The following is a 115,343-nucleotide window of genomic DNA, read 5'->3' as shown; positions in this document are numbered from 1 at the left end:
TGAATTTTCTCCCTTCCCGCGTCGGGAAGGGGGTTAGGTTTCGCGTTGGTTTTTTAGATTAATTGGAAACTGCGATGTCTACGATGTCACTGAGCTTGCCGAAGTGCGGGGTGCGCCTACGCAATTTTCCCACTGCATATTCACTCTAGCTATAACCACAATCTGCCTCTAATTATACCAAGGAATATGTGCGCTAAATTACCAAACGGATTTTACCAGGTTCAATCAATTCTTTGAGAAAAACCAAGTCTTGAGCGCTTATGGTTTTTCAAATACCAGTTTGGCTTATTGATAAGTAAATAACGCTGCAAGACTCTCTATGCAAGGTTTTTATCTATGTGCAATGATGATAATTCCGTTGAATTTGAGGACTATTTTAGTTGGAAAGAGCGATCGCTATGCCTTTCTTTGCAACTCTTGGTTCACCCTTTTTTTGATGAGTTAGGAAAGATAATAGTATATGCACTATATAAAGATATCTAACGAAGTGTTTTCAAAAATAAGTACCCTGAGTAATCTTTGTCTTGACTCTCGGAAAAATCGGCTAGCCGAGAGTTACGTGTGAGATACATCACTACCAGGCTAGAGAAAAGTTAAGAATGGTTATGTTTTCCCTAAACCAAATACCAATGCTCAAACGCATATTATCTGCGTCGCTAGTTAGTTTGATCCCTTCAGTTGCTAGTTTAATATCGTTAGAGGTTTTTTCCCCCGCAGCGTTTGGCCAACCGCCTGCTGCGTCTGTTGAAACCAAGCTGAAAGTGCCTAGTAGCATGAACTATGCACCCTTCAATATTAACCGTTACTTGAAAGTACCCCCCAACTTCTCTATCGCTGTTTATGCTCGCGTAAACAAAGCTCGCTTTATGGCAGTTGCTCCCAATGGGGATCTTCTAGTATCACAACCCAGTACGAATAAAGTATTAATTGTCCGGTCAAATGGCAGCAAAGACCCAATTATTTCTGACTTCGTGACGGGTCTACGCAAGCCACACGACATTGTGTTTCATAAGATAAACAACACCACATACGTTTATATCTCTGAAACTCATCAAATTAACCGTTTCATCTACAACTCTGGAGACTTAACCGCAAAAAATCGTCAAATTGTTGTAACTGGTTTACCAGACAGCAGCACAGGAGAACTCAAAGGCGCTTATGGTCACGAACTGAAAAACATCGCCCTTGATGCCAATCACAAACTGTATGTGTCCATTGCCTCTACCTGCAATGCCTGTAAGGAAGATACTATCAGTAACCCAGTGCGTGGTGCAGTTTACCAGTACAACGCAGATGGAAGCAATCGGCGGCTGTTTGCCCAAGGCTTACGTAATGCCGAAGGATTAGCATTCTTGCCTAACACAAATGACCTTTGGGTAGTTGTTAATAATCGAGATAACATCGCCTATCCCTTCAACGATGGCAGTGGCAATTACGGTAAGATTATCCCTTCCTACGTGGATAACCACCCACCAGAGGAGTTTACGCGAGTTCGAGATGGCGGTAACTATGGTTGGCCATTTTGCAACCCCAATCCTGACACTTCAAATGGCGTGAACAATATGCCCTTTGACCGCGACTATGAGTTCAATGCTAATGGCAAGGTTAATTGCAATGCAATGGACAGGATTAGCAAGGGTATCCAAGCCCATTCCGCTCCCTTGGGACTAACATTCCTACAAAATACCAACTTTCCCAGCCAGTACTCAAATGGAGCAGTGGCGGGGCTGCATGGTTCATGGAATCGACAGAAGAAAACGGGCTACAAAATAGCTTACTTTCCCTGGAACAATAGCACAAAGACTCCAGGGCAGGAGATGGATTTAGTCAACGGTTGGCTAGTTCCAGGAACACAAGAAATCTGGGGGCGACCCGTAGATATGGTAGTTGATCAACAAGGTACTTTGTTAATTTCGGATGATTATAGCGGCACCATCTACAAGCTCTCCTACACGCCGTCAGTCAAGGTGGTTAAGGTCTACAGAGATGCTAATTTTGCTGGTTCTTCCCAGTCTTTTCCTACAACTCCAGGAGTATACAAAGCCAACCAAGGTGACTTAAAGGTTGTGGGAAACGACACTATTAGCTCGTTAAGTGTACCATCAGGTACCGTAGTACGTGTCTGCCAACATGAAACTGGTGGTCGATGCCGTGAGTTTAGCGCTGGTGATTATAAATCCGTTGGGGCTGACTTCGATAACATAATCTCGTTTATAGAGGTTAAGTAGCACCACTCGCCGGATTTGAAATTTTCCCCCTTCCCAACACGGGAAGGGGGCTTTTCGTTAAGGTTTGTAGTGAGCAATTCAGAAAATTCATTGCGATCGCTCAATCATGTTAGATTATAGTTTGTTGTTTCTCTTAAACACAAAATCCGACAGTTTCCTACCCATCTCCTCATTGTGGGAATGAAAAAAAAGGAGTTAAAAGTTAAGTTTTTTGAAAATTATGTGCAGCAATATATCTATTTCCATTGCCTCATATCGCTGATCAGATAAGACTTAGAACCACAATTGAATATCATTGTTAACACTGAGCGAAGTCGAAGGGTCAAAGCAAAAATTAAATAAATATGAATTGCATTTTTACCCTGAAAAAAATGATATGTTAGATACAGAATTGAATTTCGCACGTTTCTGGAGTAGAACGATATAGACTACTCCAGTTTTTCACCCTCAAACCCTTGGCATTTAATGCTTTTGACGGAATTTGAGGGCAGTCTGAGTACACATTTAAATAACCCAAACCCAGTTACAAGTAGATTAAATTCCTTACTGGGATTGGGTTTTGACTGAGTACAAAGAAATCCTGAACCCCTATCTATAAACACTAGAACCCCAACCAAAAAATACTAGAACCCCTACCCGAAAAAAACTTTTTTAATTCTTGTAATGCTTGAAGAATTAGGTTTTTTAGTATCTGAGTACAAAAGTAATAAATCCAATAAATTCTATCCTAGATAGACATATCGCCTAGCTTCAAGACGGCTGATATAAATCTTTTATCGCCAATCACTTAACGCTCTGAAACAAAACAAAGCGAAAAGTGAGTGGAGGGATGAGATAGCACCATGCCTGAAGTGAAGAGAAGTCGCGGCTGTAAGCACAAATTCTACCCAAGAACCGAACGTTGACACACACCAGCCGAACATCAGATATCTATCGCCTGCCTGACTTGAAAACAAGTCGCCCGAACCCAAGGGTTTGCAGGCAGTGTGGAAGACGCGACTTCAATTCTGGGCATGAAAGAGTAGCAACAGCATCTCCCACAGTGGCAGCCGAGTCCACCGACCTTTTTGCGAAATTCAATGACATCACCGTCTACACGACTCCTCAACTCCAACGCTACGGAATCGCCAACCCAAGCAAAATCCGGTGGTTGCGGCTGCGACAGCACCAGCAGCACCACCGTGGAAAGGGACGAAAAGCTCCAAGAACGCATTGCTAAACATCCCTGCTACAGCGAAGACGCTCATCACCACTACGCCCGGATGCACGTTGCAGTTGCACCAGCTTGCAACATTCAATGCAACTATTGCAACCGCAAATATGATTGCGCTAACGAAAGCCGTCCTGGAGTAGTTAGCGAATTGCTAACACCAGAAGAAGCTGCACACAAAGCTTTGGTCATTGGTGGTAAGATTCCCCAAATGACAGTTGTGGGAATTGCTGGCCCTGGCGACCCATTGGCGAACCCAGAAAAAACCTTCCGCACATTTGAGTTGATTGCAGCGCAAGCACCAGACATCAAGCTGTGCTTATCAACCAATGGTTTAATGCTGCCAGACTACATCGATCGCATTAAACAATTAAATATAGATCACGTAACGATCACCATTAACATGGTAGATCCAGAGATCGGTGCTAAGATTTATCCTTGGGTTCACTACAGACGCAAGCGTTATAGAGGCATTGAAGGCGCAAAAATCCTCCACGAAAGACAGATGGAAGGATTGCAAGCCCTGAAAGACGCTGACATTTTGTGCAAAGTCAACTCCGTGATGATTCCCGGAATTAATGACCATCACTTAGTTGAAGTGAATCGAGTCATCCGTGAAAAAGGTGCATTCTTGCACAACATCATGCCATTGATTTCTGCACCAGAACATGGCACACACTTCGGTTTAACTGGTCAACGCGGCCCCACACCCAAAGAACTCAAAGAAGTTCAAGACAACTGCTCTGGTAACATGAAAATGATGCGTCACTGTCGCCAGTGTCGTGCCGATGCAGTCGGATTGTTGGGAGAAGACCGCAGCCAAGAATTTTCTAAAGAGAAATTCTTGGAAATGGCTCCCGAATATGATATGGAACAACGCGCTACTGTCCACGAAGGAATTGAGAAGTTTAAAGAAGAACTTAAAGTAGCCAAAGATAAGGCGCTAGCTGGTAAGAAAATTGCCAATAGTCCGAAAGTTTTAGTTGCAGTAGCAACCAAAGGCGGCGGATTAGTTAATCAACACTTCGGTCATGCAAAAGAATTTCAAATTTACGAAGTGGGTGGAAACGAAGTTCGCTTTATCGGTCATCGCAAAATTGACCAATACTGCCAAGGTGGATACGGCGAAGAAGCTTCTTTTGAGCATATTATGAAAGCGATCGCAGATTGCAAAGCAGTTTTAGTCTCCAAGATTGGTAACTGTCCTCAAGAAAAATTGCAAGAAGCTGGAATACAGACAATTGAAGCTTACGACGTAATTGAAAAGGTTGCTTTGGAGTTCTACGAGCAATACGTTAAGGAATTAGGGAATAACGAATAGGGCATGGGGCATAGGGCATGGGGTATGGGATAAGAATTATCCTCAATGCCCTCCCCTAAACCCAATCCTCAATGCCCAATGCCCACTGCCCCATTCCCAAAAAAGGAGAATAAATCATGGCTTACAAAATTCTTACTAGCCAGTGTATTTCCTGCAATCTCTGTCTAACGGTATGTCCCACAAATGCAGTTAAAGTGGTTGACGGACAGCACTGGATTGACCCTGAACTTTGTACAAACTGTATTGGTAGTATTCATACCGTGCCTCAGTGTAAAGCTGGTTGTCCCACCTGCGACGGTTGCATTAAGCAGCCTAGCGATTACTGGGAAGGCTGGTTTGCTAATTACAACCGCGTAGTCGCTAAATTAACAAATAAACAAGATTACTGGGAACGTTGGTTTAACTGCTATTCCCAGAAATACTCGGAACAGTTGCAAAAGCGCCAACCCCAAAAAATGGGTGCAGAAGCTTAAATAATTCGTAATTCGTAATTCGTAATTCTTAATTGAAGACAACAATGCAAAATAACTGCATCTATCTCGATAATAATGCCACCACTAAGGTAGACCCAGAAGTTATAGAGGTAATGCTACCTTACCTCACAGATTATTACGGCAATCCCTCCAGTATGCATACCTTTGGTGGGCAAGTCGGTAAAGCAGTGAGAACAGCAAGAGAACAACTTGCAGCTATCCTGGGAGCCGATGAGTCTGAAATTGTCTACACAAGTTGTGGAACTGAGGGAGATAACGCGGCGATTCGAGCCGCACTGTTAGCGCAACCAGAAAAGCGACATATCGTCACTACCCAAGTTGAACATCCAGCAGTACTCAATGTCTGCAAACAATTAGAAACCCAAGGTTATAGTGTTACCTATCTATCAGTAAATCATCAAGGGCAGCTGGATCTAGATGAACTAGAAGCTTCCTTGACGGGTAACACCGCCTTGGTGACAATTATGTATGCTAACAACGAAACCGGCACGGTTTTCCCAATTGAGCAAATTGGGTTGCGCGTCAAAGAGTATGGCGCTATCTTCCATGTAGATGCGGTGCAAGCAGTGGGAAAAATCCCGTTGAATATGAAAATTAGCACCGTGGATATGTTAACTCTGTCTGGTCATAAGCTACACGGGCCCAAAGGAATTGGTGCTTTATATATCCGCCGCGGGGTTCGGTTCCGTCCCTTCATGATTGGGGGACACCAAGAACGCGGACGTAGGGCGGGAACAGAGAATGTTCCAGCAATTATCGCCTTGGGCAAAGCTGCGGAACTAGAACTGTTACACTTAGAAGAAGCGACGGCAAGAGAAAGAAAGCTGCGCGATCGCCTCGAACAAACTTTACTAGCTAAAATTCCCGATTGTGTAGTCAATGGTGACGTTACGCAGAGATTGCCAAACACCACCAATATCGGCTTCAAGTACATCGAAGGTGAAGCAATCCTGCTGTTATTGAACAAATACGGCATCTGTGCATCATCTGGTTCTGCTTGCACCTCCGGTTCTCTCGAACCCTCCCACGTCCTGCGGGCAATGGGCTTACCCTACACAACTTTGCACGGTTCTATCCGCTTCAGTCTTTGTCGCTACACCACAGAAGCCGAAATCGATCAAGTAATAGAGGTAATGCCCAGTATTGTAGAACGTCTACGCGCCCTCTCACCCTTCAAAAATGATGATGCAGGTTGGTTGCAAGGACAAGAACAAGCACTAGCGCATCGTTAGGGACTGGGAAAAAATGGGAAAAGGTTAAAGGGTAAAGGGTAAAGGAATGATTTTTCCCCTTTCCCCATTACCCCTTCCCCAATCCCTCCACTCATAACTCAGCACTCAGCACTCAGCACTTAATAATATGTGGGACTACACCGATAAAGTATTAGAACTGTTTTACGATCCCAAGAATCAGGGAGAAATTGAAGAAACGGGCGAAGCTGGAGTTAAGGTTGCAACGGGTGAAATCGGTAGCATTGCTTGCGGCGATGCTCTGAGATTGCACCTGAAAGTGGAAGTAGAATCTGATAAGATTCTAGATGCTCGCTTTCAAACTTTTGGTTGTACTAGTGCGATCGCATCTTCTAGTGCATTAACCGAAATGGTCAAAGGTTTAACCTTAGACGAAGCCCTGAAAGTGTCCAATAAAGACATTGCAGATTACCTGGGTGGTTTGCCAGAAGCAAAGATGCATTGCTCTGTCATGGGACAAGAAGCCCTAGAAGCCGCTATCTACAATTATCGTGGCATACCTCTAGCTACCCACGATGATGATGATGAAGGTGCATTAGTTTGCAGTTGTTTTGGCATTAGCGAATCTAAGATTCGTCGCGTGATTCTAGAAAATCATCTCACGGATGCCGAACAAGTAACAAATTATGTGAAAGCTGGTGGCGGATGCGGTTCCTGTCTGGCGAACATTGATGATATTATTAGATCAGTTCAACAGGAATACGCCTCACCTGCTCTCAACAATTACGGCGTAAAAGTTGCCACAGAAATTGTTACATCTAAGGAACGAGCGCTAACAAACGTCCAAAAGATTGCTCTAATTCAAAAGGTTCTTGATGAAGAAGTCAGACCCGTACTCATTGCAGACGGGGGAGATGTAGAACTCTATGATGTAGAAGGCGATCGCGTTAAAGTTGTACTGCAAGGTGCTTGCGGTTCCTGTTCTAGTAGTACAGCAACTCTAAAAATTGCGATCGAAGCCAGATTACAAGATCGTGTCAGCAAGAGCCTTGTAGTCGAAGCAGTTTAGGAATTGCTGTAGGACTTATCGTACTCTACAAATACGCTCTAATATGCATTCAGCCAGGAATAGAAAGTAGGATTTGAACCGAATCATTGTCTCCACATCAATGCTTCATACCAATTCTTTCTTAATTACGAATTACGAATTACGAATTACGAATTGGTACTCCTATCACTATGACGGCTAACAGCATATAGGCTTCATAGATTAAGCGCCTACTTGCTTTCTTTCATCATCCAACTCGCTTCAAAGGAACAGGATATGAGCACATTGTACGACAATATTGGTGGACAACCAGCTATTGAACAAGTAGTAGATGAACTCCACAAACGCATTGCCACAGACAGCACTCTCAACACATTTTTTGCTGGTACAGATATGGCAAAGCAACGCAATCATCTAGTTGCTTTCTTATCTCAAATATTTGAGGGGCCAAAGCAATACGGCGGTCGTCCAATGGACAAAACCCACGCTGGAATGAATCTACAGCAACCACACTTCGATGCGATCGCCAAGCATCTCGGCGAAGCAATGGCTGTGCGTGGAGTGTCAGCAGAAAACACCAAAGCTGCACTAGATCGCGTCACAAATATGAAGGGCGCTATTTTGAACAAGTAATAGGACTTATGCATTGATTGTTGACAAATAACAACATCAAGTCCTATCGAATCTTGCAAGCTGAAACACATTATGACGTATTTGTAAATTGCGTAATTTTCTTTGTTCTTTGTCAAAAAAAATGACAAAGAACAAAGGACAAAAACAAAAAGAAAAAAATTTTAACGAGGACGATCAATGTATTTACTTTCAATAACTTGGGCTGTGGAGCGATCGCCCCCAGCAGGCATTTATGCCAACGCTATCAACGATGCTCTACACGCGCTCACTACTGTCGCTCAACTGGCGTGAACGCAACTGACAAACGCAAAGACCCACCAACCAACCAATTGCAGGGAAACACGAACAATGACAGAAGAAAACATTAGACAGATAGCTTTCTACGGTAAAGGCGGTATCGGTAAATCTACCACCTCTCAAAATACCTTGGCAGCTATGGCAGAAATGGGTCAACGCATCCTCATCGTCGGTTGCGACCCTAAAGCTGACTCCACCCGTTTGATGCTGCACAGCAAAGCTCAAACAACCGTTCTTCACCTCGCCGCAGAACGTGGTGCAGTAGAAGATATCGAAATCGAAGAAGTAATGTTAACCGGTTTCCGTAACGTTCGTTGCGTAGAATCTGGTGGTCCAGAACCCGGCGTAGGTTGCGCTGGTCGTGGTATTATCACCGCCATCAACTTCTTAGAAGAAAATGGTGCTTACCAAGACCTAGACTTCGTATCTTACGACGTATTAGGTGACGTTGTGTGTGGTGGTTTCGCAATGCCTATTCGCGAAGGCAAGGCACAAGAAATCTACATCGTTACATCCGGTGAAATGATGGCGATGTACGCTGCTAACAACATCGCTCGTGGTGTTCTTAAGTATGCTCACACCGGTGGCGTGCGTTTGGGTGGTTTGATTTGTAACAGCCGTAACACAGACCGAGAAATCGAATTAATCGAAACCTTGGCAAAACGGTTGAACACCCAAATGATTCACTACGTACCTCGCGACAACATTGTTCAACACGCAGAATTGCGCCGGATGACTGTTAACGAGTACGCACCAGAAAGCAACCAAGCTAACGAATATCGGACATTGGCTACCAAGATCATCAACAACAAAAACCTGTCTATTCCTACACCCATCGAAATGGAAGAACTAGAAGAATTGTTGATTGAATTTGGTATTCTCGAAAGCGAAGAAAATGCTGCCAAGTTGGTTGGTCAGACTGCTGCTCAAGCTTAGTCTAAGTAGCCGCTAAGAAATAACGATTTAGCACAAGGAAAAAGGAAGAGTTCCATATCTTACCTTTTCCTCTCTCTTGCATCTCCCCCCTAATCTTAGAGGGGACTCCTAGTCCCCCTATGCCCCGATCCTTACGAGTCACAGAGGCTAAGTATGACACCTCCAGAAAATCAAAACATCATCGAAGAAAGAAAAGAACTAATTAAAGAAGTTCTCAGTGCTTACCCAGACAAAGCTGCTAAAAAGCGCGAAAAGCACTTAAGTGTATACGAAGAAGGTAAGTCCGATTGCGGCGTTAAGTCTAACATCAAATCTCTTCCAGGTGTAATGACCGCTCGTGGTTGTGCTTACGCTGGTTCTAAAGGTGTGGTTTGGGGTCCTATTAAGGACATGATCCACATCAGCCACGGGCCTGTAGGTTGCGGTTACTGGTCTTGGTCTGGTCGTCGTAACTACTACATCGGCACCACAGGTATTGATACCTTTGGTACCATGCACTTCACCTCTGACTTCCAAGAAAGAGATATCGTTTTTGGTGGTGACAAGAAACTTGTCAAGCTAATCCAAGAACTAGATGTACTTTTCCCCCTCAACCGTGGTGTTTCCATTCAATCAGAATGCCCCATCGGTCTAATTGGGGATGACATCGAAGCAGTTGCTCGGAAGACATCGAAAGAAATTGGCAAGCCAGTTGTACCTGTGCGTTGCGAAGGCTTCCGGGGTGTTTCCCAATCTTTGGGACACCACATTGCTAACGACATGGTTCGTGACTGGGTTTTCACCAGATCCGACCAAGCTAAGAAAGACGGTACACTCAAGTTTGAAGGTACTCCTTATGATGTAGCCATCATTGGTGACTACAACATAGGTGGAGATGCTTGGGCTAGCCGCATCCTGTTAGAAGAAATCGGCTTGCGCGTAGTCGCTCAGTGGTCAGGTGATGGCACAATCAACGAAATGTTGATGACCCCCAATGTGAAGATGAACCTCATCCACTGTTACCGGTCGATGAACTACATCAGCCGTCACATGGAAGAAGCTTACGGTATACCCTGGTTGGAATACAACTTCTTCGGCCCCACCAAGATTGCTGAATCTTTACGGGAAATCGCTTCCAAATTTGACGAAACAATCCAAGCAAACGCTGAGAAGGTTATCGCCAAATATCAACCCACAATGGATGCGGTAGTTGCTAAGTACCGCCCTCGTTTGGATGGTAAGACCGTTGCCATCATGGTTGGTGGTCTACGTCCTCGCCACGTTGTCCCAGCTTTCCAAGATTTGGGCATGAAGATGATTGGTACAGGTTATGAGTTCGCTCATAATGACGATTACAAACGTACCACTCACTACATCGAAAACGGCACCATCGTTTATGACGACGTTACCGCTTACGAATTCGAAGAATTTATCAAAGCGCTGAAGCCTGACCTAGTAGCTTCTGGTGTGAAAGAGAAGTACGTCTTCCAAAAGATGGGTCTTCCTTTCCGTCAAATGCACTCTTGGGATTACTCCGAACCTAGCGATCGCTCCTCAACATCATATAATGCAAGGTTTTTTCGGGGCAAGAGAAAAAAGAGCCTATTTCTAGCCTAAATCTGAGTTGCAGGGTTATATAGGGACAATCTGTTTTGATGCTTCAGACAGTATAACTCTTATGAAGTCTAGTTTCTAGATTTTTATTGCATTTTGCTCAAAAGAAAACTGTAAAATAAAAAACTATTTTTAATGATGATTTTTTAGATTAAATGGTCTTTTATTGGCGTTGCTAAGTAAAAATATGAATTTGCCTTATATTATGCAAAGAGGCAAACGAGAGACGCAAAGGCACAGAAAATAGGAGTTTAGAATATTTAATTTTTAAATTGCATCTCTAAATTTAGCAGCATCCTCTTATTTAAGGCTAGCTACATAGTTAAGTATTCTCAAATCAAACCTCTGCAAAAATTCCTCACCAGTATAAATAGTAAAAACAGGTTTATCTGAAGTTGCCATATTAACAAAAGCTAAACGATATATTGAAGGATACTTTTTGGCTTCCGTAACCTCATTAGCAGAAATAATAAACTGTTTTCCTTTACCAGAAATACCTTTGACCTCTACATGTAATTCAATCCCATTGTTTGCTTTACAGAGAAGGTCATATCCTAAATTCTTTGATTCTACTGAAACAACTTTACAACCCTGCCCTTCATAGTAGTTTGTAATAACTTTAATAGCTGCCAATTCTACAACTTTATTGGAGTATGAATTACCAAAAACTGTGTCTGTCTGTATTGTTGAGTCTACTAATACTTTCTGGCTCAGTATTTCGCACTGATGTGATTGATTTTTTTGACGATGCTGTTCTGATAGCTCTATTAAAACTTTACAGAATGGATGCTCAGTAACTTCATGAAATCCAACTCTAAAGTTTTGACAATAACGGAGATAATCAAAGAAATCAGGTTTTGAATTCAGAAGTACTCCCTTCTGCTTATTTCTGTTTTCAAGTATCCAACCATCCCCATAGGCTACATATTGCCAGGGTGGGGGATACCCATCTTCAACATCTGTACAGATAAAACGTTCCCATAAAAGATATTTTCTTGGTTCAGAAACACCCACTATTAAAAAAATAGTGTTGCCAATAGTGTCTAAGACTTCATGTTTATTCGTTGATATACCAAAGCCATCTGGGAAACTCTGTATCTTCTCAAAATTGTGATATTGAACCCAATAACGCATAATTGTCACCTAAACTAAATGTAAATAAAATCATTTCGATAGCTGCTCATGCAGAATTAATTACTTTTGATAATAACTAAACTACATTAAAACTCATAACAGTATAAACACACAGGAAATAATTAAATGGAGGGATGCGATCGCATGAAACCGTCCAATCCTCAATTAACAATCCAGGTACTTTGCCCAAATCCCGATGATTGCGCGTTAATAAAACTAATTTACGAGATACTGCGATTGCCCTAGTTCGACAACACGCCACTGTATATTTATACTGGGTGAAGTTAAGCGATCGCCCCAACTTGACAATATACCACTGCATATTTATAAATGATATGTGCGATGCACAGAATTTAGATATCGCTCTGAGTGGCGATTGCGATCGTTCAATACTGAACCTGCATTATCAACCAGATGGATTGGCAACTCCCACAAACCCACATTTTGTAATGCAACTTTGCAAAAATAGGAAGACCCACTACTAACCCCATTCGAGATACAATATTGATGTATTGTGTTTTTTAACCCTAGAAGGAAACTTATGGCAAAAATAAAAAACAATGCACAGCTAACTTTCAACGAAGTTGAACTTGAAGAACTCTCCGATGCAGAGATGAAATGGGTGATTGGAGGAGCATCGGTGGCTTCAGTGCCGCAGTTTAAAGTACCGCAGTTCCAAATGCCGCAGTTCCAACTGCCTCAATTTGATTTCCAACTGCCTCAATTTGATTTCCAACTGCCCGAGTTCCAAATACCGCAGATTCAACTGCCCAAGTTACAAATGCCCGAATTTAATTAGTCTTTGCTTCACTTGCCTGCACTTTGATTTCAGCAATTTGTCACGAACTTTCATACTTAGGGCTTAAATCTTACCTTCAATAGTATCAAAATCATAAGGCTCGATAAACTTCAATCAACTTCTGTCACTTCCGGCGTTCTGTACCTAGTATTGTTTTAAAAGCAATTGCTCTCAAGCTATGTAATTGACTAATTTTTGACAGAACTATCCCTAGAATAAAAATTGGTTTGGAGAATGAGCTATAGGCGATGTCTACGACGGGCTACGCCTACGCAATACCTATAGATAACGTTTGCCATATTCAATATATTAGCGAGAAGTTGTAGCTCAATACACTTGAGGGACAAAGAACTGCTCATTACGAGGAGCGCGAACATAATCCTCAGCCACAGGTCTAGAGGGAAGCTCTAACGGAGGAGGTGTCATGTCTTCGTAAGGAACTTTGCTCAACAAATGATGAATACAGTTAAGCCGCGCCCGTCTTTTATCATCTGCTTCAATGGTAAACCAGGGGGCTTCTGGAATATTAGTGTAAGCAAACATGGTATCTTTGGCTTTGGAATATTCTACCCAGCGATCGCGTGATTCCAAGTCCATTGGGCTAAGTTTCCAGCGCCTTGCTGGATCGTGACTGCGAGAGAGAAAGCGTTTTTCTTGTTCTTCATCGCTGACGGAGAACCAGTACTTGATTAAAACAATGCCCGATCGCACCAGCATTCGTTCAAATTCCGGGCAAGATTGCATGAATTCTTGATATTCTGCTTCAGTACAAAAACCCATCACCCGTTCAACTCCGGCTCGGTTGTACCAACTGCGATCAAAAAGGACTATTTCGCCTGCTGTCGGAAGATGTTGCACGTAACGCTGAAAATACCACTGAGTTTTCTCGCGATCGGAGGGAGTTCCCAGAGCAACTACACGACAGCCACGAGGATTGAGTGGATCGGCAATGCGTTTTATTACTCCTCCTTTGCCGGCTGCATCGCGTCCTTCAAATATGACGACAACCCGATAGCCAGTGTGCTTAATCCAGTATTGCATTTTGACTAGCTCAATCTGGAGTTGCTTTAGTTCAGTTTCAAAAGTCTTTTTGGGAATTTTCTTAGCAAAAGCTTCTGTGCTACCATCAAAAATCCGTTTGGATTTTTTAGCTTTTTTCTTGTCTTTTGCCTTGACTAGGCTTTCTATTAAAGTGGGTTGAACTAAATCATTATTTTGCTGGTTTTTAATTTCATCAATTGACATCGCAGTGACTCCATGCCATTAAATAGGCATAATTAAAGTTTATGTATAAAGTATATATTTTAACGCAGGCTGAGTGTAAATATACACCTTTGGAGTATGGCAATACCAAAGATGTAAAATTTTTATTTTTTAGTTTAATCGCAGAATATAGCAAGACCTATTGAAAAGCGATCGCGGATGAACCTTTTAGCTATTTATTTTGTTGTAGTTGTTTAATTTTTTCTATCAACAGACGAACTTGAACAGGTTTGTTACGAAACCAGTCTGTTGACCAAATGCGGTAAATTCTTCAACCTAGCCTTTCAAGCACTTATTGTAGGTTTTAATCCTTGATTTATAGAGCTTTGAGGTTAATTAGCTGATATGTCTATTGTTAGATTGCTGACGCTGCTCTATTCTATTGACGCTCACGTTCTTGAGCTAGAGTCTTTCGGTAATCAACAGCCTCAGCAACTTTTGTAAAAGTTATCTCCGACCTACAGATTTTAAGTTCTGCATCTGTTTCTCGTACAACTTTGACTATTTCTTCTAACGAAACTCGGAAAAACTCTTTTCTCTTATTCTCTTTGTTCATTCTTCTAGTGTGAAAACACCTGTGTAAGCGAGATTCAAGCTCTGGAGCATTTTCACAAAAGATCATAGCGTGAACATCAAAAGGGAAAGGAACAGAAGCATCACTTAGCTCTTTAACTCGTTCCATTGGTTCAAGCCTGCGTGTCATACCGATCTTATAGACATCTTCACCAAAGGAACCAATATTTGAAATGATGTAGATGTGTCCAGATTTAGTCAGTTGAGCTTGAGAGATGGCCCTTTCTTTATTTGCTTCTGCCTCTGCAAGCCGCTTTTGTAACTCTTCGATTTGGCTAAAGAGTTTCTGCTGAACCTTTCCTGTCGCTGATTCTATGTCTCTACGGGCTTTTTCTAGCGCCTCTTCATAACGACGCTCCTCACGTTCAGCCTCCTGTTTAGCTTTCTCAAGATCGCGTAATGCTTTTTCCTCTTCACGCATTTGTTCACGAATAGTACGCTGTTCTTCCTGTTCCTGATATTTTTTCTCTTGATATTCGTGGGTTAACCAAAGTTCTTCTAATTTGATATCTAAGTACCGTGGTGCAACCTCACAGTGTGTAGTTTGAGACAGCTTATTCAAGTCTCCATAGGTTTTTCTAATGCGATTCTCCATTGTTTCGACGTTGCTGTACTTGACTTTTGCTACAGAGGCATCACATTCGCCATTGAAAGCGCGAAGAACCAATTTGAGAAAATTATCGGTCATTTTTTTGCCTTCTTTCACACTACCGCCAACCGACCATTCCGTATGACAGACAGCAGCTTGCTTATCCTTAATCATCTGTTTCTGCTGGGCACGAATTTTGTCCAAGCGTTGCTTGTACTCTTCAGCCTCTTGAAAATCATACTTGGATTCGTAAAACCCGAAAGCTTCAAAAATTTCTTGCTCTTCAAGTCCTTTAAACTGTGCCCTAAGCCCTGAGATTTTGACAGATAGTTCTCGCTCTTCCGTCTTTGCCTGTTTGTCAAGTTGTTTAATTCGATCTGTCAGGACAGTGATTTGCGTGTCTAGTTGCCTAGCAGTATCTTCTCTGGATATAAGTCCTCCATATTTCCGATCTGCTTCTTGTAATCGCTTGTCTATTTCCTTTAATCTCTGTTGAGCTACTGTATAATCGTTTTTGCGTTGCTGTAGCTGTTTAGCCACCAAAGTAAGTGCAGTTGCTAATCCAATGGACACGAAAAATAATAGATATGTCATTTAGTTTTTTATAGATTTATGGAAGTATATATACTGAAGGGTTCAGCTAACCGGAGATAAGCAACTTTTACAAGTTCGATTAGGCGCGATCGCAAACATTTTGTCACAATTAAATTCATCAATACGCGATCTAAACCAACTCTCAATCTTTAATAACTAAATTATTGTGGATTCATCCGAATCAAGTCTGTCAAAATACTATCCAAGCTGCCGTTAACTTGAATTCGATCAATCTTCTCTGCAATCCGCTCTAATACTTCCAATTCCTTCAAACGCAATGCAACAGGGTTATCTTCCATCACTTTAGCTGTGTTTAGCATACTGCGAGTAGCAGCCGTTTCTTCTCTACGTCTGACTACGTTGGCTTGAGCGGCTTTTTCTGCCTCGACTACTTTGCTCAAGATAGTCTTAATCTCACCAGGTAAAATAATATCTTTGACACCTACAGAATCAACTTCAATTCCATAGTCTGCGGCTTTCTGGCGAATATATTCAGAGATACTTCTATCAATTGCACCTTTATCTTCTAATAAAGCATCTAAGTTGCGTTCACCAACCGCGCCACGCAAAGCAAACTGTAATTCTTTGTATAAGAAGCCGGAAATATCTGACAACCCGTTTTTTGCTCTCAATGGGTCTTGAATGCGGAAGCCAGCCGTCAAATTCAACCGCAGAGGTACTTTATCTTTAGAGAGGATGTCTTGACCAGATACTTCCATATTTTGTAGTCGGAGATCAATGGTTTCAGTTTGAAAAGAGCGGCCAAATAACCACCAAGCATGTACCCCTGGCGATCGCTGTTCTTGAAACTCTTGATTAATGTATACTAGTCCAACGTGTTGGGCAGGAACTTGGCAAATATGCAAACAGTTGCGACTGAGCAATTTCACTTCTGTTGAACCCTCAACCAATTCAGCCACTAAGTTAGGCTGTAACTGAGCATCAGCACTGATGTCGATAATTTCCACTTCAACACCTTGCCAAAATAACTTGCGGCTAGTGGGTGGCAAAATAGAAATTACTTTCCCTCGATAGCGCACAATTGCAACTTGCGAAGTCTGTAATTGCACAGTTTCACAGTAGGCAGCAATAAAGTCGGGATGTTTTTCAATGAGTACATCTTCCAAGGGAAAGTCTGGGTTAGGGATAATCCGGCTGAGAATTCGGACTGTAACATCTCTATCTACCGACCAAAAAGCATACTCTCCTGGTTCTAGAGGTCGCACAAAATTGTTTTGCAGATATAATAAACCAATCTCAGACTCTGATATTTGGAACTTCTTTAGTCCATTTAACGCAACTGAGCGCAATTGTTGTACAAAGGAAACAGGCAATTCTAAGCTTTCCTCCAAGTTGAATAGATGAGACTCTACCTCAATAAAACCACGCCAAAAAGCAATCAATTTATTTGGTGCAACGCTTACCCAATTCTGACCATAGCGGACTAACGCAACTTGGTTGAATGCGGTTCTGATAATCAATAAATGTTGTTGCAGTTCGGCTTCATGATTTCGCAACAACAGTTCTAGGTTTTCAATTTGAGCTAGTGGCTGATTGAGGTCATGAATTTTTACTTGCCAATGGCGACCAAAATATGTGTGTGTACCGGGCTGCAAAATTTTCTTAAAGTCACTGCGGTGATATAAGATGCCGATTTCGTTAGGTTTGATATAAAACGTTTCCCACATAGTGATTTGCATAAATAATTTATGTGATAGTTTAAGTAAGCTAGGCGATAGTCCGCAACTAGCTAAGAAGATTTGATCAACACATTTATAACCTTACTTGAACTCAAATACCATCTGTATCTCACAGCTTAACTACTGGAGTAAACAGAATTAATTTTGAAGTTCTTTAGGCTTTACAACCCTGGAAACAAAAGCTAAAAGATTAGTTTTAGCAGCTTGTACTACTATATACTACAAAAAAATATTTACTCTGCCAATGCAGGTTTTTACAGTTCCGGTGCGGACAAAAGCTTCTCCAAAGCTGGATTAAGATTGCTGTTACTTTTCCCAAATTGCTCAATGGCAATCTAAAAAAGATAACCACGCTCAAATATGCCGTTCGCCTTGCCAATCCAGAATTCTCAAAGGAAAACCAGATGTAGGAAAAGGAAGGAACATACTCAAGTTAGGGAGAGATACAGTTGCGCTAGCCCTTTTACTGTTATAAATACCTGCATAACAGAGTAGGAAAAACAAGAAAAAACAAGAAGTTTTTTGATTGAGGTTTTTTGAACACCCAATACATTTGTGTAGCCATAAGGCTGCCTTGTCCCTAACAAGGTGCCCATACCCAGGGCGAGGGTTTTTGGGTGAAAGTATAGGAATCGAACCTATAACCAATCGGCGATACACCGACCGCTTTACCAAATGAGCTAACTTTCATGGTGAAATAGTTGAAATCACTGAGCGGTATACGCTATTACCAGAGGTTAGCGTACCAGTCGGGTATACAGAACCCAAACTACAGCTTTGTGACTTTGTTACTATCCCGGTTCAAATCTAGCACAGGAAAAAAGTTAAAAGAATAAATTCCATTTGCGCTGGCTATTCTTAGCTGAGGTACACCTAAATAAGTCTTTTCTAGCTAAATAAGCACCTTTAAAAAGGTACTTCATCAGTTTGAGAGTCACCATATTTCTGCTTGATGCGTTCCACGCTTGATTTAAATTCTGCACCTTTGTTTGGGTTAATCATTGCTACATAATTTGCAAACCCGGTAATTGCGGCAATTAAATTACTTGATTTTCCCCAAGTTTTTCCTGAAAAACCTTCTTGTTCTATTTGATATAGAGTTGCACGAAAGGCTTTTAATGTCTTTTTAGATATATTTAATTGTGTATTTACAATAACACCTGTTACTTCTTGCCGCACTGATTTACCAGAAATCTTGGTTTTATTATCATTCACAGTAAAACCTTCACTAGTAATAATAAATTTAGTGTTTTTAATCAAATTAGATATTTTTGATGATACATCCTCAGAAGCAGAAAATGTTAAATCGTCAGCGTACCGCGTATAGCAAAACCCAAGATTTTCAGCGATCGCAGCAAGACGACTATCGAGATTAAGGCAAACTAGATTAGAAATAGCAGGACTTGCAGGCGAACCTTGAGGTAAATGGCGGTTTTCAGAAGCTGTATAGTTAATTTGTCCATTTATTGCTATTTCAGCAGTTGTACAAATCAACCCGAAAATTGTCGCCGTAGGTTCTGAATAACCAAACCCAGAAAATAATTCTTTGACACGTTTGTAAGAAATTGACTGAAAAAAATTCTTTAAATCAATATTGACTATTACATTTGCACCAACATGGGGTTTAGCATTAGTGACTATCGAACGATTTTTACAAAAGCCGTGCGCTGCATTATGAATTTCTAATTTCTCTAAAATATTCTCTAAAATCCACCTTTGAGCAGCTTTCAGTTCGGGCTTTGGTGCAGAAATAATTCTGTCTCCACCTGTCTTTTTTGATATTTTGAAAGGGAAGTAATGTCTAGTTAGAGATGTACTAGTTGTTAAAAAGCACAGGTTTTCCAGGCTTATTCCCATCCCCAAGGCTATTTCTTCGGCAGTATTGTATTCAGCTAAACCATGCGATCGTAAAAGTGCTAAATTATCAGTTTGCAAGTTTTCTAAATTACTTTCAGCCGCTAATGGGGTAGTGATTAGATTTTTGCTGTACATAATGCAAAAGATTTTTTTACTCTGCAATGCAAGTGTTTACAGTTTAGGTGTGGGCAAAAGCTTCTCCAAAGCTGGATTAAGATTGCTGTTGCTTTTCTTCGACTGCTCAATAGCAATCTACAAAAAGAGAACCGCGCTCAAATATGCCGTTCGGTTGCTAATCTAGAATCTCGAAGAAAAACTAGATGTAGAAAACGAAGGAACATACTCAAGTTAGGGAGAAATGCAGTTGCGCTTGCTTCTTGACTGTGGCTACCGAACATCACCCTTACGAGTAATGACCGATAGCAGAACACTTGCACGCAGAGTTGAGAAAATGAGGGGTCTCGAATCTGTTAAGATCCGTACCATATTGGCTACCTTGGAAGGGTAGTGTCTTTTGACCCGGACAGGGTTGGGTGAAAGTATAGGAATCGAACCTACAACACATCGATTATGAGTCGATTGCTCTACCAGTGAGCTAACTTCCTGGAGTTTGATACAGGAGTCGAACCTGTGACCTTTCGATTATGAGTCGATCGCTCTACCAACTGAGCTAATCAAACGATGGTATAGTTTCAAGTACTCGGCGACATACGCTAATACCAGAGGTTAGCGCACCAGTTAGGTATATAGAACCTAAACTATAGCTTTGTAACTTTATTACTATCCCGCTTCAAATGTAACACAGGTATTCATCACTAAATCTCCTTTGCTAAACTACATCATTAAAGTTCAATAAACTTTAGTCTGGTTGATGTCTGATGCTTATAATGATATGAGTTAAAACAGCTATGAACTAGCGATAAAAGTAACTATTGAATTATGACTTAAGTAATCTCTAATGCTAGAGTTTTAAGGTTTGAATTACAAATGAAGCCTATCTTACCCGTCCATTGTTTTTTGAGGCAGGCAAGATGCCCGCCCTGGGTTATGCTTACGCCTCAATTTAATAGATACTCACAATTTATTGCTGTAACTCAGTCTGGGAAAGCTAAACCAGTCATGGGGTCACGGATATACAACCCTAGTGTGAGGCTACGCATCGCTTCATCCCAAACGGGTATTAATTGTTCTGCTTGATCTGCCCAATAATCGAATGTAATTAAGCATTGAACATTTGACCCCAAACCAATACAAGTCCGCGAAAAAGCTTCCCGTGGTTCTTCTTGAACATCAATGAACTTCATCTCTGTCCAGACAATTCTAGCTGTTTGGCGTTTGATGGTAACAATTTCTCCCCTAGCAATGATGTTACGACTGTCGTCTTCCATCACCTTTTTCAATGTAGATTTTAGTGGAAACTGGCTCCAGTCGTTGGGTGGCAGACGATTGAAAGATACTTCTAGACAGCAATCATCGTTAGGCGGTTTTTTATCGAGGAATTTGAAAGATTTGTCTTGTGGCTCAAGAATCCAATCCTGGGGAACATTGAAGCGAACAGCGCCTCTATCTGCTACAAATATTTTGTAACCTGATGGAGATTCCCAACGATGGTCAGGTTTTAGTTCAAGGGTTTCTTTTATCCACTGGAGATTGCTTTTTTTACGCTTTGCCATAGGGTTTCTGCATTTCCTGCTAAAGAGAGCAATGTGGAATAGCCTATTGTAGACATTGCCCTTTTTGTTAATGTTATCAAATTGCTAGGATTTTGAAGAACTCTTATATTAAATTAATAAGATTTTAGGGATTTTATATCAAGGAATCCAAGGTAACTATAACATTGTGATTAAAGTTTCAGCTTTTAGCATTAAAATCTTAGCCGCAGTGTTCATGGTTATGGATCATGTGTGCTATTTACTAATGCCTGAGTTCAGAATTTTGCACTTTATTGGACGATTGAGTTTTCCCCTGTTTGCATGGCTTTTGGCTAAAGGCGAAAAACACACCCAAAATGTATACCGCTATGGGAGCAGACTATTAATTACAGCAATTATATCTCAGCCTATTTATAGTTTTGTTTTTCGGAGTTTATCACTTAATATTCTCTACACGCTTGTTCTTGGACTTGTGATGTTGCGTTTAATAAGGCATTATTCGCATTTATGGCAGCAATTAATAATTATTGGCTTGAGTGCAGCAGTTGCCGAGAGTTTGGGTGTTGAATATGGAGCTTATGGGATTGGAGTAATTTTCTTGATGTCTTTAACAGACAAACTGAAGCCTAGCGTATGGTTGCTTTGCTGGTGCATCTTTGAGTTTATTTTAGGAACTTTATTTATCCATAATATATTTCAGCATTGGGCAATTCTTGCAGGATTCATTGTTTTTCAATTCAATGGTAAACAAGGTTCACGAGCTAAATGGTTTTATCTGTTCTACCCGGCTCATTTAATTATTTTAGGTATAATAAATTATTTAATACATTCCAGATATAGCAATCTGCTTTGATTTTTGTATCCCTCACGGGAGCGTAGCCATAATTATTTGCGTAGAAGGCAAGAGACAATAGTCAATAAACCCCTTTGATTCGTCCCTTTAATCCGTACTTAATTTGTTCAAATATTAAATATGTGTCCCTTGCGCGTCTCCCCTTCTCCCATTTGTAAGAGGCTAGCGCCAAGGGAGGAGCAAGTGGCGTTTGAGGAACGAAACTCAACATTTCCGGGGCTTTCTTTTTTAGGTTGCGCTTGGCTATCACAGTGGCGTAGAGAACGCAGAGAAAATAAAAAGGGATTTTCGCCAATGATTTAGGATTGCTATAGATGCTATAGCAATCCTAAATCATTAATATCTTTCTTTAGAGAGAGATATTTTTCTCAAAAAAAGTTAGGAAACTATAAACTTACAAAATAATAGTATATACATTTAATTCAATGATATTCATTAGATAAATCTTAGTCTTTTGTTAACGTTTACCAGCTATGATGCGAGAGTAGTGAATGATAATAATTTGAATTTAGATATCTAGGGATAATTGTGTCATTCAAAAAAAAGCCCTAGATTTATCTTTTAAGCTACAAAATGTAGCCGAAAGTAACTATTGAGCAGGTAAATCTTTAAGGTAACAAGCATGAATTATACTATCGAGTCTGCACGCAATATTTTCTCTAACACTCAAGTGGCAGATGCTGTTCCAGCCACTACAGCAATGTTTGCTGAACTCAACATTGATGATCAATTGGCATTTCTCTGGTATGCCTACGCTGAACTAGGTCGTACAATTACTCCAGCTGCTCCCGGAAAAGCAAATCTCCAATTAATGGAAGGTATTTTCAACGAAATTAAGCAGATGTCTCATGAAGAACAAACGCAATTAATGAGAGATTTAGCGAGTAATGCTGACACTCCTATTAGCCGTTCTTATGCATATTTTGGTGTCAACGCCAAGCTGGGATTCTGGTGGCAGTTAGGAGAGTGGATGAAACAGGGTATTGTAGCTCCAATGCCAGTTGGCTATCAAATGTCACCTCAAGTTAAAGCAGTGTTAGAAGCTGTTCAGAAAATCGATCAGAGTCAGCAAATTACTGTACTACGCAATACTGTAGTAAATATGGGGTTTGATCCGTCTCTGGCTGATAAAAAGCAAGCACAAATAAACTTTAAGTTTCCACGTACATCCTTAAGTCCTCAATTTACTATTGAGGGAGTTACAGAACCAACAGTGCTGAAATACATTGAAGCTATGAATGCAGATAACTTTGAAGCTGCTGTTGCTTTATTTGCTAATAACGGGGCACTGCAACCACCCTTCCAAAAACCAATTGTTGGTCGAGAAGCTATCACTTCTTACCTAAGAGATGAGGGACAAGGGTTAGTAATGAAGCCAACTAAAGGCGTTTCGGAAACTATCGAAGATGGTTATACACAGCATAAAATTACTGGTACAGTCGAAACTCCTTGGTTTGGAGGTAATGTTGGGATGAATATTGCTTGGCGATTTTTACTCGATCCTCAAGGTCAAATTTATTTCGTAGCTATTGATTTACTTGCTTCTCCCAAAGAACTGCTTAACCTAACTCGCAAGTAAAATTCCTTTGCCTTATTACAAAAGCAATTGTGATTGTTTACGATGATGTTTTAAAAAGTTTTTTTGCTCTCATTGTTAGGAAAGCATTGCATCTTAGTACATAGTTAAAACCTTAATTTAGCGTTGTACTTAACCCACGCAGAACTGCAAAATTATAACTTTCGAGGCTTTTAAAACATCTTCTAAGAGGTTGTTTAAAAAGTAGTTGGCTGTGATTGTTAGGCATTTATTGATCCCCTCTAACCCCCCTTAAAAAGGAGGGAACTAGAATCAAAGCTCCCCTTAAAAAGGGAACTGGAATCAAAGTCCCCCTTTATATATAAGGGGGATTTAGGGGGATCTAAAAGGATTTGATACATCACTAAGAACTTTTCAAACATCTCTAAGCGTCATAACGATCATCAAATAAAATTTCAATCCATGCTCGGTTCACCTAAAACCGAGCTTTAGTCATGTTTTAGCAATTTCTAGCAGTTGTTTGGATTGCTCTCTTTAGGCACTATGTTTTGCGATCGCACTACCATCACGATAATCATAACTGGTCATTGCAGCCCAAAAATATAGATAAAGCCGAATTTAGTAAGCAAAAGCAGCTTTTACTTATTCAAACCCCAGTTTGCTTTCTCATTTTGGTGTTTTCCGCAAGCAAAAGCAGCTTTTACTTATTCAAACCCCAGTTTGCTTTCTCATTTTGGTGTTTTCCGCAAGCAAAAGCAGCTTTTACTTATTCAAACCCCAGTTTGCTTTCTCATTTAAGTAGTTCGCGCAATCTGCTGTAATTATTCTTATGTAACAAAAGCTATTGCAGATTTGCCGGAATTCTCTCAGGCTGATCAATACGGAAGTTCTTTAAGGTAAAGAATATCAACCGTACTGTATTACAAGGTGTAGGTCATGGCTCGGAGAAAAAGAACTTCCGCAGTATTAGAAAGAGCAGTGCGTCGTGCAGCTAGCATAAACTCTATTGATCCAAGTTTAGATTTAGGCAATGGACTCACTTTACCTGCCTTTTCAACCTTGATCGAAATGATGCGAACTAAAGAAAACGCATATAACAGTGCCCTTTCCAGCTTGGATAAATTGTACCGGGAAATGCTGGAAACAGAAGACAAGTTGGGAGATATGACAGAACACATGTTAATGGCAGTTGGGACTCGGTATGGCAAAAGCAGTGTGGAATACGGTATGGCGGGAGGAGTCCCTAAAAGCCAGCGTCGTAAGGGATTGCGAGGCGAGTCGCTAACTCCTGGCGGGGAGCAACCGTCATTTGTTGCCAGTGTGGAGAGTAAGAATGGAAAGACAGCAGTAACAAGTTAGCATGTGTGCTATTACTCAAAATTTGGTCTAGTTTAAATAATTGCGTAGATGCATACTCTTAGGTCGAAGCAAGCTACGTAAAGCCTTTGTCTGCGACACACTGCGCGAATGTAGAGAAGCAGTTTGTCGTAGACATTGCTTTTTGAAAAAGAGACGTAGCAGTGCTAGCGATCGCATTCACAATTACGCTAAATGTACTGAACCTGTATATCCTTTGAGAACTCCCAAAGAACTACCAGATGAATTAATCAGCGTGTCATGTCCTATCTGGGTAAAGCTAGCGTTTAACCCGGTAACTAGACTAAAAAACTAAACAAAGGTGAGTATGTGGGCATCTTGGGAACTATAGAAGCAAATCAAATTAGCACAACCTCCAGTTTGCAACAATGAAGATTCCCTATCCCCGCAAAGATAAAGCGTTCCCCTTACAGATTGTTCTTGTTGTTCCCTTCCTGATCCAAATTTTTGGAGCGGTCAGTCTAGTGGGTTATTTGTCGTTTAAAAATGGACAAAGAGCAGTTAACGACCTAGCAGAACAGTTAATAGATCGCACGAGCGAGGTAGTGGATGAACATTTGAAGTCTTATCTTGCTATTCCACAAACCCTTAATCAGATCAATGCAGATGCCATCCGCAGGGGAATATTAGACGTGCGCGATCGCCAAACCGTTGGCAAGTATTTCTGGGATCAGATGCACGCCTCTGATCTGACTTATATTGGTATCGGGCTAACGACAGGCGAGGGTCTTGGAGCCGCTCGTTATGACGGCAAAACGATCACCATTGATGATTGGACTGCCAAGCCTCCCAATAATACTTCCACATACGCCACAGATAATCAAGGTAATCGAACTCAGGTTAATGCTCGGTGGGATTGGAACAATTTTAAGGAATCTTGGTATACTCAACCCATCGCTGCTGCTAAACCTATTTGGGCAAAGATTGTAACTGGAAATTATCCCACCGGCCCTTACATAGCTGCTTCTGCCAGTCGTCCCATTTATGACTCGCAAAATCGCTTACTAGGCATGATTGCCTGCGATATCCATCTGTTAAAACTCAGCGATTTTTTACGCAATTTAGATATTAGTAAGTCTGGGGAAGTATTCCTTTTAGAGCGAGATGGCACATTAATCGCCAGTTCTGGTACAGAAAAGCCTTTTGTCCTCGTCAATCAAGATATCCGACGATTACGAGCGATCGACAGTTCTGACACAATCATACAAAAAATTGCCAAACACCTCCAAACCTCTGGGTTTGCATCTATCACCCAAGACACAGATTTTCAACTTGAGGTACAAGGAAAACGGCATTTTGTCGATGTTGTACCTTGGCGTGACAAGTACGGCTTGAATTGGCTGATGGTAGTAAGTGTGCCAGAAAACACATTTATGGCGCAAATTAACGCTAATACGCGCACCACGATCGCACTTTGTTTTGGTGCATTAGTCGTTGCCTCTGTGATGGGCGTATTTACCTCCCATTGGATTGTACGCCCGATTCTGCGCCTAAATTTGGCAAGTGAGGCAATGGCATCAGGCAATTTAGCTCAGACAGTAGAAACAGGCGTTATTCAAGAACTTAATACCCTGTCTAACTCTTTCAACTACATGGCAGAGCAACTACATGAATCGTTTACCGCTTTAGAGAAAAGTAAAGAAAAACTAGAAGATCGGGTAGAAGAACGTACTACTGAACTCAAAAATGCATTAGAGGAATTGCAGCGCACTCAATCTCAAGTTATTCAAAGTGAAAAAATGTCTAGTCTGGGACAACTAGTTGCTGGAGTCGCACACGAAATTAATAATCCAGTCAACTTTATTCATGGCAACCTCGTCTATGTGCAGGAATATACCCAGGATTTATTAGCGTTTGTGCAATTGTATCAGCAGCACGATCCCAACCCTGCGGCTGAAATTCAAACCGTTGCCGAAGACATCGAACTAGAGTTTTTGCAAGAAGACTTACCAAAAATGTTGTCTTCCATGAAAGTAGGCACCGATCGCATTCGCCAAATTGTACTGTCGTTGCGAAACTTCTCCCGCATCGACGAAGCGGAATTCAAAAGTGTTGATATTCATGAAGGCATCGACAGTACCTTGATGATTTTGCAGCACCGCCTCAAAGCTAAACCAGAACAACCTGAAATTGAGGTGATTAAAGACTACGGCACTATACCCCTAGTCGAATGCTATGCCGGACAACTCAACCAGGTGTTTATGAATATTTTAGTAAATGCGATTGATGCGTTGGAAGAAAATAATACTAAGCATACCTATAAGGAGATTGAGAAAAATCCCAGCCGAATTAAGATTCGCACATCTGTAATTAATTCAACGTGGTTAGAAATAGCGATCGCTGATAACGGAGTCGGTATATCTAAAGAATTTCAGCAACGAATATTCGATCCTTTTTTTACTACCAAACCCATTGGCAAAGGAACCGGAATGGGTATGTCTATCAGCTACCAAATCATCACAGAAAAACATGGCGGCAAACTAGAGTGTTTCTCAACTTCTGGAAAAGGAACTGAGTTTATCATTCAGATTCCTCTTCAGCTAAACCTTAATGAAGTGGTTTAACACTAATTTGGAATTGCCAAGTCATCTAGTTACCATTACGGTATTCAAACTTTATAAATTCGCATTATTATACAGTGAATAGGTGGTTAAAACCAGTAGTTCTATTTTTTAAGGAAGCTATGCAGATTAATCAGGTGATTGAAACCTACGATCAGAGCGCAGTGGATTATGACGCAATTATGAAGCGTTATTGGCACATTGATCGCGAACCTTTGATTGCTTCTTTGCAGCTTCAGCCAGGACAAACCGTGCTAGATGCTGCGGTAGGAACAGGTCTTAATCTTTCAGCTTACCCAGAAGGGGTAAATGTTGTGGGTGTTGATCTTTCTGAGAAGATGATGGATGAAGCACGTAAAAAACGCGTATCCGCAGACATCACCTTCAAGGTATCGGATATCTGCAATCTTGATTTTCCTGATAATAGCTTTGATGCAGCAGCATCGGGATTTACCTTCTGTGTCGTTAGCAATCCAGTTCTTGCTCTTCAAGAAATCTTACGAGTTACCAAGACTGGTGCATTTATTGCCATTCTCGATTACTGTAAATCCCAAGATCCAGAGATTCAGAAATGGCAAGAGTTAATAGCTGATGGTGCTTCACAACTAGGCTTCCCAACTGGCAAAATCAAGTGGGATGCGTTGATGGATTATGACGAATTGATTTACAATAGCAAGCTTCCTATTGAAGTGCTGGCGGACAATCGCATCGAAAATCCAAATCCGTTTTTATGTGGTTGTCAATTACTGCTGAAAAACTTAAAAGGTTAAAAGCAATAGAATCGCAGTCTTGTAATTTTGTTTTGTAGTGAGGACTTTAGTCCTCTCTACGAGACGCTATACGAACAAAATCAGAACTAAAGTCCCGACTACGAACATTTTTAAAGGAAGATTGATTAGCTTGTAACCATATCACAAGTGATTTTGAAACAGTTCTAGAACATATTGCCAAGCATCAGGAGCAGCTTCAGGATTGTAACTTGGGTGTTGTTCCATAAATGGGTACTTATCTTTGAAAAATCCAGCAAAGAATCCATGTCCGGCATTGTATCGAAATACACGATGATTTATTTGATGTTTCTTTAATTCTGCCTCAATTTGCTCGTTTTCTTCCTGGGAAACTAATGTATCTCTTGTACCAAAAAATGCATAAATAGTACCTTTAATTTCCGAGGTACGATTAATGGTTGGAGTCTCTTCACCATAACTAGAAGTGGTAATTCCACCACCATAAAACGAAGCTGTTGCTTTGATATCAGGGAAAGTCGCAGCGATGTAAGCAACATGACCGCCAAAACAGAAACCAATGACACCGATTGCATCATCTTTGACATTGGGTAAAGTTTTTAAGTAGGCGATCGCAGCTTGAATATCACTTAAGATATCTTGATACTTTACTTGTTGATAGTATTCCAACCCCAGCCTATAGCTTTCTGGACTAAACCCAACATCTTCAGCGCTAAAATCAGCTTCAAAACCGGGAGCAATACGTTGATACATTGCAGGGGCTATTGCTACATAACCTTGTTTAGCGATTAGTTCGGTGATATCTCGAATATTACTATTGATTCCAAAAATTTCTGGAAAAACTATCACCGCTCCAAAAGTTCCATTTTCTGCTGGTTGAGCTAAGTAAGCATCGATTTCTAAGTCATCGTTGGGTACTTTGACTTTTGCAGTATTAATTTCGATGTTTGTTGTTTCTACCATCTTTGTTTCGGCTGCTTTTATACCAACTTATTTATTCTGACGTTTTTTGACACCAATGGGCGATGTCTACGAGTATTGCTCTACTTAATAAGCATCGGGTTAAATTAAATATGCGTTATCCAGAACCCTTGTAGAGACATAATAATGCTACGTATCTAAATGCAGATGAGAAAAATTTCTAACTTTTGAATAGATGTCATCTCAAACTTCTGGAAGATTCCAAGGGTTTTTGATTTGTGCGACCTTACATATAAGCATAAAGACTCAAAATTAATAACCAGAAGAAAAACAATGCCAGATCAAAGTTTTAGAACAAATATTCCAGAAGTTGACCCAACAGAGATCGAAGATACTCGAACTGCGATCGCTGATGAACATCACTCCTTTCTTGAAAAGGTTATGGTTAAAAGCGGATTTGCAGATTTGTATGATGCAAGAGACTTTACCGAAGTTGTGTTTCGCGTCATGCGCGACTTAATGACCACAGAAGCAAGCGATCGCGTCGAGTCAGAACTGCATACAGAGGCTGTGCCTACAGATGAAAAAGCGCTCCAGTTTGAAGTGGCTGAACTCTGGAAAGACACCAATCCCATTGTGAGATTTTTAAGTCGCATCCGTCAACCTTTAAGAGGCCCAGCTCCCATTGGAATTGATTCCAATCTATTTCTGCGGCGGGTTGCTAATGAAGGAGGGATTCCAGGAACAGTTGACGCAGAACAGGCAGTTAAAGCGGTATTTTCTGCTACCAAAGACGAACTTTCCCAAGAGCGGATTCAGGAAATTGCTGGCTGGCTTCCCGACCGTATCCGTGAGCTTTGGGAGCAAGCTTAATTAGAAAACTAGAAAAAGTCAAGTCTGTTTGCGAGTAGCGATCGCAAACAGGCTTTCTATATCTCTATAATAGATTTATTAATTCCCAACCATTAGCGATCGCTTACAACCTATGATTTCTACCATCTCGCGCCGCTACAGCTTGGATGAATATCGCGCGATCGAAGAAAAAGCCGAAGGACGCAGCGAATATCGAGATGGAGAAATTGTACTCATGCCTGGAGGAACGCTTAAACATAGCCGCATCGGTCGGAACATTCTGACCTATTTTAGTACTGTGCTACGCGATACTCAATTCGAGCCGATTAACAGCGATTTACGGCTGTGGATTCCTGAACATCGACGCGGAGTATATCCAGATGTAATGGTTTTTAACGGCGAACCGCAACTAAATGCTGAACGTTTAGATGAAGTATTAAATCCCGTGCTGATTGTTGAAGTCTTATCTCCTTCCACCGCAGATTACGACCGACTCAGTAAATTTCGGATGTATCGCTCAATTGCAAGCTTTAGCGAATATTTATTAGTCGAACAGGATGAACCTTTTGTTGAACGCTATAGCAAGCAAGCTCAAGGTTGGTTGCTCAGTGATTTTAGCGGCTTAGAGTTATCTATTTCTTTAGATTCAGTTAGTATTCAATTGCCGATGGCAGAAATTTATCGCGGCATTGTTTTTGAGTAAAATAGCTCTGTTTTTTTCGACAACGCACCCTGCGGGAGGGATGCGATCACAATTGCTTGTTAGCTGTTATTTGCATACTCATTTAGAGTTACAACCTCAAACCCTCTAACCCTAGTTCTATGAAAAGGTCTTGGTGCTCCAAGCAAGCTGGCAACGCTTGGATAAGATACTCCAAAAGAAAGCAATGCGTCTTTTGAAATAGCCATAGTCTTCAACATACTTGTCCATAGCTGTTTTCCTTCTGTTGGCAAAAGTTTAGGTGCTAATACACACAGCCCCTGTCCGATATCGATGAATATGACATCATCACGGCAACACCACTCGTCTGGCACAAAATCTATTCTGACGTTAATATATTCAGTACCTGACATCGAGTGTGACCAAGCGACATGAAGACTTCTAACTTGGCAATCGTCGATGAATAGTCCGTCAAGGCCAGTTAGCGCATCTATTGTTGGCTTCAAAGCATTATCAAGATCAGAGTTTGCATCTGTCTCGTAACGACTCTTGGCTGATACGTACCAGCGAAACTCTAAATGAATATCACCAATCAATAAGTAATAAATTTTTTCAAATGAAGACTTTATGCGAGAAACGTACTCGTCCCTTGCCGCTTTTTTTGCTTGAATAGACACCGGAGATCCTGGAATTTTAAATTCAAGTGAGCCAAATGGTGAAGGCACTCTTCCATCATTCGCAGCTTCCAGTGCTTTGATCAGTTCATCATTACTCATCTTTGTATTGAAAATTATTATAATTCATTAATCAGGTTTTTTAAAGTATCTAAATCTGAATAATCTATATGCTCTAAATTAGGAGGTATATTAATAAAATTACTTAATTCTTTAATTTGTTTTAAAGCCACAGCATTTTGCTTAATAAGATTGTTGGTTATTCTCTGCTGATCCAGAAGTTGGGTTTTGGTAGATTCTAATTCCCATTGAAGTTTGAGTAATTGCAATTCAAAATCTTGGTATTTAGAGCTAATGGGATTTGGTTCCATATCCAAATCTGGAATATAAGTAAAGATTTGTTTGATTCTTCTCCACTGTTGCTTCAGCTTATTAATTTCATTACTTCGGTCACTGCCAAGCTTTAATTCTATGAACTTATGAGCAGCAATAGCTTCAAGAAATCCTTTACGTAATTCTTCTAAATCATCTTCTTGCATAGTTTATAATTTTGTTGGAGTTTATTAAAGCTTAAACTTAAGATAGCTGACTGGCATCAGTAATTATATCAAACCTAGTCAAATGCACTTAGCTAGTAGGGTGCATTGTAGCGCAGTGCAATGAACTACATCCTCAGTACTAAATATCATAAGTGAGTCTGCATTATGGGTGACTATTATGGTTTTCAATCATTAATTCCTCACTTACAACTGCTGCATTCAACTCATTATCTGCGGATACAAAGGTAATAGGAGGTAATCCATTAGCAATGGAAATGTTGTTGACTACACGACCTACTGCTAGTTGAATAGCATCATAACCTCTTAAACCATAAGTTTCAGATAATACCATTCCGGAATTAATGATATTTTCTGTGATTTCAACAATTTGATAGTCTTTCTATAAACCAATTTTGAACTGATTGCGTGTTCTTGTCGCATCTGTAATGCTAATACTTCCACTGCGCGATCGCATGGTAGTTGCCGCTATAATTTCCACACCAGTTATTGCAGCAATAAATGCCTGATTGTTGAAAGCCGGATCAAATAGCCCCAAAACCCAAACTGATATGATTTATCAGGAAATTTAACTTTGTTTATAAACCATTTCCATCCTCAACTTCTCAATCTCTAACCTCAACTTATCATTTTCCATCCTCAACTTATTGTTCTCCTCTCTAATCAACTCAACTTCATTCCTCTTACTTAACGCCTGATTAATTGCCAACTTCCGCATATCTAACGAAAACCAACGCTGATAAGTTTGCGTGTGAACTTGTACACTATGCCCTAAATTATCCGCCGCAGCTTTAATTGGTACTCCCAAAATATGCGCCCGGATTGCCCAAGCGTGACGTAAATCATAAGGTTTAAAATCTAATCCTATTTTGCGAAACCACCAACTAACTCGCTGTGTTAACGCCGTTATCTCAGCATGATTAGTGTTATCTTTTTTAGCGATCGCACTCCTCAACATCTCTAAATATTTCGGATTTTTCAAATCAAAATCTTCAATCCATTGCCGATGTAATGGTAATGCTTGTCTCTCACCAGTTTTACAATCTTTATGAACTTTCCATGTCAAATCTGTATTTTCTTGACTCAACCACCAATCAATATCAGGATTAATAAAAAGTTCCCGTGGACGTAAACCAAAAACTGCTAACATTCCATAAGCCCACCGCCAAAGCTGCCAGCTATCTTGAAGATTTTGATTAACTTGATTACCTCTATTATGTTGGTAATCTTCAAACTTGAGAATTCCATCATATATTTCCGCATCTGTAGGTATATTGCGGGAATTATTCTCCGGCATTTTGGAATATTTAGATAAATCGATTTCGATTTTAAATGTCATGCAAAATGCTGCGATCGCTCTAGCTGCATTATACTTAGCCCATTCCTTATCGATTTGTTCAATTAAACTGACCAGATTTTCAGCAGTTGCCAAATCTTTAGGATTCGTAAATCTTTTTGCTCGGGAAAAGTAATAAAAAAAAGTATGTTCGCTTTTAGTAGTTCGTTTATGAGTTTTAAAATACTCACTCTCAAATTGTTCGAGTAATTCTCCTATAGTCTTAAATTCTTTTTTAATTGCCTCATTACCTAAATATTTATCATTCCATTCAAACGTTTTACGAGCGATTAACTTCCCTAATTCATAGGCTTCTTCCTCAGCCGTTTTAAGTCCATCTAAGTTAGAGGGAATATTCAAACTGATATTGTATTGTTTTCTGCCAGTACTATTGCTATCTTTGTCTCCCGGTTTAATTGGTAACGTCGCCCGTAATTGCAGACTTCCATTCGATTCTCTGATTGTCACCTTTGCCTTTGCAGACTTCAAACGCAGATTAACTTTTTCTAATTCTAGTAGTACTTTCGTTCTCATGTGTTCTTTTTGCTGCTGTGCTTGCAGACTTGAGCCAAGAAAACTGCCATCGGTAGATGAAACAGGCTCTAAGTCTGCAAAAGCTTGTTGATACTTGTCTTGACCCTGATTATGCATCGCTGTGTTTTTAGCCTATATTTAGCCTAAAAATAAATGTGTTATCAGCGAACAATGTTTAGAACAGACACTGTTTACTGTAAACATTAGGCTATTTAAAAGAATTAAACCACAAAAAGGATTACTCCGGCCCTTATCACGGTTATGACGGCTTTGCCATCTTCGCACGTGACATGGACTTAGCACTCAACAGCCCAACCTGGGGATTAATTGGCGCTCCTTGGAATGAAAAAGCTCAGGCTAAGAAGGCTGAAGCTAAGGCTAAGGCTGCCGTTTAGGGAAATGGGAGAGAGAGATAAGTAAGGATAACCTGGGGCTAAAACCCCAGGGGGGAGTTGGGAATCCAAAATTCAAAATTGAAAGATTAAAAATTTATTTTGATTTTTGCATTTTGAATTTTGAATCATATTCCCACTCCCTTGTACAGACGCGATTAATCGCGTCTCTCCCACCTCAATCAGTAAAAGAATTCAGTAAGCTTGGAGTCCAGAAGAAATGCCTCAGAATCCAGAAAAAATTCAAGATCACGTCGAGTTATTCCACCAGCCTGAGTACCAACAGCTATTTGAAAACAAAAAGCAGTTTGAAAACGGTCACGATCCCGAAGAAGTAAAACGGGTTTCAGAGTGGACAAAGGGTTGGGATTATCGTGAAAAGAACTTCGCTCGTGAAGCTTTAACCGTTAACCCTGCTAAAGGCTGCCAACCACTAGGAGCAATCTTTGCTGCTGTTGGTTTTGAAGGTACTCTACCTTTCGTTCAAGGTTCTCAAGGTTGCGTTGCTTACTTCCGCACCCACTTAACCCGTCACTACAAAGAGCCATTCTCTGGTGTATCTTCTTCAATGACTGAAGATGCAGCCGTGTTTGGTGGTCTGCAAAACATGATCGACGGGTTGGCGAACTCTTACCAACTCTACAAGCCTAAGATGATCGCTGTCTGCACCACCTGTATGGCAGAAGTAATTGGTGATGACTTACAAGCCTTCATCAACAACTCTAAGCAAGCTGGTTCAGTTCCTCAAGATTTCCCAGTACCTTACGCTCACACCCCTAGCTTTGTCGGTTCCCACATCACTGGTTACGACAACATGATGAAGGGAATTCTTTCTAACTTGACCGCAGGTCATAAGAAAGAAACCAGCAATGGTAAAATCAACTTCATCCCAGGTTTTGACACCTACGTAGGCAACAACCGCGAAATCAAGCGGATTGCTTCCTTGTTCGGCTTTGACTACACAATTTTAGCCGACAACAGCGACTACCTCGATTCACCCAACACAGGTGAATTCGATATGTACCCAGGTGGAACAAAGCTAGAAGATGCAGCAGATTCAATCAATGCGAAAGCTACGATCGCTCTGCAAGCACACTCTACACCCAAAACCCGCGAGTACATTGAAAAAGAGTGGAAGCAACCAACCTCAGTTTCCCGTCCTTGGGGCATTAAGGGTACTGATGAGTTCTTGATGAAACTCAGCGAATTGAGCGGTATCCCCATTCCTGAAGAATTGGAAATCGAACGCGGTCGTGCAGTTGATGCCATGACTGACTCTCACTCATGGATTCACGGCAAGCGCTTCGCTATCTACGGCGAACCAGATTTAGTATACAGCGTAGTTGGCTTTATGCTAGAAATGGGTGCTGAACCTGTGCATATCTTGGTTCACAACAGCAACGAAGTATTTGAAGCAGAAATGAAAGAACTGCTTGCTTCTAGCCCCTTCGGTCAACATGCAACTGTTTGGCCTGGTAAGGACTTGTGGCACATGCGTTCACTGTTGTTCACCGAACCAGTAGACTTCTTAGTTGGTAACACATACGGTAAGTACCTGTGGCGCGACACCAAGATTCCCCTCGTGAGAATCGGCTACCCCATCATGGATCGCCACCACCTACACCGCTACGCCACCATTGGTTATCAAGGTGTGATCAACCTCCTCAACTGGACTGTAAACACCCTGTTTGAAGAAATCGATCGCAACACCAACATTCCTTCTAAGACAGATATTTCCTACGACTTGATTCGTTAGAAATTGCGTAGAAACACAACGTGTTAATTAAAGGGTGAAGAAGGGGAGTCGGGAGTAGGGACTGGGGACTGGGGACTGAGGACTAGGGACTGGGAAAACACCCAATGCCCAATGCCCAATGCCCCATGCCCAATCCCTAATTCCCAATCCCCAACTCCCCTTTTTCTTGATAGCATTTACCCAAGGAATTGATAAATGGAAACCATCAATCACACTCACGAACACACTCACACTCATCCTCATCCTAACTACCATCCACCTAACCAGAAAAAACGAGGATGGTTCCACAATCTTCTTAATCCGTTGCGTAGTGTAGTGGATGAAATTCAGGTTAAAAATAATCGCTTCGCTCATCTAATTTGCCAAACAATTCCTTGTTGTTGTCCCTTTGAGCGACAAATTAAATTATTTGGGAAGTCTATTGATATTCCACCACTATGTAAACTCAATCCTTTATATGACGAATTTGTAGGATTGCGTTTCCGCGCTTTATCTTACCTGACCGATGTTTGTGGAGAGGATGTCACAAAATACATTTGTTAGTCATTTGTCATTGGTCATTGGTCATTAGTTATTAGTCATTAGTTGTTAGTTATTCAAAGGACAAATGACAAATGACAAAGGACAATTAATAATTAAGAGAAGAGAGATGAAAAGCACCCAAGGCAAAATCAACGAGCTGCTGACTGAGACAGGATGCGAACATAATCAGCACAAACAATCCGAGAAGAAAAACAAGTCTTGCGCCCAACAGGCACAACCTGGCGCGGCTCAAGGGGGCTGTGCCTTTGATGGTGCAATGATTGCTCTAGTGCCGATCGCAGATGCTGCTCATTTAGTCCACGGGCCGATCGCCTGTGCTGGTAATTCCTGGGGCAGTCGTGGTAGTCTGTCGTCTGGCCCTCAACTCTACAAAATGGGCTTTACCACAGACTTGGGTGAAAATGATGTCATCTTCGGTGGCGAAAAGAAACTCTACAAAGCGATTCTGGAACTTCACGAGCGCTACCAACCAGCAGCAGTATTCGTCTATGCCACTTGCGTTACAGCCCTAATTGGCGATGATATCGATGCTGTCTGCAAAGCTGCGGCTGAGAAAATTGGTACTCCTGTTGTTCCTGTCATTGCTCCAGGATTCATTGGCAGTAAAAATCTCGGCAACCGTTTTGGCGGTGAATCTTTATTAGAATATGTTGTCGGAACAGCAGAACCGGAACATACAACGCCCTATGATATTAACTTAATCGGTGAATACAACATCGCCGGTGAAATGTGGGGAGTAACACCACTGTTAGAAAAATTAGGCATCCGTATTTTGTCTAAAATTACGGGCGATGCTCGCTACAATGAAATTCGCTACGCCCACCGCGCCAAGCTCAACGTCATGATCTGCTCGCGAGCGCTGCTCAATATGGCGAGAAAGATGGAGGAGCGTTACAACATCCCTTACATTGAAGAGTCTTTCTACGGCATCGATGATATGAATCGCTGTCTGCGAAACATCGCCGCTAAATTAGGCGACGCTGATTTACAGGAGCGGACAGAAAAGCTAATTGCAGAAGAAACGGCTGCTTTAGATTTGGCATTGGCTCCTTATCGCGCTCGACTCAAAGGTAAGCGAGTTGTTTTATATACTGGTGGTGTCAAGAGTTGGTCGATTATTTCGGCTGCTAGAGACTTAGGCATTGAAGTTGTTGCTACCAGTACTCGGAAAAGTACTGAAGAAGATAAAGCCAAAATCAAGAAGTTGATTGGCAACGATGGCATCATGCTAGAGAAAGGCAACGCTCAAGAATTGCTACAACTGGTTAAAGACACTCGCGCAGATATGCTGATTGCTGGTGGACGTAACCAATACACAGCTTTGAAAGCTAGAATTCCTTTCCTTGATATCAACCAAGAACGCCACCATCCTTATGCAGGTTATGTGGGAATGATTGAGATGGCGCGGGAACTGTACGAAGCTCTGTATAGCCCGATTTGGGAACAAATACGCAAACCCGCTCCTTGGGAAGAAGAGGAGGAAGTTTAAATGGCGATCGTTACCGCTTCTAACAAAGCACTGACAGTTAATCCCCTCAAGCAGAGTCAAGCTTTGGGCGCAACCTTAGCCTTTTTGGGATTGAAAGGAACAATGCCCTTATTCCACGGTTCTCAAGGTTGTACTGCTTTCGCCAAAGTTGTCCTCGTGCGGCATTTCCGGGAAGCGATTCCCCTAGCTACCACAGCGATGACGGAAGTCACTACTATCTTGGGCGGTGAAGAGAATGTGGAGCAAGCGATTCTGACTCTGGTAGAAAAGGCTAACCCGGAAATTATTGGTTTATGTACCACTGGGTTAACGGAAACTAGGGGAGATGACATTGAGGGATTTCTTAAGGAAATCCGCGATCGCCATCCCGAATTGAATGATTTAGTGATCGTTTTTGCACCTACCCCAGATTTTAAAGGTGCGTTACAAGATGGCTTTGCTGTTGCTGTGGAAAGCATAGTTAAGGAAATTCCTCGCGCAGGTGGACTCAGAACTGAACAAGTCACGATTTTGGCGGGTTCTGCCTTCACACCTGGAGATATACAGGAAATCAAAGAGATAGTCACCTCCTTTGGATTAGTGCCGATCTTTGTACCTGATCTTGGCGCTTCTCTAGATGGACATTTAGAGGATAGTTATAGTGCGGTTACAGTCAGTGGAACTACCTTAAAACAGCTACGAGAAGTAGGTAGTTCTGCTTTTACCCTGGCATTGGGTGAAAGTATGCGGGGGGCTGCAAAGATTCTGGAAGAACGCTTTGGCACACCTTATGAGGTGTTTGGCGAACTGACGGGATTAGAACCAGTAGATGAGTTTATCCAAGCATTGGCGATCCTGAGCGGTAATAGCGTACCCGAAAAATACCGCCGCCAACGTCGTCAGTTGCAAGATGCGATGCTGGACACTCACTTTTATTTTGGTGCAAAACGAGTTTCTTTAGCGTTGGAACCAGATTTGCTGTGGTCAACGGTGCATTTCCTGCAATCGATGGGAGCGCAAATTCATGCAGTGGTGACAACCACGCGATCGCCTCTTTTAGAAAAACTCCCAGTTAAAAGCATTACCATCGGCGATTTGGAAGACTTTGAGAGTCTAGCAGGCGGTTCTGATTTGCTAATTGGTAACTCGAATGTGGGTGCGATCGCAAAACGTCTCTCGATTCCTCTTTATCGTTTAGGATTGCCCATTTATGACCGCTTAGGTAATGGTCAATTTACTAAAGTTGGCTATCGAGGCACGATGGAGCTTTTATTTGGCATTGGCAACCTGTTTTTAGAGGCAGAAGAAGCGAGAGTTAAGCAGTTCCAAGAGTTCGGAATTGTGAGCGCAGAGTTTTGAATTCACACTTGAAATTCAAAACAGTTCAGTTAAGAATTGATCCTCCCTAACCCTCCTTAAAAAGGAGGGAATAGAGCAAGTCTTAAATTAGCCCCCCTTAAAAAGGGGGGTTGGGGGGATCTTCCGAGACTAAATATCACTAACTGAACCGTATTGCTTCAAAATTCAAAACTTTAGAGAGGAAAATTACAATGAAAATAGCCTTCACGACGAGCGACCGAGTTCATATTAATGCTCACTTCGGATGGGCAAAAATGATTGATGTTTACGAAATTTCTGATGAGGGATATCACTTCGTAGAAACCCTCAATTTTGAAGGCGAACTCAAAGAAGATGGGAATGAAGACAAAATCAACCCAAAACTTCAGGCAATAGGCGACTGTACGATTGTTTACGTAACAGCAATTGGTGGTAGTGCCGCCGCTCGGTTAATCAAGAAAGGTGTCACCCCAGTGAAGGCGCGATCGGAAGAAGAAGAAATTAGTGAAGTGCTAAACAAGCTAGTGAAAACCCTCAAGGGTAATCCTCCACCTTGGTTGCGTAAAGCTTTGCAGCCAAAAACCACAAACTTTGCTGATGAAATTGAAGACGAAGCAACAGTATGACCGCAAATAATAGTGTTAACGGAACCGCTACAACAGAAGTCTTGAACTCACCTTTTCTTAAGGTATTAATCAAACAAATCCGTGGTCAAGACAGTTATGGAGTTTATCGTACTTGGTCGGATGAGTTGATTCTCAAACCCTTTATTGTTACCAAACAAAAGAAACGGGAAATCTCCGTTGAAGGCGAAGTTGATGCGGTAACTCAAGCCCGAATTATGGCATTTTTTCGGGCTGTAGCGGCTGGAATTGAACAAGAAACAGGTTTGATATCCCAGGTTGTAGTTGATTTGAGCCATGAAGGATTTGGCTGGGCGCTAGTTTTTTCAGGTCGTCTTTTGCTAACTGTGAAAACCCTGCGAGATGCTCAACGCTTTGGCTTTGACTCGCTAGAGAAATTAGCAGAAGAGGGAGAAAACTACGTCAAAAAAGGTCTTGATTTGGCGAAGCGCTTTCCTGAAGTTGGCAAAATTTAATTAGTCATTGGTCATTGGTCATTGGTCATTAGTAAAAGACACGTGACTAATGACAACAGACGAGGGACAAAGGACAAATGACAAATGACAATTGAGGAAATACAAGCAAAAATCAGACGGCTCAATAGCAAAGCAGGTCAAATGAAGATGGATCTGCATGATTTAGCTGAAGGTCTGCCAACAGATTACAAACAACTTATGGATGTTGCCGCCGCAACTTATGAAATCTATCGCCAGTTAGATGAACTTAAGCAACATCTGAAACAATTGGAGAATGCTAAATGACTGGAACTATTGATGAATTCAAGAAGCTCGTAGATGCGGAAGAATTTTTCCAATTCTTTAATATGTCCTACGACTTAGAAGTTGTAAATGTACATCGTCTACATATTCTGAAAAAGTTTTCTCAATATATGCAGGAAATTGATGATAATTCTCCTGACTTAAGCCAAGAAGAGAAATTAAATCAATATTCTTTGGCTTTGCAAAAAGCTTATCAGCTATTTATCGAATCGACAGCTTATGAACAAAAGCTGTTCAAAGTGTTTAACGACAAGCCGAAAAATGTAGTCACACTGACAGAAATCACTTCTGATTAGGAGGTATAAATTGGTTAACCTAACGCCTACCGAATTAGAACGCTATCGTCGCCAAATGATGCTTCCGAATTTTGGCGAAACAGCACAGAAACGCCTGAAGTCAGCGACGGTTTTGGTTACAGGTGTGGGGGGATTAGGCGGTACGGCGGCGCTTTACTTAGCAGTAGCGGGCGTTGGGCGGCTAATCCTAGTCCGGGGTGGTGACTTGCGGCTAGATGATATGAATCGTCAGGTTCTTATGACTGATGATTGGGTAGGTAAGCCAAGGGTATTCAAAGCTAAAGAAACTCTGGATGCGATTAATCCTGATGTCCAAGTGGAAATTGTTCATGATTACATCACCCCGGAAAATGTAGATTCCTTAGTGCAGTCGGCTGATATGGCTCTTGATTGCGCCCACAATTTTACAGAGCGCAATTTGTTAAATGAAGCCTGTGTGCGATCGCGTAAGCCAATGGTGGAAGCCGCAATGAATGGGATGGAGGCTTACCTGACAACGATTATTCCTGGTGTGACTCCTTGTTTATCTTGTTTGTTTCCAGAAAAGCCTGAGTGGGATCAGCGCGGCTTTTCAGTTCTAGGCGCTGTTTCTGGAACCCTAGCTTGTCTAACAGCGCTGGAAGCTATCAAGTTGATCACCGGGTTTAGTCAGCCTCTGTTGTCGCAATTGCTAACAATCGACCTAAATCGGATGGAATTTGCTAAACGCCGTTCTCACCGCGATCGCTCTTGTCCAGTATGCGGTAATAGTGCGCCTTGGAGACACGCACAATCCAATTCGATGGAACCCACAGCCACAGGTATTGCACAAAATACTTAATTTTGTCATTGGCCATTCAATTTTAGATTTTGAATTTTGGATTGAAGGAAAAATCTAAAATCTAAAATCTAAAATCCAAAATTGGCTGACAACCTACACCTGAAATCAGAACAACTAATCGCTACAAATCAGGAGAACTGATGGCCGTTATCTTATCAGAAAAAGCAGAATTCCATCTGCGAGCATTCCTCAAAGGTTCAGCACCCGACGCTGATGGCGCAACTAAAGGTGTCCGCATCTCGGTAAAAGATGGTGGTTGCAGTGGCTATGAATATGCGATCGATATCACCAGCAAACCTCAACCAGATGATTTGGTAAGTCATCAAGGCAAAGTGGTAGTTTACGTTGATGCCAAAAGTGCGCCGTTATTAGACGGAGTTATCGTTGACTTCGTTGAGGGAGTGATGGAAAGCGGTTTTAAATTCATCAACCCCAATGCAACTGATACCTGCGGTTGTGGAAAGTCCTTCAAAACAGACGATGGCACGCCTACTGGTGTACCTTGCAGCTAACATCATTCCGTTAGCGCCAAGTCTGATTGTAGAGGCTTTCATCATAGATGCGGTAAGCGATCGCGGAGCGTCTCTAAGAGTTACCATGCCGCAGGCTTATCGCTTGAGGTAGCTTCTCGTTCGCATTGCATCCCTTACCTCTATAGAGAAGCCAACTAAACTTTGCATCTCCGTAAGAAAGAGGGGAGCAAAAAGTAGGATAGGTTGCTCAAAAACTTCGGAAATTAAACCAACTGTATAACGTTTGAGGAGAATCGGAAAATGGCTTCCTACCAAGTTAGATTAATCAACAAAAAAGAAGACATCGACACCACAATTGAAGTTGACGAAGAAACGACAATCTTGGAAGCAGCAGAAGAAAATGGTATTGAGTTGCCCTTTTCATGTCATGCAGGATCTTGCTCTAGCTGTGTAGGTAAGGTTGTTGAAGGTGAAGTTAATCAAGATGATCAAAACTTCCTGGATGACGATCAGGTTTCTAAAGGATACGCTCTACTTTGTGTAACTTATCCTCGTTCTAATTGCACAATCAAAACACATCAAGAAGCGTATCTCGTATAAAGTATTACTTTGGTTGCTGTCCTTGGCAACCAAATAAAGCATGAAGGATGAAGGATGAAAATATACTTCCTTCTTCCCTTCAAAATTATTAATTTATAATTCAAATGTTTACCCCTTTTAGTGTTACTGGCTGTTCATTAGAATTATTGAGAACAGGAGAGCGAGGAATCGTCACCTTCTGTAAAAGTCAGGATGAAAGCATCTTAAACGAACTGATATCAATAGGGGTAACACCAGGAGCCACTATTACTTTAGAACAAAACTTTCCATCATTCCTTATTAAAATAGAAAATACCTCTTTAGCACTAGACACAGAAAGCATTCAAGCTATTTATGTCCGCATTATTGATAATTGAACTAATTAAAATATACAATAAATAATATTTTCTTGAACAAAAATTTTTGAATTTGTAATTAAAACCATACATAGCAAATTACAAATTACGTTAGCGCAGCGTTAGCGACGCAGGAGCGTCATTACGAATTACGAACTAAATTGGCCTCACTCCTATATTAATTCAAGGAGTGAGGTCATTAAATTGAGAGATATAAATGCAATTCGATATTAGTGATAGAGCCGCTTGCAATAAAAGGCAACTTGCCTATTTTTACTCAACAGCAACTATCACATCTGATGATTTAATCACGGCATAAGCCTCCTTGCCTTCTGTAAGTCCCAGCTTTTCTGCTGATGATTTTGTGATTATTGACACTAACTCTACTCCTGGTGCAATTTCTAAAATTACCTCAGTGTTAACTGTACCAGGCACAACTTTTTTTACAATACCTTTGAGAGAATTACGAGCGCTAATTTCCATGTTTCGTCTGTTTTTTACTTATTTATACTTAAACAAGCTAGCAAATTTGGCTTAAAAAAAGAAAATGTTTTAAATTTCTTAATAAGTCTCAGATATAGAAAGTAAATATCAACATCATAATTCAGGTTTATTAAACACAATATTCAATGTAAATGTGGCATCAAATTTGAGCAAAACAATGTGCTTGAGACCATTGTTAAAACTAGGGGAACTTACGCAAAAATCTATTTGCTATTAGTCTAGATAATGAAATCAGATTGTAAAAAATACTGCATTTTAATTGTTTTTAAATATTTTTTATAGATATATCTAGGGATCTTTATAAATGATTCATAATTCAAACTTATCAGAGTGATAATATATAACTAAGCTAAATTGTTGCTAGTTAACTTAGTACTAAAGCAAACCAAAATCAAATTGCTGGGTGAGGGCAGAGAGTAGTGAGTGGGGAAAGATTTTTTCGTTTTACCAAACTTTTAAATACTTAGCAAAGTTGCTTTGGCAAACAACTAGACTTTAGCTACTCGTATAAAATTTTAAAAGAATGGTGGGTAATGCCCACCATTAAGTTTTCTAAGCAATTTTATGCTTGGAAAATACTTAATCGTGTGAGGTTGAAAGAATAATTATGAGTCAATTAAACAGACAAGAATTGAGTGAAGCAACAACTCAATGGCTAATAGCAAAAGGCTATAACCCTGGGGATTTAAATCAGCTAGGGGAAAATGGCGATACAGCTTTGATGAAAGCCACAAGAGAGGGAGTGTATGCAGTCGTCAAAGAACTAATTGATGCAGGTGCGGATATAAACGCTCGAAATAGCGATCGCAACAATGCTTTATGGTTTGCTTGCTTTGGTAATCACTACAATTTAATTAATTTACTGTTGGCTGTCAACATTAATATTGATAACCAAAATGATAATGGTACAACCGTTTTAATGTATGCAGCATCAGCCGGAAAAACAGAAGTCGTCAAGTTACTTTTACAACATCATCCTAACTTATATTTGAAAAACTTAGACGACTATAAAGCAATTGATTTTGCCAGCAATGTAGAAGTTTTAAGGATACTTAAAAATGCCATCAAGTCAGATATCGGGCAAAGCTTATCATGAGGCTACCAAACATTCTTACTTATCAGTACAACTTGATCCAAATTATGTAGATGCTTCAACACAGCCATCTGCATTTAAAGTTTATCCAAAGTTTTATCGGAGAGTAAAATTAAATCTCAATAATCCTGTTCATTCTTTTATCTCGTTAACCAGTGCGATAACACTAGAAAAAGTATATAAAGATGGCCCTTATAAACTGCGAGTGAATCCATCAGCAGGCGCTCTGTATCCTACAGAAGTTTACGTACAGGTTCGTGGGATTGAGGGAATGATAGATGGTATATACCATCTAGAAGTTGAGAATAATTGTCTAACTCTCATCTATGAATTAATCGATGATGGGTTAGAGAATTATATTATACCGGGTAAATGTATCAACGGATTCATCTTTTTAATTAGTTGTGTTTATTATAGGTCTAGCTGGAAATATCAAAATAGAAGCATAAGGTATTGCTTCTTAGATAGCGGACACCATTTAGGTGCAATCGCAGCTTCAGCTTTTCTCCACAACCGAGATATACAACTAATTTTCGACTTTGATAAACTTGCTCTCAATTCAGATTTGGGATTTGAGAATAAAGAGTTTATTACTGCTTGTGCGATGTCAGGAGAAGTACAAGATAAAAAAATCAGACGATTAAGGCTGAAAGTTCCTTTTGTTTCTGGTACTGATTATTTTGAATCCAATCAATTTATTGAAGATGGCTATCAAGCAACTACTCTACAAAATAGCCGCCAGCAGCAATTAGAATATCCTCAATTTGACTTCGACAAAGAGAAATTTTCTCAAGTTGTTTGGGATAGACGTTCTATTAGACGTTTCCGGAAAGAGTTTATTTCTCAAGAAGATTATTTATATGTAGTGCAACAACTTCAACAGTCAATACCGACAGAAAACTATGAGGAAATAGAAATTTACTCAGTTGTGCATCGAGTAGAGGGAATGACACCTGGGTTATATAAAGGTACGTATCTGGTTAAGACAGGTAATTTTAGTGAAAAGACAGGTTACTTATGTATTAATCAGGCTATTGCTAAAGATAGCGCTGTAACTTTATTTTTTGTGTCAGATTATTTAAACTATCAAACTGCTATGCAAATAGCTGGTTTTCTCGGACAGAGACTTTATTTAACTAGTAATTATTTGGGAATTCAGTGTAGTGGAATAGGTGCTTATTATGATGATGAAACCCAGGAATTATTAGAAACAAATAAAGATGTACTTTATGGAATGGTGATTGGAAGATAAGTAGGAAGCTAAAGAGAGATGGCTAGAAATATGTATTACTTTAATAGTGATGACTCACATCCTATGCAACCAACATCGGCAGATATTATACTGCGACAGCAATTAGAGGATTCTATTAGTAGATACTTTTATGACGCTTGCGATCGCACCATTCAAAATCTGCTATCTGATTGCCGCTGGTATGTCACAACCCACGCCAATGCTCTGACATTGGTAATTGAATGTCCCGATCAAGTTATTAATTGGCGTGTTTTACAAAAAATTGTGCCAATGGGGACATTGCTATATGGAATTGTTAACAGTGCTAAAATCCGTGTTTGTCCGCCAGAAAGTCAAGGCATACCTTTTGAAATGAGGGTAGATGAACTTTCTGTTTATCGGGATTGGGCTTGATTTGATTTTGGATTGTTAATTAAAAGTTGATATTCTGTTTGATAAGTGCAGCTACCTCTTCAAAAACTAAATCAGCAGAATGTTTGACAACAGGACTTAACTCTAGTCCCAAACCAAGATTTGCCGCCTCAATTAAATAAACTATCACATCTTCGGGAAAGTCATTTTGAAAGATTTTCCGTCCGGCGGCTAAAGCATTATCCCAGCGAAAATCGTGCAAGTTATAACTAGGTTCTGGCAAAGCTTCCAGTTCTTTTCCTGGAACTTTAAACACAGCACCCGGTTCAGAACCAGTTGAACTTGCATCAATAATTACTAATTCTTTACTACCTCTAGCTTGAAACATTACTTCCATCCCTGCGGTGCCACAGTCATATACTCGCACATGAGGATGAGGGTTTTCAGCTAGATATTTTTGTAACCGTTGGGCAATGATTACGCCTACTGCGTCGTCACTGCGATTGAGATTTCCGCAACCAATAATAGTGAGCATTTTTTGTACGCCAATGTCTTCAGCCGTCACCAGCGCGATCGCATAAAGTACAATAAGTCAAAGCAATTCTTTCCTTTTGTCAAGCGTATGGATACTTTGACTACAAATAGACAGACATTAATTGAGGCAATTAATGCTCTCCCAGATGAAAAATTAATTGAGCTAGCAAGCTTTGTTGAATATCTTCAATATAAATCGACAAGGCAAAAAGAAGTAAACAATCATGGATCTTCTTTTCTAATGTCTATTGCAGGATTGGGAGCTTCTGCGGAAACTGATGTCTCAGAACGGGATGAAGATATATTAAAAAACGAGATTGATTCTGTACGTGGTTGGGGTCTTAAAGCAGATGATCGTACATGACAGCAATCCTGGATACAAGTTTCTTATTTGCACTTACTAACAAGAGCGACCGCAATCACTCTCGTGTTTTTAATGTCGCAAAGACTTTGAGTGAACAATTAATTTTACCAACCTCTGTCCTTCCTGAAGTTTGTTACCTAATTTCGTCTAGACTGGGACATCAAGTAATGCGTCATTTTTTGGTTGAACTTGCAGCTAGCGATATTCGACTGGAATCAATTTACTTTGAAGATTTAGAGCGAGTTAATGAAATTTTGGAAGAGTATGCTGATAGTCAGCTTGATTTTACGGATGCAACGATTATTGCACTTGCAGAGAGAGACAACATCACTCGTATCTTGACGCTTGACCGTCGTGACTTTGGTTTTGTTCGTCCGAGACACTGTGATTACTTCGAGTTATTGCCATAATCTGCAAAATAGGAGGCTCTGAATTATGAGACAGACAAAGCCTCTGAAAACCAAATTATCAGCAGGAAACTATAAAGCTACACCATGTTTCTTGGCAACTTCAGTCAGTTTCTCATACTGATGTTGTGATGCTTGAGTTAATATCTCTTCAGCCTGTTCTTTAGTACTTCCCTCTTTAGGAATTAAATACTTGACATAAAGAGATACAAAATCAGCAGCGATCGCTAAACCAGATAAAGCATGTTTGTCAGCTTCTTTACCAGCGATCGCAGCTACCAAACCGGCTTTAATTGGGTCTGGTTTAACTTTCATGAACTGCTCGACAAGTTTCGGAACGTAGTCTTCTGGTGGCAAATTATCTAACTTACTTCTGTCAGGAGTAAAGTTACATTCTGCGGCTTTTGCCTGTTCTAAAACACACCATTCTATGTATTCTTGCAATGCTGCATCGGGAACGCGAGGGAGATAATTATGTAGCGCTAAATCAGACACAAGCTTACCGTGTAAATTGCTGTTTTATGCAAATGCATTAACGCAAGCCTAACGCACTGTTTCTATAAGTTTTAGTGTGGTACGCTACGAGTTTTGAATATCAGGCATTGGGAATAGGACATTGGGAATAGGTTATTTATCCCTCATTTTCCCCACTCCTCACTCCTCAGTTAAAAGAGTTGATGGAGCGATGTCTCCGACGGGCTACGCCTACGCATTTTTGGTGTTGTCTATTTGTGTAGACAAGGGCACACTATAAGACAGGTATAAATATATAATTTGTTCATGAAACCTGCTTTACATAAAGGGCAACTAATCACATGGAAGGACGATCGCGGGTTTGGTTTCATACAACCCGATGATGGTAGCCAAGAAGTCTTTCTACACATTACAGCATTGAAAGACGTTAACCATCGTCCCCAAGTTGGTGATTTTGTTTGTTATCAACTGACAGCTAGTAAAGATGGCAAGGTACGCGCTTTTAATGCTTCAATCAAAGGAGTTACATCAAAGTCCTCACCTTCTGCTGCACCAAAGAAGTCTATATCCAGAACTGTAGACAAATCTACATCATTAGCATTAAAGACATTACTTCTATCTTTACTACCTGGGTTAGGTTCAATCCATCTTGTACTAACAACTGGCAACCCAATTCCGCTAATTCTTTATCCTGTCATGAGTTTCATTACTTTTAGGCTATATGCCGATGATAAGTCTCGCGCACAACAAGGACGATGGAGAAGGCAAGAAAATACTTTACATCTATGCGAATTTATGGGTGGTTGGTTAGGTGGATTCGTTGCTCAACAAAAGCTACGTCACAAAAGCAGCAAAGTTTCTTATCAAGTTGTATTTTGGGTGATAGCAATTCTTCACATCGTATTTTGGTTAGATTGGCTATTTTTTGGTAAGGCGTTGATAAATCTGTTTTTTGCTATTGTTTCTAGGCGATAAGTAAGTTTAGTCTGATTGTCATATTCGACACGAACCCATTTCACAAAAGGTGTGATATCTGACCAAGGTTGCTACGGCAGATTGCGAGTGATATTGGTTTGACGATTGAAGAAATGCTGGAGTGGTACTAGTTCCGAATTTGTCTTTTGGGCGATTGCCTCCGGCACGCTACGCGATCGCGCAACTCTCAAGGTACAACATTTACGAACCCAAATTGACGAAATTGATGATCAAAAGTGAATGCCTGAGTTAAATGGAGTTTATTCATCACAACCCGACTGGCGCAGTCCGTGAAACTCCAATTTTTATCTGAGAACTGACGAAAAACCTGCCAAGTTTGTTGAATATCCTCTTCTGTCAGGTAATAAATGGTCGTCAGATTATTTGAAAAGAATGCCTCTCCTAAGCTGATTGCCCTCAACGTTTCTCCACGGGTTCTCGAAAGGGTCAAGGTTTCATCAACAACGTAATCTGTTGTTAGCAATGGCTGAATATTTTGATTAACCCATGAAGACGCTGCCTGATGCTCAGTATCGGAAGGAACAATACTAGCAAACCAGGCGCTGGTATCTACAAAGATCATGTTGCACTATGGGGAGGATAAAGAATAGTGTCATGATCTCGACCAGAAAATTTATCATTGCTAACTTCTAAAGGCATGGCTGCAATTTGTGCCAAAATCTCTCTAGGAGTTTTGTTTTGAGGTTTAGCCTCAGTTGAAATCACAGTGACTTCAACACGAGTTCCTTCGGCTAATGGAATCGGCTGTAATAACCTCAGTACACCCTGTTCATAAACAGCTTCTATAGTTATAGTCATAAACTTTTCCCTCATGCCATAGCTATTTCTAATCATGGCATAATATCTAACATAGTAAAAAACATAGCTAATGACTAACTAAAAAATAATTAGCCATTAGCTATTAGAAATTAGCATATTTTAAGCGGTACGAAAACGTGCCAACTCCTCACCCGTCTTCGCATCATGGGCGTGGACTGTACACACCAAACATGAATCAAACGATCGCGCCACATGACCAACTTCCACAGGGTCGCTAGAATCGTAAATGGGTGTGCCAATTAACGCTTCTTCAATGGGGCCACGAATTCCTTCACCGTCACGAGGGCCAATATTCCAAGTACCTGGGGCAATAACTTGGTAATTCTTAATCTTACCGCCCTCTATTTCCACCCAGTGAGATAAGGAACCCCGCGCTGCTTCCGTTGCACCCCAACCGCGTCCATCTTTTTCTTTGGGTTTGATATACCAAGGGTCGTTTAATTTGAATTCGCGCAAGCAGTGTTCAGCTTGACGATATAACTTGACAAGTTCGTGAACTCGTGCTAGCTGACGCACATGAATACTAGCACCACCCATTTGTTTGAAGACATCAAGGATGAAGGGGTCGTAGTGTTGCCAAGATTCGCCATGTTGACCACCAGCTACTAATTGCCGCGCTAAAGGGCCAGTTTCCAAGCGTCCGAAGTCTTTGTGAAGGACTGCACTCGACCAAGAGTAAGCGTTATCGAAGTCTTTGGTATTGATTGCAGTGGGTTTAGTGGTGCGATCGCTAGGGTGAATATCTGCTGTCCCTTCATCGTACCAAGAGTGAGTTGTATTCTCGCGGGTAAATGACTGATCCATTAAAACGTGAGTGTCTGTGAAGCTGTCGTACACTCCACTTTTCATAATCATCGCCGCATTTCGTCCTTCGATAGTCGGCTTTTGGTATTTATCTTCATGGGCTAAATATCCCCAAGTGACATATTTACCAACACCAGCGCCATATCTATCTAGACCGATATCTAAACCCATCCGCCAATAAAAACCTAAGTCGGAATCTCGATGATTTCGGTCTTCATCTAACCAATCTCTAAAATCATCATAAGTTTGGATTTGTTCATAGCGTTCTAATGAACAACCTAACCACACTGGTTCTAACCAATTGGTGCGGAAGTATTCGAGAATCGCCCAAGCGCGGGTAATGTCTGTAAGGGTTGGGGCGCACATCACGCCACCAGGCACCATATAACTGCTGTGGGGCCATTGTCCGCCCAATAGTGCATAAATTTCTACGGGTTTAGCGGAAATTGTTATGCCTAGTTCATAAGATTTGCCTGTGAAGGCGGCGAAGCGTTTAACAGCTTCCTCATAAAAGCGACTATTGCGGTATTTTCTATTTGTTAGATCAATAGCAAAGAGTCCATAAAAATAGCGGGGGATGCTTTGAATTGTCTCGACAATTTGACCGAGATTCCTCGCTAAAATTGCATTGCGGGGAACTTCTGTTTCCCAAGCTGTATCTAATGCCCAAGATGCAGATGTCAGGTGAGAACCGCCGCAAATTCCGCAAATGCGAGGCGTAACAATTAATCCGGCTTGGGGGTCTTTACCGCGTAGGATAACTTCAAATCCGCGAAATAATTCAGCGTGTGTCCAAGCGTTGACTACCCGCCCATGTTCAATATCAACTCGAACATCTAAATCGCCTTCAACTCTACCAACGGGCGATATATCTAATGATTGAATTGTCATTTGTCATTTGTCCTTTGTCATTTGTTATTTGTCCTTTGTCATTGGTCATTTGTCATTGGTAATTATTCACTCACCTCTCCTGCAAAATGGTCGAAACCCTTGATTTATCGTTGATGGGAGTGTGAAAGGTTATAGTCTAATACGCTTGGGTTTTCAAGACGCGATAAATCGCCGTCTCTACAAGTGTTTTGTTGCTCATTTTGAACTGTATTAGGTTATAGTCATTGGTCAAATCACAAAGGACAAATGACAAATGACTAATGACCAATGCACTAATGACTAAACTGTAAAAAAGTCTTCTTCTGCCCAAGGTGGTGCTGCGTCTTTGGCGACCATTGTGAGTAAGGCGTAGTCTTTTTTGTTCACCCCTGGCGGCAATTCTTTAGGAACTCCCATTACTGTTTGGGTTTTGAATACTGTTCCTGGTTTGAGGTCAAAGAAGGGAAATTCTGGTTCTGTGCAACCTAAACAAGGCATTCCAGCGCGAGTTTTAGAAGAGACGCGGTTCCATAAGATGCGGTTGCAGGAAGAATGGGTCATGGGGCCGCGACAACCCAAGTCATAAAATAGGCAGCCTTTGCGCTGACCAAATTCGCTGGTTGATGCTTTGTAGGCAAAGTGGACGTTGCGGGTACAACCTGTTTGGGTGTAGGTGTTGAAGAAAGTTTGGGGACGATTTAGTTCATCGAAAGCAATGTCTGCTATGCGTCCAGTAGCGATCGCAACTAATATCTGCGTAATCCAGTCGGGATGGGCGGGACATCCAGGTATATTAATTACAGGTAATCCGGCTTGCGATACGAAATCTTTCCCTAAAAAGCCGCCTTCTTGACGTTTGAGAAATTGCAAACCTTCCGATTCGCTGGGGTTGGGTGACATAGCGGGAATTCCTCCCCAGGTTGCACAGTCTCCCACCGCTACGATAAATTTAGCAACTTTGGCAAGGTCTGCTAACCAATCTTTCATGGCACGATCGGCAAAGCGATTCCATTCGCCAGTACCGTTGGGGGCGTTAACAACACTGCCTTCAAATACCAAGATATCTAAAGGAATTGTGCCAGAAATACAATTCCGTAGCAGCGTTTGTAAATCGTTGCCTAATTCCAGCCCCAAGGAAGGATGCCAAAGTATATTGATACCAAAGTCGGCAATTAAATCGCAGACTGTCGGTTCTTCAGCGTTGAGAAATGACATGGTGTTGCCTGAACAAGCACCACCTTGTAGCCATAGTACATTAGTCATCGGCTAGGTGTTTTTGTATTGTTTGCGATACGTGACTTAGTAAATAATGCTTGTAGAGTCTCACGTATTTATCAATATTTATTTATTTATTTATATTAGTGGATTTTCTATTGAATTATCTTTTGTTAAATAAAAATTAATCATTGCTAAGAATTTCAATGTACTTAAGATTGCTTAAAAGGTTGTAGCAGTAACATAATTTTTCACTAGAGCTTGAATAATAAACGAAGCGCACTGATTTTAGATAGCTGTTTTAAATTATTTTGAGAGAGTTGGAATCTCAACTTTTATATATAAATGGGCTAATATTTTAAAGGTGAAGGTCTTGTAAATTAAGAAATATCACCGCTAACCAAAAAAGGTAAATAGTAAATAAATTTATTTTTAAGTTCAAAGTCAATAGTTATATTTTGATAACAAAGTTAGGTCTTAAATATATAAGATGTTATCAATTCAATATAGAAGAACTGCGTTGTGTCAGGTCATGATACAGAACACCTTATCAAAATGTAAGGTGTTTAAAGCTGACATTAATATTGGCAATTTCCCCCTAGAATTTTAGAAATAGAGTGTTTTATAGTAAAAAAATTGATTCACTCAATTTAGGGGATTGAGGATTAGGTATTAGGTATTGGGAAAAATTTTCTTAGTCCCTAGCATCATTAATCCCTAGCCTCTAGTTTCAGACAAAAGGGGAATTCCGCCTAAAGGACTCGAAGCCTGCGTAAATCGGTATGGCCCGTGATGAGATGCGTAAATGTGTCTCGTTCATTCATGGGTGTTGGACTCAATTCCCAATTGGCTAGAGTACGGCAGAGTTATGACCCCCAGCATTACAGATTCAGCAGTGAAGGCTGCGGTAGCGGCTGTTGCTTCAGAGTCAGCCACAGCAGAGGAAAAAATCCAAATGCTGATTGAGATAGCACAGGGTTTTCAAAAAAAGCCCAAAGCTGCCCAAGACTTGCGGAATGCAGTTGGCTTATATTACCGGGCCTATGAGATGTGTGGTGAGGAGTATCCCCTATTGAAAGCCAGGGCCAAAGTGGGCATGGCGGGGACGTTACAGGCAATACCGGATGCTGATTACCAACTGTTGATGCAAGCTAAAGTCGGTTATGAAGAGGCATTACCGATTTTACAACAATTAGCAACGCCAGAGGAAGTGGCAGAAACGCAGATGAATTTTGGGCTGGTGTTGCAGTCGCTAGTGCCATTCAATTTGGCGCGGATAACCGACAGCATCCAGGCTTATCATGAGGCTTTGCGGGTGTTTACTTGGAAGGATTATCCCCAAGAATACGCGATTTTGTATAACAATATTGCGATCGCTTACCTTTCTATGCCACTGGCATCAGAACGGGAATACTTGCGTCAAGGGTTAGCTGTGCAATCATTTGAGGTGGCGCTAAAGCACATTACTTTGATTGACCATCCTAGAGAATACGCCATGTTGCAAAACAACTTAGGCAACGCTTTGCAATATTTAGTCAGTTCCCATCCTGTCGAGAATAACTTACGTGCGATCGCAGCTTATGACGAAGCGCTAAAAGTGCGTAATCCCAAAGATACACCTTTAGAGTACGCTAACACAATTTCCAACAAAGCCAACGCTCTATTCAACTTACCAGACGATCCTGAAAAACCAGAAGCTGGTAATCCTCAAAATCTTTTGCAAGCCCGTATCTACTATCAAAATGCTTTAGAAATATTTACGGAATACCAACAAGTTGCACAAGCAGAGGTAGTAGTCCAAGCATTACAAGATGTAGAAGCAGAAATGAAGGGTTAGGAGTTATGGGTTCAATACAGTTCAGATAAAACCAAAACCCTTGTAGAGACGGCGATTTATCGCGTCTTAAAAATCCAAGCGTATTGGTTATGGATCTAAATCGACTCTTAACTCTTTACTTAAACAATCAGGAAAAAACAGCATGAGAGACATTTTAACAACACCAAATCTGATAAATTTTCTCACAAGTTTAGCAGATGGCGATCTTAACATAGCAACAGAATTGGTGTGGCTAATTATAGCAACAGCCTTGGCTATGGTTGGCGGTGCAATTGGTGGAATGCTATTAGCTGGTAAAGATATAGGATATCAACTTTCAGCAATGCTTGGTGCATTATTTGCCCCTGCGGGTGTAATTCCTGCCATCTTCTTAGGGCTTGTTGCTTTAAATTTCTTGACAAATTATTAGGAGAAAATATGTTAGAGCTAGGATGGTTATCTGCCAAGTTATTTTTTAAAGGAAAGCTAATACGCAATCCAATATTTTTTGTCAAGCAAACTACTATTGGTATTGCCGTAGGTTTTTTACTGTTAGTGTTACTTGCACAAGCCCCCATTCCCTTTTACTTACCAATCATATTATCTAGCTTAGTGACAGGCATGATTATGCCGTTTCTCTTCAAGGATTTTAAAACGAAGTGATGCCAATTCTCTAAGATCCAGTAACATATTCCAACTCCGAAAACCAAACAATATCTGACTTTCTTAATTACGAATTGGTATGAATTGTCATTGATAAACAACCAATGCCCTATGCTCCATGCCCAATGCCCAATGACAAGTGAGAAATGACAAATCTTGAAGAATTAATTCAGGAAATTAATCGTTTTGAGGCGATTATATCCGAGTGGGATGAAAGCCAACGGTGTGTAGCAGTAGGTCTAAAAAGAGCAATTGAAGCTTTACATAAAGCTGCATTGACTAACTTGATTAAAAGCCTAAAACAAGAATCAATGCCAGCTTTGCGCCATGCTGTTGCAGATGAATTAGTATATGCAGTGCTACTGTATCACGAGTTAGTCAAACCACCAAAACCTCCACTCTCACAACGCATTCAGGCAGCCCTTGAAGAAGTTCGCCCAGGTTTAAAAAGCCATGATGGTGATGTAGAATTAGTGGCAATTAAGTCCCCAGATACAGTAGAAGTCAAATTAATCGGAACTTGCAGCAGCTGTCTAGCTTCTACTTTGACTTTATCTCAGGGAGTAGAACAGGCAATAAAAAACCATTGTCCTGAAATTACTAAAGTTGTTGCAGTCAATAATAGCTCTGCTGTTAAGAACGCTAATTCTAGTTTAATTAGTCCATTCTCTGCAAAAATAACTTGTACTTGGATGAAAGTAGCGACCCTTGATGAAGTTCCTGAATTTAGTGTAGTCGCAGTACAACTTGCTGGTACTTCACTAATTTTACATCGTCAAGGTGTTACAGTTAAATGTTACCGTAATGCTTGTACCCATCTAGGATCTCCCTTAGAAAAGGGTAAAGTTGAAAATGGTATTATTACCTGTCCTGCCCACGGATTCCAGTACAAATTAGAGACAGGTAAATGCTTAACCGTGCCTGATGTCTCGCTTCAGTCGTATCCAGTCAAGGTTAAAGAAGATAAGGTTTTTGTGAAACTACAAAAATAATCATGCGAAGCTAAGATTTCAGCAAATATACTTGGCAATTAGTCAATCACGGCTAATTTGCTTTTTCGTTTCAGTAGTTCGCACATTCATTTTAGTGTTTTATGCAAGCAAAATGCCTAAATGCTTTCTCAATATCCCTAAATTCATTCTCATTTGTGTAATTTAGGTATTGATTTTAGTGTTTTGAGAAAGTAAAAAGGCATATTACTTTCTCAAAAGGTCATTTTACTTATTCAAACCCCAGTTTGCTTATTCATTTTAGTGTTTTCCGCAAGCAAAATGAGCTTTTACTTATTCAAACTCCAGTTTGCTTACTCATTTTGGTGTTTTCCGCAAGCAAAAGGTTATTTGACTTACTCATTTTAGTGTTTTCCGCAAGTAAAATAAGCTTTTACTTTCTCAAACCCCAGTTTGCTTTCTCATTTCAGTAAATCGCGCACTCATGCCAAAGATTCGCTATGTAGCAAAAATTACTAACAGGTTATTTAAAAAGTATTTTGCTGTGACTTTAGGCATTTTTAGATCCCCCCTAACCCCCCTTAAAAAAGGGGGAATCGGAATCAAAGTCCCCCTTTTTAAGGGGGATTTAGGGGGATCTAAAACTATTTAATACCGAGAATAGGACTTTTTAAACATCCCCTAAAGGCTATCTTGATTTTTTTAGCTTGATTAATACAGAAACAGAAGTTGATTAGAGATTTTAAGTAAACTTGAAAAAAGTATAATGCAAAACCGTTACTGTTGTTACATGCTAATCAAGATTAATGTTTTTAAATAATTATCAGCGTCTATCTGCGGTTCATGGATATCCCAATCATAATTAATCCCATATCACAATTACCGCTAGAAGCAACAGAAATTTCTCAAGATTTACCTCTATCACCTCAAGGTGCGGAGGTAATTTTAGGTAACATTATTGAACCCGAACAATTAGTTATACCTGTAGCGCCCAATGCCACAACAATGTTTGGCCCTCGTGGTGCTTGTTTGTTCTCAGAAACTGGCCCATTATGGGTATCAGATACCGGACATCATCGATTATTAGGATGGCAAAATTTACCCACGAGAGATAGTCAACCGGCTGATTGGGTAATTGGACAGCCTGACTTTTATCATGAAGGACAAAATGCTAAAACTACACCGGGAAAGGCAACCTTAAGTGTACCAACAGGCATTTGTGCTTGCGGCGAAGGGTTAGCTGTCGCCGATGCTTGGAATCATCGGGTTTTGATTTGGAAAAACTTACCAGAAGATAATAATGTTCCAGCAGATTTGGTGTTAGGGCAAGTTAATTTTACTGATAATGAACCAAATCGAGGTAATCAACAAGCATCTGCTAGTACAATGCACTGGCCTTATGGTGTTTTCTATCATCAAGGACGGCTATTTATTGCTGATACTGGTAATCGCAGACTATTAATTTGGCATCAGTTACCAACAGAAAATGGTCAACCTGCTGATTTAGTTTTAGGACAACCGGATATGATATCTCGCAATGAAAACGGTGGTGATTCTCCAACCGCAGCGAGTATGCGTTGGTGTCACGACATCGCTTTTTGGGGAGAAAATTTGGTTGTCAGCGATGCAGGCAATCACCGAGTGATGATTTGGCAGGGAATGCCAACAGAAAATAATGCTTCTTGTGCTGTGATTTTAGGGCAAAAAAGCTTTGATTTTGTGGAAATGAATCAAGGAGTTTATTTACCTAGCGCTAGTAGTTTAAGTATGCCTTATGGTGTGGCGGTGGCTGGCGATTGGTTAGTAGTTGCAGATACGGCTAATTCTCGTTTGTTAGGATGGAGAAAGCCAGAATCAATTTTATCACTGCAAGGTGTAATGGCAGATGGGTTGGCAGGACAAATAAATTTTCAAAGTAAAGGTGAAAATCGTAATTTCGGATTGCCTAAACGAGATAGTTTAAATTGGTGTTACGGGATAAAAATTTGTGGCAATAGGTTGGTAATAGCTGATTCTGGAAATAACCGGATTTTGCTGTGGCAGTTTAATTATGGGATTTCTAAGAAATAAATTAGCTAAATAAACGAACCACAGAGACACAGAGAACACAGAGGAATGAGGAGAAGAGAGTTTTTTGGGTATTTTTTTATTTGGAAGTCTCTATGCCGATTGAAGAAATTAGAGTTCGCGGTACTGTTCAGGGAGTAGGATTTCGTCCTACTGTATATCGTCTTGCTAAAGCCTGCGGTTTGTATGGAGATGTTTGTAATGATGGGCAAGGTGTATTAATTCGGATATCTGGTAGTGAGGAAACAATAAACAAATTTGTTGTCAGATTGCAAACAGAATGTCCACCATTAGCAAAAATTAATCAGCTAACTAGAATTCCTTACGAAGGTGAATTTAACTTTAATAATTTTGTGATTTCTAGTAGCGTCAATAATGCCATTAAAACAGAAATTGTCCCTGATGCAGCTACTTGTCCACAGTGTCAACAAGAAATATTTGACCCCTTTAGCCGCTTTTTTCGCTACCCCTTTACTAACTGCACTCATTGCGGCCCTCGCCTGAGTATTATTCGTGCGATTCCTTATGACAGATGCAATACCAGTATGTCTGCGTTTGTTATATGTCCTGAATGTGCAAAGGAATACCACGATGTTGAAAACCGCCGTTTTCACGCCCAACCTGTAGCTTGTCATGTTTGTGGCCCCACAGCTTGGTTAGAACGCGCCGATGGTAAATCGGTTACTGCTTCCATGTTCTCCATGCTAGATGATGTTGATGCCGTTTGTACCTTGTTGCAAAAGGGTGAGATTGTCGCAATTAAAGGTTTAAGTGGTATTCATTTAGCTTGCGATGCAACTCAGGAAACCGTTGTCCAAAAACTGCGTCAGCGCAAAAGGCGCTATCACAAACCATTTGCTTTAATGGCACGAGATATTGAAATAATTGAACAATATTGTACTGTCAATGCTAAAGAAAAAGAATTATTGACAAGTTCTGCTGCACCAATTGTTTTACTACAAGCGACAGGTAAAAAACTTGTAGCACCATCGGTAGCATCTGGGCAAAATACCCTTGGCTTCATGCTACCTTATACACCCTTACATCATTTAATTCTGCGGCGGATGAATCGCCCAATTATTTTAACAAGTGGTAATCTTGCCGATGAACCACAATGTATTAATAATGACGAAGCAAGAGAAAAATTAGGGACAATCGCTGATTATTTTCTTTTTCACAATCGAGAGATTATTAATCGGGTAGATGATTCTGTTGTGCGTGTTATTGGCGATAAAGTTCAAATAATTCGCCGTGCCAGAGGATATGCACCAGCATCGATTAGCTTACCACCGGGATTTGGCAATGTACCGCAAATTTTAGCAATGGGTAGTGAGTTAAAAAATACTTTTTGCTTATTGCGTGAAGGGGAAGCGATTCTATCTCAACATCTGGGAGATTTAGAAAATGCTGGGGCTTTCAATGCTTACCAAGAGACTTTAAACTTATACTTGAATTTATTTGAACATACACCAGAAGTAATCGCCATTGATAAACATCCTGAATATCTTTCCAGCAAACTTGGTAAAGAACTAGCAGATACAAATCAAATTCCAATTCATCAAATCCAACATCATCACGCCCACATTGCTGCTTGTATGGCAGAAAATGGGATTCCTTTAAATTCACCTCCAGTATTAGGTATTGCTTTAGATGGTTTAGGTTACGGTGATGATGGTAAACTCTGGGGCGGAGAATTTATTTTAGCGGATTATCGGGAATTTCAGCGACTAGCAACATTTAAACCAGTTCCAATGATTGGTGCTGAACAAGCAATTTATCAGCCTTGGCGTAATACCTACGCCCAATTAATAGCTGCTAACCTTTGGGATGATTGCCAACAACAGTATGCTGATTTAGAAATCGTAAAATTGCTGAATAAAAAACCACTAAAGCTACTAAATCAACTTATAGAAAAAAAAATTAATTCTCCTCCAGCTTCTTCAGTAGGGCGATTGTTCGATGCAGTAGCGGCAGCTATCGGTATTTGCCCTGAAGAATGTAGTTATGAAGGACAAGCTGCGATCGCAATGGAAGCTATAGTAGATGTTAGTAGCTTAAATAATGATAAAGAAACGCTAATATATCCTTTTAGTTTTAGCTTTTCAGATAGTATTTACTGTATAGACTCACGCCCAATGTGGCAAGCCTTACTCTATAACTTGCGACAGCAGATTCCCCAACCAGTTATAGCTGCCAAATTTCACAAAGGTTTAGCTAATGCGATTGTGGAAATGGTTAAGCATCTTTGTGAAGAAAATCTTATTCATCAGGTAGCTTTAACAGGAGGAGTCTTTCAAAATTGTATATTGTTACAGCAAGTTAGCAAACGATTAGAAACATTGGGGATAAAAGTACTAACTCATAGCTTAGTTCCGGCTAATGACGGCGGATTATCTTTAGGACAAGCAGTGATTGCAGCCGCAAAATTAACACATAAGTATTGATATTTGACAACCCTTTTCTGACAAATAATTCTCTCTGTGTTCTCCGCGCCTCTGCGGTTAGTTTATCTTCAAAATAAAAAAATGTGTTTAGGAATCCCCGGACAAATTATAGAAATTACCAACGTTAACCATAAACTAGCCCTAGTTAACATTGGTGGTGTGAAGCGCGAAGTAAATATTGCTTGCATCGTAGATGAACAACATCCTCCCGATGCTTGTATTGGCGATTGGGTGCTAGTACATGTTGGCTTTGCTATGAATCGAATTAACGAACAAGAAGCAGCAGAAACATTACAACTATTCCAAGAATTAGCAGCAGCACAAGCAGGAATTAATACTTAAATAATATTTTCCTCACGCAGAAAAATAGTTTCAAACATCTTTCTTCCTCTCTCTCTTCCTTCGCGCCCTTCGCGTCCTTCGCGGTTCGTTAAAAAAATTCCCTACCACAAAAGCGAAATTAACAGATAAATAAAACTCACTAATCCTCACTTCCTATGAAATATGTTGACGAATTCCGCGAACCGGAAAAAGCAGAAGCCATACGCCGCGAAATTACCAAATTAAGCCACCAGCTAGAAAAACCTATCAAAATCATGGAAGTATGCGGCGGACATACCCACTCCATATTTAAATACGGTATCGAAGAAATATTACCCCAAACCATCGAACTAATTCATGGCCCTGGTTGTCCAGTATGCGTTATGCCAAAAGGGAGATTAGATGATGCGATCGCAATCTCTCAAAATCATAACGTCATTTTTGCCACCTTTGGCGACGCAATGCGAGTTCCCGGTTCCAAAACCACTTTACTGCAAGCCAGGGCACAAAGTGCAGACATCCGTATGGTGTACTCTCCCTTAGATAGCCTGCAAATTGCCAGAGATAACCCCGACAAAGAAGTAGTTTTCTTCGCATTAGGCTTTGAAACCACAGCCCCCAGCACCGCCTTCACCATCCTGCAAGCAGCAGCCGAAAAAATTCCTAACTTTAGTATGTTTAGCAATCACGTTCTCGTGATTCCCGCCCTTAAAGCACTATTAGATAATCCCGACTTGCAACTAGATGGATTTGTTGGGCCTGGTCATGTCAGCATGGTAATTGGCAGTGACCCATACCAATTCATTTCCCAACAATATAATAAGCCAATTGTTGTTTCAGGATTTGAACCCTTAGATATTCTCCAATCAATTTGGATGCTGTTACAGCAGCTAATAGAAAATCGTTGTGAAGTCGAAAATCAATATAACCGAATTGTCCAAAAATCTGGAAACACAGTAGCACTACAAGCCATAAACAAAGTTTTCGCCGTGCGAGATAGTTTTGATTGGCGCGGCTTAGGTGACATCCCTTATTCAGGATTACAAATTAAACCTGAATATGCCCAATTCGATGCCGAACTTAAATTTACCATTCCAAATCTCAAAGTAGCCGACCATAAAGCTTGTAAATGTGGAGAAATTCTCAAAGGAGTCTTAAAGCCTTGGGAATGCAAAGTATTCGGTACAGCTTGCACACCAGAAACACCAATTGGTGCTTGCATGGTATCTTCCGAAGGTGCTTGTGCAGCCTATTACAAATACGGGCGACTCTCCACCATCGCCAAAAGAACAATCACCCAAAAACCAAAAATAACTCAAGAACCTCTCCCCGCCTGCGGCTTTTCTTTAGACTAAGACATTCTTTAAATACTCTGCGTTAAAAAAATCCTCAATTTTAATATGAATATTTCTCCCACCAACTCAGCACAAAATTCCTTGTTTCAAAAAATGGAACAAGTCCGCCGTCGCCAAGGTAAAGTGCGAGATACTCATATAACTCTCGCACATGGTAGCGGCGGTAAAGCCATGCGCGATTTAATAGATGATATCTTTATCAGCAATTTTGATAACCCAATACTTTCCCAATTAGAAGACCAAGCTAGCTTTAATTTAGCCAGTCTCATGCAACAAGGAGACAGACTCGCATTTACAACAGATTCTTATGTTGTAGACCCGTTATTTTTTCCTGGTAGTGATATAGGAGAATTAGCCGTAAACGGTACAGTTAATGATTTAGCTGTCAGTGGTGCTAAACCTTTATACCTAACTTGCAGCGTAATTTTAGAAGAAGGATTACCTGTAGAAACCTTACGCCGTGTTGCAACCAGCATGAAAGCAGCCGCAGAAAAAGCGGGTATTCAAATTGTCACTGGTGACACAAAAGTTGTACATCGTGGTGCAGCCGATAAACTCTTTATTAATACTGCTGGTATTGGTATTATCCCACGAGGAGTTAACATTTCCGCCCACAATATTAAACCTGGAGATGCCGTAATAATTAATGGTGAAATAGGCAATCATGGGACAGCAATTTTAATTGCCCGTGGCGAGTTAGCCTTAGAGACTAATATTGAAAGTGATTGTCAGCCGTTGCATAGTTTAGTAGAAACTATTCTCCATGTATGTCCACAAGTTCATGCTATGCGAGATGCTACACGCGGTGGTTTAGCCACAGTATTAAATGAATTTGCCCTCAGTTCCGATGTGGGGATTCGTCTTTTTGAAGAATCTATTCCTGTGCGTGAAGAAGTCAATGGAGTTTGCGAAATTCTCGGTTTAGACCCATTGTATTTAGCTAATGAAGGTAAGTTAGTTGTAGTGGTTCCAAAAGAGAATGCTGACAACGTTTTATCAGCTATGAAATCTCACCCAGCAGGGAAAGATGCTTGTATTATTGGCGAAGTTCTTTCTTCACCCCCAGGTATAGTTTTGTTAAAAACAGTTTTTGGTGCTGAAAGAATTGTTGATATGTTAGTAGGCGACCAATTGCCACGAATTTGTTAATCTTTAATAGATTTTATAGTATGCACGAATTTGGAATTACCCAAAATATTGTGGCAATTGTGACTGAACATGCCAAAGGCGCAAAAGTACAGAGAGTTTTATTAGAAATTGGCAAACTTTCAGCCATTATGCCCGATGCTATCCGATTTTGTTTTGATATTTGCACTCAAGGCACAGTTTTAGAAGGGGCGACATTAGAAATTTTGGAAATCCCAGGCTTAGGGCGATGTCGCCAATGCGGTGCAGAAATTTATTTAGATAAACCATTTGGTATCTGTAACTGCGGTAGTGTGCAATTAGATTTAATTACTGGTGAAGAACTTAAAATTAAAGAAATAGAAATCGAGGAATTATGTGTGTAACCTGCGGTTGTTCTGATGATAGCGAAATAAAAATCACAAATTTAGAAACAGATAAAACTGAACATAATCATACTCACACTTTACCAGATGGAACTATCATCACTCATTCTCACAGTCATGACACTCATATAGAAGCACCTCAAATTCATGCCAAAATACACAACACAACGATATCTTTAGAACAGGATATATTAGCAAAGAATAACCTACTAGCTGCCCAAAATCGGGGATGGTTTAAAGGTCGAAATATTCTCGCTTTAAATTTAATGAGTTCTCCCGGTGCTGGGAAAACAACTCTTTTAACGCGAACCATCAATGATTTAAAACATCAATTATCTATTAGTGTCATTGAAGGCGATCAAGAAACTGCTAATGATGCCAAAAAAATTAAAGAAACTGGTTCTAAAGTCATTCAAATCAACACCGGAACAGGCTGTCATTTAGATGCATCAATGATAGATAGGGGTTTACAACAACTGAATCCGCCACTAAATTCAGTTGTGATGATTGAAAATGTCGGAAATTTGGTTTGTCCAGCCTTATTTGATTTAGGAGAACAGGCAAAAGTCGTGATTCTCTCAGTTACAGAGGGAGAAGATAAGCCGATAAAATACCCGCATATATTCCGTGCTAGTAATGTAATGATTCTCACCAAAATTGATTTGCTACCTTATGTGCAATTTGATGTTCAAAAGTGCATATCTTATGCTGGAGAAGTGAATCCCCAAATTCAGATTTTTCAGGTTTCTGCAACTACTGGTGTAGGATTAGATAATTGGTATAAATGGGTAACTGAAAAGGTAGTAAATTAATTAACTTGATTATCATGTTTAACTATTAGCGATCGCACCATGACTGCTGGAAAAAGCGGAATTAGTGGCAGCGTAAATCGAAATTCAGTGGTCAAAATTGAGTGTAATTTGCCTATGATTGAGGCTCCCCAGGATGCCCAATTACAGTAGATAAAGTAGTCAATAAATCTGTTGCTGTATAAGGCTTAGAAAGAAACTTCTCAGCACCAACGGCAATAGCCTTTTGCTCGTTAGCGGGTAAACCACTGGTGGCAATAATCTTAATATTGGGGTTGAACGTTCGCAGGATGGAGATAGCTGTTAATCCGTCCATATTGGGCATAGACATATCTAGCAAAACTGCACTAATTCGTTCCTTATACTGGGCATACAAAGCGATCGCCTCAATGCCATCGTTAGCTACAAGGGTTTTGTAGTTATAATCTTCTAAAGTTTCCTGATTGGTTTGTTTTACAAAGTCTTCATCATCAACAACTAAAATCAATTCGCCATTACCTCCAGGTAATCCTGCCTTTGTTATTGTCTCGGTTGCTTTGCCTTCTCCTCTGGGCAAAAACACCTGAAATCGTGTCCCTTTACCTACCTGAGTTGATACTTCCACAAAACCACCGTGGTTTTTGACGATACCTAAAACTGTTGACAGTCCTAGCCCTGTACCTTTACCAACTTCTTTAGTTGTAAAAAAGGGATCAAATATGCGCTCTAAGAATTCTGGAGGGATTCCCGTCCCTGTATCTGAGACGGTGACAACGATGTAGCCTCCGGCTTTCGCGTCCAGGTGCATTCGGGCGTTTGTTTCGTCAATCATCAAGTTTTCGGCATTAATTGTGAGCATACCGTCATTGGGCATAGCATCACGGGCATTGACTGCCAAGTTCATAAATACCTGTTCTAGTTGGGTGGGATCGGCTTGCACCATCCATAATGTGTTTATGGGAATGTCATTAACAATTTCGATGAATTTAGGAAATGTCTGTTTGATGACTTTGATCAATTCTTGGAGCAAATGCTCAGGTTGCAACAAGATGCGCTTCCCTTCTGTACCACGGGAAAAGGCAAGAATTTGTTTAACTAAGTTAGCTCCACGCTGCGAGCTGTTTTCTAGTGTTTTGAACAGTTCTTGAGTCCGCGCATCCAGATTTTTGCATCTCAAAGGCAGCAATTGGGCAATCATGATTATGGGAGCAAAGACGTTGTTGAGGTCGTGAGCAATGCCACTGGCTAGAATTCCTACACTCTCCAAGCGTTGAGCGCGGTAAAATTTTTGCTCTAGTTGTTTTTTCTCAGTGATGTCGGTGTTGACTGATAAGATAGATTGGCTTTGTCCGAATTGATTGTGTACCAGTGTCCACCGACTAGCAACGATAATTTTTCTCCCAGTTTTGGTGGTTTTTTCTAACTCCCCTTGCCAAGAACCTTGTTCGAGAGTGGTTTTTAAAGCTGCTGCTAGTTGAGACAAGGATTCTACCTGGAAAAGTTCATGGGCTAATTTCCCCATGCTTTCCTCTGCTGTCCAACCGTATAAGTTTTCAGCACCTGGACTCCAGAACAGAATGCGGTTTTCTAAATCGCGGACAAAAATGGCATCGGTAGCAATATCAATTAAAGCTGCTTGTTCGGCAATTTTCTGTTCGGCCAGCTTGCGATCGGTAATATTGCGGCTGACGGCTGCCAGACCAATTAGCTGGTCGTTGGTGTCTTTGACGCAAGAAACGCTGTAAACCATCCATAATGCTTCTCCCGTCTGGAAATGACGGAAACGAATTTCTACTTCCGCCCGTCCCTCACGCAAAACACGCGGGAAAAATTCATTGATGATAAAGTCCTGATCTTCGGGAAAGAAAAATTCCCTGACTGGCGTTTCGCTATATTCGTGAGTGTCATTTAGCCCGACTAGTTGCATACCCGCCGGGTTTACATAGAATGGCACAAAACTCATATCACACATACCGATAAATTCCGTGCTGTTATCGGCCAGAGAAACAAATTTACGGATTTCAAGTTCCGATTGTTTGCGCTCAGTAATATCTACATTCACCCCAATCATCTGGAGTGGCTCATTGGTGGTGTCATCATACAATACTTGACCCTTGCATACTGACCAACCAACTGTGCCATCTGGGTAAATAAACCGGAATTCGAGATTATGGGGTACTTGCTGGTCAATTGCTCGCAAAACTGATTGATGCAGCAATTCACGGTCTTCAGGGTGGACAATGAGATTTAAAAAATTTTCATAGCTGACATCAAAGGTATCAGGAGTTAGACCAAATAAAGTAAACAAACTCTCAGACCAGATAACCTGATTGGTTTTCAGATTCCATTCCCAAGTGCCAATTTTACCAACACTAAGTGCCAATTGTAACCGTTGCTCGCTTTCTCTGAGGGTTTCCTCAGCTTGTTTATGATCGTGTAGCGCGGCTTGGCGATCGCTCACATCCCGCAGTATTGAAAGATGACGATGTGGTATAAAATTGGCAACCGCCGCAAATTCAGTTTCTCGCACTGTGCCATCAGGACAATATAAGCTAAACTCACCAAACATTTGTCCTTGTTCGTAGAACTGTTGCCAAGCTTGGGTAAAATCAAATTCGGGGGCTGCAAAATCCGCGATTGTGGAACCTAACAGTTCTTCCTTAGATACACCAAACAGCTTACAGGCTGCTGGATTGACCTCTATATAGCGCCCCTCGTCATCGGTAATAGCGATCGCATCAAGAGCATGATCAAAAAGAGCTTTCCACTGATGTTCACGTTGCTGGAGTGCTATTTCAGTCTGTTTGCGCTCCTCAATTTCCCGTATCGAACGTACATTTGCTTGTACTAGTTCAGCTGTACGCTCCGCCACCCGTAACTCTAATTCTTGTTGAGCTTGGCGGCGTTGTTTAACTTCCTGTTCTAACTGCTGGTTGCATTGCCTAAGTTTAACTGTTTGTTCCTCAACTTTTGCTTGCAAAACTTGAATTACCCTGTCTATTTCTAGGGGATCAAGCACTTGCAGGAGATTAGTTTGTGTCACCAGTCCTTGTAGTTCGCTTTGTTCTCCAACTACGGTTAATCGCCGCACCTTTCGCTCTTGCATCAACTGGTGAACAGTCCATAAAGATTCAGTGGGAGTGATGCTTAATACAGGCGTACTCATCACATCTTGCGCCTGGGTTTGGGCTATATCTAGTCCTTGTAAATGGAATTTAATAATATCTTTTTCAGTGATCATCCCTACCGGGATCAATTCCTCCTTCTGTTGGGCGACAATTACCACACAACTGATCTGGCGATCGCTCATGATTTGAGACAATTCCAGCACAGATGTAGTCGGGAGAGCATGAATAACTTCAGTTACCATTACTTCCGTCACACATCGCAATTTCAACAGGTGAACTGGTTGGATAACCTGACGAATTCTGTCTTGGGTAATTAAGCCTACCAATTGTCCAAGATCATCTACTACAGGTAGATGGCGAATACAATGTTGACGCATGAAAGATAAAGCTGTGAGGGCATTTTGAGCCTGAGCCAACCCCAGGCTGATGACTGGTTGTGTCATCACCTCTGAGATTTTGACACTGGATAAATCTTTGCCTATCCCAGTCAGTCGGATTACATCCCGTAGAGTTAATATACCTATTAAGTTTGTTTCTTCAACTACTAAAACACAACTACTAAAATCAAAATTAGACTCTACTATACTGCTGTTTACTCTATTCATTAGAGCAATAACATCAATAAGTGGGGTATCAGGTAATACAGTTAAAGGAGAACGTTCAACTATCTGCTCTAAAGTAGGTAAGTCCACAGGAGAAAGTGATCGCATTAGTTTAGTCTGTTGGTTAAAGCAATTAAAGAATTGATTTCAAAAATCAGCGGATGACAAAATAAGCTTAAAATTTATCAATCTTCAAGCCATTTTGACAAATTTTAGCTTTCTGGTTTAATCAAAGTTATAATTTTAAATTTTTGCTAAGGAACCCCACACGAATAAATTACCTTTTTTAATCGCTGAACCCCTACTAATCAAGGTTAATTTTTTTCAAAAGGGAAGTTATTTCACGACTCCTAATGTATTTAAATGGTTTTTTGTAATTTGATAACTTTCTTATAGAAATGTATCAGATTGATTATATAACCTAACTTGTTAATTACAAAAGTGCCTATATAAGTTAAAAGCAAAGATAAAAGCTCTGAAGTTAAGCATAAAACCTTTGCTCGTGACTACATGAATTGATTTGGGTAATTTTTGAGTAAATTTCTTCCAAAAGTGGATGCTCCCGATCTGAATTGTCAGGACAAGCAAAACGGGGCAATTCATGAATTGCCCCGTTTTGACTATTGTTTGCGTAATTCCTGAATTAAATCTCGAAGGCACCTAACGTTTTGAGAACATCTTTTTGAGCTATCGTGATTCCTGTTACGCCTGTAATATTAGTTCCTTGATAAGGTCTGTCAGGATTCAGTATTTTCAAACACTTACCCGTTTGGGTATCCCAAATCTGAATAGTCCCGTTTTGGCTGCCGCTAGCGATCGCATAATGTTCTGTAGATTTGCCAAATGCGATCGCCGATCGCATTGCATGAGGCAGGACAGGCAACACTTTCAGACAAACCCCTGTATGTCTATCCCAAATTCTCACTGTTTGATCTAAGCTACTACTTGCCAAAATATCACCTTCTGGACTAAAGGCAACTGACCAAACACTATTACTGTGTCCCTGAAATATATTCAGACATTCACCTGTATCAACTGACCACAGGCGAACTGTTTCATCTTCGCTAGCGCTACTGAGGATTTGCCCATCTGGACTAAAAGCGATCGCCTGGACTCTACTCGTGTGTCCTTCTAAGACTTGAAGACATTCACCTGTGGAAATAGACCACAGGCGAATGGTTTGGTCTTCACTACTGCTAGCAAGTATTTCACCATTGGGGCTAAAGGTAACATACCAAATCCAACTGGAATGACCTTGCAAGATATTGAGGCATTTTCCTGTATTGATAGACCATAAGCGAATGGTTCGGTCGTCACTGCCGCTTGCTAAGATTTGTTTATCAGGACTAAAGGCAACTGATTGCACCCAATTTACATGACCTGTCAAAATTTGCAGACATTGCCCAGTGCTAACTGACCATAAGCGAACGGTGCGATCGGCGCTGCTACTGGCTAGCAAATGTCCATCTGGGTGAAACGCTACGGAAGTTACCCAGCCACTATGTCCGGTGAATTTTTTTAAGCAAGTGCCTGTAGTGACATCCCATAGTCTCACGGCTTGGTCTGTGCTGCCACTGACAATTTGACCATCTAGATTAAAAGCAACTGAAAATACCGAATTACTATAGCCTTTTAAGGTTTTAAAGCATCTACCTGTGCTGACATCCCATAGTTTTACAGTTTGGTCTGTGCTACCAGTGGCAATGGTTTGACCATCTACGTTAAAAGCAACTGAAAATATAGAATTGGTGTGTCCTGGTAAAATATTTAGGCATTGCCCTGTACTAGTTTCCCAAATTCTGACTGTTTTATCGTCGCTGGCGCTGACCAGCATTTGGGCATTGGGACTAAAGGCTACTGACCGAATGCGATCGCTATGTTCTTGTAATATATTGAAGCACTTTCCAGTACTAACTTCCCAAAGTCGAATCGTGAAATCGGCGCTACCACTGGCTAGGGTTTGCCCATCTGGACTCCATGATACTGACCAGATGCGATCGCTATGTCCTTCTAAAATGCGATCGCATTCTCCACTAATTTTCCAAAGTCGAATCGTGAAATCGGCACTGCCACTTGCTAGAGTTTGACCATCTGGACTAAAGGAAACCGAGAGAATTCGATCGGTATGACCCGACAAAATTTTATAACAGTCCCCAGTGTTGACATTCCATAATCTTATTGTTGGTTCATCGCCTCCACTCGCAAGCATTTGACCATCAGCACTAAAGGCAACTGACCAAATTGAACTTGTGTGTCCTGACAATGTTCTTAGACACTTACCAGTGTTGACATCCCACAGGCGAATCGTTTTATCACTACTGCAACTCGCTAATAATTGCCCATCTGGACTAAAAGCAAGCGACCAAACCCAACCCAGATGTCCGGCAAAATTCATAACCAGTTGCCCAGTTGCAACCTGCCACAAACGAAGCTCACCTTCTGCATCTCCTGTAGCTAATAATGTTCCATCTGGACTAAAAGCAATACCAGCAAACACCATACCAAAGGTTTCAGCAAAAACACACTGACTCAAATCAGAGGATTCAAAATTAACATTATGCAAATTTACATCCTGTAAATAGGCTTGCCAAATTGTTAAATTTGAAAAATTATAGTTAGTTAAAGTTGATTGCAATTGACAAAGTAAATTTAAAATATTACCACCTGCATACCCAGTTTTAAGTGAAGATGTACCTCGTAACTTAGTTAAGCATTGAGTCAGCAGGTTCTCAATGACAAGTTCTTCGCTTGCTTCTATGAATAAGCGATCGAGTAGTAAGCGTTCTAGAATCGGCTTGAGAATGAAACGAACTTGCGTTTCTCGCACATAATCTTTTGCTTGAGCTTTGAGTAATGCATGAGTTTTGAACAGCAAATTTTTTTGAGCGGCATTCGCTTCTAAACCTGCTAGAAGTTCTTGACAAACTTGAGCAACCAGTTTCTCGGTAGCATATTCCATTACCACAGGCTGAAGTGAAAACTGGGTCTGATGTTTTTCAATCAGTGTCGCCTTGGTCTTCTCAATTAAAGAACGTTGCTCTAGTGATTCTAAAATATCAATTAATTCTTGGGGCGATCTACGTGGAAAAATATCCGATCGCAGTTCTGAAAAAGAAGCAGGATCGCGATATATAGCAAGCCAATAAAGAACCGTTTTTTCGGATTCAGAAAGCCGTTCAAATTGCTGCTCAATGAGATTGCGAATATTTCCAAAAACAAAAGCTTGCTGGTTGAGAAAATCAGAAATACTGCCATCAAACAAGTTTTGAATCGTAGTTGCAATAATTTTTAATGCTAAGGGATTTCCGGCATAACCTTCAACTAGCCGATCCCATTCTTCTGTTGAGCCTTGGAAATTACCCTTTAAATGCAAAAGTTCTTGTGCTTCTACTTTTTTCAATCCACCCAATTGAAAAGCCCGGACTGGTAAGCTTGCTCCTTCTAGAAGGCGAGCTTCTGGAGGCTGATCTCGGCTGGTTAACACTAAGCAGCTTTGATGGCGAATTTCTCCAATTTGTCTAAATATTTCGCCATAAGCTTCATAGCCTTCGATGTAGGATGATTTAGATTTATCGTTATGTTGTAAGATGGTCTCAATATTATCAAAAATTACCAGACAAGGCTGCGATCGCAAATAATGCAATAGACGCGAAATTTTGCCCTCAACGGTTTCTGGATAATCAATTTTTTGCTGATTAGATAATAATTTTAATAACTCGGTTAATATCTCTTGTACTGGTGGTGCATTTCGCAAACTCCGCCAAATTACCCATTTAAAATCACTCTGTAATTGTTGCGCCAGCTTGATAGAGAGAGAAGTCTTTCCCATTCCGCCCATTCCTGACACAGCCACCAGGCGACACTGGTCAACCAAAATCCACTGTTGTAACTGAGCTAGTTCTGCTTGTCTTCCGTAGAAAAAATCAACATCGATTGCATCTCCCCAATCTTGATAGCAAGTCTGCGCTTCTGCAACTAGCTGATTCTCAGTAAATTTTACTAGCGTTTTTTCTTCAATATCTTGATTTAATTGTGCTGTTGCCCGCTCGATTGCTCTTCTGAAACTTGTTTTATTAACTTTTTCTCCTAACACTTCTGAAAGGAGTTTCCAAAGCTTGGGGCCAACATCATGTTTTAAGTAAGTTGGAGAATAGCCATAAATGTCGGCAATGCGATCGTAACTTTGACGTTCCAAAGACCAAGACTCACGCAACATGGCTTGTTGGAGATCGCTTAAATGAACTCTTGACTTGGCAAAAACAAGAGCGTCTGTAAATGCGAGTGCTTGATCAATATCCATTGCTGCAATTGACAAAAGTTAAATGCACTTTAAATTTTATAATTAGAATGGCATAATTCATTTATCAGATAATAGCAAAAACAATATGCAATATTTTACAAATTCTTTACACAAGGCTTTGCCGTTGAGCAATAAACCAAGACGTTAACAAATTCTGGGGTTTAAGTTCCTGGGTTTGTCATCAGCAAGTTTTGTAAATATTGTCTTTCTCACCGTTGCAAAACTTAATTACGGGTTAAAAATTACGAATTATTTTAATATTCTCTAGACTCTGCAAAAATTTTAACTAGTAAAAAACAGTTTTTCGAATGATTCAGTTATTAATTAATCGAATTTGGCAATCGCTTTTACGTTTACTGTTACAGAGAATTACTCTTGTACTCACGCTGATGTTATGTGCAGCGATCGCGATCGCAATTTCTAATATGTCTGCGCTTTCATCGAGCTTGATTGAAGCTCAAGCAGTGCAAAATGCTGCCTTGAATATCCAATCATTAACTCAAGCTTTTGACCTCTACAGCGCCGCCGCCGCAGATCGAGCTAAACTCGTGCCTGGAATTACCGTCACCCACGCTTACCTCAATACCAAAGGCGCAATCCCCCTACCCTCAACTTTTGCGATCGAACTCGGTGAGCAAATTAGTGAAAAAAATGCCGAAATGTCTGTAAGACTATATAGTAACTATCCATATCCTTGGCGCACGAAAGGGGGAGCCAAAGACGAATTTGAGCGCGATGCACTCAACTTCTTGAAAGAAAACCCTCGTCAAAAATTCTATCGCCTTGAGAAGAAAAATGGAAACACTACCTTGCGCTATGCACAAGCTAGCCTGATGAAAGCAAGTTGTGTAACTTGTCATAACACAGATGCTACTAGTCCAAAGAAAAACTGGGAAGTAGGAGATGTTGCTGGAGCTTGGGGGATTTCTCAATCTCTCGATAATTTAGTAACCAAGACCAATCAAAGTCTCCAAGGAACCTTCGCCATGTTAGGCGGTATGTCAGTCTTAGGACTTTCAGGATTGACACTTGTTGTTGGGAAACTCCGAGAAAACAGCAAAAATTTAGAGCATCGGGTTAAAGAACGAACTACAGATTTAGCAGAAGCCAACACTGAATTAGAAAAAAGAAACCAATTAATTCGCCAAGTTTTCGGACGATATTTGAGTGATACGGTTGTTGCTAACTTGTTAGAAAGTCCGGAAGGATTAAAACTTGGTGGTGAACGCCGCAAAATTACTATCCTCACCTCTGACTTAAGAGGCTTCACCGCTCTCTCAGAACGCTTTCCACCAGAAGAGGTAATTCACATTCTCAACCTCTATTTAGAATACATGGCAGATGTGATTAATCATTACCAAGGCACAATTGATGAGTTTATGGGAGATGGTATTCTGGTTTTATTTGGTGCCCCGATTGCAAAAGAAGATGATGCCCTCAGAGCCGTTACCTGTGCCTGTGCCATGCAGTTAGCAATGGGTAGCGTTAATGAAAAGATGAAAACCCTCGGCTGGCCACCATTAGAAATGGGGATTGGTATAAATACAGGTGAAGTTATAGTCGGTAATATTGGTTCCGAAAAACGTACTAAATATGGAATTGTCGGTAGTCAAGTAAATCTCACTTATCGAATTGAATCATATACTAGTGGCGGTCAAATTCTCATTTCTGAGCAGACTTTCAAAGAAGTCGGATCAAGCATCAAAATTATCGGGCAAAAGCAAGTTCAGCCAAAAGGTGTAAGCCAGACAATTACTATTTACGAAGTATATGGTGTGGGTGGAAGATACAATCTTTATTTACCCAAAGAAGAAGAATTATTTTTACCTGTTCCTCAAGAGATTCCGCTTTTGTACACTATTTTGAATGAAAAGCAAATGGGTAATCCGATCTTTTACGGTCGTTTAGTCAAACTATCAGCAAAAGGAGCTGAATTAGAAGTAGATATTCCCAATGAAGTACCACCGAAGCTCACTAATCTTAAAATCAATCTTTTTATCTCTAAAAACTCAACACAAGTCAGTGAAGATATCTATGCCAAAGTCTTAGAAAAACCGACAACAAGAGGAAAATTTTATATTAATTTTACGTCTGTTCCTCCATCACTCATGGCTCAGTTTGATAACCTTTATCAGATAATTGCTCAAAAACCTAATTAATAATTTTAATTCTCTAGCAGTCTTAGAGGATGTTTTAAAAGTGGTTGGCTGTGATTTTAATAGAATGATTACCCCCCTTAATCCCCCCGTATAAAGGGGGGAAACAGGAAATCTAGTTCCCTCCCCTTTATAAGGGGAGGGTTAGGGTGGGGTAAAAATATTTGATAGATCAATCATGACTTTTAAAACATCCTCTTAAACTATTTGTGAAAACTCTATTTATTATCTCTCTATATTTTTTGTGTTCCTCCACACTTTTTTGCGGTCAGGTGTTCGCGTAGCGTCTCGTAGAGAAGCACATCTACGTTTAAACTAAAATCTATCATCGAAAAATAAAGTCGCTAATTTACAAAATCCCCCCGCAGGTTAATGAAAATTTAAAGTATGTTTTCTAACATCTAAAATGCATACTTCCATTTTCCTATCTGTGTGTAAATCCTCATGGCTAAAGTTGAAGAATTGACACCCCAGCAACTCTCCGAAACAGACCTAAAACCACGAGGGAGAGTTTATCCGAGTCCTATCAGTTGGCGCGACCAGTTTTTGTACCAATTGGTATTAGATAGATTCAGTGACGATAATGAAAATCAAAGAGAGCTTTTTGACCACACCAATCTTGCAAAATTCCAGGTTAAGGATAAAGCCAACTGGATGGCAGCAGGGACAACATTTGTTGGTGGTACTCTTAAAGGAATTAAAAGTAAATTAGACTACTTGCAACGATTGGGAATAACAACGCTGTGGATTAATCCACCTTGGCGGCAACGTTCTGAGTTAGAAGTTTACCATAGCGATCGCATTCAAGAATTTTTAGATGTTGACCCCCACTTTGGCACCCGTCAAGATTTAAGAGATTTAATTGATGCTGCCCACGATCGCAGGATGTATGTCATCCTAGATGTAATTTACAGCCAGAGTGCTGATAACTGGTTTAACAGAAATGACGTAATTGCAGCTCTAGCCAGAGTTTATCAATATTGGATTGCTCTTTCTGACTGCGATGGCTTGCGGATAGATAGCCTCAAGCACGTTTCTCCAGAAGATTCCCGCAAATTCTGCACAGCTGTCCGTGAATACGCCGAATCTATCGGTAAAGACAACTTTTTACTGACTGGGGAAATAACCTCCGGTAGTATGGCTGGTGCTTACATAGACATTATTGCTCGCAACCTTAGTGCTGTATTAGACATTGCACAGACCCCTAATGAATTGGCTGCATTCGCCAAAGGGTTAGTACACCCCAAGCAATTTTTCGATTTGTATAGCGAAAACAATCTCGCTGGAGAATACCGCCAAATTGGGATATATCATGTCTCCATCTTGGATGACTATGAGATGTCATCCCGCACTAATAAGCAGCGATTTGCCGCATACAGTAATGTACCTAATCTCTATGAGCAAGTTGCTCATGCTGTTGGTGTGCAATTAACCATGCCAGGAATCCCTGCTATTTATTATGGAACAGAGCAGGCTTTTGATGGAAATGAAGGTTATCACGATTACAGCATAGAGGGTGGAAGGTTTGCGGAAGATAGATATATCAAAGAAGCAATGTTTGGCGGTGCTTTTGGCGCATTTCAAACAGCAGACTGTCATTTCTTCGATATCGACCATCCTACCTATTTGCGGATAGCTGCGATCGCGCGGATTCGCAACAGTCACGATAAAATTGGTAAAGCCTTGCGCCGTGGACATCACTACCTACGCGAAACATCCTTTTATAACTCTCCCTTCTCCATTCCCGGACAAGGCGAATTAGTTGCTTGGTCACAGACTTTATTTGACACAGAAGTGTTGATGGTACTAAATACCAACGGCTTAGAGAATCGCGGTGCAGAAGTCACAGTAGATACTTATATACATCCCCAAGACTCGACCATGACCTTTTTATACAAAAGCGATTGGAGCGATTCATATTTACGCCACCCACCCCGCGACCAAACTGTAGCCGTACAACATCATAACGACCGTCGCGCAACTGTGCGAATTGATTTGCCTCCTTCGGGAATGGTGATTTTAGCGTAAGCAAACATTAGCTTTTGGGCAAAGCTTTGAGATAAAAAACCTGGTTTAAATTTATAACCTTTTACTAGAAGCTTTGCCCCTGAAATTACTAAATATCTATGTTCTAATTTTTATAAGAAGAATTCAGAACTCAGGAGTCAGAATGGGCTAAACGCCCCGCTACCGCTAACAGAATTAAATTCTGTATGAGTGGATGATAGCGCAGCGTTAGCCAATACTACTCGGGTTTTAGATTTTGAACTCAGAATTGGGTTTGGGGAAAAGGTTAAAGGGGAAGGGTTAAAGGTTTTTTCTTTCCCTTTTCCCCTTCCCCTTTTCCCCTTAACCGACAAGTATTGCAGCGTTAGCGAGTCTGTGAGCGTCTGAATATTGGTTAAAACCTCGCCCCTGATGGGCGAAAAAAATTAAAATCGCCTTAAAACTCTATCCCTTTATGGGTAGAGTATTCTGAATTCTGTATTCTGACTCCTGTTTTATTAACTGTTTTTAATCTAATACGGTTTAGTAAAATCTAAAATTATTTGTCAAAGTCAATTTGTTAATTAGACATATTTATAGCAAAAAGTTTCGCTAAATACCTCTGAAGATTCATGAAAACCTGGATAAATATATTCCAATATTGAAGACTAAGATTTCAAGTAGCAAAATTATATCTCAAAACAGAGAATTACTATGGAGAATGTAATTACTTACAACAATGATAAAGGACTTCTTGCTTACATTCAATTCCTGGCATCTAGTGCCCTAAAATTTGGAGATGGTAATACTGATAGAGTATTTGACTTCGAGGACGCACTTGACCAAACAGAAATGGCACAGCTAGCTGTTAATGAACTAAAAAAAATCCCTGAAGTGAATACGTTGTTTACAGAACGCTGGCTACCAGCACCTTTCAATTTAGATGATTTAGGTAAACTCCCAGAGGGAACTTTAGGTCATGTTTATGCTAGAGAAATGAAAGCTAGAGGATTCGATCCCTACTTTTATAAAAAAGTTGCTGTTGTTGATGATATTTCCTATCTTAAAATGCTTTGGAGATCCACCCATGACATATATCATGTAGTCGCTGGATTTGACACAAATGGAATTGGTGAAATTGGTCTACAAGCTTTTTTCTTAGCTCAGACTCCAATTCCCATCAGCGTCATGCTTTTGAGTTTTGGCATGGTGATGATTAGCCTTTATCAACCTAATAATTTTAAAGCTTTGATGACAGAAATATCTCGTGGCTACAGGGTAGGTTCTCATACTCCAGGCAAGTTGATCGCGCAAAAATGGGATCAACTTTGGGATGTACAAGTCAGCGAAATTCGTGAGCGTCTGGGAGTGAATTCTATTTCGTAAAACTGGTATTTTGAGAGGTGGATTTGATAAAAATTGCAACACCCTGCACTTTAGGAGTACAGGGTGTAAAACAGCAGTAAAAATAAATAAGCTATATTTTTTGTGATTCCCAGTGTGTGCCCAATACTTTTCGGTTAAGGGGGAAAGGGGAAAGGTAAAGGGTTTGAATTTCCCTTTCCCCATTGCCCTTTAACCTTTCCCCAGACCAAAAGAGAGATTATTGGGTTTATCCGAAAAGTATTGAGTGTGTGCCTATTTACCTCAAAGCCAATCTCGATAAGCAGATATTTCATTTACGCTGATTTCAAACGGCATCCCCTTGCCAAATGGCGGATAAACGCGGATTTTTCCATTGCTAGCAAACCGCTCTAACCTATTACCCAACTGAGCAATATTGCTAACTATATGCCAGTAAGATACTAAGTCAGGGCAGTCAACAATTAATGTTAGGATGCTAGCATTTGTTGTGATATACCACTGACAATTAGACAATAAGACTCGCGTAATGCGATCGCAAGCTAGATAAAAGCATCTTCCAGTAGACTGTTCTAGCTCCATCTGCAACATTCCATCCTCTTTTGTTACCTCAGTGGGAGGTAAATCATCGGGAGGAAGCAGGTATAGTTTAGAAGACATAATTTCGCACCTCTTGGTTGTAGCGCGTCAAACTCTCCAGGTTTTTTTGCAAATCCGCAGACGAGGGTTTGAGGGCTAGGGTAGCTAAATTTAATTCGTCTTGAAATTTCTTGATTTTGTCTCGACAAGTCTCCACATCACCGATAATTGAGTTCTCAATCAAATAATCTTCGTCGAAACAAATATTTGTACGGTCAAATGGTTTTTGGTTGGAATTTGCACTATTCTGCAATACTTGAGCCGTATTAGCTTTCATTTTCTGGCTAAATTGGCGGATGAAAGGCAATGCCTCACTCACTGCTTCATCAAATGTTTTGCCAACATAAAAAAAGCGTGCCAGCACGAAGTTTTCTGCACCACTAGAATTTAAGGCTCGATATTTAGCAACAGTATCCTTCAATCTATGTAGGGAGAATGGCGGCCCACCCATCAAGCTGAAGGAATGTTTCGCGGCAAGTTCGATACCATCATCGCCGCCAGTGGCAACATACACTGGTACTTGACTCTGCAATGGTTTTGGGTAAATTGTCAGGCGATCGCACTGATAATACTTGCCATTAAATGATACATCAGTTTCATATAAAAGCTTTTGAACTAATGCGATCGCCTCTAGCATCTTAGGACGGGCTTCACTTGGGAGTGTCGCAAAATGCTTATTTTGTTGGGGAAAGGGGCCGCCTTTGGCAACTCCAAATAATAATCGTCCATTGCACAGGTTATCCAGAGTGGCAATATCCTCCGCTACCCGAATTGGGTTATGGAATGGCAGTAACACCGCCGCAGTGCCCAATTGGATAGTTGAAGTCAATCCCGCCAAGTGTGCCATTAACAGCAACATAGACGGGCTGAGATTGGATTCACTAAAATGATGCTCACTCACCCAGGCTGACTCAAAACCTAAACTTTCTGCCTGTTTTATCAGCGCGATTTGCTCAGAAATAGCACGACGAGCATCTTGGTGATGATTATCGTAATTGCAGAAAATTCCAGTTTTCATTACTTGCTTTGATACTTTGTGCTGGCTATTCTAGTGGTCAATAGGTTTGTAGTAAGCACTTTAGTGCTTCAATATTTGAGGACTAAAGTCTTCACGACAAACACCTTTACTCCTCTTCATTAATACGATCAAAGACTAATTTGCCACCCACTGCAACTCCAACCATAGCCGTGGGTTATTGTGTTTGATGTTCGACATCGGATCGCGCAATAATCGTTTGGCATTCATGCAGACTACCTGTACTAGACCCATATTGTCTGCAACTTCTCTGAGAATTTCTTTGTGGGCTTGCACATAGGAAATCATTTCGTCAGAGCAATAAATTCCTATATATTGCAACCGTCGAGCAGGTCGTCCCCAAAAACAGGTGATGACTTTCACATAACACCCATCTAGTAATTCCCCAACTTTTGGGTAGTAGTGGTTGAGGACTCTTGTGAATTCTTTGGCTAAGATATCTTCAGCAATCATTGGAACTGATATTTCTGTAGCGTCCATCACGCTATTTAATATAACATAATTTTATCAATTAAATATGACAAAATACCTTATAAGGCTTAAATAAAATATTAAATATTACATAAAAAAAGAGGTGTACCTTATTTGGTATCACCTCCGATTTGCGTAAAGCATCTTTATATTGAATGAAATATCAAAGTATTGATTTGAATACCTCGAACACGGCTATCAATACAAAACCCACCTCTGTGGGTTAGTTTTTAATTAGCGTGCAAGATTAACCGCGATTTCTCATCGACAGGTATATTTGCCAAGGATAGATGCTCCCAAATACTCTGATATCAAAAATCATGAATTCAAATAAAATGTATTTAATTAGCACATTTCAAGATTGAATTCTAAATGTTGAATTTTTAATTATTATCGAGCATTGCGTTCACAAACTAATACCTCTGCTATGATATCTGGCACATTTACAAAATCTGTGAAGCCTTCAGAACCACGTATTGGTGATATAAATGTATAGTTTGGATCGCAAGCTCCAGTGTCATATACTTGAATAAACCATCTATCGGGAAATCCTTCTACACCTAATTCCACAGTGTACCAACTCTCGCCAATCAGACGAGAGTTAAAGATTGTGAACCACTCCCGATTCTCTTCTGAAATATTCCAATCTGCCATGAGCAGTTCTAAAGCGATTTGTCCCGCATCCGTTGAAGTCAACAGCATTTTTACTCCTTATTGGCAGCTTCAGGATTTTCAACTTCAGTATTGGGAACTTCTGGGTATAAACCCAATTCTTTAGCTAGCTCACGCGCCACAAAAAATAAAAACTTGGCACCATCTTGATTGCCTTCATGGGCAAACATCGTTGCTACTTGTAACATTGTTTCTACGAAACCAGAGTCAATTAATTCTGGCTTAGATTCTAAAATTTCTGGTTCTTGACCATTAGGGCATTTGAGCAATTCATCAATCAGATTAAAATACAGTTGCTGGCGTTGTTCTGACATGGTGTTTTGTTTTGGTTGATTTTAGTGAGTTAATTGGGAATTGGTCACTGTTCGATACTTTGTTGCCACAGTCTTTCCAACATTTCAACTTGTTCTTTTAAAACAGCCGCACGATGTACAAGATATCTGTCGTAAAAGAGAATTCCAAACCCAACACAAATAGGAGTTAACAAGAAGAACCATTGCAAGATAGCGGCAAATTTATATTGTTCAGCAACAGTCAGCATTTGATGAATCACATTACGGTCAGAGGATTGGATGCTAGTCTGAGGGGAATGTGTAACCTCTGTCTGGGAAGCCAAGTCGGGAGCATTTTTGGTAGTCTTGTTAACTTCGTAGACTAAATTCTGGGATTTTACTAAATCCAGATGTCGCTCCCAAACTATGCCAAATACTACTAGTTCTGGAGAAAGCACTGTTAAAATAACTACGCAAACTGTAAGAACATTTAAAAGTTTGGCTTTCATCTTGGCTCTCCCTTGCTAGGTAGTATGCACCCAGTAAGAAAATATCATTTGCTGTTTATCTGAAACAGTTTTGATATTAAAATATGTGTAAACGGTAATTTTCACAATTATTAGCTGTCAGTTGGTTTTCTAATTATCACTGACTACTGACCACTGAAAAGTTACTAACATTTTCGCAAAACGTAGGATTATTCAATCAGAAAGAACACACTTAGATTCTCGAATGTGGTTTCATCTTACTCTCAAAAGGGAGATTAAGAAGTCCCCCCTAGTTCACTCAGCTTTCGCTCAGGAATGTTGGGGGGTAGAGGGGAATCTCTGCGTAAATCCTATACGATTTATATCAGTCGCTCTCCACAAAACAGTTTACCCTAGCTCTGTTAAGATTATTAAATTCATTAGAATAGTACTCAACGGCTGTAATCCTTATCAGATAAGTATTATAAAAAAATATTGGGGTATGGGTGCTAGTGTTTTTGAGATGGGGTGCTAGTGTTTTTGAAGTGGGGTTCTGGTGTTTTTGTACTCAATCTAAAAGCAATGTAGGCACAGCTTTAGAACTGTTTTTAATGCAAGTTTTAGTAGACAAAATCTGTACTCAAAAGTAAATATCGATATCTTTTGATAAAGATAAACTAATAAATTTAGAAAGTCCATTAAATATTTTGAAACTAAGTTATATTTCCCTAACAAATAGAGAATGATGATAAAAAATATTCATATATACAGAATTATAAAAATTGATCTTAGCCTAAGAGACAACAGTCAGCAATTCCAAATGGTAAAATAAAAGAATGGCGAACTAGACATCTGCTGAAGTGAGAATCAATGAGAGCATCTGATAAAAGTTCTTCCTAAACTTTCAGATTTTGTGGTTTAGTTAGAATACATAGTATATGCACTCATTGGCACTAAACTGCAAATTAAATACACAAAAGCTTATTGTTATAAGTAAATACTCTGTACTAAGATTTAGGATTTTAGGAGTTAAATAATGCGAATTGCTCAAGACATAACAGAACTGATTGGACGAACTCCTTTAGTTCAACTGAACAAGATTCCTCAAGCTGAGGGAGTAGTAGCAAGGATAGTTGTCAAATTAGAAGGCATGAACCCAGCAGCTTCGGTGAAAGACCGCATTGGGTTAAGTATGGTACTTTCAGCAGAAGCGGCTGGCTCAATTGAGCCTGGAAAGACTATTTTAGTTGAGCCTACTTCAGGTAATACAGGAATTGCTCTAGCGATGGTAGCAGCAGCACGTGGCTACCGTTTAATTTTGACAATGCCAGAGACGATGAGCCAAGAACGACGCGCTATGTTGAGAGCTTATGGCGCGTCTTTAGAATTGACACCAGGCGCGGAAGGAATGCGGGGAGCGATTCGCAAAGCCGAAGAGATTGTGGCTAATACTCCCAATGCTTTTATGCTGCAACAGTTCCGCAACCCTGCCAATCCTAAAGTTCACCAAGAAACTACCGCCGAAGAAATTTGGACAGATACAGACGGAGAAGTGGATATCGTCATTGCTGGGGTAGGTACTGGTGGGACGATTACCGGAATTGCAGAGGTACTTAAAGGTCGTAAAAAGACTTTTAAGGCGATCGCAGTTGAACCCAGCAACAGCCCAGTTCTCTCAGGTGGTGAAGCCGGGCCACACAGAATTCAAGGTATTGGTGCCGGATTTATCCCAGACGTTCTTCGCCTAGAATTGGTTGATGAAGTAATTAGAGTCAGCGATGAACAAGCGATCGCTTACGGGCGACGTTTAGCAAAAGAAGAAGGCTTATTATCTGGGATATCCTCTGGTGCAGCTTTGTGCGCTGCCATTCAAGTAGGTAAACGTCCAGAAAATGCCGGACGTTTAATCGTGATGATTCAGCCTTCCTTCGGCGAACGTTATCTCAGCACCCCCATGTTTCAAGACTTGTCATTAGAAACTGCTGGCGTGCGTTAAAGATAAGACTTACGCAAACAATAGTCAAAAAGAAAGATTTTCTTCTTAGGGCAATTCATGAATTGCCCCTACCGCGTGTATTGTTTCGTGAGTTTTAAAAGAGAGTAAGATTTGGTCTGGGGAAAGGTTAAAGGGCAATGGGGAAAGGGAAATTCAAACCCTTTCCCTTTCCCCTTTCCCCCAAAACCCGAAAAGTATTGCCTCCTACCCCCTACTTCTAAACGCCAACTACAACGTTCTTGCTGACTTTCTGACAAATTGGAATGCGGATTTGAAACTCTGCCCCCTCACCTGGTTCTGAGATGCAAGAGAGTGAGCCACCATGTTTTTCAGTGATAATTTGGTAGCTAATCGACAAACCCATACCTGTCCCTTTACCCACAGGTTTTGTGGTGAAAAAAGGATCGAACAAGCGGCGCTGAACAGACTCCGGTATACTTAAACCATTGTCTGCAATCCGAATTTCGATTTGATTAGCATCAATTTGTTCAGTGTAAATAGTTATGGTTGGAGTTATTATTTGTCCTTGATTATCCGCTAATGACTCTTCCAAAGCATCGATCGCATTACTCAATACATTCATAAACACTTGATTGAGTTGCCCTGCATAGCATTCCACTTGGGGTAGGTTGCGGTAGTGTTTAACAAGCTCAATACCAACACGATCTGACTTTTCTTTGAAGCGATGTTGCAGAATCATTAGGGTACTATCAATCCCCTGATGAATATCAACGGCTTTAATCTCGGCTTCGTCCATGCGTGAGAAGGTTCGCAGAGAAGCGACAATTTGCCGAATTCGGTCTGCTCCAACCCGCATAGAAGACATTAGTTTAGGTAGGTCTTCCAGCAAAAATTCTAAGTCAATTGCTAGAGCTTCTTCCTGAATTTCTAGATGGGGAGATGGGTAATGTTTTTGGTAAAGTTCCAATAGTCTTAGCAACTCTTGGGTATAGCCGTTGGCATGGGTCAGGTTGCCAAAGATAAAATTGACGGGATTGTTGATTTCGTGAGCAACGCCAGCTACCAATTGCCCTAAGCTTGACATTTTCTCAGTCTGCACAAGATGAGCTTGGGTTTGTTGCTGTTTGTACAGAGATTTTTCTAGTTGTTCGGCTTTTTCTCGCTCTCGCATTTCAGATGCTTGCAAAGCTTCATTATTAGCTTCCAGTTGTTGCGAATAAGCTTGTAGGTTGGTGTACAGACGGGCGTTCTCGATCGCAATCGAAATTTGTGCTGTCAACAGACTCAGGACATTCACTCGTTCTGAAGTAAAAGCACCAGGAATAAGATTATTTTCCAGGTAAAGAAGACCAGTAAACTTGCCAGAGTGAATCAGTGGTAGACACAAAATCGATTTAGATTGGTGAGTGCCGATATAATCATCAGCCGCAAAGCGAGAGTCTTTAACAGCATCGTCTAAAATCAGGCTTTCTCTGGTTCTTTCGACATAATTGAATAAGGCAACCGGAAGTGAGAGTAAATGAGTTTCATCTTCAAAGTTAACAACAACGCTAACGTTCTTACCTTCAATTACTCCCGTCGCTTCTAGCATCCATTGATTCTTATGCTTGACAATAAAGTAACCTTGTTGAGCGCCAGCATTTTCGATGACATTTTTCATCAATTTTTCGAGCAAGCGACTCAGCACCATTTCTTCTGACAAGACTTGTGAAGCTTTCATCACCGCCATCAAGTCGAGAATTTCAGCCCCTCCGCTAGTCGTGGAGCTTGTTTGAATATTGTGCAGGTAATTCGTTTCTAGTTTTTCTGTGTTTGATTGCACAATCAATTGCGGATAGCGTGCTTCTAAATCTTTGACTTTAGCGATCGCTCCCCAATGGCTATAGGTGTAGTAAGCATTTGTCATGTATGTTTGGGCAATGGCTTGTTTACCCCATGACCAATAGAATTTGGCAGCAAGTTCGTGAGCGATCGCTTCTTCGTTGATATACTCGTTTTGTTTGGCAAGTGCGATCGCCTTGTCATACATCTCGATAGCTTCGATTTTTTCCCCTAAAACCCGATGCCGCTCTGCCTCTACTAGATAGAATTTGTGTAAATGATTCGTTGGGGCATGATGCGCCCATTTTTGCATTTTTTCTTGATTAGCTTGGACGCGATCAATAATTGCGTGTTGTTCTGATGCTTGGCGATCTGGATATATCGCTAACCTTACTAAAGAATCGTAAAAATGAAATAGAGGAACAAGAGGCAATCCTACCACTACGTTTAAATACTTCTCTGCTAGAGCAGTATTTTCAATCGCTTCTGAGTAATTTTCAAACCAGTAACTAAGTAAAAGTTTGTTCCAATATATGTAGGCAACTCCCAATCTGTCGTTCGCTTGCTCGTGCAATTGAAACGCAATCTGCTCATCGCAGGCTTCACCCTTTAGAAGGCAGGGATTTTCACTTTTTCCGAGCAGATTTAATGTAGCCTGCCGATAGGTTTCTAGATAATGAAGCGGTGTTTCTTGCTTGATTTTATGAATAGCATCTCTATTGATAGCCATCTCTCTTTCAAGGACAGTCAGTTCTTTGCCGCTAAAGTAAGCGAGATAAGAGTACATTAGTAGACCATAAGCAGCAAATTCTAAATCACCTGTCTCCAGTCCGCTAGAGTAAACTGACACAAAAGGTTCTAAGGTTTCTCTCAGATGATCTTTCCAAGGTCGGATAAATGTATTTACTATCAGGAGTGTCTTGGCTTTGATTTCTTGAGCATTTAACTTTGACACTAGAGTTAAAGCTAATTGACCGAACTGATAACCTGAATCAATATCTCCTACAACTCCGCAAAGAAGAAGACCATAATTGGCATAAGCAAAGGGAGAGACAGAAGCATTACCATATTGAACGGATAAATTTACTTGTTTGCACACCGTCAAAGGCACCAGTGCTGGCGCAGCCATGTATGCAGGAGCAAAAATACTTGACATGATTCTCATCGCTGCTAATTTATAGCGATCGGTCATTTGAGGCAGGTTAACTAAATCTTCAATTCGCGTTCCACTCAAAATTGCCGCAGTTTCTCCTAGTGCCTGCCCAATATCTGACGCGTTCGGCTCTTGGGGAAACTCTACTCCTAAGAGTTTTAAAACTTGTAGCCCCGTACTAACCGCTTCTAGCAGCCTGTTCTGCCCTATGTAAGCTTGGATCTGGACTTCATAGACTTTCACTTTGTGCAGCAGCGTTTTAGCGCGCTTTAGCACAACCTCAACGCATCTCTGCATTCCTTCAAAATCACCGTTCAAAAAAGCTGCCTCTGCTGCTTCCTCATGCAGTGCTAATGTTAGGTCATACTGAGTGTGCCAACTATCTTCTGCTAACAATCCTAGACCGACTTGCAAATATTTGATGGCGGAATCGTGCGCTGTGGCTGCTTTTGCCCTTTTACCTGCGATCAGATTGAGTTCTACAAGTTGAGATTTTTCTGTTTCAGATATTAGTAAATCAGTACCATAATTCAGTTGGTTAACTAAAGCAAATATATTTTCTTTGCGTTCTTCTGGTGTAGTCTTTTGCAGCAGTAATTGACCAATTTTCAGATGCGTTGCTTTCTTCTGCTCATCGGGAATCAGAGAATACGCAGCTTGTTGTACTCGGTCATGTAAAAACTTGTAGTCAACTTTAACATCAGTTAAGGTAACGCCGCCTGAATCATCCTGAGTAAACGCTAAGGGAATTTTGTAATCCTGGTTTAACGGCAAAATTAGCCCAGCTTGAAGGGCTGACCACAATTGCGCCGCAGTTGTTAAAGAAGATGCTTCATTAACGATCGCTAATACATCCAGATTGAACGTGTTGCCAATACAAGCAGCCAGTTTAAGGACTTCCTGTGTTTCTGGTGACAGTTTGCGAATATTTCTCGCCGTTAATTCAACCACGTTTAAGTCGGTAAGACCGATCGCTTGAATATGTTGGATATCCCACTGCCAAACTCCAAACTGGAAGTCATACGTTAACAAGTCTTCTTGATGTAGAGTTTTTAGCAGTTGTGTTAAGAAAAAAGGGTTTCCTCCAGTTTTGTGAAATAATAATTCTGCTAGTGGCTTGCTGGCTTCTGTGTGATTCAAAGTATCGCTAATTAACGCTTCCACATCTGTTACCTGCAACGGTGATAAGACAATGTTATTCACCACTGCATTTGCTGTTTGAATCTTGTTCAAACCCATCATCAGTGAATGGGTAGGCGACACTTCGTTATCGCGGTATGCTCCAATTAACAATAAATATTTGCGCTCGCTATCTGTCATCAATAGCTCAATTAAGTTCAGCGATGCCGAATCTGCCCACTGCAAATCATCGAGAAACACAACCAAGGGATGGTCTTGGGTCGTGAATACGCCAATGAATTGCCCAAAAACGCGATTGAAACGATTTTGAGATTCAGCCGCACCCAGTTGTGTTACTGGTGGCACAGTTCCAATAATTAGTTCGACTTCGGGAATCACATCGATAATGACTTGCCCATTCTCTCCCAACGCAGTTAAGAGTTTCTCTTTCCAAACTTGGATTTGGGCTTCGCTTTCGGTAAGTAATTGCTGAATCAAGGATTGGAATGCTTGAATCAAGGATGCATAAGGAATATTGCGCTTGAACTGGTCAAACTTGCCTGCAATGAAATAACCCCTTGCTCCCACAATGGGTTTATGAACTTCATTGACGACACTCGTCTTTCCAATCCCCGAATAACCAGAGACGAGCATGAGTTCGCTACTATCACCTGCCACACGCTTAAACGCAGCCATCAATGTTGCTACTTCTGCTTTGCGGCCGTATAGCTTTTGCGGAATCAAAAAATGCCCAGATTTATCCTGTCTTCCCGGTACAAAGTTTTCAATCTTTCCAGTCGTTTGCAGTTGAAACAAACATTCCTCTAAATCCGCTTTCAGTCCCCAGGCGCTTTGATACCGCTCTTCTGCTGTTTTCGCTAATAATTTTAAAATAATTGCACTAATGGCTTCTGGCACATCTCCCAAGACGCGGCACACGGTTTCGCTACAGGGTGCGGCTGGCGTTTTGGCAATGTGACAGTGGATCAACTCCATCGCATCAACAGCTTCAAAGGGCAAAATACCCGTCAGCATTTCATATAAAGTTATACCCAGCGAATAAAAATCGGTGCGATAGTCAACCGCCCGATTCATTCTCCCTGTCTGCTCAGGTGACATATATGCAAGCGTACCTTCGAGCAAATTCGGATTGCTCAAGGTGGGATTTTCTTTATCAAGTCGTGAGGAGATACTGAAGTCAATCAGTTTGGCTTCGCCAGAATCGGGGTCAATTAAAATATTGTGCGGTTTAATATCTTTATGAATAATTTGTTGGGCGTGCAGTTCTCCTAAAATTTGTGCCAGATTAATCCCCACCTTGAGGAAAGTAATCAAGGTGGTTGTTTGAGTTGCAATTAGTTCTTGGAGCAAGCAACCCGGAATGTCTTCTAAAATTAAAGCCAGTCCATGCTGATAATTCTTTAATTCATAAGCTTTAACAATGCCAGGAATTTCCAGAGTCTCAATGATTTGATATTCGTGGCGCAGTCTAGCTATGTCTTCTAAGAGCGGATGTTCGCATAAGAGAGTTTTGATAATGACAGAGGCGTTATCAGTTTCTCGCCGTCCACGATAAATGACGGTTTTACTACCGGAGTGAAGGGTTTCGAGGAGTTGATAGCCAGATAAAGTAGCTGTCATTGTTTTTTATTCTTGCAATATTAAGCATACTTACTATGCCCATGCAAGTTTAGCTTTGTAACATTTGTGACAAAAAGCAGCATTATTTCACGAGATGTTACAAATACTAATTCACTCCAAACTTGTCTACTGAGTTTGAGAGCATTGTTACATCTCAAACTCAATAACTCAGGTTTTAACAGATTACCTCAGTGCAAAAGTCCTGTACTAATGTTTACAGTTGCCTTGCTTTTGGTGTTGTTGAGAACCTTGACCATGATTATGATCTTTACCGTGGGAACAATTTTGCAAATCTTGCTTCAAAAGCTTGTCGCTGATTTCTTGCAAGGATTCATCCACAGCTTGTAAGCCAATCCAAGTATCAATTTTTTGTACATCAAATCCTACCTCACGGCGATCGCCTACTTCTAACAAAGGACGACGAATTAGCAGTGGTTCTTTCAGCATCAACGCCAAAGCGGTTTGTTCATCCACTTTTTCAGGAACCACCTCACCAGATTTTATCTTGGGGGCGGAAAGATTAAACCATTCGACTACGGGGCGATCGCCAAAAAATGAGCGCAACCGTTCAGCTGTCCAAGCTTCTTTTAGCAGGTTCTGTGGTATCACCTCATGACCAGCAGCTGTTAGCAAAACTTTTTGCTTAACACCACCTTTACAACCTGGTTTGCTATAGAAAATTACCCTTGCCATTCAACTATCTCCTAATTACTCTTTAGCGCTAAAGCGCCAACTACGAACCGATGAAATTAAAAATTCCTAGCTTTATGGCTAACTAAGTCAAACTCAAACCTCTCATTCGGATCGGTTTCGCCATAAATATTAAAAGTCACAGTTGGTTCATCACCCACTGCTTCTACACTGTGAATTGCATCGGGAGTAAAGCTAATAATGTCTCCTGGGAAGAGAGTTACCTCTCCCGTTGCTTCAATCTTGTCCTGAAATTCTGGGCTATTGGTGCGTCGCCAAAAAGTATTTTTTTCCTGGCCTTTTAGCACCGCCACGATTCCCCATGTTCCATGATTATGAATGTTTGAACGGGTTCCCGGTGCAAATGTTACTGTTTGCACTGTTAACGGAAAACCCAATTCATCATATAGGAGTAAAACAGAGTTTCCCGTTTTGGGTGAAGGCTCTAAATGTTGACTTTGTACCCAGTAGGAATTTACAATCAAGCGCCTTACGAGCATCCGAATTTCTGGCAGACAACTGGTTTCATTGTCACTGCCATTGAGAACATCTTCCACCTCAGTTAAAAACCGATAAAGGCGGTAATTTTCTCTCAATAAATCCCAGGCTCTTACAGATTTACAGGCTTGATGCTGACCGTCCCCTGTTAGCAGCCAATCCCTACCTTTCATAACTGTTTAAATTGATAGCTGAGAAGATTGGATCACAATGATCGGTGAGACATTAGGAATATTACCATTACCTACAGGAGCTTTAGTAGGTATGGTAATCACAGGGAAGATAGAGTTACTATCGGTAGCTGCTCCTAATAGAGAATAGGATTTAGTAGATAACCAATTGTTCATGATTTTCACCTTGACTTTTCATTGCTGACTAATTAATCGTCTTCTTCTGCTGGACGTGTTAAAATATCGAGCAGAATCCCAGAACCAAAATCATTTTTTTCGTCTATCTGTTTGACTCTGGTGCTGATCTCTTTTGCTTGCTCAATTTCTCCTAACTTTGCTAGCACTAATCCAGAAGCAGCATAAGCATTTAAGTACAATCGAATTTGTGGATCTTCTTTGCGATTGACTAATATAGGCTGAAGTTGCTCCCAGTCATCAGGAAATTTCTCTAGTTCTTTAATTTTATCTAATAATTTAACTGTTGTTTGTAATGCAAGAGAATAATTATTTTTATAATAGAAAAATCTATATGCTGCTATCAATACATCTGTATTTTCACCAGTCTGTGCTAAAGCTTGTTGAATATATTTTTTGGATTCTGATGTATTTTCCCAGTTCTGTGCAGCTAAAATTAATAGGTTTTTGATGTCATCTGGAACCTGGAACCATGAAAATTTGTTTGCATCAAGTTGCATAATAATTTTTTGCGCGTAGGCAATAGGGAATAGGCAATAGGCAATAGTAAAAAAGTAATAATAATTACCAATGCCTAATGCCCAAGTTAAAACAAAGTGAGAACGTACACCAAGGTGAATAATACAATCCAAATAATGTCTACGAAGTGCCAGTAAATTTCTGTCATTTCGATGAAAGTATGATTAGTGGCAGAATATTCACCGGGAAGACGCGATCGCCACAATGCACGTAATATCAATAACAGTCCTACAAAAACGTGCAAACCGTGGAACCCGGTCATGATATAAAAGCAGTTGGCGAAGACGTTGGTAGTCAGTCCGTATCCCAATGTTGAGTACTCATAAACCTGACCAGCCAAGAAAATTGCACCCATGATTGCGGTAATTGCGTACCATAGTTGCATTCCCTTGACGTTATTCTTTTTAATCGCCGTATCACCAAAGTGAATGACGAAACTACTAGACACCAGAATAATGGTGTTAATCGTCGGTACGAGTAGTTCTACTTCACTCCCTTCTGGAGGCCAAACTGGTGTAATACCTCGGAAAAACAAGAAAGTGGCAAAAAATCCCCCAAACATCAGGGATTCAGAAGCGAGGAATGTCAACAATCCCCAAACTCTTAAATCTGGATGTTCTTCGTGTCCTGCACTGTGATCTTCGCTCGTGGTTGTAGCTATAGTCATAGATTTTTTGACAATATTACCTACGTCTGTTGTGGAAGCTTGAATAAAGAATGAAATCTGAATCAGCAAAATTTCCATTCTTTATCCAAAATCCTTGTTTAGCCAAACTCTTGGCTTGTTCAGAAATTCTCAAAATTCCGAGTTCCGTGTTCTGAATTCGGGCATCCGTTTATTGAATTCGGGTATCCGTTTATTGAATTCAGGTGTCCGTTTATTGAATTCGGGCATCCGTTTATTGAATTCAGGTGTCCGTTTATTGAATTCGGGTATCCGTTTATTGAATTCGGGCATCCGTTTATTGAATTCGGGCGTTCGTGTTCCAAGCCAATACAGTTCAGTTAAGCATCTCTTTCTTCTCTCTGCGTTCTCTGCGTTCTCTGCGCCTTGGCGGTTCGTTAAAAAAACGACTTTGGTAACAGAGTTTTAGCCTTAACTGAACCGTATTGGGTTCCAAGCTTGGAGTTTTGAGTTCCCAAATCTAATGACTAGAAATTTCAGTGACTTTGAGTGCGATCGCAATACTGAATTTAGCAACTAAGCACTAGCTTCCGGCGTTGCAGATGGCTGTACTTCATTACTATGACCATGACCGTAGTCATAAGGGCCATGAGTCACAACCGGCAACACTTCCCAGTTTTCAATTGCAGGTGGTGAGCTAGTTGTCCATTCTAAAGTCAAAGCTTGCCAAGGATTATCACCAGCCAAAGGCCCTTTCAACCAACTGTAGATCATGTTGATAGCGAAAGGAATTACCGATATCCCCAAAACAATTGAACCAAAGGTACAAATTTGATTGAGGTCGAGAAATTGGGGGTCATACATTGCCACCCGTCTGGGCATTCCTTTCAAGCCCAACTCGTGCATGGGTAAAAAGGTCAGATTTGTGCCGATGAAGGTGAGGGCGAAATGAATCCGTCCCAAGCTTTCATTCAACATTCGTCCGGTCATTTTGGGGAACCAGTGATAAATACCGGCATAAATGCCAAACACGGAACCGCCAAACAGAACGTAATGGAAATGTCCGACAACATAATATGTGTCATGGACATGAACATCAAAAGGCGCTGTTCCCATAGTTACACCACTTAAGCCGCCCATAACAAACATGGACAACAAACCAATGGCGAAAAGCATCGCACCGGTGAAGCGGATTTTACCACCCCAAAGGGTAGCAACCCAGGCAAAAATCTTTACGCCAGTGGGAACTGCAACAATGAGGGTGGAGATGGTGAAGAACATCCGCATCCAACCGGGTGTACCACTGGTAAACATGTGGTGTACCCAAACGAACAAACCCACAACGCAGATGGCTACACTAGAATAAGCGATCGCTTTATAACCAAAAATTGGCTTGCGGGAGTGAACTGGAATTACCTCCGACATGATGCCGAAGATAGGCAGAATCATTAAATATACTGCCGGGTGAGAATAAAACCAGAATAAGTGTTGATAAATTACAACGTTACCGCCTGCATCTGGTTTAAAGAAGGAAGTACCAAAGTTGAGGTCAAACAACAGCAGAACTAAACCGGCTGCTAATACAGGTGTGGAAAGCAACGCTAGAATGGAGGTTGCCAAGATTGCCCAGCAGAATAGGGGTACTTGATCCCATTTCATGCTAGGAACCTTCATCATCAAAATGGTGATTACGAAGTTCAGCGAACCCAAAATTGAGGAAGTTCCCACCAAAACGATCGCCAGTATCCACATAGTTTGAGCGATTGGTGCTGTCACCAAACTCAAAGGTGGATAAGCTGTCCAGCCAGATTGCGAACCACCAAAAATGAAACTACCTAATATGAGTAATCCTGCTGGTGGGTTTAACCAAAAGGCGATCGCGTTTAGCTTCGGAAACGCCATATCCCTAGCACCGACCATCAACGGCACTAAATAGTTACCAAATCCGCCAATAGCGCTAGGGACAATCCACAGGAAGATCATGATCGTCCCGTGATTGGTCATGAAAGCGTTATACAGATTGGGGTCGAGTACGTCTGATTCTGGTGTTGCCAATTCCACCCGCAGAGCGATCGCCATCAATCCGCCGATGAGATAGAAGACAAACGCCGTCACCAGGTATTGAATACCAATAACCTTGTGGTCAACATTAAATGTAAAATAATCTTGCCATTTCCACGCCTTCGGATGCGAGGTGTGGCCAGCCACCATTTTCGGTTTATTTTCTTCTGGTGGAGTATTCCGTGGAAATTCTACCTGCGTCATATTTTTATCCTTTGTCCTTTGTCATTTGTCTTTTGTCCGTTGTCTTTTGTCCGTTGTCATTCGTCAGTTGTCATTCGTCAGTTACCAATAACTAATGACCAATGACTAATGACCAATGACTAATGACTAATGACCAATGACCAATGACTCTAGAGTTGCTGCACTGATTCCCATATCATGGGTGTGGGGTGCTAGAAACTCTGATGTTGATAAGTCGGCTGGATTAACAGCAACGACTTGATTGAGGTTTTGCTGTTGAGCAATCTGGTTTTCTGTCCGCCAGTTCTCATAAGCTTCTGGTGTGTGGACAATTACCTCTGTCCGCATTGAACCGTGATAACCACCGCATAACTCAGCACAAACTACGGGATATGTACCTGGTTTGGTGGCAACAAATCGTAGTTCGGTAGGAATACCGGGAAGTGCATCTTGCTTCAAGCGGAAGTTTGGCACCCAGAATGAATGAATTACATCTTGTGCTGAAAGGTTGAGTTGGACATCAGCACCGACAGGTATGTGCAATTCCCCAGAGGTAATGCCACTATCGGGGTAATTAAATATCCAGGCATACTGTATGCCTTTGACATCAACAACTAAATCGGCTGGTTTGTTTAGGGTTTGAGGAGACGCGCCAATACCGATTGTCGGGGCGATTGTTGGAGCAGCTGTTGCTTCAGAGGTATCGCTGAGTGTAGCTGCAAGGGCGGTTCCCGGCTGATGAGCAACATGAGCCGCTGAATGAGGATGACCAGCAGGCTCAAAACCGCCCATTTGGTTAAAAACATCTACACTGTAGATGCCCAAACCGAGGACAATCACTGTTGGAATTGCTGTCCAGAAGATTTCTAAGGGAACGTTACCTTCTATTGGTAAACCATCGGTATCATCACCGCGACGGCGACGAAACTTCACCAAAAAAATCAGAATAGTTCCTTCTACCACCAAGAAGAGTGCGATCGCAATGGTAAACATGACGTTGAAAAAACCGTCTACCAAAGGCGCTTGTAGCGATGCCTGCATTGGCATGAGAGTGTGGTTTTGACCGATCCAAATGCTGATTGCTGTAACTACTATCCCAGCAACCAGAGTCCATAGTGATACAGGAACTTGTTGCATACATGCTACCTGTGTAAACAGTCTTTTATAGGTACTGGGTATTGGGTACTGGGGATTGGGGATTGGTAATTGGTCATTGGGAATTGCTATCTATTCCCCGTTCCCCATTTCCCATTTCCCATTCCCCATTCCCTTTTCACTTATTAACTTTCTAACGTGCAGCCATAAAAAAAGGGGGAAAATTCCAGATTTTTTCCATATCCTTCCCCCAGAAAATTACAAATTATATTTCAACTCCTATGAAAAAGTTAGCCCCCTGCTTTCAAAAAAGCTAGTTGTTCCAAGAGGGCACTGTTGACCTAATATTGATTAGGCTATATTAGCAGCAAGTTTAATTTTGTTAATAGCTAACATTTTACGATTTACGGATTTGTTTACTGTGAACTATTTATTAGTGACAGTAAATACTTAGTGTTCCCCTCAAGTTACCTTGCCTAGCGTATTTTCGCTTTCTACAAACAGTGCCTCCTTGAATTAACAACAATCTTGACTAACTTCAAATACCTTAATTATTTACTGCAACATGGGTGTAGCAATTCTTTGGACAAATGCGGGAACACGCTTCACAACCAATACAGTTTTCTGGAGAAGTAACTGCCATTACTTTCCGTTCAATTTCTTCATCATCTTCGTCTTCTACGAATTCACCTTCTTCATTGAGTGCCTTCAAACCTAGCACGTTGTATCCGCACACTTTAACACATCTGCCACAGCCGATACATTTATCTTTGTCAATTTTCTGAGCAAATTTTGGTGTCCAAGCCTTTCCGCCAAATGTCAAACCTGTGAGTTGCGCCATGAATAAATCCTCGGCTTTTTTGCCTATCAATCTGTTTGTGCATTAATCATCATATTATCCTAATCTTTTCTTTTTTTGTATTCAAAACTCACTTTCGCTTCATAAAAAATCGATGATTTTGAACACAATGAGAAATCATTTTTTAAACCACAAATAGATGCAAAATATTGCCAATAATAATTGCAATACTTAAAATTCTCTCGTTCTTCCGATCCGTATGGAAAGGCATTTATTGAGTCTCTGACTCAATATCTGACTGGAAGCAGTAGCCCTTAATCAGCCACTCCCATGCAAAGCATAGAAAAGAGAGACGCATAAATTACAACTTTGAGACCTACCCTCGTCGGCAAAGGCTTATGTAAATGCAAGTATATCGATAAAAGTGATGATATTATTTTTCAAATATTTTTAGCTTTAGACAAAAAAACTAGATAAACAGTATACATATATACAAAACAAAATGTTCATTAATTACATTTTGATATATGCAATATGTATTTTACAAAGCAACAATTTGCAATTTAATTTGATTCAACTATTTATATAAATGATGACAAAATAAATATTGCTTTTCGATTTAAATAAATATAATGAATTTATGAAGGAAACATAATCATTTTATAAAGCAACTGTGATTTTTATGGCAGAATACGATCATGACTTAAATATTAAAATTATTAACAAATCAGATGAAGTTCAATCGCACCAGGCTTAGATATGTTCTCAAAACACTTTATTGTTAAAGCTAAAATGTTCATTGAATACGTAATTAAATGAAGATTAAGATATCTTTCTAAGCTCGGTACGAACAAATTAATCATTTTTTTCATGAAATGTATAGTTAATAAATAAGTTTTGTCAGGCTCGGTTTAAAAGCCTTAAATAGCTTCCAATTGGATGCCAAGTCAAAATATGGATGTGGGGAGTGAATATGGTGAGAATAATTTTTCTCGCCAGAAAGATTATGTGGTAGCGAGTCATGAATAGACAGGACTCATCCAGGGGAGACCTGAGACAGACATCTCAACGATTAGAGTAGGAAAAGAGCCTTATGCCTTATACAATTCCTAACAACAGTTGCGTTGGATGTGACAACTGCCGCCCCCAATGTCCTACGGGTGCAATCAAAATAGAGGACAATGAATATTGGGTTGATCCTGGTCTTTGTAATAATTGTGAGGGCTATTATTCAGAACCGCAATGTGTAATAGCTTGTCCAACTAATTCTCCCATTCCTTGGCAGGCAAAAAAGGGGAGATGCAAAGTTGAACCGAGAGATTCTACCAGTTTAGACTTGTTTTCTAACGGCAAGAATAATCCATTTGCTTCTGCGATCGCAATTTGGGAAGCTTGTAATGTACTAGGGCAACGCACATCGCTACATTGGGAAACCGATGAAGACGGGTATCTATGTTACAGCCGACAAGTCAATCAAGGACGAGGTGCGATCGCCTTTCACATCCAAGATCCCTTCCAAGTTAATGACAAAGCCACCGATATAGCAGCAATTGAAGGGCTTGATATCAGAGCCGCTTGCATACATCTAATTTTTGCAGGTTATGCCACAGCCTTAGAGCAACCTTGGGAGCAAGAATTTGCGATCGATGAGCGACAAATCGAGAAATATTTGGGGATGGAGAAACGCAAAGACTTGAGCAAAGCTGCCAAGCTAGCTTTAATGAAAAATCTTGTCCAGCAAGCTTGCTCCCTGATTATCTCCATTGACTGGCCCCAACAAGGTCGAATTAACGGATTCTCTGTGACAAACAGCCGCTTATGGCACTTAGTAGATATTCAGCACCACTTTCAAGAAGACAATCATGGATGCAAATATCTGATTGGGCTAACTTTTAAAGTCAAAGCAGGCTTATGGGCGCAATATTTCTTAAACAAACAAGCGTGTAAAGAGCGAACTGCATTCTATCAATACGGTAGTCTCCCTAAAACGCTACTAACCACAGTTATGAGTATTTGGCAGCAACATGAAGGCGCGGTTCGGTTAATGCTGTGGTTGCTGTTTAAAACCAAAATGGGCAAAGAACAACGCATTACTATTCCTACCTTGCTGCGTATTGCTTACGGTGAAGAAAAAGTCGCCCTTGCATCCAGACAACGGGAAGAACGCAAACGTCTGTTGCGAACCTTTGAAAGCGATTTGGAAATTCTCAATCACTATGGAATGAAGCCACTTTTCGATCCAGTTACTTACCCACCAGAAATTCAACCTTTGTGGGCGAAGTTAATTGATCTTCCCGAAGATCCAGATGAAGCATTAGAATTTTGGACTAACGACGGTGGTTCTGAAACTCGCCTCACAGACACAGGCCCCCGTGGTAAGTGGAATCTGCTAATGAATGCGCGGATTTTAGCTTTTGAACTCCCACCAGAATGGGAACAGCAAATCTCAGAATCGGAAAAAAAGCAACGGCGAACTGCTAAAGCCAAAAAGAAGCCCAAAGCTACAAACGATTTACTAGGTGAACAGATTTTGCAGGCGCGAAAAAATTTGAATCTTTCCCAAAGAGAATTGGCAAAACTCACAGGTAAAAGCCAAAGCTGGATTCGAGATATCGAGAATGGTCGTTTAAAAGCCAAATTAGAAGACCAAGTACTGTTACGAAAAGTCTTAAATATGGCTTCATCTTGATTTGGAATTTAAACGCAGAAAGACGCAAAGATTTTATTACGAATTTGTGTAGCGTTATACTAAATACAGTATTTAATTAATTTGTAGCAAACTAAATTTAGTAATACTCTGCGTTCCTCTGCGCTTCCCTTTGCGTCCCTCTGCGTTTAAAAACTTTCTCTCTCTCTACCTCTATGTACTATAACTCATTACCTTACTAGAGGTAATCCAAAAACTACCGACAGCATATTTATTAACTACCAACTCTCGTGTAGCATTGCATGAACTTTTGAGTTGTTGAGTCTTGGTTTCATCTTTCACAAGTTTAGCCTGGTAAGTGTAGAGAGAACCACAAGGTTGTTCAAAACTAAGTTCAGCTAAGATAGTACTATTGTCTAAACTTTGTTCTAAAATTTTACCTGCAACTTTGTAGTTAAACCAATCCCATCCTTTATAGAGGATTAACTCTCTTTCCAAAACCTGAAGTGGAGCAGGCAGAATTCCCCAGCCTCGATAGACTTGATGTAAACATTGAATATCGCCAGTTCTAGTCAAAATTGATCTAAATGAATCTTGATCGAGACGACCATAGTATCTTCCTTCTGGCAAATCTATAACTGTTGGTGCAAATCGATGTCCACCAAAGTGCGATGATTTCCAAATTCGCACATTATCTAAGCACAAATCAGCATTACTCGCTGTTACATGAAAGTAAAAAGGAGCGCCATATCTTGCACAACACTTATCATGGCTACCGTGGGTACAAACTAAAATATCTCTAGTTGTACTAGTTTCTACTTCAAAATTAGAATCGATACCCCATATCCATTTTTGGACAACTCCTGCTACTTGCTCAATATTTCCTAGCTTAAACTCTTGCTTATGGTATCCATTACTTAGCCCCTCTTCTTTTTGATAAATTAAAAGCGTAGTGTGATTTACTTTGTGTGAGACATCATTAGCAATTAAAAGAAATCTAATCGGTAGTTTAGCACGCTTTACTTCCTCTACCAAAATCCTCAAATTCTGAGGCACCCATTTGGAATTAAGGGCTTCTGATGTCCAAGGTAAAGGACACTCAACTAAAATATAAGTTTGATAATTGGTGGCGCTACCAATAACATCTTCTCCTACTTGCCGTGAATCGTCAGAACAAAAAAAAGTATTCATCTCGCTGTACTCATTAGCGTATTTTATGGACAAAAGGTATTACCAAATATATTTGTGTTCTTCACTACAATATCCTTGGCTAAAGGAGATAAAAAAGAACAATATTCATTTCCCTATTAAAACTAGGTAGCCACTTTATAACATCATTATTGATCGAGGTCTTTCCGGTTAATAAATTCTCCACAATAAAGATAAATAGTGTCAAGATAGATTTTTCCGTATGAGCGACGTTAATTTTGTATCTAGTTTTATTGTTCTTTGGTATTTTATAAATTTTCACTTGCTGAAACTCGGTTTTTATGAACTTGCTTTCTTGGGTAAAATCAAATAAATTCAATCTTATACATAGACGCAAACCTACTTGGAGAGTTACCAAGGATTAACTTGCTGACAATCTCAATGTAGTCGATACTACAACCAAAAACATGGCTGGCAATAAGATACTTGTTTAAAGTTTTGCTGAAGTTATTTATAAAGTTAGTTAGCAATCCTGTTTTTACATCTAAAAATCTAGTTTGTTGTCTTTCTTTTGAAAAAGATATTCCTAAAGAGCGATGTGGAATCAGCCAATACGAGCTTAAAAATCTTTCTCCCCTATCTACTTTTAATATATCTATAAGTTTATACATATTGCAAATAATTCTCAATTAAATTAGAAAAATAAAAACAACCCAATTAGGGATAAATGCTTTAGTGCCCCATATTTCATGCACGATAAGTTAATGTTGAAAACTAGTGACCAATTATTAACAGCATCACTGAAATCAACATTGACAAACTTGTTATTTACCTTCTTACCTAATCTAACTTCATGAAGCTCATGTCAGAGTTTGATGATAGGCATCTAATTTGACTGTAACTGAACTCAATAATAAATGCAAGTATTTGAGAATCTTTATACTTTTAATTAAGCTAAATGGGCATTTTATAGTAGAAATACTTCACTTTAACAAGTATTGATTTTTTCAATACAATAGATAGAGTTTTGCAATTGTGACAAATTGTTGCCAGTAGGGTAATCCAAATATCTGTGGCTATGGCGATCGCATATTTCTACTTCCATGCGGAATTGAATCATTTTTTACCACGGCATCACAAGCAGATGAGAATATCTCATTTTTTTGAGGAGAAAGCTTCAATTAAGGACATGATTGAGTCGTTAGGTGTCCCTCATCCCGAAGTTGATTTTATAAATGTTAATGGTAAATATGTAAATTTTTCTTACATAGTTTCGGATGGAGATGCTATCAATGTTTATCCAATTTCAACTAGGAGTGTCATTATACCAAGCATTTCTGTTTTGCCAAAACCACTCAGTATTATCCGCTTTGTTTTAGATATTCATTTGGGAAAGCTGGCGACATCGTTACGACTTTTAGGTTTTGATACCTTATACCGCAATGACTACGAGGATGAGAAATTAGCCCAAATATCCTCTAGCCAAGAGCGGATTCTCTTGACTCGTGATAAGGGTCTATTGATGCGTAGTTTGGTAACGCATGGGTATTACGTTAGAAACACTAACCCTCAAGAACAAATTATAGAAGTACTACAACGCTTCGACTTATTTAAATTAATTGCACCATTTAAACGGTGTTTGCGTTGCAATGGATTATTAGAATCTGTAGATAAACAATCCATTATTGAACAAGTGCCAGAAAAAGTGCGATCGCAGATCGATCAATTCCAGCGTTGTCAAGACTGCGATCGCATTTATTGGAAAGGTTCCCATTATGAACGATTACAACAGTTTATTGACGAAGTGTTGAACTCAAGAAAAGGTGAGTGAATGACATTAATTTTAGCTCTCGATTTTGGCGGAACTAAGCTGGCGGCTGCATTGGTAAGTATTGGTTCGAGAAAGTGGTTGCGTTATGAACGTCGTCTCTCGCCAGTAGGTGCAAATGCTAGCACTGACTTGGAAATTATGCGATCGCTCATTTACTCTCTGCTAGAAGACGCAAAACCTGCTGCGATCGGTGTCAGCTTTGGCGGCCCGGTTGACGCTTCCACGGGGACGGTGCGCCTATCTCATCATGTGGCTGGATGGGAAAATATTCCTCTCAAAGGGTTGTTGGAGGATGAGTTTGGTGTGAGTGTTGGTGTAGACAATGATGCCAATGTTGCTGCTTTGGGTGAACACCGCTTTGGTGCAGGACAAGGATACGATAGCCTGTTTTATATAACTGTCAGCACTGGTGTAGGTGGTGGTTGGATACTCAATGGCCAGCCTTGGCGAGGTGCTGGTGGGATGGCTGGCGAAATTGGACATATCGTTGTCGATCCGGCTGGGCCAGTATGTTTGTGTGGGAAGCGGGGATGTGTGGAACGTTTGGCTTCGGGGCCTTATATGGCGCAAAATGTTAGGGAAATTTTGGAGAAGGAACCGCAGAGGCGCGGAGGACTCAGAGGTGGAGAGGTTTTGAGGGGTTTGGTGGGGGGTGATTTAACGTTGCTGACGGGACAGTTGGTAAGTGAAGCGGCGGCGGCTGGGGATGATTTGGCTAAGGAAGTTTTACACAAGGCTGCTTGGGCGCTGGGTGTGGGTATTGGCAATGTGGCGAATTTGATGAATCCACAGCGCTTTGTGTTGGGAGGCGGTGTGACGAAGGCGGGGGAGGATTTTTGGTGGGTGGTGCGTCAGGTGGCGCGGGAAACGGCTTTACCGGAGGTTGATTTTGAAATTGTGCCGGCGGTGCTGGGTGATGATGCGCCTTTGTGGGGGGCTGTGGCGATCGCTTCTATGACAATCCCGAACTTGTAAATGAGTGAGGCGTGGAGTGTATCAGTGCAAACAGAATTAGTTATTTTTGATTGTGATGGAGTGTTAGTAGACAGTGAAGGATTAGGCAATCGCGTTCTTGTGGAATTTGTCGCTGAGTTTGGGCTTGCAATGAAACTTGAAGAAGCTATTTTCTTATTTAAGGGTTGCAAAATGGCTGATTGTGTTGCTGTCATTGAGCAAAAACTTGGTAAGAAGATGCCACAAGATTTTGTAACTCAGCTTCGTACCCGTACTGCTGAAGCATTCGAGCGTGAATTACTTCCTGTAGAAGGAATAGAAGCAGCTTTAGACAAGATTAATCTACCTATTTGCGTTGCTTCCAGTGGCCCACCCGAAAAAATTAAGTTAGCTTTGCGTGTCACTAATTTGTTGTCTCGATTTGAAGGGTGCATCTTTAGTTCGTATGAAATTGGAAGTTGGAAGCCAGCACCTGATTTATTCTTATATGCAGCTAAAAATATGGGATTTCAAGCTCCATCTTGCACTGTTGTCGAAGATAGCGTTTTGGGTGTACGTGCAGGTGTTGCTGCTGGTATGAGAGTTTTAGGTTACACCGAGCAAAGTGAGACTCATCTACTTGAGGCATCTGGAGCGCATAATATCTTTTACTCTATGTACCAACTGCCTTCTTTACTATCACACTATTAGACTATCGGCGCTCCATCTTAAGTTAAAACCAAATTATCCCGGTGAATAACTGTTTCTACACCGGCATAGCCTAAAATTGTAGGAATTTCTCGTGAATGACAGCCACGAATCTTTTGCAGATCATTGCTGTTGTAATTCACAAGTCCTCTGGCAATTTCGTTACCGTTGCTGTCACACAATTGCACAGCATCCTGTATGTCAAACTCTCCTTCTAATGCCTTAATTCCAGCAGCTAATAACGATTTTCCTGCTAGAGAAATTGCCGCGATCGCACCTTCATCTAAATACAATTTACCCGCAGGTAAAAGTCCGTAAGCTATCCAACGTTTACGCGCCGAAGTTGGTTCAGGTTGTGGTTCAAAATGCGTCCCAATCAGTTCACCTTGGATAATTTTTTCTATATTCTGGGGAAATCGCCCTTGGGTAATTACAGTACGAACTCCCGCCGCGATCGCAATCCTCGCAGCCGAAATTTTTGTCACCATCCCACCAGTACCCCACTGAGAACCTTGGGAACCTATTTGTAATTCAGCTAATTCTTTAATGCTACTAACTAAAGCGATCGGCCGCGCATCTGGCACAGAACGGGGATCGGCTGAGTATAGCCTATCGACATCGGTAAGTAAAAATAGCCAATCTGCTTCTACTAAACTGGCAACCAATGCCGAAAGGGTATCATTATCACCAAATTTTAGTTCGTCTATTGCTACGGTATCATTTTCATTGACTATGGGGATCACTCCCAGTCCCAGTAGTTCCTGAAAGGTGTTGTAGGCGTTGAGATAGCGGCTGCGCTGTACCAGGTCGCTCCGTGTCAATAATACTTGGGCGATCGCCTGTTGCAGTGTAGTAAACAAATCATCATATATCCGAATTAACCTACCTTGTCCAACTGCTGCTACAGCTTGTTTGAGTGCGATCGCTTTAGGACGTTCAGTTAACCCCAACCTTGCACAACCCACACCCACAGCGCCAGAAGAAACCAAAATTACCCGGTGTCCCTGGCTTCTCAAATGGCAAAGTGTTTCCGCCAAGGTAGCAATAGTGGAAAGCGCTAATTGTCCTGTTTCTGGTTGAGTAAGGCTAGAAGTACCGATTTTGACAACAATTGTTTTAGTCATTAGTCATTGGTCATTGGTCATTGGTCATTAGTCACTTGTACTGAGCGTAGTCGTAAAGCCTGCGGCATAGCTACGCTTAGGACGTAGCCTCTCCTAGAGTTGTATTATTCATTAGTAACTAACGAATGACAACGGACAAATGACAAAGGACAAATGACTAAAGAAATTGTAAAGCGCCAATCCCTCTATAGTGAAGGTTGACGCTTTACGAAAGTATATTTACTTAGTATGAGTTAGGGTCTTTTTTGGCTGACCCCATGTTATTAATACTTATGATCCCCGATTTTTGGCTTCCAGTAAGATTCCTTAACCATTTCTTTAGATTTACTTTCCTGACGATTTTTCAAGTTTTGTGAATCTTGCTTTTCTTGGGGGTAATAGAGGCTCCTAAGATTTCAGATATCCAAACTTCAAAGTTGCGGATGGGATGAGAGCGGAGGGCTGCGTCTGCATGGACAATCGGCTCAACTAGAATGGTAAACATGCCCAGGCGATTACCTGCTATGACATCGGTAAATAAGCGATCGCCTACCATCCCCACTTGATGCACTGGTAGATCCATTGTCCTGACTGCTGCCCTAATTTTGCGTCGAGAGGGCTTGGCTGCACCCAAATAGTAAGGTAAATTGAGCGATCGCGCAATTCCCCCAATTCGTGCTTCACTCAGGTTATTACTTACCAAACACAATGCAGTACAGGTACGAATTTGTTCCACCCACTCTCGTAGTTCTGGGGAAGCCATCCCTACTGTAAAGGGTACTAAGGTTTCGTCTACATCCAACACCAGCCCTTTAAGCCCGTATTTTTGGATAATATCTGGTGTTAGATTCAACACTGAACCTTCTAAAATCAAGTCAGGTTGCAAAAGGTTATTCCAGGCCATAGTCAACAGTCAAATTTAAATAGCTCAGACAAATGAGCATAACCCAATATAGTTTAGTTAGTCGAACTGCATTCTGGAATATCTCACTGAACATTTTGAGATAAAATCCCTAATATCTTATCTATCTCTTTGATGTAATAATTACTCAAATCAATAAATATATCGTTTTCTTCTAACTTCAAAAACTTCCAAATATCCCCTGTAGTTACTGCGCCGTAAATTTTTCTGATTTCATTTCCTTCTTGTTGATTAAACAATTGTGCTGCCAACATTGCGGCCGCACATTGGCCTAATCCACCTTTAATATTTTCATTTTTGGCTTCAATAATAACCACTACAGGCACATTAATTGTTAATTGCTCTTTAGAACGACTGATGATAAAGTCACAATAGCCATTCAGACCGTTTTCTGCATCTACATTAAAATCTGTTCCCGAAAATAAACTAATTGGATAATTAGCCCTGCGTCTTACCTCCAACAAGATCGGAGTGATAATCATTTCTGAACGAGCTTTTTCAGTATTAATTGCTAAAGCCAGTTCTGTAGTTTCTTCTAAAGAATTTTTGAGTTTCTCACTTGCCTGTAAAGGTTCTATGTCAGCACATAAATCAGTTTCTTCATCGATGCGGATGCTGAATGACTTTTTAAATTTACTTAATGTAAAGTCGCTATAAGCCATTTTCAGCACCTCATGGTAATTTTTTAGTTTGGATTAAAAATCCTTGCGAAAATGCTTTTTTCAGAATTTTAAACAACATAAATTACCCCAATTTTGTGTCAATGTTTCATTGCTTCCAGATTTAATGGGATATGGTAAAAGGTTTAAGTAGATTTTGATTAAAATAAAAATTCAAAATGAAAATGTAACATTTTGAATTTTTATTTTTATTCTACTTCATTAAAAAGATGTTCCTCTAACAGGGGTTGCACTTTGCGAAACTCCTCTGGAGAGAGTAATTCCGGTTCACCTGTTTTTGCTATCCGTGCAAAAAACAACAGAGGATCGAGGGGTGTATAAATTGCATACTCCTGATCTTCATCATAGAAGCTAGCAAGTAACTGTAATTGCTCTGGATCTAAATCTGCCTCTTCGTCTTCAATTTCTAAGGTGAAGAGTTCTGATTCTTCAACTGGCGGTAAATCACCTGCAACTGTCAAAGCATAAGCTGTGTTCTTCAGTATCAGATTCTGCTCAGATAGTACAGCTTGGGCAGTGGCAAAAATTTGCTCAATGATGTTGTCGTCTTCTACCAGAACCGCTTCTTCTTCCTCATCGTCGCCTTCCCAAGAAAAAATCTCTACAGGTGAGTCTACAGGAAGAAGTAAAACGTATTCTTGTCCATCGACCTCAAGGGAATGCTCTACATAACATTCGAGCGATCGCCCTTTTTCATCGGTTAAAGTGATGGAACCCGCATGAGCGTTATCATTTTCTTCAGGAAATGGAGGAGAAAACATAGCCGAAATGTAAAAATTTAATAAATACCAGCAAGTTGAGAAATCGCTTAACTATTTAATGATATTTTTGTCAACAAAATAGCTTTACACGTAGATACAACTGCTAGCTAATCGTTTTTCAGAATATCATGTTAAAAGGTATCAATATTCAATAGCCGCAACTGAACTACGGGAATTAGCACGTTTAACATCCAGCCATTGTTGCAAGATCAAAGCGGCTGCCTTGCGGTCAATCAAAGCTTTATGGCGTGATGGAGAGCGGTTTTCAGCAATTAGCAGTTGCTCTGCTTGAAATGAAGTTAATCGCTCATCCACATATTCCACAGGCAGTTTCAAGGCTTTAGTAAGTCTTGTAGTAAATTTTTGAACTTGACGCGCTTGAAATCCTATAGAGCCATCCATTGAATAAGGTAAGCCCATAACTAGGATTTGTACCTCGCGTTCATTAACTATTTGCCGGATTTGTTCGACATCCTGCTCAAAAGATGTGCGCTCAATTGTGGTAATCCCAGTGGCAATTAAACCCGTGCGATCGCACCCAGCCACACCGATCCGCTTGCGACCAAAATCTAGTCCCAAGGCTGAAATAAAGGGTTTTGGCTGCTCCTGGGATATCACTAATTCTCCTGCTCTGCATCTGCTGATTCAGGAATCGGCGATGCTTCTATGCTTGGGTTTTTTACCGAAAAGTTAATTGGTTCTGACTTAATTGGCAGTGGTTTATCTGACGATGGCAGCTTTCCTGGTTGTATCCATGACATTCCACCTGGTATGGGTTTACGTGCTGGTTGTAAACCTTGCAGCATATCAGTCCACTGAATTCCTTCTAAGGAGACAAATTTGGACTCCCGTAGCTTATGCCACACAGAGCGAGACATAACTAATGTATGTTCTATGCGCTTTGCCCCAATTCGCTCCAAATACTCTTCTCGCTCTGCCTGATAGTCAGAGGAGGCTAGTTGTAACCCTTGCTGAGGAAAATCTTGGGCAATCCGAGCCAGTTGAGATAACAATTCTGGATACAGCCAGGTGTAAGCAGGATGAACCGTCAACGTTGCCACGTGGGGAACTTCGCCCTTCCGGTCAAGTTGCACCTGAAAATACCCGATCGCAGCTTTGCGTTGGGGTTCAAATACATAACCACTGACTACTTCTGTTTTCGTCAGCCATTGCTTCACTGCATCAGTCAGAGCGCCGAATAAACTGGTTTTGAAGTCGCGGGTATTGCGGTCAAAAACTTGACGTACCAAAGGTGGCATAGATGCCGTATCTAGTTGATATAGCAACTGGGCATCAGCATTACTCACTGGCAAAAGGTTGGGTAAATCTGGCTCTGCTTGTGCCAATTCAGCCAGTAATTCTGGCCCAATTTCCCAATACGTCATTTCTGCCAGACGCTGGAATCCATTTTGGCGATATAGTGCCAGCGCCTCTATGTCATTGATGTTAACTTCCAGTAGCCAAGTGCGAGCTTCCAAAATCGATTCAAAGCAATGACGCAAAAGTTGCGAACCAATTCCTTGTTTATCGACACCACGCTCTAACAGTACTTGATCGATGCGCCAAGTGCTGCGTGTCCGGTTAAAGGGTGACACTTGAATCATTCCTAGAAGCATCCGCCCTTGCTCTGCCACATAAGCACAGAGGCGATACTGGAGTGGGTTAGGAAACCAACTCAAAAACTTGAGTAATCCATACCAGCGACGCAACATGAGCATCTGGCTGATGGCAAAACCTGCTCCCTGGGGAGTAAGGGCTGCGAATGACTCTTGAGTTATGCGCTCAATTCCGTCCAAATCCCGGTATTGGACTGGTCGGATAACAACGCTAAGGTTTCTGGGAAGTAATGAAGTCATTTTTATTCGAGCCGCTATTTAGCCTTAACTAACTGCTCTTCAAAGGAACTGCTGCAATAATATTAACTGCTTTCTGCCTTTTACTAGTGCGTCAAAAGTGTGATTTGAGTAATTTAATACTTAAAAAAGCAGAAAAGCAGACCTTGTGAGAACACCATTGGCGTTAACGTAACAACATCTGCCTTTATTTTATTTGAATTTTGATTAAAATTTGTATATATTTACAGCCCTTGTCGAGAAACTAGCTTTTCAAAGTGGGCTTGGGTTTGATGGAGTAATTGCTGGCGACTATCTACCAGTGTTTGTTTCAGGGATGGAACAAGATTGCGAGCTTGCAGAGTCATGTGAAGTTGCAGGTTGGCAACATATTCACTGAAATCTTGATTCACTTCATCTGCGCCCGCATCTGTTAATAAATTTGATTCCATTGCCACTGTGTTCTCCTGTGTTAATCCTGTGCTATTTCTCTTCATGACAAAAAATTATCATGTTGTTTGGACTAACTTCTTAATTTGCAATGAAGTTTAACGCTTCTTAGGGATAGCGATCGCAGCAGGGCTTTATTTAGCCCATTAAAATCTCAAACCAACACCACCTTGTACAGAGATAGCTGTACCACCGCTATCACGATAGGCATCAAAAGCAATGATGGCGTTGCCAAAAAGCACAGTATTGCTATTTGGGATCATATAATCAATGCCTGGTTGTAAAGCAAAGCTGATTTTGTCGCCCACAGGAGAAGATCCACCACCAGCCAAGACTAACCCAGCACCCAGGTAAGCATCAGCTTGCCAGTTAAGGGGAAAATCGTAAGAAACCGTTGGCACAATTGCTGTATTATTACCAATTAACACTTGGGCACGCAGTGAAAGCGGTGCTTCCAAAAGCTTGTAGCGCCCAGCTATTACTCCCCCAAATTGGATACCATCAGTAAAACCAACAGTGGGGCCTATACCTACATAACTGCCATAAGCGACTTGAGCTTGTGCTGGTTTAGTAATCGCCAGACTCAAGACCAAGCTAGCCCCCAAAACTGAAACCAAACATGGAATATACTTCATAACCGACTCCTCACACCAATTTGTCATTAGTCATTTGTCATTGGGCATTGGGCATTGGGTTAGAAAAACTCTTTCCCATTCCCCATTCCCCATTCACCATTCCCCATTCCATTCTACGGGCAACGAGGATGAATGCCCCCTTGAGTACAAATGTATGCTAGTTGCTTGGAATCTAAATTTTTGGCTTGAGAAAAATCAACCCCTTGGACTACGGCAGATACTGAGCCTAAATCTGGGGTTTTGACAAATTGATCTGCTGGATCTTCTTTGCTAGGGGCGAGAATTGCCCCCTTAAAATCTGCTCCTGCTACATTTGCCCCCCGTAAATCTGCAAGACTTAGGTCAGCATTTTGTAAGTTAACGTTTTCCATCTGAGCAGAACGCAAAACAGCACCAGCTAAACGAGTGGCGCTCAGGTTAGCATTGCTGAGATTAGCACGATCCAAATAGGCTCCTGATAAATCTGCTCCTTGCCAATCAGTGTTAGTTAAATTGGCAAAGGATAATTGCGTTCCTATAGCAGTGACACGACCTAAACGGGCAGCGTAAAGATTGGCTTCGTTCAATTTAGCGTCACCTAAATCAGCCCCAGTTAAGCTGGCTCTTTCCAAAACTGCGTTTCGCAGATCGGCTCCTACCAATTGGGTACTGTTGAGTTTAGCGTCATATAGACGCGCGTTGGATAAGTTTGCTCTATTGAGAGTGGCGCGGCTCAAATCGATCCGGTTCATCAAGACGCGACTAAGGTTAGCATCAGTAAGATTAGCTTGCTGCAACTGAGCTTGGCTTAAATCAGCTATTACATCATCATAGGTATCCCAACGTCCATCTTCACCCACACCTCGAAAGCGGCTGCCCTTAAAGCTAGCTTGGTTAAGATTTGCAGATTTAAACTTAACTCCTGATAAATCAAGGTTGTCTAGTACCAAGTTGAAGAATGAACTACCTGGAGTACCGCTTTGACCTAATTGGGTGCTACTAAGGTCAACGCCCTCCATTTTTCCGCTATACACAGAGAGAATTTTGTTGATCGTTCTCTGGTTTCTTTGTAGCCGTCCTTGTCGCAAGTCCCGCTCTTTTGTTGCAGCACTGCCCACAGACTCCAGTTCACTAACCAAAAACTGATTCTTATTTTTTAATTCGGGGATAGCTTGGGGCCCGACAGTTGTCAAAGATTGTTGAATGGTATTCAAGAGGCTGGGGTTGGTTTCGCTAACTAATAAATCCGCCAGAAATTTAATAGACTGTGGATCGTTAAGACCACCCATAGCCAGAATTGCACTTTGGCGTTGCTCATTAGTCGCCCCAGAGTTTGGAGTTAATTGTTTGACAAGTTCGAGGAACTGTTGGCTATTAATTTGCTTAGTTGCTCGCTGGGATTGTTGAATTTGGATATAAACTTGAGTGCCGATTAAAGTTGCCAACACAGCCGTCATACTCGTTAGTCCTACCCCAAACAAAGTCAGGTTAGGATTTTGCTGTATCCGCCGCCACAGGTTGGGCGAGTGGGTGGTTTCGGCTGCCGCTAATTCTTCTTGCCCTTCTGCTTCATTATTACCGTCAGCAGATTGAGCTTGTCTGTTGTTAGCTAAGAGTGAGGATGGTATGGGGCGAGTTGCATCTATTGTATAAGTGCCTGCTAGTTGATCGTGCAGGGCGCGACGACCCCGGCGCGACGGTAAGCCGATCCCTTCACCCACAATTATTAATAAACACAAAAATGTGAATAATCCTAAATTCGGAAAAGCAAAGCTGTAGCGCCACAGCAGATAGGCGATGGAAATAGGTACAGTCCAACGTCCAACTCCTTCTCTAATGACAACTGCCCCCAATCCGGGCGGCTTCCCTTGCTCGTTGACAACCCGCACTTTGAACCAGCGTTTCGGAATTGTCCTACCAGTTTTAGCCAGTAAATACAATTCCCACCACGAGAGAGTTACAGGCGCTAACAGGGCGATTGTCCATAAAATATTAGTTGGCCATGCGACGTTACGGATACCATAGCTCACAGGCAGAGCTAGGGGTCTAGCGATCGCTCTTTCCGTAACTACTAGTACGGGGTTAAGAGGTACTCGGTTCAGATCGCTTCTAGAATTCGCATAAACACCAATGCCGAAGGGAATCAACCCACTAGCAACCACTAGTGTGATTTCAGCCGCCCAAGCAGCAAAACGCCTACTTGCTAGCAACATTGAACTGGCTCTTTCCGGTTCTTTTGACTGACCAGATTGATTACTACTTCTCCTCACAATTGGTGATGTCATCAGATAATTCCCTTTGATATTATTTTTACGCCGCGCTCGGCACAATTAAAATAGACTAAGCTAATCGGCAAAAAGAAAAGCATATTGAAATAGAATTGAGGAGTTATGAGAGTCAGGAGCCTTTTGTATTATGACTCCTGACTCTCATAACTCCAGGCAGATTGCCAAGTAATCGCATATCAACTTATTGCTTACGTTGAAAGCTACTAGACACAAAAAATTTGTATCCAACATACACTAACACTGCTAAAAGTGCCAGAGTTATTACAGATGCAACTAGTTTAAACACTGCTTGGAGCATCGCCAAGCCTACTAGTACCGTCACACCTGAAACTACCAGCTTTTTTGTCCCAGATAAACCGTTGAACCAAATCTTAAATCGCTCCAGTTGCAAGCTCAAGTTGGCAAAAACAGACTGAGGCATCTGTTTTTGCCCTTGTGGTTGAGTAACCGCCCCAGGTGCGGAATTAATCTCTGCCTCTAACTTATCGAGGCGACGCTGTAAGTCTTCTTCTGGTTGAGGATCCATAAATCTTTATCTACCTCAGTTAGCATATTTATTCGACAACAGACCAACTAAATTCTATTTTTGCTGGTTGTCTTAGGATTTTAGCTAATGTCTGTGTGTGTAATACCCTTCTGACAGGTAAAAATTATATTTTTTTGTTATTGTCTGGTAATTTATCTAACTTTTTCAGTAATTTTACGTTTGTAAAATGTAAAAAATAAGGCTTTTTAGGCGAATGCCTATTCTACTGGTGGTTAAATATTTTAGTAGAGAAGCGATCACCAGCCATCATGATATATGAGTTAATTTGCAGGATAAATGTAGAGCCTTTACTTGGCGATATCTCTACATCCCATCTTCACAAACAATTTTTAATTTAATTGTATTAGGTTATACGGCAGCTTTTGGAACCAAGATAAATTGATATCGTCAATTAAATTAGACTGTATAACAATAATTGCTCTAAAGAACCTGGAGCATTAATTAAAATGAAAACGCTTCGGCTACTTGCAATTCTTCCCATATCTTTGGTGATGAGCTTGGTTTTTACTGAGGCTAATTTGGCACAGACACCAAATGTCCAAATAAATCGTACTTTCCAGCCAGATCCACTGGTTTTGAACGGAAAGTCTGGGGGAACTGTCAAAAGTAATTGTGGCAATATTCCTACTGAACCTAGTCAAGTTATTCAGGTTACAGAGTCACTACCTTATTTACGATTAACGGTAGAAAGTCAAGGGAAGCCAACGCTGTTGATCGACGGGCCAGGGGGACGTTTTTGTGTAATGGCAGATAGCTACTCTGGAGGCAAGCCAGAACAATCTGGTTACTGGCAGGCAGGAAGATACTCAGTATATGTGGGTGAACTATCCCAGCAGCAGCATAACTACAGTCTCTCAATCTCGCAGCACAATAAATAGTCATTAGTCATTTGTGTTTTACTAATGACTAATGACCCTTGACTAATCTTCCAGTGATTTGGCTGGAACTTCGACAGCAGTGACATCAATTGTGCCTTCTGGTGTGAAGCGCTGAAAATGACTATCTTGTACTAAAAGCGACTCCCCACAATTAGGACACTGTAATTGACTGTTATTTAAACCCGTAAATTCATATCTACAGACGGGACAGTGGTCAGCAACCAAGTTGCGTTGCAGCCACCAACGAAAGCCAAAAAAAGCCACAATGGGAGCTAAAAACAGCAACCCGACAATAATTAGCAACGAATTAACCAACCACCCCAAGCCCAGTGATGCTAGCAACCAAAAAACTGCCAGCAGGGTGAGCCAAGGCCGGAGATTTAAAAGATTCAATTGAAATGACTTAAAGCTCATTTTTTAAACGTCGTCCTGCTCTCCTTCTAGGATAGCGATTTTAGTCATTGGTCATTTGTCATTGGTCATTTTGACTTGATGAATGAGGATAGAAGCATTTTTTGCAAGTGCTGTTGGAAGGCATCTATGCCAAACAGAGCGATCGCCTGTTCTCGCAGCCACTGTCCATCACATCGTTGGTCATCCCCTTGAAGCATTTCTATACAAGCTGCTGCTACAGCATCAGGATTGCGGTGTGGTACTCGCCATCCCAGTTTACCATCCTGCAAGGGGTCAGCCGAGCCATCGTCATCACCGGATAAGACAGGTACTCCACAAGCCATTGCTTCTAGATAAACAATGCCAAAGCCTTCTTGCGAAGGCATAATATAGGCATCAGCAAGGCGGTAATGTTCCATTAATTCTTCTGTAGCAACAAAACCCGCAAAGACGACGCGATCGCTCACACCCAAATCTTTTGCAAGCTGCGCTAATCGCGGTTGGTCATCACCGCGACCAATTACTAAATATTTCACTTCTGGAAAAACCTGAGCAATTTGTGGTAATGCCCGAATTGTGACATCTACACCTTTGTAAATATCCCCTGACCATAAGCGTGCTACTGTCATTAACACCTTAGAACCAGTTAAACCATATTTCTGAACGAATTCTGGCTGCTTGGAACCAGGAGTAAATTTATCCCCATCAATTGCACAAGGCATCATCTCTACCATTTTGGGGTTTAGACCATTAGCAAGACAAGCGCGATCGCGGCTGTAACGGCTAATTGTCCAAATTTTATCTGCTGATGTCAGGGCGCGACGTTCTTGATTTTTTAGAGGTTCCCAGACTTCTTTGCCATAAGTTAGCACGGTGTAAGGAATCCCCAAGGGCTGGCAAAGAGTTTGGATTAATACTGCTAAGTTAATATGACCGCAGAAAACTTGCTGCGGACGGTTTTGCAACAGACACTTGAGTAAAGCTGCTGCCATTTGCAGTCTCCCTAAATGAGGAGACTGATTTTTAAAGTAATGAAATTTTAAGTTCTCAGCTTCAAACAGATTTAAACTATCAGGGCTATCTCGCAGCAAAAATACTTCCGCCTTGTAAGCTTGGCTCAATCCCAGATAGGCGCGAAAAATATCTTTTAAGTAAGCCGTGGGAAAAATTTATAAGTATGTAACAAAAAATTAAGCAGAAGAATTGGAGTTAAATCTTATACGCTGTGTACTATATTTTCCCTTCTCTG

The 115,343-nt window shown here is 40.8% G+C and carries 106 protein-coding genes, 3 tRNA genes and 2 pseudogenes; 57 read left to right on the top strand and 54 right to left on the bottom strand.

The genetic code is table 11. The features are described 5' to 3' along the window. Positions 1–629: 629 nt before the first annotated feature. The 8 genes from H6G86_RS00550 to nifD all read left to right on the top strand — a co-directional run bounded on the left by H6G86_RS00550 (position 630) and on the right by nifD (position 10,953). The gene (locus H6G86_RS00550) at positions 630–2,228 is read left to right on the top strand and encodes a PQQ-dependent sugar dehydrogenase (RefSeq protein WP_242064646.1); all 1,599 of its coding nucleotides are present in this window, start codon (positions 630–632) and stop codon (positions 2,226–2,228) included. Between the two features lie 1,079 nt (positions 2,229–3,307). Next, positions 3,308–4,759 carry a nitrogenase cofactor biosynthesis protein NifB gene (gene nifB, locus H6G86_RS00545; RefSeq protein ID WP_190932653.1) on the top strand — a complete coding sequence of 484 codons (1,452 nt, stop codon included), beginning with the start codon at positions 3,308–3,310 and terminating at the stop codon, positions 4,757–4,759. Positions 4,760–4,875: 116 nt separating this feature from the next. Continuing rightward, a complete protein-coding gene (locus H6G86_RS00540; protein WP_190932652.1) occupies positions 4,876–5,232 on the top strand; it encodes a 4Fe-4S binding protein in 357 nt (118 codons plus the stop codon). 44 nt (positions 5,233–5,276) lie between these two features. After that, positions 5,277–6,485, top strand: coding sequence for a cysteine desulfurase NifS (gene nifS / locus H6G86_RS00535; protein ID WP_190932651.1), 1,209 nt, complete (start codon positions 5,277–5,279; stop codon positions 6,483–6,485). A gap of 127 nt (positions 6,486–6,612) precedes the next feature. After that, on the top strand, positions 6,613–7,512 hold the full coding sequence (nifU, locus tag H6G86_RS00530; RefSeq protein WP_094349931.1) for a Fe-S cluster assembly protein NifU: 900 nt from the start codon (positions 6,613–6,615) through the stop codon (positions 7,510–7,512). A 255-nt stretch (positions 7,513–7,767) separates the two neighbouring features. Then, the gene (locus H6G86_RS00525; protein ID WP_163926968.1) at positions 7,768–8,124 is read left to right on the top strand and encodes a globin domain-containing protein; all 357 of its coding nucleotides are present in this window, start codon (positions 7,768–7,770) and stop codon (positions 8,122–8,124) included. A gap of 348 nt (positions 8,125–8,472) precedes the next feature. Next, positions 8,473–9,357 carry a nitrogenase iron protein gene (nifH, locus tag H6G86_RS00520; RefSeq protein ID WP_190932650.1) on the top strand — a complete coding sequence of 295 codons (885 nt, stop codon included), beginning with the start codon at positions 8,473–8,475 and terminating at the stop codon, positions 9,355–9,357. A gap of 153 nt (positions 9,358–9,510) precedes the next feature. Further along, entirely contained in the window at positions 9,511–10,953 is a 1,443-nt protein-coding gene (nifD, locus tag H6G86_RS00515) for a nitrogenase molybdenum-iron protein alpha chain (protein WP_190932649.1), read from the top strand. Positions 10,954–11,250: 297 nt separating this feature from the next. Here the strand turns inward: nifD and H6G86_RS00510 are convergent, their stop codons facing one another. Further along, complete coding sequence (locus H6G86_RS00510; protein WP_190932648.1) at positions 11,251–12,084, bottom strand: protein NO VEIN domain-containing protein; 834 nt, start codon at positions 12,082–12,084, stop codon at positions 11,251–11,253. 76 nt (positions 12,085–12,160) lie between these two features. After that, a complete protein-coding gene (locus H6G86_RS38085; protein ID WP_199338112.1) occupies positions 12,161–12,406 on the bottom strand; it encodes a PIN domain-containing protein in 246 nt (81 codons plus the stop codon). Positions 12,407–12,625: 219 nt separating this feature from the next. Here H6G86_RS38085 and H6G86_RS00500 point away from each other — a divergent pair, with 219 nt between their 5' ends. After that, positions 12,626–12,883 (top strand): hypothetical protein, encoded by a 258-nt coding sequence (locus tag H6G86_RS00500; protein ID WP_190932647.1) that lies wholly within the window; start codon positions 12,626–12,628, stop codon positions 12,881–12,883. A 327-nt stretch (positions 12,884–13,210) separates the two neighbouring features. Here the strand turns inward: H6G86_RS00500 and ppk2 are convergent, their stop codons facing one another. The 8 genes from ppk2 to H6G86_RS00460 all read right to left on the bottom strand — a co-directional run bounded on the left by ppk2 (position 13,211) and on the right by H6G86_RS00460 (position 21,132). Then, positions 13,211–14,128 (bottom strand): polyphosphate kinase 2, encoded by a 918-nt coding sequence (gene ppk2, locus H6G86_RS00495; protein ID WP_190932646.1) that lies wholly within the window; start codon positions 14,126–14,128, stop codon positions 13,211–13,213. A 397-nt stretch (positions 14,129–14,525) separates the two neighbouring features. Continuing rightward, the gene (locus tag H6G86_RS00490) at positions 14,526–15,902 is read right to left on the bottom strand and encodes an SNIPE associated domain-containing protein (protein ID WP_190932645.1); all 1,377 of its coding nucleotides are present in this window, start codon (positions 15,900–15,902) and stop codon (positions 14,526–14,528) included. Between the two features lie 161 nt (positions 15,903–16,063). Next, the gene (locus tag H6G86_RS00485; protein WP_190932901.1) at positions 16,064–17,590 is read right to left on the bottom strand and encodes a slipin family protein; all 1,527 of its coding nucleotides are present in this window, start codon (positions 17,588–17,590) and stop codon (positions 16,064–16,066) included. Between the two features lie 626 nt (positions 17,591–18,216). Further along, positions 18,217–18,292 (bottom strand) — tRNA-Ile (locus tag H6G86_RS00480). A gap of 216 nt (positions 18,293–18,508) precedes the next feature. Further along, complete coding sequence (locus H6G86_RS00475) at positions 18,509–19,594, bottom strand: reverse transcriptase family protein (protein ID WP_190932644.1); 1,086 nt, start codon at positions 19,592–19,594, stop codon at positions 18,509–18,511. Between the two features lie 395 nt (positions 19,595–19,989). After that, positions 19,990–20,064: transfer RNA gene (locus H6G86_RS00470), tRNA-Met, on the bottom strand. Then, positions 20,064–20,139: transfer RNA gene (locus tag H6G86_RS00465), tRNA-Met, on the bottom strand. The genes H6G86_RS00470 and H6G86_RS00465 overlap by 1 nt, the downstream gene beginning before the upstream one ends. 414 nt (positions 20,140–20,553) lie before the next feature. Then, complete coding sequence (locus H6G86_RS00460) at positions 20,554–21,132, bottom strand: Alr1449 family protein (RefSeq protein ID WP_163926960.1); 579 nt, start codon at positions 21,130–21,132, stop codon at positions 20,554–20,556. 166 nt (positions 21,133–21,298) lie between these two features. Here H6G86_RS00460 and H6G86_RS00455 point away from each other — a divergent pair, with 166 nt between their 5' ends. From H6G86_RS00455 to H6G86_RS00430, 6 genes are all read left to right on the top strand, one after another. Next, the gene (locus H6G86_RS00455) at positions 21,299–21,964 is read left to right on the top strand and encodes a TraX family protein (protein ID WP_190932643.1); all 666 of its coding nucleotides are present in this window, start codon (positions 21,299–21,301) and stop codon (positions 21,962–21,964) included. Between the two features lie 622 nt (positions 21,965–22,586). Then, positions 22,587–23,543: an orange carotenoid protein N-terminal domain-containing protein gene (locus H6G86_RS00450; RefSeq protein WP_190932642.1), complete on the top strand. Its 957-nt coding sequence runs from the start codon at positions 22,587–22,589 to the stop codon at positions 23,541–23,543. Positions 23,544–24,437: 894 nt separating this feature from the next. Continuing rightward, positions 24,438–24,860: a hypothetical protein gene (locus H6G86_RS00445; RefSeq protein ID WP_190932641.1), complete on the top strand. Its 423-nt coding sequence runs from the start codon at positions 24,438–24,440 to the stop codon at positions 24,858–24,860. A gap of 142 nt (positions 24,861–25,002) precedes the next feature. Beyond that, the gene (locus tag H6G86_RS00440) at positions 25,003–25,173 is read left to right on the top strand and encodes a hypothetical protein (RefSeq protein WP_190932640.1); all 171 of its coding nucleotides are present in this window, start codon (positions 25,003–25,005) and stop codon (positions 25,171–25,173) included. A gap of 73 nt (positions 25,174–25,246) precedes the next feature. After that, positions 25,247–27,442 (top strand): sensor histidine kinase, encoded by a 2,196-nt coding sequence (locus H6G86_RS00435; RefSeq protein ID WP_190932639.1) that lies wholly within the window; start codon positions 25,247–25,249, stop codon positions 27,440–27,442. 119 nt (positions 27,443–27,561) lie between these two features. Continuing rightward, entirely contained in the window at positions 27,562–28,209 is a 648-nt protein-coding gene (locus H6G86_RS00430) for a class I SAM-dependent methyltransferase (RefSeq protein WP_190932900.1), read from the top strand. A gap of 141 nt (positions 28,210–28,350) precedes the next feature. Here the strand turns inward: H6G86_RS00430 and H6G86_RS00425 are convergent, their stop codons facing one another. Continuing rightward, positions 28,351–29,148, bottom strand: coding sequence for a dienelactone hydrolase family protein (locus H6G86_RS00425; protein WP_190932638.1), 798 nt, complete (start codon positions 29,146–29,148; stop codon positions 28,351–28,353). A gap of 291 nt (positions 29,149–29,439) precedes the next feature. Between H6G86_RS00425 and H6G86_RS00420 the strand changes: the two genes are divergently transcribed. Beyond that, complete coding sequence (locus H6G86_RS00420) at positions 29,440–29,979, top strand: DUF2267 domain-containing protein (RefSeq protein WP_114083665.1); 540 nt, start codon at positions 29,440–29,442, stop codon at positions 29,977–29,979. 112 nt (positions 29,980–30,091) lie between these two features. Then, on the top strand, positions 30,092–30,661 hold the full coding sequence (locus tag H6G86_RS00415) for a Uma2 family endonuclease (protein ID WP_190932637.1): 570 nt from the start codon (positions 30,092–30,094) through the stop codon (positions 30,659–30,661). A 59-nt stretch (positions 30,662–30,720) separates the two neighbouring features. On the opposite strand, the gene H6G86_RS00410 is transcribed toward H6G86_RS00415, so the two are convergent. The 5 genes from H6G86_RS00410 to H6G86_RS00395 all read right to left on the bottom strand — a co-directional run bounded on the left by H6G86_RS00410 (position 30,721) and on the right by H6G86_RS00395 (position 33,837). After that, positions 30,721–31,395 (bottom strand): RusA family crossover junction endodeoxyribonuclease, encoded by a 675-nt coding sequence (locus tag H6G86_RS00410; RefSeq protein ID WP_190932636.1) that lies wholly within the window; start codon positions 31,393–31,395, stop codon positions 30,721–30,723. A gap of 17 nt (positions 31,396–31,412) precedes the next feature. Then, a complete protein-coding gene (locus H6G86_RS00405; RefSeq protein WP_190932635.1) occupies positions 31,413–31,832 on the bottom strand; it encodes a hypothetical protein in 420 nt (139 codons plus the stop codon). Positions 31,833–31,995: 163 nt separating this feature from the next. Then, positions 31,996–32,184, bottom strand: a complete 189-nt coding sequence (locus H6G86_RS38470) for a PIN domain-containing protein (protein ID WP_242064645.1) — start codon at positions 32,182–32,184, stop codon at positions 31,996–31,998. A 48-nt stretch (positions 32,185–32,232) separates the two neighbouring features. Beyond that, on the bottom strand, positions 32,233–32,388 hold the full coding sequence (locus H6G86_RS38465; RefSeq protein WP_242064644.1) for a hypothetical protein: 156 nt from the start codon (positions 32,386–32,388) through the stop codon (positions 32,233–32,235). A gap of 30 nt (positions 32,389–32,418) precedes the next feature. Continuing rightward, positions 32,419–33,837, bottom strand: a complete 1,419-nt coding sequence (locus H6G86_RS00395; RefSeq protein WP_190932634.1) for a site-specific integrase — start codon at positions 33,835–33,837, stop codon at positions 32,419–32,421. A gap of 110 nt (positions 33,838–33,947) precedes the next feature. Here H6G86_RS00395 and H6G86_RS40090 point away from each other — a divergent pair. From H6G86_RS40090 to H6G86_RS00325, 14 genes and pseudogenes are all read left to right on the top strand, one after another. Next, positions 33,948–34,115: pseudogene (locus H6G86_RS40090) on the top strand (nitrogenase molybdenum-iron protein alpha chain); the annotation flags it as partial. 217 nt (positions 34,116–34,332) lie between these two features. Continuing rightward, entirely contained in the window at positions 34,333–35,868 is a 1,536-nt protein-coding gene (gene nifK, locus H6G86_RS00385; RefSeq protein ID WP_012407198.1) for a nitrogenase molybdenum-iron protein subunit beta, read from the top strand. Positions 35,869–36,063: 195 nt separating this feature from the next. Next, positions 36,064–36,411 carry a Mo-dependent nitrogenase C-terminal domain-containing protein gene (locus tag H6G86_RS00380; protein ID WP_190932633.1) on the top strand — a complete coding sequence of 116 codons (348 nt, stop codon included), beginning with the start codon at positions 36,064–36,066 and terminating at the stop codon, positions 36,409–36,411. A 106-nt stretch (positions 36,412–36,517) separates the two neighbouring features. Next, entirely contained in the window at positions 36,518–37,900 is a 1,383-nt protein-coding gene (gene nifE / locus H6G86_RS00375) for a nitrogenase iron-molybdenum cofactor biosynthesis protein NifE (protein ID WP_163927026.1), read from the top strand. Further along, positions 37,901–39,238: a nitrogenase iron-molybdenum cofactor biosynthesis protein NifN gene (gene nifN, locus H6G86_RS00370; protein ID WP_190932632.1), complete on the top strand. Its 1,338-nt coding sequence runs from the start codon at positions 37,901–37,903 to the stop codon at positions 39,236–39,238. A gap of 191 nt (positions 39,239–39,429) precedes the next feature. Further along, positions 39,430–39,843 (top strand): nitrogen fixation protein NifX, encoded by a 414-nt coding sequence (nifX, locus tag H6G86_RS00365; protein WP_179071803.1) that lies wholly within the window; start codon positions 39,430–39,432, stop codon positions 39,841–39,843. Continuing rightward, positions 39,840–40,316 carry a NifX-associated nitrogen fixation protein gene (locus H6G86_RS00360; RefSeq protein WP_190932631.1) on the top strand — a complete coding sequence of 159 codons (477 nt, stop codon included), beginning with the start codon at positions 39,840–39,842 and terminating at the stop codon, positions 40,314–40,316. The genes nifX and H6G86_RS00360 overlap by 4 nt, the downstream gene beginning before the upstream one ends. A gap of 84 nt (positions 40,317–40,400) precedes the next feature. Further along, the gene (locus tag H6G86_RS00355; RefSeq protein ID WP_114083656.1) at positions 40,401–40,601 is read left to right on the top strand and encodes a CCE_0567 family metalloprotein; all 201 of its coding nucleotides are present in this window, start codon (positions 40,401–40,403) and stop codon (positions 40,599–40,601) included. Next, positions 40,598–40,915 (top strand): nitrogenase-stabilizing/protective protein NifW, encoded by a 318-nt coding sequence (nifW, locus tag H6G86_RS00350; RefSeq protein ID WP_100900534.1) that lies wholly within the window; start codon positions 40,598–40,600, stop codon positions 40,913–40,915. Before H6G86_RS00355 ends, nifW begins: the two co-directional genes overlap by 4 nt. A gap of 10 nt (positions 40,916–40,925) precedes the next feature. Continuing rightward, positions 40,926–41,735, top strand: coding sequence for a HesA/MoeB/ThiF family protein (locus tag H6G86_RS00345; RefSeq protein WP_114083654.1), 810 nt, complete (start codon positions 40,926–40,928; stop codon positions 41,733–41,735). 140 nt (positions 41,736–41,875) lie between these two features. Continuing rightward, positions 41,876–42,247 carry a HesB/IscA family protein gene (locus tag H6G86_RS00340; RefSeq protein ID WP_012407189.1) on the top strand — a complete coding sequence of 124 codons (372 nt, stop codon included), beginning with the start codon at positions 41,876–41,878 and terminating at the stop codon, positions 42,245–42,247. Next, the gene (locus H6G86_RS00335; protein WP_190932630.1) at positions 42,216–42,359 is read left to right on the top strand and encodes a hypothetical protein; all 144 of its coding nucleotides are present in this window, start codon (positions 42,216–42,218) and stop codon (positions 42,357–42,359) included. The genes H6G86_RS00340 and H6G86_RS00335 overlap by 32 nt, the downstream gene beginning before the upstream one ends. Positions 42,360–42,508: 149 nt before the next feature. Next, a complete protein-coding gene (locus H6G86_RS00330; protein WP_069069799.1) occupies positions 42,509–42,808 on the top strand; it encodes a 2Fe-2S iron-sulfur cluster-binding protein in 300 nt (99 codons plus the stop codon). Between the two features lie 104 nt (positions 42,809–42,912). After that, the gene (locus tag H6G86_RS00325) at positions 42,913–43,164 is read left to right on the top strand and encodes a FeoA family protein (protein ID WP_190932629.1); all 252 of its coding nucleotides are present in this window, start codon (positions 42,913–42,915) and stop codon (positions 43,162–43,164) included. Positions 43,165–43,416: 252 nt separating this feature from the next. Here H6G86_RS00325 and H6G86_RS00320 read toward each other — a convergent pair whose 3' ends face one another. Further along, on the bottom strand, positions 43,417–43,626 hold the full coding sequence (locus H6G86_RS00320; RefSeq protein WP_114083652.1) for a TOBE domain-containing protein: 210 nt from the start codon (positions 43,624–43,626) through the stop codon (positions 43,417–43,419). 628 nt (positions 43,627–44,254) lie between these two features. Here H6G86_RS00320 and H6G86_RS00315 point away from each other — a divergent pair. Genes H6G86_RS00315 through H6G86_RS00305 form a run of 3 tightly spaced genes read left to right on the top strand, consistent with a single transcriptional unit; the run spans position 44,255 to position 46,385 of the window. Further along, entirely contained in the window at positions 44,255–44,743 is a 489-nt protein-coding gene (locus tag H6G86_RS00315) for an ankyrin repeat domain-containing protein (RefSeq protein ID WP_190932628.1), read from the top strand. Beyond that, on the top strand, positions 44,706–45,992 hold the full coding sequence (locus tag H6G86_RS00310; protein ID WP_190932627.1) for a SagB/ThcOx family dehydrogenase: 1,287 nt from the start codon (positions 44,706–44,708) through the stop codon (positions 45,990–45,992). Before H6G86_RS00315 ends, H6G86_RS00310 begins: the two co-directional genes overlap by 38 nt. 18 nt (positions 45,993–46,010) lie before the next feature. After that, positions 46,011–46,385, top strand: a complete 375-nt coding sequence (locus H6G86_RS00305) for a hypothetical protein (RefSeq protein ID WP_114083649.1) — start codon at positions 46,011–46,013, stop codon at positions 46,383–46,385. A gap of 19 nt (positions 46,386–46,404) precedes the next feature. On the opposite strand, the gene H6G86_RS00300 is transcribed toward H6G86_RS00305, so the two are convergent. Then, positions 46,405–46,878: a hydrogenase maturation protease gene (locus H6G86_RS00300; protein WP_190932899.1), complete on the bottom strand. Its 474-nt coding sequence runs from the start codon at positions 46,876–46,878 to the stop codon at positions 46,405–46,407. An 87-nt stretch (positions 46,879–46,965) separates the two neighbouring features. Here H6G86_RS00300 and H6G86_RS00295 point away from each other — a divergent pair, with 87 nt between their 5' ends. Further along, a complete protein-coding gene (locus tag H6G86_RS00295) occupies positions 46,966–47,241 on the top strand; it encodes a DUF2281 domain-containing protein (protein WP_190932626.1) in 276 nt (91 codons plus the stop codon). After that, on the top strand, positions 47,238–47,651 hold the full coding sequence (locus tag H6G86_RS00290) for a type II toxin-antitoxin system VapC family toxin (RefSeq protein WP_190932625.1): 414 nt from the start codon (positions 47,238–47,240) through the stop codon (positions 47,649–47,651). Before H6G86_RS00295 ends, H6G86_RS00290 begins: the two co-directional genes overlap by 4 nt. Positions 47,652–47,720: 69 nt before the next feature. On the opposite strand, the gene H6G86_RS00285 is transcribed toward H6G86_RS00290, so the two are convergent. After that, complete coding sequence (locus tag H6G86_RS00285) at positions 47,721–48,143, bottom strand: hypothetical protein (RefSeq protein WP_190932624.1); 423 nt, start codon at positions 48,141–48,143, stop codon at positions 47,721–47,723. Between the two features lie 285 nt (positions 48,144–48,428). Between H6G86_RS00285 and H6G86_RS00280 the strand changes: the two genes are divergently transcribed. After that, a complete protein-coding gene (locus tag H6G86_RS00280; protein WP_190932623.1) occupies positions 48,429–49,097 on the top strand; it encodes a DUF1294 domain-containing protein in 669 nt (222 codons plus the stop codon). A gap of 187 nt (positions 49,098–49,284) precedes the next feature. Here the strand turns inward: H6G86_RS00280 and H6G86_RS00275 are convergent, their stop codons facing one another. The 4 genes from H6G86_RS00275 to H6G86_RS00260 form a co-directional block, all read right to left on the bottom strand. Next, complete coding sequence (locus H6G86_RS00275; protein WP_190932622.1) at positions 49,285–49,680, bottom strand: type II toxin-antitoxin system VapC family toxin; 396 nt, start codon at positions 49,678–49,680, stop codon at positions 49,285–49,287. After that, positions 49,677–49,916 carry an antitoxin family protein gene (locus H6G86_RS00270; RefSeq protein WP_114083644.1) on the bottom strand — a complete coding sequence of 80 codons (240 nt, stop codon included), beginning with the start codon at positions 49,914–49,916 and terminating at the stop codon, positions 49,677–49,679. Before H6G86_RS00270 ends, H6G86_RS00275 begins: the two co-directional genes overlap by 4 nt. Positions 49,917–50,036: 120 nt before the next feature. Beyond that, positions 50,037–51,632, bottom strand: coding sequence for a nickel-dependent hydrogenase large subunit (locus H6G86_RS00265; protein ID WP_190932621.1), 1,596 nt, complete (start codon positions 51,630–51,632; stop codon positions 50,037–50,039). Positions 51,633–51,911: 279 nt separating this feature from the next. After that, a complete protein-coding gene (locus H6G86_RS00260) occupies positions 51,912–52,874 on the bottom strand; it encodes an NADH-quinone oxidoreductase subunit B family protein (RefSeq protein WP_190932620.1) in 963 nt (320 codons plus the stop codon). Positions 52,875–53,694: 820 nt separating this feature from the next. Between H6G86_RS00260 and H6G86_RS00255 the strand changes: the two genes are divergently transcribed. The 11 genes from H6G86_RS00255 to hypB all read left to right on the top strand — a co-directional run bounded on the left by H6G86_RS00255 (position 53,695) and on the right by hypB (position 64,765). Continuing rightward, entirely contained in the window at positions 53,695–54,663 is a 969-nt protein-coding gene (locus tag H6G86_RS00255; protein ID WP_190932619.1) for a hypothetical protein, read from the top strand. Between the two features lie 142 nt (positions 54,664–54,805). Next, positions 54,806–55,072 (top strand): asr0689 family protein, encoded by a 267-nt coding sequence (locus H6G86_RS00250; RefSeq protein ID WP_179071784.1) that lies wholly within the window; start codon positions 54,806–54,808, stop codon positions 55,070–55,072. Positions 55,073–55,080: 8 nt separating this feature from the next. After that, positions 55,081–55,305, top strand: coding sequence for a hypothetical protein (locus H6G86_RS00245; RefSeq protein WP_094327446.1), 225 nt, complete (start codon positions 55,081–55,083; stop codon positions 55,303–55,305). A 146-nt stretch (positions 55,306–55,451) separates the two neighbouring features. After that, on the top strand, positions 55,452–56,297 hold the full coding sequence (locus H6G86_RS00240; protein WP_190932618.1) for a NifU family protein: 846 nt from the start codon (positions 55,452–55,454) through the stop codon (positions 56,295–56,297). A gap of 801 nt (positions 56,298–57,098) precedes the next feature. Next, complete coding sequence (locus H6G86_RS00235) at positions 57,099–58,325, top strand: NHL repeat-containing protein (RefSeq protein ID WP_190932617.1); 1,227 nt, start codon at positions 57,099–57,101, stop codon at positions 58,323–58,325. Between the two features lie 92 nt (positions 58,326–58,417). Then, the gene (gene hypF, locus H6G86_RS00230; RefSeq protein ID WP_190932616.1) at positions 58,418–60,766 is read left to right on the top strand and encodes a carbamoyltransferase HypF; all 2,349 of its coding nucleotides are present in this window, start codon (positions 58,418–58,420) and stop codon (positions 60,764–60,766) included. Between the two features lie 81 nt (positions 60,767–60,847). Beyond that, positions 60,848–61,108, top strand: a complete 261-nt coding sequence (locus tag H6G86_RS00225; protein ID WP_190932615.1) for a HypC/HybG/HupF family hydrogenase formation chaperone — start codon at positions 60,848–60,850, stop codon at positions 61,106–61,108. 155 nt (positions 61,109–61,263) lie between these two features. Beyond that, complete coding sequence (gene hypD / locus H6G86_RS00220) at positions 61,264–62,442, top strand: hydrogenase formation protein HypD (protein ID WP_190932614.1); 1,179 nt, start codon at positions 61,264–61,266, stop codon at positions 62,440–62,442. Between the two features lie 45 nt (positions 62,443–62,487). After that, on the top strand, positions 62,488–63,591 hold the full coding sequence (gene hypE / locus H6G86_RS00215; RefSeq protein WP_277883516.1) for a hydrogenase expression/formation protein HypE: 1,104 nt from the start codon (positions 62,488–62,490) through the stop codon (positions 63,589–63,591). A 20-nt stretch (positions 63,592–63,611) separates the two neighbouring features. After that, entirely contained in the window at positions 63,612–63,953 is a 342-nt protein-coding gene (gene hypA, locus H6G86_RS00210; protein ID WP_179071776.1) for a hydrogenase maturation nickel metallochaperone HypA, read from the top strand. Continuing rightward, the gene (gene hypB / locus H6G86_RS00205; RefSeq protein WP_190932613.1) at positions 63,944–64,765 is read left to right on the top strand and encodes a hydrogenase nickel incorporation protein HypB; all 822 of its coding nucleotides are present in this window, start codon (positions 63,944–63,946) and stop codon (positions 64,763–64,765) included. The genes hypA and hypB overlap by 10 nt, the downstream gene beginning before the upstream one ends. A 112-nt stretch (positions 64,766–64,877) precedes the next feature. On the opposite strand, the gene H6G86_RS00200 is transcribed toward hypB, so the two are convergent. Together H6G86_RS00200 and H6G86_RS00195 are read right to left on the bottom strand one after the other, a co-directional pair. After that, a complete protein-coding gene (locus H6G86_RS00200; protein ID WP_190932612.1) occupies positions 64,878–68,579 on the bottom strand; it encodes a PAS domain S-box protein in 3,702 nt (1,233 codons plus the stop codon). A gap of 535 nt (positions 68,580–69,114) precedes the next feature. Continuing rightward, complete coding sequence (locus H6G86_RS00195; RefSeq protein ID WP_190932611.1) at positions 69,115–72,771, bottom strand: WD40 domain-containing protein; 3,657 nt, start codon at positions 72,769–72,771, stop codon at positions 69,115–69,117. Between the two features lie 308 nt (positions 72,772–73,079). Here H6G86_RS00195 and H6G86_RS00190 point away from each other — a divergent pair, with 308 nt between their 5' ends. From H6G86_RS00190 to H6G86_RS00180, 3 genes are all read left to right on the top strand, one after another. After that, positions 73,080–74,930: an adenylate/guanylate cyclase domain-containing protein gene (locus H6G86_RS00190; RefSeq protein ID WP_190932610.1), complete on the top strand. Its 1,851-nt coding sequence runs from the start codon at positions 73,080–73,082 to the stop codon at positions 74,928–74,930. Between the two features lie 441 nt (positions 74,931–75,371). Further along, entirely contained in the window at positions 75,372–76,955 is a 1,584-nt protein-coding gene (locus H6G86_RS00185; RefSeq protein ID WP_190932609.1) for an alpha-amylase family glycosyl hydrolase, read from the top strand. Between the two features lie 672 nt (positions 76,956–77,627). Beyond that, positions 77,628–78,299 (top strand): Coq4 family protein, encoded by a 672-nt coding sequence (locus tag H6G86_RS00180; protein WP_190932608.1) that lies wholly within the window; start codon positions 77,628–77,630, stop codon positions 78,297–78,299. Positions 78,300–78,560: 261 nt separating this feature from the next. Here H6G86_RS00180 and H6G86_RS00175 read toward each other — a convergent pair whose 3' ends face one another. The 6 genes from H6G86_RS00175 to H6G86_RS00150 all read right to left on the bottom strand — a co-directional run bounded on the left by H6G86_RS00175 (position 78,561) and on the right by H6G86_RS00150 (position 81,874). Then, positions 78,561–78,935: a hypothetical protein gene (locus H6G86_RS00175; RefSeq protein ID WP_190932607.1), complete on the bottom strand. Its 375-nt coding sequence runs from the start codon at positions 78,933–78,935 to the stop codon at positions 78,561–78,563. Continuing rightward, complete coding sequence (locus H6G86_RS00170) at positions 78,925–79,932, bottom strand: LLM class flavin-dependent oxidoreductase (RefSeq protein ID WP_190932606.1); 1,008 nt, start codon at positions 79,930–79,932, stop codon at positions 78,925–78,927. The genes H6G86_RS00175 and H6G86_RS00170 overlap by 11 nt, the downstream gene beginning before the upstream one ends. Before the next feature lie 135 nt (positions 79,933–80,067). Continuing rightward, positions 80,068–80,430 carry a hypothetical protein gene (locus H6G86_RS00165; RefSeq protein ID WP_167306207.1) on the bottom strand — a complete coding sequence of 121 codons (363 nt, stop codon included), beginning with the start codon at positions 80,428–80,430 and terminating at the stop codon, positions 80,068–80,070. Between the two features lie 381 nt (positions 80,431–80,811). Continuing rightward, positions 80,812–81,123 carry a hypothetical protein gene (locus H6G86_RS00160; RefSeq protein ID WP_012407155.1) on the bottom strand — a complete coding sequence of 104 codons (312 nt, stop codon included), beginning with the start codon at positions 81,121–81,123 and terminating at the stop codon, positions 80,812–80,814. 2 nt (positions 81,124–81,125) lie between these two features. Next, positions 81,126–81,407 (bottom strand): hypothetical protein, encoded by a 282-nt coding sequence (locus H6G86_RS00155; protein ID WP_190932605.1) that lies wholly within the window; start codon positions 81,405–81,407, stop codon positions 81,126–81,128. Between the two features lie 44 nt (positions 81,408–81,451). Then, positions 81,452–81,874, bottom strand: a complete 423-nt coding sequence (locus tag H6G86_RS00150) for a hypothetical protein (protein ID WP_190932604.1) — start codon at positions 81,872–81,874, stop codon at positions 81,452–81,454. A gap of 994 nt (positions 81,875–82,868) precedes the next feature. On the opposite strand from H6G86_RS00150, the gene cysK reads away from it, so the two are divergent. Then, on the top strand, positions 82,869–83,828 hold the full coding sequence (cysK, locus tag H6G86_RS00145; protein WP_190932603.1) for a cysteine synthase A: 960 nt from the start codon (positions 82,869–82,871) through the stop codon (positions 83,826–83,828). Between the two features lie 217 nt (positions 83,829–84,045). On the opposite strand, the gene H6G86_RS00140 is transcribed toward cysK, so the two are convergent. The 9 genes from H6G86_RS00140 to fdxB all read right to left on the bottom strand — a co-directional run bounded on the left by H6G86_RS00140 (position 84,046) and on the right by fdxB (position 96,400). After that, a complete protein-coding gene (locus H6G86_RS00140; RefSeq protein WP_190932602.1) occupies positions 84,046–89,523 on the bottom strand; it encodes a trifunctional serine/threonine-protein kinase/ATP-binding protein/sensor histidine kinase in 5,478 nt (1,825 codons plus the stop codon). A gap of 207 nt (positions 89,524–89,730) precedes the next feature. Further along, a complete protein-coding gene (locus H6G86_RS00135) occupies positions 89,731–90,216 on the bottom strand; it encodes an ArsC/Spx/MgsR family protein (RefSeq protein ID WP_012407150.1) in 486 nt (161 codons plus the stop codon). 56 nt (positions 90,217–90,272) lie between these two features. Continuing rightward, positions 90,273–90,884: a cysteine dioxygenase family protein gene (locus H6G86_RS00130; protein ID WP_190932601.1), complete on the bottom strand. Its 612-nt coding sequence runs from the start codon at positions 90,882–90,884 to the stop codon at positions 90,273–90,275. A 6-nt stretch (positions 90,885–90,890) separates the two neighbouring features. Continuing rightward, a complete protein-coding gene (locus H6G86_RS00125) occupies positions 90,891–91,058 on the bottom strand; it encodes a hypothetical protein (protein ID WP_190932600.1) in 168 nt (55 codons plus the stop codon). Positions 91,059–91,090: 32 nt separating this feature from the next. Then, positions 91,091–91,576: a hypothetical protein gene (locus H6G86_RS00120; protein WP_190932897.1), complete on the bottom strand. Its 486-nt coding sequence runs from the start codon at positions 91,574–91,576 to the stop codon at positions 91,091–91,093. 86 nt (positions 91,577–91,662) lie between these two features. Continuing rightward, on the bottom strand, positions 91,663–92,262 hold the full coding sequence (locus tag H6G86_RS00115) for a cytochrome c oxidase subunit 3 (RefSeq protein ID WP_190932599.1): 600 nt from the start codon (positions 92,260–92,262) through the stop codon (positions 91,663–91,665). A gap of 534 nt (positions 92,263–92,796) precedes the next feature. Further along, entirely contained in the window at positions 92,797–94,485 is a 1,689-nt protein-coding gene (gene ctaD, locus H6G86_RS00110) for a cytochrome c oxidase subunit I (protein WP_190932598.1), read from the bottom strand. A 126-nt stretch (positions 94,486–94,611) separates the two neighbouring features. Further along, positions 94,612–95,601, bottom strand: a complete 990-nt coding sequence (locus tag H6G86_RS00105) for a cytochrome c oxidase subunit II (protein ID WP_190932597.1) — start codon at positions 95,599–95,601, stop codon at positions 94,612–94,614. A 505-nt stretch (positions 95,602–96,106) separates the two neighbouring features. Beyond that, positions 96,107–96,400: a ferredoxin III, nif-specific gene (fdxB, locus tag H6G86_RS00100; protein ID WP_190932596.1), complete on the bottom strand. Its 294-nt coding sequence runs from the start codon at positions 96,398–96,400 to the stop codon at positions 96,107–96,109. A gap of 1,051 nt (positions 96,401–97,451) precedes the next feature. On the opposite strand from fdxB, the gene H6G86_RS00095 reads away from it, so the two are divergent. Beyond that, entirely contained in the window at positions 97,452–99,047 is a 1,596-nt protein-coding gene (locus tag H6G86_RS00095) for a helix-turn-helix domain-containing protein (RefSeq protein WP_190932595.1), read from the top strand. Positions 99,048–99,218: 171 nt separating this feature from the next. On the opposite strand, the gene H6G86_RS00090 is transcribed toward H6G86_RS00095, so the two are convergent. Together H6G86_RS00090 and H6G86_RS00085 are read right to left on the bottom strand one after the other, a co-directional pair. Continuing rightward, positions 99,219–100,196 (bottom strand): ferredoxin family protein, encoded by a 978-nt coding sequence (locus tag H6G86_RS00090; protein WP_190932594.1) that lies wholly within the window; start codon positions 100,194–100,196, stop codon positions 99,219–99,221. A 323-nt stretch (positions 100,197–100,519) separates the two neighbouring features. Then, positions 100,520–100,825, bottom strand: a complete 306-nt coding sequence (locus H6G86_RS00085) for a hypothetical protein (protein ID WP_190932593.1) — start codon at positions 100,823–100,825, stop codon at positions 100,520–100,522. A gap of 407 nt (positions 100,826–101,232) precedes the next feature. Here H6G86_RS00085 and H6G86_RS00080 point away from each other — a divergent pair, with 407 nt between their 5' ends. The 3 genes from H6G86_RS00080 to H6G86_RS00070 are packed head-to-tail and all read left to right on the top strand — an operon-like array spanning position 101,233 to position 103,629. After that, the gene (locus tag H6G86_RS00080; protein ID WP_190932896.1) at positions 101,233–101,985 is read left to right on the top strand and encodes a Mut7-C RNAse domain-containing protein; all 753 of its coding nucleotides are present in this window, start codon (positions 101,233–101,235) and stop codon (positions 101,983–101,985) included. After that, positions 101,986–102,960, top strand: a complete 975-nt coding sequence (locus H6G86_RS00075) for an ROK family protein (protein WP_190932592.1) — start codon at positions 101,986–101,988, stop codon at positions 102,958–102,960. It begins immediately after the preceding gene. Further along, positions 102,961–103,629: an HAD family hydrolase gene (locus tag H6G86_RS00070; protein WP_190932591.1), complete on the top strand. Its 669-nt coding sequence runs from the start codon at positions 102,961–102,963 to the stop codon at positions 103,627–103,629. It abuts the gene before it with no gap. Positions 103,630–103,646: 17 nt separating this feature from the next. Here H6G86_RS00070 and proB read toward each other — a convergent pair whose 3' ends face one another. From proB to H6G86_RS00020, 10 genes are all read right to left on the bottom strand, one after another. Next, on the bottom strand, positions 103,647–104,750 hold the full coding sequence (gene proB / locus H6G86_RS00065; RefSeq protein WP_190932590.1) for a glutamate 5-kinase: 1,104 nt from the start codon (positions 104,748–104,750) through the stop codon (positions 103,647–103,649). 343 nt (positions 104,751–105,093) lie between these two features. Next, positions 105,094–105,633 carry a YqeG family HAD IIIA-type phosphatase gene (locus H6G86_RS00060; RefSeq protein ID WP_190932589.1) on the bottom strand — a complete coding sequence of 180 codons (540 nt, stop codon included), beginning with the start codon at positions 105,631–105,633 and terminating at the stop codon, positions 105,094–105,096. 83 nt (positions 105,634–105,716) lie between these two features. Beyond that, the gene (locus tag H6G86_RS00055) at positions 105,717–106,313 is read right to left on the bottom strand and encodes a hypothetical protein (protein ID WP_190932588.1); all 597 of its coding nucleotides are present in this window, start codon (positions 106,311–106,313) and stop codon (positions 105,717–105,719) included. A gap of 206 nt (positions 106,314–106,519) precedes the next feature. Further along, on the bottom strand, positions 106,520–107,092 hold the full coding sequence (locus tag H6G86_RS00050; RefSeq protein WP_190932587.1) for a DUF3727 domain-containing protein: 573 nt from the start codon (positions 107,090–107,092) through the stop codon (positions 106,520–106,522). 141 nt (positions 107,093–107,233) lie between these two features. Beyond that, complete coding sequence (ruvX, locus tag H6G86_RS00045) at positions 107,234–107,710, bottom strand: Holliday junction resolvase RuvX (protein WP_190932586.1); 477 nt, start codon at positions 107,708–107,710, stop codon at positions 107,234–107,236. Then, on the bottom strand, positions 107,710–108,948 hold the full coding sequence (locus H6G86_RS00040; RefSeq protein WP_190932585.1) for a GNAT family N-acetyltransferase: 1,239 nt from the start codon (positions 108,946–108,948) through the stop codon (positions 107,710–107,712). The genes ruvX and H6G86_RS00040 overlap by 1 nt, the downstream gene beginning before the upstream one ends. 221 nt (positions 108,949–109,169) lie before the next feature. Beyond that, entirely contained in the window at positions 109,170–109,376 is a 207-nt protein-coding gene (locus H6G86_RS00035) for a hypothetical protein (protein WP_012407131.1), read from the bottom strand. 144 nt (positions 109,377–109,520) lie between these two features. After that, positions 109,521–110,009, bottom strand: a complete 489-nt coding sequence (locus H6G86_RS00030) for a hypothetical protein (RefSeq protein ID WP_190932895.1) — start codon at positions 110,007–110,009, stop codon at positions 109,521–109,523. A 113-nt stretch (positions 110,010–110,122) separates the two neighbouring features. After that, positions 110,123–112,273, bottom strand: a complete 2,151-nt coding sequence (locus H6G86_RS00025) for a pentapeptide repeat-containing protein (RefSeq protein ID WP_190932584.1) — start codon at positions 112,271–112,273, stop codon at positions 110,123–110,125. 184 nt (positions 112,274–112,457) lie between these two features. Beyond that, a complete protein-coding gene (locus tag H6G86_RS00020; RefSeq protein WP_190932583.1) occupies positions 112,458–112,802 on the bottom strand; it encodes a hypothetical protein in 345 nt (114 codons plus the stop codon). Between the two features lie 467 nt (positions 112,803–113,269). On the opposite strand from H6G86_RS00020, the gene H6G86_RS00015 reads away from it, so the two are divergent. Further along, the gene (locus tag H6G86_RS00015) at positions 113,270–113,701 is read left to right on the top strand and encodes a hypothetical protein (protein ID WP_190932582.1); all 432 of its coding nucleotides are present in this window, start codon (positions 113,270–113,272) and stop codon (positions 113,699–113,701) included. Positions 113,702–113,743: 42 nt separating this feature from the next. On the opposite strand, the gene H6G86_RS00010 is transcribed toward H6G86_RS00015, so the two are convergent. Both H6G86_RS00010 and H6G86_RS00005 read right to left on the bottom strand, forming a co-directional pair. Beyond that, the gene (locus H6G86_RS00010; protein ID WP_190932581.1) at positions 113,744–114,115 is read right to left on the bottom strand and encodes a hypothetical protein; all 372 of its coding nucleotides are present in this window, start codon (positions 114,113–114,115) and stop codon (positions 113,744–113,746) included. A 65-nt stretch (positions 114,116–114,180) separates the two neighbouring features. Beyond that, positions 114,181–115,251, bottom strand: a pseudogene (locus H6G86_RS00005) (glycosyltransferase); the annotation flags it as partial. Between the last annotated feature and the right edge of the window lie 92 nt (positions 115,252–115,343).

It is taken from the genome of Nostoc sp. FACHB-133, from assembly GCF_014698055.1.
Classification (GTDB): domain Bacteria; phylum Cyanobacteriota; class Cyanobacteriia; order Cyanobacteriales; family Nostocaceae; genus Nostoc.
The sequence above is the reverse complement of the archived record's forward strand: the minus strand, read 5'-3'. Positions and strand labels throughout refer to the sequence as shown.

Coding starts and splice junctions, on each gene's coding strand:
- H6G86_RS00030 (WP_190932895.1), bottom strand. CDS start 110,009: ATGAAGTATATTCCATGTTTGGTTTCAGTTTTGGGGGCTAGCTTGGTC.
- H6G86_RS00195 (WP_190932611.1), bottom strand. CDS start 72,771: ATGGATATTGATCAAGCACTCGCATTTACAGACGCTCTTGTTTTTGCC.
- nifN (WP_190932632.1), top strand. CDS start 37,901: ATGGCGATCGTTACCGCTTCTAACAAAGCACTGACAGTTAATCCCCTC.
- nifK (WP_012407198.1), top strand. CDS start 34,333: ATGCCTCAGAATCCAGAAAAAATTCAAGATCACGTCGAGTTATTCCAC.
- cysK (WP_190932603.1), top strand. CDS start 82,869: ATGCGAATTGCTCAAGACATAACAGAACTGATTGGACGAACTCCTTTA.
- H6G86_RS00180 (WP_190932608.1), top strand. CDS start 77,628: ATGGAGAATGTAATTACTTACAACAATGATAAAGGACTTCTTGCTTAC.
- H6G86_RS00405 (WP_190932635.1), bottom strand. CDS start 31,832: ATGCAAGAAGATGATTTAGAAGAATTACGTAAAGGATTTCTTGAAGCT.
- H6G86_RS00500 (WP_190932647.1), top strand. CDS start 12,626: ATGGCAAAAATAAAAAACAATGCACAGCTAACTTTCAACGAAGTTGAA.
- H6G86_RS00435 (WP_190932639.1), top strand. CDS start 25,247: ATGAAGATTCCCTATCCCCGCAAAGATAAAGCGTTCCCCTTACAGATT.
- H6G86_RS00070 (WP_190932591.1), top strand. CDS start 102,961: ATGAGTGAGGCGTGGAGTGTATCAGTGCAAACAGAATTAGTTATTTTT.
- H6G86_RS00525 (WP_163926968.1), top strand. CDS start 7,768: ATGAGCACATTGTACGACAATATTGGTGGACAACCAGCTATTGAACAA.
- H6G86_RS00190 (WP_190932610.1), top strand. CDS start 73,080: ATGATTCAGTTATTAATTAATCGAATTTGGCAATCGCTTTTACGTTTA.
- H6G86_RS00095 (WP_190932595.1), top strand. CDS start 97,452: ATGCCTTATACAATTCCTAACAACAGTTGCGTTGGATGTGACAACTGC.
- nifE (WP_163927026.1), top strand. CDS start 36,518: ATGAAAAGCACCCAAGGCAAAATCAACGAGCTGCTGACTGAGACAGGA.
- H6G86_RS00315 (WP_190932628.1), top strand. CDS start 44,255: ATGAGTCAATTAAACAGACAAGAATTGAGTGAAGCAACAACTCAATGG.
- H6G86_RS00155 (WP_190932605.1), bottom strand. CDS start 81,407: ATGTCAGAACAACGCCAGCAACTGTATTTTAATCTGATTGATGAATTG.
- hypF (WP_190932616.1), top strand. CDS start 58,418: ATGCCGATTGAAGAAATTAGAGTTCGCGGTACTGTTCAGGGAGTAGGA.
- H6G86_RS00305 (WP_114083649.1), top strand. CDS start 46,011: ATGGCTAGAAATATGTATTACTTTAATAGTGATGACTCACATCCTATG.
- ctaD (WP_190932598.1), bottom strand. CDS start 94,485: ATGACGCAGGTAGAATTTCCACGGAATACTCCACCAGAAGAAAATAAA.
- H6G86_RS00255 (WP_190932619.1), top strand. CDS start 53,695: ATGACCCCCAGCATTACAGATTCAGCAGTGAAGGCTGCGGTAGCGGCT.
- H6G86_RS00320 (WP_114083652.1), bottom strand. CDS start 43,626: ATGGAAATTAGCGCTCGTAATTCTCTCAAAGGTATTGTAAAAAAAGTT.
- nifX (WP_179071803.1), top strand. CDS start 39,430: ATGAAAATAGCCTTCACGACGAGCGACCGAGTTCATATTAATGCTCAC.
- H6G86_RS38470 (WP_242064645.1), bottom strand. CDS start 32,184: ATGGTATTATCTGAAACTTATGGTTTAAGAGGTTATGATGCTATTCAA.
- H6G86_RS00330 (WP_069069799.1), top strand. CDS start 42,509: ATGGCTTCCTACCAAGTTAGATTAATCAACAAAAAAGAAGACATCGAC.
- H6G86_RS00510 (WP_190932648.1), bottom strand. CDS start 12,084: ATGCGTTATTGGGTTCAATATCACAATTTTGAGAAGATACAGAGTTTC.
- H6G86_RS00020 (WP_190932583.1), bottom strand. CDS start 112,802: ATGGATCCTCAACCAGAAGAAGACTTACAGCGTCGCCTCGATAAGTTA.
- proB (WP_190932590.1), bottom strand. CDS start 104,750: ATGACTAAAACAATTGTTGTCAAAATCGGTACTTCTAGCCTTACTCAA.
- H6G86_RS00025 (WP_190932584.1), bottom strand. CDS start 112,273: ATGACATCACCAATTGTGAGGAGAAGTAGTAATCAATCTGGTCAGTCA.
- nifU (WP_094349931.1), top strand. CDS start 6,613: ATGTGGGACTACACCGATAAAGTATTAGAACTGTTTTACGATCCCAAG.
- H6G86_RS00105 (WP_190932597.1), bottom strand. CDS start 95,601: ATGCAACAAGTTCCTGTATCACTATGGACTCTGGTTGCTGGGATAGTA.
- hypA (WP_179071776.1), top strand. CDS start 63,612: ATGCACGAATTTGGAATTACCCAAAATATTGTGGCAATTGTGACTGAA.
- H6G86_RS00140 (WP_190932602.1), bottom strand. CDS start 89,523: ATGACAGCTACTTTATCTGGCTATCAACTCCTCGAAACCCTTCACTCC.
- H6G86_RS00430 (WP_190932900.1), top strand. CDS start 27,562: ATGCAGATTAATCAGGTGATTGAAACCTACGATCAGAGCGCAGTGGAT.
- ppk2 (WP_190932646.1), bottom strand. CDS start 14,128: ATGTCAATTGATGAAATTAAAAACCAGCAAAATAATGATTTAGTTCAA.
- nifB (WP_190932653.1), top strand. CDS start 3,308: ATGACATCACCGTCTACACGACTCCTCAACTCCAACGCTACGGAATCG.
- H6G86_RS00355 (WP_114083656.1), top strand. CDS start 40,401: ATGACAATTGAGGAAATACAAGCAAAAATCAGACGGCTCAATAGCAAA.
- H6G86_RS00090 (WP_190932594.1), bottom strand. CDS start 100,196: ATGAATACTTTTTTTTGTTCTGACGATTCACGGCAAGTAGGAGAAGAT.
- H6G86_RS00450 (WP_190932642.1), top strand. CDS start 22,587: ATGAATTATACTATCGAGTCTGCACGCAATATTTTCTCTAACACTCAA.
- H6G86_RS00490 (WP_190932645.1), bottom strand. CDS start 15,902: ATGACATATCTATTATTTTTCGTGTCCATTGGATTAGCAACTGCACTT.
- H6G86_RS00050 (WP_190932587.1), bottom strand. CDS start 107,092: ATGTTTTCTCCTCCATTTCCTGAAGAAAATGATAACGCTCATGCGGGT.
- H6G86_RS00035 (WP_012407131.1), bottom strand. CDS start 109,376: ATGGAATCAAATTTATTAACAGATGCGGGCGCAGATGAAGTGAATCAA.
- H6G86_RS00410 (WP_190932636.1), bottom strand. CDS start 31,395: ATGAGTAATGATGAACTGATCAAAGCACTGGAAGCTGCGAATGATGGA.
- H6G86_RS00325 (WP_190932629.1), top strand. CDS start 42,913: ATGTTTACCCCTTTTAGTGTTACTGGCTGTTCATTAGAATTATTGAGA.
- H6G86_RS00335 (WP_190932630.1), top strand. CDS start 42,216: ATGGCACGCCTACTGGTGTACCTTGCAGCTAACATCATTCCGTTAGCG.
- H6G86_RS00245 (WP_094327446.1), top strand. CDS start 55,081: ATGTTAGAGCTAGGATGGTTATCTGCCAAGTTATTTTTTAAAGGAAAG.
- H6G86_RS00200 (WP_190932612.1), bottom strand. CDS start 68,579: ATGCGATCACTTTCTCCTGTGGACTTACCTACTTTAGAGCAGATAGTT.
- H6G86_RS00080 (WP_190932896.1), top strand. CDS start 101,233: ATGGCGATCGCATATTTCTACTTCCATGCGGAATTGAATCATTTTTTA.
- H6G86_RS00550 (WP_242064646.1), top strand. CDS start 630: ATGCTCAAACGCATATTATCTGCGTCGCTAGTTAGTTTGATCCCTTCA.
- H6G86_RS00010 (WP_190932581.1), bottom strand. CDS start 114,115: ATGAGCTTTAAGTCATTTCAATTGAATCTTTTAAATCTCCGGCCTTGG.
- H6G86_RS00270 (WP_114083644.1), bottom strand. CDS start 49,916: ATGACTATAACTATAGAAGCTGTTTATGAACAGGGTGTACTGAGGTTA.
- H6G86_RS00235 (WP_190932617.1), top strand. CDS start 57,099: ATGGATATCCCAATCATAATTAATCCCATATCACAATTACCGCTAGAA.
- H6G86_RS00280 (WP_190932623.1), top strand. CDS start 48,429: ATGAAACCTGCTTTACATAAAGGGCAACTAATCACATGGAAGGACGAT.
- H6G86_RS00185 (WP_190932609.1), top strand. CDS start 75,372: ATGGCTAAAGTTGAAGAATTGACACCCCAGCAACTCTCCGAAACAGAC.
- hypD (WP_190932614.1), top strand. CDS start 61,264: ATGAAATATGTTGACGAATTCCGCGAACCGGAAAAAGCAGAAGCCATA.
- H6G86_RS00120 (WP_190932897.1), bottom strand. CDS start 91,576: ATGCAACTTGATGCAAACAAATTTTCATGGTTCCAGGTTCCAGATGAC.
- H6G86_RS00240 (WP_190932618.1), top strand. CDS start 55,452: ATGACAAATCTTGAAGAATTAATTCAGGAAATTAATCGTTTTGAGGCG.
- H6G86_RS00290 (WP_190932625.1), top strand. CDS start 47,238: ATGACAGCAATCCTGGATACAAGTTTCTTATTTGCACTTACTAACAAG.
- H6G86_RS00265 (WP_190932621.1), bottom strand. CDS start 51,632: ATGACAATTCAATCATTAGATATATCGCCCGTTGGTAGAGTTGAAGGC.
- H6G86_RS00060 (WP_190932589.1), bottom strand. CDS start 105,633: ATGGCCTGGAATAACCTTTTGCAACCTGACTTGATTTTAGAAGGTTCA.
- H6G86_RS00395 (WP_190932634.1), bottom strand. CDS start 33,837: ATGCATAATCAGGGTCAAGACAAGTATCAACAAGCTTTTGCAGACTTA.
- H6G86_RS00175 (WP_190932607.1), bottom strand. CDS start 78,935: ATGTCTTCTAAACTATACCTGCTTCCTCCCGATGATTTACCTCCCACT.
- H6G86_RS00040 (WP_190932585.1), bottom strand. CDS start 108,948: ATGACTTCATTACTTCCCAGAAACCTTAGCGTTGTTATCCGACCAGTC.
- H6G86_RS00380 (WP_190932633.1), top strand. CDS start 36,064: ATGGAAACCATCAATCACACTCACGAACACACTCACACTCATCCTCAT.
- H6G86_RS38085 (WP_199338112.1), bottom strand. CDS start 12,406: ATGCAGTGGTATATTGTCAAGTTGGGGCGATCGCTTAACTTCACCCAG.
- H6G86_RS00115 (WP_190932599.1), bottom strand. CDS start 92,262: ATGACTATAGCTACAACCACGAGCGAAGATCACAGTGCAGGACACGAA.
- hypE (WP_277883516.1), top strand. CDS start 62,488: ATGAATATTTCTCCCACCAACTCAGCACAAAATTCCTTGTTTCAAAAA.
- H6G86_RS00150 (WP_190932604.1), bottom strand. CDS start 81,874: ATGAAAGCCAAACTTTTAAATGTTCTTACAGTTTGCGTAGTTATTTTA.
- H6G86_RS00295 (WP_190932626.1), top strand. CDS start 46,966: ATGGATACTTTGACTACAAATAGACAGACATTAATTGAGGCAATTAAT.
- H6G86_RS00130 (WP_190932601.1), bottom strand. CDS start 90,884: ATGAAAGGTAGGGATTGGCTGCTAACAGGGGACGGTCAGCATCAAGCC.
- H6G86_RS00125 (WP_190932600.1), bottom strand. CDS start 91,058: ATGAACAATTGGTTATCTACTAAATCCTATTCTCTATTAGGAGCAGCT.
- H6G86_RS00275 (WP_190932622.1), bottom strand. CDS start 49,680: ATGATCTTTGTAGATACCAGCGCCTGGTTTGCTAGTATTGTTCCTTCC.
- H6G86_RS00055 (WP_190932588.1), bottom strand. CDS start 106,313: ATGGCTTATAGCGACTTTACATTAAGTAAATTTAAAAAGTCATTCAGC.
- nifW (WP_100900534.1), top strand. CDS start 40,598: ATGACTGGAACTATTGATGAATTCAAGAAGCTCGTAGATGCGGAAGAA.
- H6G86_RS00135 (WP_012407150.1), bottom strand. CDS start 90,216: ATGGCAAGGGTAATTTTCTATAGCAAACCAGGTTGTAAAGGTGGTGTT.
- H6G86_RS00260 (WP_190932620.1), bottom strand. CDS start 52,874: ATGACTAATGTACTATGGCTACAAGGTGGTGCTTGTTCAGGCAACACC.
- H6G86_RS00015 (WP_190932582.1), top strand. CDS start 113,270: ATGAAAACGCTTCGGCTACTTGCAATTCTTCCCATATCTTTGGTGATG.
- nifD (WP_190932649.1), top strand. CDS start 9,511: ATGACACCTCCAGAAAATCAAAACATCATCGAAGAAAGAAAAGAACTA.
- H6G86_RS00160 (WP_012407155.1), bottom strand. CDS start 81,123: ATGCTGTTGACTTCAACGGATGCGGGACAAATCGCTTTAGAACTGCTC.
- H6G86_RS00310 (WP_190932627.1), top strand. CDS start 44,706: ATGCCATCAAGTCAGATATCGGGCAAAGCTTATCATGAGGCTACCAAA.
- H6G86_RS00075 (WP_190932592.1), top strand. CDS start 101,986: ATGACATTAATTTTAGCTCTCGATTTTGGCGGAACTAAGCTGGCGGCT.
- H6G86_RS00340 (WP_012407189.1), top strand. CDS start 41,876: ATGGCCGTTATCTTATCAGAAAAAGCAGAATTCCATCTGCGAGCATTC.
- H6G86_RS00425 (WP_190932638.1), bottom strand. CDS start 29,148: ATGGTAGAAACAACAAACATCGAAATTAATACTGCAAAAGTCAAAGTA.
- H6G86_RS00460 (WP_163926960.1), bottom strand. CDS start 21,132: ATGGCAAAGCGTAAAAAAAGCAATCTCCAGTGGATAAAAGAAACCCTT.
- H6G86_RS00360 (WP_190932631.1), top strand. CDS start 39,840: ATGACCGCAAATAATAGTGTTAACGGAACCGCTACAACAGAAGTCTTG.
- H6G86_RS00475 (WP_190932644.1), bottom strand. CDS start 19,594: ATGTACAGCAAAAATCTAATCACTACCCCATTAGCGGCTGAAAGTAAT.
- hypB (WP_190932613.1), top strand. CDS start 63,944: ATGTGTGTAACCTGCGGTTGTTCTGATGATAGCGAAATAAAAATCACA.
- H6G86_RS00415 (WP_190932637.1), top strand. CDS start 30,092: ATGATTTCTACCATCTCGCGCCGCTACAGCTTGGATGAATATCGCGCG.
- H6G86_RS00170 (WP_190932606.1), bottom strand. CDS start 79,932: ATGAAAACTGGAATTTTCTGCAATTACGATAATCATCACCAAGATGCT.
- H6G86_RS00445 (WP_190932641.1), top strand. CDS start 24,438: ATGGCTCGGAGAAAAAGAACTTCCGCAGTATTAGAAAGAGCAGTGCGT.
- H6G86_RS00085 (WP_190932593.1), bottom strand. CDS start 100,825: ATGTATAAACTTATAGATATATTAAAAGTAGATAGGGGAGAAAGATTT.
- fdxB (WP_190932596.1), bottom strand. CDS start 96,400: ATGGCGCAACTCACAGGTTTGACATTTGGCGGAAAGGCTTGGACACCA.
- H6G86_RS00485 (WP_190932901.1), bottom strand. CDS start 17,590: ATGTGGGAAACGTTTTATATCAAACCTAACGAAATCGGCATCTTATAT.
- nifS (WP_190932651.1), top strand. CDS start 5,277: ATGCAAAATAACTGCATCTATCTCGATAATAATGCCACCACTAAGGTA.
- nifH (WP_190932650.1), top strand. CDS start 8,473: ATGACAGAAGAAAACATTAGACAGATAGCTTTCTACGGTAAAGGCGGT.
- H6G86_RS00250 (WP_179071784.1), top strand. CDS start 54,806: ATGAGAGACATTTTAACAACACCAAATCTGATAAATTTTCTCACAAGT.
- H6G86_RS00420 (WP_114083665.1), top strand. CDS start 29,440: ATGCCAGATCAAAGTTTTAGAACAAATATTCCAGAAGTTGACCCAACA.
- H6G86_RS00225 (WP_190932615.1), top strand. CDS start 60,848: ATGTGTTTAGGAATCCCCGGACAAATTATAGAAATTACCAACGTTAAC.
- H6G86_RS00300 (WP_190932899.1), bottom strand. CDS start 46,878: ATGCTCACTATTATTGGTTGCGGAAATCTCAATCGCAGTGACGACGCA.
- H6G86_RS00540 (WP_190932652.1), top strand. CDS start 4,876: ATGGCTTACAAAATTCTTACTAGCCAGTGTATTTCCTGCAATCTCTGT.
- H6G86_RS00165 (WP_167306207.1), bottom strand. CDS start 80,430: ATGGACGCTACAGAAATATCAGTTCCAATGATTGCTGAAGATATCTTA.